This is a genomic window from Cohnella luojiensis, from assembly GCF_004564235.1.
In the GTDB taxonomy this organism is placed as follows: Bacteria; Bacillota; Bacilli; order Paenibacillales; family Paenibacillaceae; genus Cohnella; species Cohnella luojiensis.
The window spans coordinates 1-115,343 of the sequence record NZ_SOMN01000009.1; the positions used below are offsets into that span (position 1 = coordinate 1).

Genomic DNA, 115,343 nt, shown 5'->3' on the forward strand with positions numbered 1-115,343 from the left:
CTTCTGCAAGGGGGTGTTCAGAATTACGCTCGGCGGAGCCAATCCATCCAAGCAGCTGTTCGCGATTCGATTCTTGAACGACGTCTATATCCGTTAATTCCGGCTTCCCTTTGGTGACCGTTCCCGTTTTATCGAGTATGATCGCGTTTATCCGATGCGTCGTTTCAAGATGTTCTCCGCCTTTGAATAATATCCCGAGTTCGGCTGCACGTCCCGAGCCTGCCATAATTGAAGTAGGGGTTGCAAGACCAAGCGCGCAAGGACAAGCAATAACAAGCACGGCTATCGCTTTCTCTAAAGCGCCGGAGAAATTTCCACTATCCACTCCGAAGTACCAAACAAGAAATGTAACCACTGCAATTCCAACAACAATGGGAACGAATATACCCGAAATGACGTCCGCAACTCGTTGAATAGGTGCCTTAGAACCTTGCGCTTCTTCGACGACTTTAATAATTTGGGCGAGCGCCGTCTCTTTACCGACTTTGGTTGCTCGGATTTTCAGGACCCCGTTTTTGTTCAAAGCTGCACCGATAACCGGATCTCCTCCGCGTTTCTCGACGGGAATACTCTCGCCTGTCAGCATCGATTCGTCAACGGCCGATACCCCCTCGACGACTTCGCCGTCTACCGGAATTTTTTCCCCCGGTTTCACGATGAACACATCTCCAACAACAACTTCTTCCACGGGCACAATGATTTCTTGACCGTTTCGTATGACTAAAGCTGTCTTAGCTTGCAAGCCCATCAAGGTTTTGATTGCTTCCGAGGAACGTCCCTTGGCCATCGCTTCGAACAATTTACCCATAACAATCAAGGTAATTAATACCGAACTCGTCTCGTAATACATATCCACTTGGTGGTGAGCGTTTCCGATTGATTGCAAGGTTAAGTATAGGCTATAAAAATAAGCTGCCGAAGTGCCAAGCGCTACGAGAACGTCCATATTCGCGCTTCCGTTACGCAGTGCCTTATAAGCGCCGATGTAGAATGGTTTGCCAATGACAAACTGAACGGGAGTCGCGAGGATCAGTTGAAACCATGGGTTCATGAAGAGCTCCGGTACCCAAATCCAAGATGTGAATGAGAAATGACCCACCATAGCCCATAATAAGGGTAAGGACAAGATAGCGGAAATCAGCAGCTTACGCTTCTGTTTACGTATTTCTTTCTGCCTGCGATCTCCTGCATCCTTTACTTCCTCTTTTGGGTTCGCTTTATACCCGAGATGCTCTACTTTCTTGATCATATCGGGAATCGTAACGCTTGAAGGAGAAAATTCTATATGAGCGGACTCCAATGCCAAATTCACGGTTGCTTTATGAATACCCGGCATTTTATTGAGTCCTTTTTCAATCCGAGTCGCACAAGCCGCGCAAGTCATGCCGCCAATTTCAAATTCAACCGATTCTTTCGCGGTGCCATAACCGAGATCCTGAACTTTCTGCTCAAGCTTACTCAGATCCACTTTACCTGGATCATAACTGACGGATGCTTGCTCCAATGTAAAATTCACTGTTGCCTGGGATACGCCGTCAAGCTTGGTCAGCCCTTTCTCTATTCGGTTTGCGCAAGCCGCGCAAGTCATTCCCGTGATCTGCAGAGTTGTTTGTTCGCTTCGAGCGGATTCTGCTGTACTCATGATTATCACCTCTATTTATTTATTATACCCACATAGGGTATAATTATTTTCAAAAAGAAGGAGCCATCTTCAGATGACTCCGAATATAATTATACGACATCGTAACCTTGATCCTCTATTGCCTCTTTGATTGCAGAAACCGTAACTTTGGTCTCATCATAATCTACAGTTACCGAATTACTTCCAAGGTCCACCTTTGCGTCGGTACCCAGTTTTTTTAAAGCGCCTTCTACCGAATTCACGCAATGTCCGCAAGACATACCCTGTACATTTAAAGTGATATTAGTCATTCTAAATCCCTCCATAGTGGTTATTTCATTAATTTATTAACCGTTACCAGAAGCTCATCGATGACTTCATGATCCCCAGATTGAATTCTTTCGACGACACAACTTTTCATGTGACCCTCGAGTAATAACCTGCCCACACTATTTAGTGCAGATTGAGCGGCTGCGATTTGATTTAAGACGTCGTCACAGTAAGTATCTTTCTCAATCAATCCCTTGATTCCTCGAATTTGACCTTCGATTCGATTTAGTCGGGAAATCAGATTTGATTTCATTTTATCCGAGTGGTGGCTTTTTCTTTCACCTTCGCTAGAACAACAGTCTTCGTCTTGCAAATTATCAATAGTATGTTCCACCAGTGCATCACCTCTTGATTCGATTATAGGGTACCCCATTAGGGTATGTCAAATACATAATACATTTTTATTTTACACACATAACCGAAGTATTTCTTTTTAGGTTGTACGGCCATTCGCCTGTTAGGCTGGATATTAACGAGTCTTTTTCTTGAACGGTTACATTATTTTTTCGGATAACGTTCCGAATAGGTTATCCTTTCATTATCGACAACATAATTACAAAAAACCAGCTGACGCAGCTTTAATGCTGGTCAACTGTTGGTATTTGCTTTTATTAGTGCCTTATATCACACGGCGTGCCGTAACATATTGTTTTTTCCAATAGGAGGAGCCAAGACTTGAAATCTTAACAGCCTTACCTGAGGCGCCGATCATTTTGTTATTCCCCATATAAATGCCTACATGACCGATCTTCCCCGGGCGGCCTGGATCCTTAAAGAACACGAGGTCCCCATTCTTCAAGTTCGCTTTGGCTACTTTAACACCTTTCGTGGACTGTGCTGATGAAGTCCGTGGCAGAGAAATTCCGTTCTTTTTAAAGATATATTGGGTATATGAGGAGCAATCGAAAGCGTATGTAACGCCCGCAGGAGCACCAAAAAGATATTTTACCCCCAAGTATTTTGTGCCTGTACTAATGATTTTATTTTCTTTCATTTTATTTTCACTCTTCATTACGTGGGCTTCCACTTTGCCAGTTTGTCCGAAGCCGAGAGCGGTTAGCCCAATAACCGAGCATATACTTACACTAATAACTTTACGGATAAGTCGTTTGTTCATTAACACTTAAGTAAATCCCTCCATCTTGTTTGAGTCAGCGGTGTTGAAATCATCTTACCAGAATCAAAACACCCTAATCATTTCCAAGGAGAGAGAAACTCCTGTTATAACAGGTGAAAATGCTCTTTATTAGAGTTCAATGAGAGTTTGTTCAGAGATAAATGACAAAAATAAGAAGCTGCAATCTTGCTTCTTCGCGACTTCTACCTTATTAGCGAGACTCAACGTTGTTCAATATCAAAGTCCGCTCACTTTTAAAAGACTTCCCCGAAATATGCAAATTTATTGTGATTGATTTAACACTTGTATAAGCGTTTCCTCAACCCATGAGCTACTTTCAATAATTCCGGATCATCCAGGAACGCCACAAGAGTTGAGGGTTTCGGCAATCCGATCTTAGTTGCCCCGCCAGCTTACCAAATCACGCCAACTATATAACTAACAAAACGAAAAAATAAAACACCTCCGCTTGAATCGCTCAATCACGATTCAGTGGAGGTGTTTTTTTAGTTAAAGTTACCTGTCATTAAAATTTTTTAGCTGCTTCGTGAGCTCGTTTTATAGCATTTTCTTTAATGGTCGACGCTTGATCTGGTGTTGAAGCTATGCCTTCAATTAAGATGCCTTCAAACGAAGAAACGCCTAAAAATTCCATAACGACTCCTAAGTGACGATGACCCATTTCATATTCTGCATAAGGTCCTCCTTGCGAATATACCATTCCGCTTGCTTGAATATGGAAAGCCTTTTTACCTTCAAGTAGACCGATAAGACCTACATCAGGAGCATATTTGAATGTTTTACCTGAAACACATACTGAATCAATGTAAACCTTCATAATCGGAGGGAAATGAAAATTCCATAAAGGATTAACAAATACATATTTATCGGCAGCCACAAATTGATCTACAAGTTCGCCAAGGCGACTAACTTTTGCTTTTTCTTCAGCACTCAACTGCTCGAAATCGGTACCAGAGCTTAATTTCCCCCATCCACTAAATACATCTGCGTCTATTTGAGGAATATTCATTTGATAAAGATCAAGATTCACGATCTCATCATTGGGGTTAGCTACCCGATATGCATCTATAAACTCTTTACCGACAGCTAAGCTAACTGATTTACTATGATCATGAGGGTGAGCTGTAATATACAATACTTTTGCCATTTTAGTTCTCTCCTCTTTTCTACTTTTAATGTTCCCAAATGACTTAATTATTCTTTACATGACCAGCTGATCGCATAACTTTTCAGGTGGATCCTATTCTCGTCGACGGTTAAACGCTTGTCCTTATGCGCCCTATACTTGATTACTTAGGTGCCAGCATCTACTTGGGATAATGATTCCCGAAAGGTCACAGCAAATAAAGAAGATCTTTTACATATCAGATCGGAGAAATAAAGGCTTATAAAAGTCAGGAGCGCTTGCAGCTAACTTGCCTCGAACAATTATGAACGGGTTCACGTTGATTCCTCAACGTTTAATAAGCGAAACCATAAGTGGCCATCAAACGGCACGCACTCCAGTAGAGACACCATTTCTACTTCTACTGATTATGAGACAACAATTGAATATACGTTCAACTTCGTGAAACCCCCGACAGCCGATATGACAATCATCCGGTTGATCGATGATTCCCAAAGGAGAAAAGATACACGTTATCAAGGCCCTGATGGAGTAATAAATGATCATACAGCTACCGGAAAATTTATCGTTCTATCACCTCCACTCACGTTTACCCTTCGAACATATAACGACGCTGCGATTCATTATGTGACAAGGAGTGATACTTTTAGTCAGCGCAAAGGCCACGTAATCATCTACAGCATAGTTGAACCAGAAAAGGAGAATGGTATGAACCCCCGTTCCAATGCTTGATGTATCTGTTCGGACAGCTCCAGCAGTTACCCGATCTAAAGGATCCGAAAGCGTTATACAGCTTGCATCCATTGTCGTCAACTCTACCGTTGAATTACAGAATTAATGGTTTGCCGGTCGCTTAGCAGGAACTTTTTATTTGATTTGGAGGTTTATTAGGGCTATTGAGAAGAAAGGTTAATCCTTAAACTAAAAAACCACGATAAAAAACACCGGGTAAATACCCAGTGCTGTGTACTGCTGTTTTATTTGCCGATCATGACCTTGGCGATCATTCCAGCTTCTGTATGCCCGGGCAATGTGCATTTTGCCTGAACAACCTTCTCTTCTTTCACGTCTAATTCCAACGTGACAGACTCACCCGGCTGAATCAGTCCGGAATCAATGCCGAACTCCGGAATCACAAAATTATGAACGTTCATGCCTTTATTTTTGATTGTGACCTTCGGAGCAGTATCTGTTTTTGTTAAACGGATCTCACCTGTACCGATCGAGTACTCTTTCAGAGCAACCTCGACTTCGTTCGCATTTTTGGATGCGGCTGCGGATGAACATCCAGAAACCATCAAAGCAATTCCTATAGAAAGAAAAATGAAACTCATTGCTCTCTTCAATTCAAACATTCCCTTTCACCGCCAAATAATTGAAATTATCCTGCCACAAATAGTGCGGTCAAATACATAAGCAAGAAACCTGCGGCCAACCCGATCCAATTCGGAGCAGCTTGAAGCTTTGTTGCCAATCGATCGCCGCGAATCAAGCCCCAGCATTCAACGATGACCTGTAATATTGCGCCCGTTGCGATTCCGAAAAAGATTGTGGCCAGTACTGGAGAATACGCAAAGCCTCCGATCATTCCTCCGAAGACTGTAGGAACTCCCGCCAACAGCCCCATCAGAATAAGATGAACCCAGTTGATCTTTTGTTTTGCTCCCGGAGCAAGAATCGCAATACCTTCGGTTACGTTATGGACGGTGAACCCAAGAATCAGCAGCGTCCCTAGTGTGACTTCACCGAGAACGAATGCTGAGCCGATCGCAAGTCCTTCCCCCATATTGTGGATACCTATCCCCAAAGCAATCATATAGGAAAGAAGAAGCCCGCTGGAAGAAATTCGTCCTTTGCCTTTTTTGACAAGTGCTTCGATTCCGACAATTCCGAAAAAACCAATTCCGATCGCCATTATGAATAGCGGAACGCCGTGAAAAACGCTCGGAACTTTTCCGGCCAACTCCAGACCTTCCAAGATCGTATCGATTCCAAGGAAAGCCAAAACCCCGACCGTCAAAGCAACCAAAAAGGATATGCTCTTCTCTCCGATTTTTCTGAGGATCGGTAGCCAAAGAAATCCCAGAAAAATCGGGATGATCCCGACGTAAGCCCCCATGAGGAAAAACGTTTTGATGTAGTCCCAAGAAACCGTCGGAGTCGAGATGGCTGCCGGCACTTCAAAGTCGAATATGAATGCGTTGGCCGTATAAGTCCCGATTACATAAGGCTTCCCTTCTTCCCACATATAAGGAATCGTGATCGTTGCCGTATTCAATCGGCCCAAAGTATTACTTGGCGAAATCTCGTACTGGTGTATAAAGGCGCCATTGACCAAAACATTCGTGATCGTCAGTTCATCAGGGCCTGTATTCCTCAACTTGACTTGAATTTCATTCGGATGAAACTCTATTTTCGTCGCCGATAATTCATCTGCCGGAATCTCGGGGGTATTAAAGAGGTTAGAACCGTTCCCCAACAGCCAATAGATCATAAGACCGAGCAGCACTAAAGGAAGCAGCGCGGCAATCACCAAACGATACGGACTGCCAGACTTTGTTTGTGGATTTGTCATCAGATTCGCCATTTTGATCCCTCCTTCAATCGATTATTCGGTTACTTGAAACAATCCCATCCAACCTAAATCGGAAAACTCGCTCTGATGCGCATGGAACATATATTTCCCTGGGTACTTATAAGTCATCTCGATGATGCCGCGCTGACCTTGGGCCAAAATGACGTTGTCCGTTATTTCATCAGGCTCTATCTTGGTACCGTTTCGATAAAAGTTAAACATGTTGCCATGAGTATGGAACGAGTTGATCGGATCAATTTCCGTCATGTTGACCAAGTAAATCCGAATCGGTTCGCCCACTTTGAATTGAATCGGATTGTGCATATATTCGAATGCTTTGCCGTTAACGGTATAAAATTCATTCCCTTCGCCGTCCAAATCAACATCATAGCTGTTCATGACCATAACATATTCCTTTGCGGGAGAACGGGGCGTCTTCGGATCGATAATGAACGTACCGTACATGCCTTGGTTAATATGTGCTTTTACATGATCCTGGTGACAGTGGTACAGATATAACCCGGGCAATTCAGCCGTAAATTCATAGACATAACTGCCTCCGGGTGCAACCGTCTCGAATACGCCATCCATATTCGCGGGATGAATTCCATGCAAATGAATCGTGTGCGGCATACTGCCTTTGTTCGTAAATTTAATTTTGAGATAATCGCCCTCTGTTACGCGGATCGTGGGCCCCGGCACTGTCCCATTATAGGTCCAAACCGGAAATTCGACGCCGTCCGAAACTTCCATCATCCGGTCTTCCGCAACGATTTCAAATTCTTTGATCGTCTGGCCGTTAGGCCCAACCGATTTCTTTCCATAATCGAATTTTGTCGGATCGAGCGGAGTAGCATTCGGCATTTCGCCGCTGGCTGTATTCGTTTCATGCTCCTTACCGTGTTCAGACGAATGATTCTTTGCTTGAACTTGCTGATTCTCTGTGGGAAGAAAAAAATAGACGCTTCCGACAACGGCAATGATCGCAGCAAAGACTGCAATAATCCATAATGTTTTTTTCATTGTCCCCTTCACTCTCCTAATAATCTTCATGGGAATAATTTTCTTTTAACTACTATTTTGTCCCAATGAAATTAAGTTTCCCTAGTACAACTTTTACCACAAAAAAATAAGACTCCCTTTTCTTCGCCTCAACCAAATAAGTTTCCCTAGTGCAAATTATATGCTCTATGCCAAGAGTTTGCAATAGTTTTTTCACGCAAAGATCGAATAATAATTTCCTCTGAATCACTTGCTCTTTATTTTTTTATTGCCCGATCGACATTGCCTCAGAATTGAATCTTGCGCCTTCTTCCATCACTCGTATGCTGCAGAAATTGGACGAGTACGGATATGTGGTGTATGAAAAATACCGAGGAATCGTCCTCACTGCAAAAGGCAAAAAAATAGCTCAAGCTAAAGCTAATAAAACACCAAACGCTTGACGAATTCCTGAGGATAATCGAATGAAGGTTAGCTCCTAACGATACTCCGAATATATGCTGTCACATTGCCCAGGCAGCAAGCACCTTGCGGGTTATTGACTTCTCAACCACAGCGATTAGCCTGTACTTGTTCTCTGATATGGTCAATGGGATGTTGATTTGTTTCAATAGCTTGTGTTAGACGTCTCTTGTCCAGTCGAAGCAATAGCAAACAGGCACATCCATCGCATTGCTCTTTTGGAACACCGAAATTTTAAGAGTACCATTGCCAAGGGTTTGCGAACCGCTGAAATAAACCACATCGCATGAGTGAGTGGGGCAAAAAGCATATGACGATTCAGGTTGGATGGTTTCTAGCGCTGAAGCATTAAGCAATGCTTTGAGCGTAATAAGCGGAACACTTTTCCCTTGTTCTTGTCCTCCTACAGCTCACACGAACTGTCGTAGGATAAGAAATATACTTTTTATCGGACTCTAACAATATGGAGCTTGAGAGCCCAGTTAGGATTTAACAACATCGTAACCTTGACTAACCGCTTACCTCCATTACTTCTTGCCGGCCAACCAGTTGGTGATATTGACAATCTCATCCTCCGTCAGTGTTCCTTCAAATTTTGGCATCCTGCCGCTGACATGAAAGGCAATTCTGTTTATATTAGTTTATGTATCATTAGTAGGAAGATTTATGGAGAAAGGATGCGAAAAAAACAACAACGCCCCAAATTGGGGCGCTCATCACGGATTTCACTTTTTCTTTTCCATTTCCATGTTCGTATTCGTATCCGTTTTTAAATTCATTTCCGTATCCATTTTACCGTTCCCGGTTGATTTACTGACAACGTTCGGGTTAACCGATCCGAACACCATACCGATCAGGCAGAAGACAATTATAGCCCCGCTTAAAAGAGCAAAACGAATTTTTGTCTTCTTCTCTTCCGGTTTCTTCTTGAAAATCAAACCAAGCTCCATAATGGCCATCGGAAGAACGAACAACGCAGTACTGATATAAAATCCTACTGCCACCCAGTCCACCCACGTCAACCACTCGTCATTACGGGTAATTGGAATGACGAGCTTAATTATGAGATAAATCGACATTACTGTAAAATATAAGCCCATAAATATGGTGGCAGCTTTATTGACCTTCCACAACGTGCCGCTGGTTTGACGTTTGAATACAACGAAAAATTCCATGATCGTAATCGCCTCAACTAGAATGATAGGAATGGCCAGAAAGACAATCAGGTTCAAAGGCTGGTTTTCCATCAATAATGTCATGTAATGCGTCATACTCGTATTCATGTTCATGTCCATACTACCATTCGCCGTTTTCAGGTCAATGATACTGAGATCCACCATGCCAAGAATCATAGCGGCATGACCAACAATAAGGAATCCGCTGACAAGTATAAAATGAATCTTCAATTTACTTTCCACTGTTTTTTTCTTGAAAATCATCCCTAGTTCAAGTATCGCAAGAGGAAGAAGGAACAGTACTCCGCTCAAATTAATAACAACCGCTGCTATATCCACCCAATTCAGCCATTCTCCTGCTTTTGTCAGTGGAATGACCACGTTGAATATGAGATAAAAAAAGATTCCCGTAAAATAAAAGCCGAAAAATATACTTGCAAGGCGATTGATTGACTTCACAATCCCCTTCTTATTACGATTGGAAATCAGATAAAATTCCGTGATGGCAATCGTTTCGATCATGAGCATGGGAATCGCCATAAAAAAGATAAGATTCCAAGGTTGGTTTGCCGTCAATAGCTGCATAAAGTGTGCAAACTGCATGTGTGTGTTTTCCCTTTCTTATCCGAGCGGATTTAGTTGTTTTGACTAGAACTACTATAAACAATAAATGTGTTGAAACTGTGGGGATTTTATGATGAAACTAAGTTGGAATTAACAACCACTGTTTTGCCATATATAAATACAAAAAAGTAAGCGCCCTATAACGGTCGATTACTTCTTTCATCGCAAATATATACTCAACGCATTGCCCACCAACGGCGCAGAAATATTTTGATCGTTACCACGACAACGCGCGGAACGTAATAGTTTAGTCCGTGAGGACGGGAGTCAACAATCCAAATGCTGCTATAGGAATTTGGTTAACATTATAGGTTATACCTCATTTTACTTTGCTCACTCAATTACTTCTTGTCAGCCAACCAATTGGTGATATTGATAATCTCATCCTCTGTCAGTCTTCCATCAAATGGTGGCATTCCGCCGCCACCTTTCTGGATTCGTTTGTAAATCTCCTCTTTGCTTAACTTACCGCCAACATTACTTAATTGTGGCCCGATTGAACCTTGCAGTTGATCGCCATGACAAGATAGGCAATTCTGTTTATAAATCTGATCGGCTGCGTTCACATTGACAGGCTTGTCCGGCACCGTAACTTCTGGCAATTCTGGTCTTGTTTCAGCTTTGGGCGGGAGTGAAGAAACGAGCAAATAAACGCCAAACACACAAGTCAGAACGATTAATCCCGACAACAACCACTTATACACTAAACCATCACCTCAGCGAAATCAGGAATTCGAATCGTTACCTTGTTGTACGCTTGCAAGCAAAGGTTATGTGGTGATCGGAGATATGCCAGAGTCAAACTCCATTAATTTTATGAAATTGACCGAATGGAGTTGTTCGATTCATTTATCGTTTGTGATTGTTTCAAAGATTGGAGCTCTTTAGTTAAATTATGATTTTGTTCCATCATCTCAGCTATTTTGATTTGGAGGTTTTGAAAATCTTGGGTAGACACACCCGTCTGACCATTTGTTTGCCCTTTTCCATCTGTATTTTTATTTCCGAAAAACATACCTTTCATACAAAAGATCATCATTAAGGGACAGGCTAGAACAGCCAAAATGTTTAACCATTGCATTGCTCATTCCTCCATTCATTTAGATAAGTCCAATATACCGAAACAATGTGATAAAAGTTTGAAGGAAGTTAGAAGAAAGATTGTTTTTTATTGATCGCTTCAACGACAAGAAATATATCCTTGTAGTAGCGGTTTACTGAGGTCACTTTGAATCCCGCCAGCTTGACCAAATGAAGCGTATTGCGGTTTAAATGACAACCATCGCATAGTCGCTTCCAAAATGGAGTAAGCCATTCCTGAAGTTGTCCAAGAAAACGATGCTCGATTTTTACATGTTCTATCAACAAAATATGTCCTTCCGGCTTACAAACACGACGGATCTCTTCTAGAGCCTTAGTTGGATTAGGAATCGTACAAAAAACCAAAGTACAAACTACAGTATCAAAAAAATCATCTGGAAAGGGAAGCTTTTCCGCTTCAGCTAATATAACGTCAATCGGAACTTGGGCACTTTGGGCTCTTGGTAAAGATAGTTCCCTCATGCGTGGCTCAGGTTCGATAGCGGTTACCTTATTGGCATGTTCATAAAAGGGAAAGTTAAGACCCGTGCCCGATCCAATTTCCAATACTTCTCCATGCGCTTTTTGAATCAGTTTTTTCCGAATTTGACCAAATCCTCTTCGTTCTAGCGGACCCATTAAACTATCATAGACTTTTGGAAACCATTTTTCCCATAACGATTCATCTCCGGTTACGCTATTCAACCAATTTATTATAAGCATAGTTATGTTGAAATTGTGATGAAATGAATAAACCAGTGCCGGAAATTATCCTGACACTGGTAACATCCATGTTTTTATTCTTCTAACAAGGGTTTTGTTTTCACATACTCCTCGAACGTGATTTCCCCACGCGCTAAACGAATTTTCAACAAATCACTCGGACTTAATTGTTTATCTGCATCATTATTTTGAACGACTTGTTGTTTTTTATTGTTTGAAGGTCCGCAGCATCCCATTTGAATCTCCTCCTTAAGTTTGGACTTACGTTTATCCTAGCATAAGGATTTGATAAAACAGTGAAGATTCCGTCTGCATTTTATTCTGTATGCCTGAATAATAAATTTCGCTTTTGCTTATATTCTTCATCGTTAATTTCACCTTTAACATAACGCTCTTTTAAAATCATTAAGGGACGATCTTCAAGTCGGCTTTTCTTCATCAACATTCGGGTAACTAGGTAAACGGTTAATCCGACGACAATTACAAATATAAGCAAACCGATACCCATCATGATACACATTGCCATCATAGAGCCTTCCATCATTGAACCGTTCATCATGGATCCATCCACCATATATGCCACCTCCATCTATAGGATTTTCATTTACTTCTTAAAAATCCCCTTGAAACTAAAGTTCCTGATTATTACACCCAATAAGCTAAGAGGTCGTGTATATAAAAATGAAATCTGCAAACAATACTTTCCGTTATTTAAAAATATAAAAAAATCCAAGGATCTAATCAATGCCAACTATTGTAAAATCGACTATGCAGCAATACCAGACATGTATCGATGCTTGTAACAAATGTATGCAAGCATGTGAAGAATGTCTTTCCTTATGCTTGAAAGAACCATTTGCTTTATATCCTAAACACCTTGATGTATAGTTTCGTTTTTCTCCACTGCCTTACTACTCGTTCTTACCTTTTCCTTGATCTGCGATTTTTATCCAATTGTTTCCTTCATCATGAGATAGATATATATCCTTTTTAGTCGTGGCAAACACCATTTCAATAGCCATAATTGGATTCTGAGCCATAAATGTTATCGCATCATCATCATCAAGTTTCGGAATAGGGATTGTATTCATCGACTTAGTTTCGATATCTACAACTTGCAATACTGGTTTTTGATTATATCCGCCAACCATTAATTTTCCTTCATTATCAAAATATAGGGCGGTAACCTGAAGATCTGATACGATTTTTTCAAATCTCTTCCCATAATCCCTGGAAATGTAAGCACCTGTTTGAGTACCTAGCGCAATTATGTTTTCCTTCACTTGATGAACAGCTAGGGCTGCGGGTTCTCCCTCGACTCCACGGCTCTCACTCTTTGTCCATGTTTTGGTTTCATCTAAACTGTAAAACAACCCTAGTGAAGTCATTTTTGAGTTCGGAGCTGGATTGAATACATAAATGGCATGTGTCTTATACCCTACGCTCATGTCATGAAAATCAGTCTCCCCCTCAAGAGCTAATTTCAAAATTGTTTTTCCTTCATCATTGCTTTTGATAATGCCTATTGGGTTACTCATACTTGAACCTGGACCCGGATGTCCGCTGCTGTAAAAACCGTCATCAACAGCAGAAAAGCCCATGTAATCATTTTTATCTCCTGGCGGCACACTCCAACTTCCGCCTTCATACATTCGAATACCATCGTGCGCGGGGATTAAAAGTTTATTGCCATCTGGGGAATAACCCAAACCATGAATATGATGCAAAGTGATATTTGAAGCGCCTCCTCCCAAGAGGCTTATACCACCAAGAATAAGACTTCCAAGAAGAAAGACGATATAAAGCCATTTATATCTAATTGCCCATTTGGTCAACTTCGATCGTATTTCCCGGTCCACTTGTTTTTTAACATTCGTTAATTTATTAGCTTTGTTGTTTGCTTTAAAATGAAGGACTAAAAATAGAACAAACAAACCAATCGTGCCGATCATGAAATAATTCATCAAATTACCGCTCGATTCTGCCTGATGTTCCTCTGCTGTACCGTGCGCCAATGCCTGTGAGGTTGCGAAAAATAATCCGAATAAGAGTCCTACAACCATTTTCTTCATCGCTTATTCCCCCTATTTCTTTTGAATATCAGGTACGTGATCCCAGCAATGAGAACCGGAATGCCTGTCCAGAGACATATTCTCATTAACATGTTCAAATAATCATGGATGGATTCCGGTTTCATCATCGAAGTGGCCGACATGGTTAAACAAGATAGTCCGATCACCACGAATGAAATAGCAATAATCCATTCTAACCTTTTCATTTTATGGTTCCTCCTTGGATATTAACGGGAATCGGAGAACGAAGCAGGTACCATGGCCAACCTGGCTGGAAACTTCAATAGTTCCCCCTTGGAGCTCGACTAATCTATTCACGATCGCTAGGCCTAACCCCGTTCCACCAAAATCACGGGAACGCGACTTTTCAACACGATAAAACCGATCAAAAATGTAAGGCAGCTCCGTTTGCGGTATACCAATGCCCGTATCCTCAACGTTAATCAAAATCTCACTCGAATTCGATCTTTTCATTTGTACGAATACAGTTCCTTTTTCCGAATAGCGAATCGCATTTTCAATCAAATTCAGAAAAACTTGCTCCATGCGCAGACCATCGGCGTAAATCATCGGGAGATCCTTTTGCAGATCGACACTAATTTCTAATCCTTTTTCCTTCGCTTTTAATCCGGCCTTTAATGTAACCTGTTCGATGACTTCGGAAAGATCAATCCATTCCAGGTTGAAACTGAATTTCCCTTCTTCCATTTTGGAAAGCTCAAATAGATCATGAATCAAATGCGTGAGCCGAGCGCTCTCCTGATAAATAATATCTAAATACTGATTTCTCTCTTCCTCGGTTTGATACAACCCCTCTTTGACGACTTTCGCATAACCTTCCATATAGGTCATTGGCGTTCTTAGCTCATGTGAAATGTTGGCGAAAAATTCACTTCGCGTATCCCTGTACCTTTGCAAATCTACTGCTAAATCGTTAATGGCATAAGCCAACGATCCTATTTCATCTTTAGAAACCACATCTACCCTTGTTTCCAAGTCCCCTTTTGCTATTTTTCGAGTCGCTTGCTCCATTTGAATTAAGGGGTTGGATAACTTTCTGGAAATGACGAAGGTAAAACCAACCGCAATAAAAAAGGCGCCTATACCGGATAGAATCAATAAATCCTGGACTTTTTGAACAGATTGCCCGATGCCTTCCATTGAGGAGAGGACATAAACTCCGCCATAAAACAGGTTGCTATTCTTAATGGGCTTACCGGAAACCAAATATCGGATTCCTGTGAAAGAATCTTTATATTCCTTTTTAATCGCAGATCCTTTTGATAATGCTTCGAGTTCCTCATTCGGAACATGGGTACCCTTCGATAAACTCTCTATACCGGGATCAACAATAATTTGCCCGTCAACATCGACAACGTACACGAGGACTTGTGAGAATTCGGCCATCATTTTGACCGCCGCTGGGTTTTGCGTACTTGCTAGGAAGTCCGCATACCGCGACGATAACTGATCTAAATTCTCCTGAACCTTATTAAAATAAAATCCGGAAAAAATCTGATTCGTGACAAATCCAACAGGCAATAGCACCACAAGAAACAAGAGAATAATCGTTCCGCCGAGTTTGACGACAATTCGATTCCATTTCATCGGCATTCTTCCGGACCTTGAAATTTATATCCGACTCCCCAAACGGTCTGAATCGGATTAAACGACAGTCCGGCTTTACGGACTTTGTCCCGAATGTTTTTGATATGGGTATCCACGGTGCGGATATCGCCAAAATAATCAGCACCCCAGATATGTTCCAACAATGACTCTCGTGAAAATGCCCGTTTGGATTGATCCGCAAACAAGTGCAGCAATTCAAACTCTTTGGGTGTAAAATCAACCGTTTGTTCCTGCACCAGCACCTGTCTGCCCTCCGGATCAATTGTTAAATCACCTTGTTTGATCGCTTTGATATCTGCAGCGTCTGTATCAGAAAAATGAGAGCGCCGAATAAGGGCAAATACCCGGGCCATCAATTCTTCAGGCTCAAACGGCTTCACTAAATAATCATCTGCTCCGACGTTAATCCCGTAAACTTTATCTTTGATCTCTGAACGAGCGGTTAGCATCAAAATGGGAGTTTGCTTTGTTTCTCGAATTTTGCCGCAAACCTCTAAGCCATCCATTTCTGGCATCATCACATCCAGTATGATGACGTCAAAAGCACGATTCGCAACGAATGCTAAAGCTTCATGGCCGTTCTTCGCTTCCGTTACTTCATAACCATTTTTCGTCAGGTAAATTCGTAGCAAATTTCGCATATTCCACTCATCATCCACAACGAGTATTTGAAATTTTTGCATAGACCCCCCTCACTCTCGATGAAGTTAAATATTAGGTGGCATAATACCCGGAACTTGAATTTTATAGGGCAGTTTTACCACTGTGCCGTCGGATCGATACGCATGAATCTCCATGTTCATCGTACCGGGCGCATGAAAGTAATAACCCGTTAGCTTATATTCACCATTCCCGAACGAAAAAGCGGAGTTCTCCACAATCCAACCGGTCGTAGTCGAGAATTTGACGATTACTCTCTGAATGTCAGAAGGTTCATTGAAACGAATTGTGATTTCATTTGGAGCCGCGATCAATGGAGAAATCTGTACCATCGCTTGCACCCCTTTTACCGTTTGCGTTTGAGGGTAGATCCCCTCCTCCGCATCTTTTGGCGACAAATCAACTAGCACTCCGGCAGCGAACAAGACCAAAGCCGCGATAACAAGTTCGATTCGTAACCATTTACGGAAATGAGCGGCAATACCCGCTGCCCATTTTCCTAGTATTCTTCTCTGCCAAGCACCTATTGCGATGATACCGATGAAAAGAATCCCTTTGGTCAGAAGCATCTCTCCCCAATAACTCGATAACATACTGCTTAGAGAGAACGACGGCACGAATCGAATCGTCATTAAGATGCCAGTTATCGGAATAAGAATCATGCTGACCAGCGCCCATTTTGAAAAGATCTTACCTTTTTCTTTGAGCCATTCCATCGTATTTTCCTTCGGTGCTATAACCCCAAATGTTAATAACCCGCCAATCCAGATCGATACCGAAAGTAAATGAATAAAATCAAGGGTGACGCTCCAAATCCCCCCATAACTTGGCGCTGCAGTATGACCTGTTAATGCTAATCCAAGCAATACCGAGAATAACAATAACAGTTTGATTCTATTCCAAACGATAATATAACTGATTAATAATAGGACGATTTGAGCAACCAAAATCCGAACAAAGTAAAAGCCGATAAAATCCTTCCAAATGATTTCTGAATACTGAACTTTATTAGCAACAACCTCCAATAGAAGTGCCGCAATACTTGCCCCATATAAGACGTTAGCAAAAAACCGCCACCGGTTTTGGTTGCCGCTGTTTCTAATTATGAATAATTGAATTAAATATCCGCCAACAAGCGACAGTAACGTCATGTATGAGAACCAATGTGTCCATTGCAATAATTGAATATGCTTCAAAAACGAATCACCGAATGAATAAGCCGGTCCTGAGATGGCTGTAAACTGTTGAACCGCGAAATACTCGATATCGTATTTTTTCTGATCTCCGATTTTCACCTGCGAATGAATGGAGTAAGTTCCTGGAGGCAGTTCTTGATTCAAATTGATGATAAAATGCTTCGGATCATTAGGGTCCATCGCTGGAATTTCCGTTGGAACATTCTGCTCTTCGTCATTTAGAAGCCCGAAGTAATCCATCTCTGCCTCTTCGGAGTACCATACTTCAATTTTGCGCGGTGATGCCTTAGTGATGGTTCCATCTTCGGGGGATGTTCGCTCCAATTTCAGCTTTTCAAATCTTTGTTCGTAGGTCGTTTCCTTCAGTTTGATTTGAAAATCGTACTTCTCTTTTAACGCATGGCCATCTATAGCAACAACATCAATGAAGACGGAATATAGACCTGAGGGGAGAACTTTCTGTAAGTCAATCATCATATGGCGAGTATCGCCAGGGTCCAATCGCGGCATTCCAAGCTGTACTTCTGACTGTTGTTCATTTCGGACGATAATGGAGCTTCTATGGATTTCAACTGGCTCTTCAAAAAAGAGTTCAATCTTGGAGGGAGCTGCCTCGAGAATGGCGTCTGATTCCGGACTTCGTTTTTCGATTGGCGAGTGTGCTTCTATCGTTGAAATCGGAATGAAGGCTGCTACGAGTAGGAATGCCATTAGTAATTTTTTAATCACACAAACATCTCCTTACCTCTTTCTATACATCTTTGCATGGCATGACCGTATTATTCGATCGTGATGTTTCCGCCATACATTCCCATGCCGCACGTATAAGAATATGTGCCTGCTTTGAGGTCTTTTAAAGTGATGAAGTTGTCTCCTTCATTTAAGGTTGCTTGAAACCCCAATTCTTTTGAGAACACTTGACTCAAGCAGCCTATATTGTCTTCCGTTTGAAAATTGATTTGAGTCGGGACTCCCGATTTCAATTGAATATTTTGAGGACCGTAACCAGCCGGCTTCACTTCGATATTCCCGATTTGATACCCTTCATTTCCTTCAGAACTGGTCTGTACTTGAGGGGGCAAGGATGAATTTGAAGCAGGACCCGAATCAACTCTCTGGATTAAGAGCAAGACTCCAACAAATATTACACCAGCCACAAGTGTTACTAAGCTAATCAGATGGGGTGCGCTAATTTTTTGTTGATCAGATGTTGATTTTCCGGTTTCCTGATCGAATAGTTGATTAAGTACGGACATAATGAAAATAAAAATGACGTCGACAAATAATAGCATTGGTTCGGATACAATCAACATCACGCCCAACATAGCCCCCATCATTCCCCCCATGATGCCAGCTAACATGCCGTCCAATGCAGCCATGAGACTTACCGGTTTTCCAGTTAGGTACCCCGCAATGATTCCGAATAAAATGGCAATCATGCTCGATAAGGTCAAATCGTGTTTGAAAAGGACCCCCGATATTACGCCAAGAGCAAGGCTAGACATCATGCCAACTGTCATGGCAATCATCATGGCCGCCATACAAGTGATTTTATCCTTTCGCATGTACGTTTGAATAATAAAATAGATGGTGAAAAGTATAACCAATGCGCCGCTCAAAACAGACAACATAAATTTCCTCCTGAATGAGTCAATTGATTTTAATGAACTTATCCTATCAAATAGATTTGTTGAAAGTGTGAAGAATGAGAAAATGCCGCGATTCTCGCAGCTTGTTTAAATCAATATCCAAAGTGCAGATCAAGTTGTTGACATTGGATGAAAGGCATTGATTCGGATAATGATTCGTTTGTTTGGGGAAATTAGACAGAATATTCGGGATTGGACTAGCCATCGGATTATCATTGTTAGCAGGAACATTTTATTTGATTTGGAGGTTCATTAGGGCTGTTGAGAAGAAAAGTTAGCACTTTAATCCACCTCTCTTTGCGATACCAGGAAGGCGCGACCAAAAGACTACTTGAATAAAAAAAGAAGCACCTATTTACTAATTGCTTCTGAGAGGGTTACTCACTCTTAATTATCAGTTGTACTGCTTCTACAACAACCTTGCTTGTATGTCGGCCGGTTTCCTTTACTTCGAGTATGCACTGCTCAAGATATTTTGCGACGATATATGCAATGGCTTTGTCCGCCGCACTTCGTATGGCGGAAATCTGAGCGACCACTTCTCTACAGTGCTTTTCTTCTTCCATCATATATAATAAGCCACGAACTTGACCTTCCAGTGCTGCTCGGCTGGGATTGGGAATACCAAAGATTCCATAAGCTTACGTCTAACAAATTATCCGCTAGATTACGTCATAACTAACAATTACGAAAATAAAAACACCTCCACTCGAATCGCTCATAAGCTTACGATTCAGGGAGGTATTTATTCTAGTTAAAGTAATTCTAATCAAAACCTTTTAGCCCAATCGCGTGCTTCTTTTATAGCATTTTCTTTAATGGTCGGCGCTTGATCTGGTGTTGAAGCTATGCCTTCAATTAAGATGCCTTCAAACGAAGAAACGCCTAAAAATTCCATAACGACTCCTAAGTGACGATGACCCATTTCATATTCTGCATAAGGTCCCCCTTGCGAATATACCATTCCGCTTGCTTGAATATGGAAAGCCTTTTTACCTTCAAGTAGACCGATAAGACCTACATCAGGAGCATATTTGAATGTTTTACCTGAAACACATACTGCATCAATGTAAGCCTTCATAATCGGCGGGAAATGAAAATTCCATAAAGGATTAACAAATACATATTTATCGGCAGCCACAAATTGATCTACTAGTTCGCCAAGGCGACTAACTTTTGCTTTTTCTTCAGCACTCAACTGCTCGAAATCGGTACCAGAGCTTAATTTCCCCCATCCACTAAATACATCTGCGTCTATATGAGGAATATTCATTTGATAAAGATCAAGATTCACGACCTCATCATTCGGGTTAGCTACCCGATATGCATCTAAAAACTCTTTACCGACAGCTAAGCTAACTGACTTACTATGATCATGAGGATGAGCTGTAATATACAATACTTTTGCCATTTTAGTTATCTCCTCTTTCTACTTTCAATTTGATCGCATAACGGTGACGAAATATACTATGTTAGCCAGAATTGTTCCTATCGTAATCATAATGTTGCTGCATATTCATGCTAGTCCAGTACACTTAAGAACGGATGCTCGCCCGGTGTAAATCTAAATGGAGAGTAACTGACTTTTCAGGTAGATCCTATTCTCGTCGACGGGTACACCGCTTGTCCTTATGCGCCCTATATTTGAAAGCTTAGGTACCAGCATTTCTTGGAATAATGATTCTCGATAGGTCACAGCAATTAAAGAAGACCTTTTACATATCAGATTGGAAAAATGACGGCCTAAAAAAATCAGGAGCGCTTGCAGCTGAACCTGACTGGAACAATTATGAACGGGTTCATGTTGCTTTCGCTGCGTTTCATAAGCGAAACCATAGATGGCCACGTCAAATGGCACGCACTCCCGTAGAGTCACCATCTCTGCTGTAACCGATTATGAGACAACCATAAAATATGCGTTAACCTTCGTGAAACCCCCGACAGCCGATCTGGCAATCCGGTTGATCGATGATTCCCAAAGAAGAAAAGATACACGTTATCAAAGCCCTGTCGAAGTAATGAATCATAATACAGCTGCCGGTAAATTTATCGTTCTATCACCTCCACTCACGTTTTGCCCTTCGAACATATAACGACGCTGCGATTCTTTATGTGACAATGAGCGATATTTTTAGACGGCGCAAAGGCCACGTAATCATCTACTGAAAATTACAAACATTTGCTCTATGGGCATCAATACTCGAAGCCCCTGAGTGCTTCCGGAATACAGAGCATCCAAATCAATTTTTTATCTCTACCGATAAATGGCAATCTCTCCATGAATAATGGATACTATTGTCATATTTGATGAGAAAAATAATCACAGAAACCGCATAAAATAAGGTGTCGTTTTCATAATTATTGAGATTCAAACTTAGTTTTCTTCTCACAACGTCTTTTTTCATAATTGTTGAGAACTCCGGATTATCCGATTTGCATGAATATGCATCCCTATTCACTAGTTATATGTTACCGGGTCCTATAATTGAATAGGCCCATGCGCCGCAATTACATGGGTCCCTGGTGTGACTTTGGCCCATTTAGCAATGCGGGACATCGTTAAATGGTTTGCCATTGTCTCGAATCGTATGGATTATCACATCAAGTTAATTAATGGACTAACCCTTCGAATCAAATATAACTAGCTTAATTGGAACGCAATACAACTTGATTTTGTTAACTTACATAACTTTCATGACTTTCCATAGTTCTTAATCCTTACTCATTAACTAGTTAGAACAGCCTAATGGGATATTCCAGATTTAAGTAGAAGAACGGAGCACGCGAACCCGCGAAACTCCGTTCTTATTCATACATAATTGTTCAGAATCCGACTTCATTATTATTATTCAAGAGGCTAACAACTTTTCTTGCTTTCGTTTGGTTGCGAAGAGAGAATATGCTGCTACAACTGCAATCGCAACCCCGATTGCCCCGATCCACGATACGGATGCGAGTGAAACTTGCTCCACAACAATGCCTCCGATTCCGGCTCCCGCAGCCATGGCTAATTGCATCATGGACTGGTTGAGGCCCAGCATCGTTCCTGTCGATTCCGGCTGATCATTGTCAATAAATATTGCTGCGTCGGTCCGGATGACCAGGCCGCGAACGACCATACGACAAGGATGGTCAGCACGCCGGCCAATGTGTTCGTCACTAACGACAACAAAATCAGCATGACAATGTGGAGCAACATGCCGCCCATTAACGTAACTGGAACCCCCCAGCGATCCGTACTGTAACCGCCGAATTTTGACCCAATCAAGCTGGCAATCCCGAAAACAAGCAGTACACCGCTAATCCACTTGTCACTTATCCCTGAAACAGTAAGCAGATAAGGCGAAAGATAGGTATAAGCGATCGAGTATCCGCTAAGCCAGAAGAAGGTAATGGAAAGCCCGATGGCCACTTTTCTTTTCTTTAGGAGACCGAGCTGTTGAATCAACGGAATGGGCTTGTCTCCCTTCGTCTGCGGTATAGAGAGGACAATCACGATCATCGCGAGCAATCCTAATAAAGCAATTCCTGCGAAAACCGACTTCCACCCAAATGCCTCAGCCATTATTCTTCCAAGGGGCACTCCGATAATCAATGAAGCCGTGAAACCCATAATGACCGTTGCGATCGAACTAGCCTGCTTGCCAGGCGGAGCTATTTTGGCCGCTATGCTTAATGCCGTGACGACAACCATACCTGCGCCAAGAGCCATAATAATCCGTGCGGCGACAAACAGTCCATAGCCAGGTAAAACAAATGAAAGGATATTCCCGAGCCTAACGGATCGATACCGAGCTTCTGAAATCTTCTAATTAATTCCTCTCCCCTATCAGCAATTGCTTTGCTTAATTCCGTCTCTACTATACGTTTGTATGGATCCGTTATTTTTATTTTGAAAGTCGTAATTTACTTGATCATGCCTTTCATTCGCACTCTGATCCTGAATTCAGAAATGCCGGAACGAGATAGTCATCCTATATCGGACTTGAGAACCTTGATTTAGTATGGAGACGTATTCATCCTTATTCAAACGTACTTCAAACGTGCCAATTTTCGATTTTTCGATCAGCAATCGGAAAATCTTCATTTCTTCATCGTTTAAAGACGCCACGAATTTGTCGTCATCAAACAAGGCGAGTCCGGTAATCTTGATTTTTTTTTCCTGTAATTTAACGAGCGGCAAATAAGGGTCCCTGCCCAGAACGTTATCTGATCGATAACCGTTTTTTTGCACGCACCCCGCCAGAGTCAGCAAGAACGGCAGAATAAGAAGAGCGCGAGCCCCTTTGATCATGCGGGTTTCACCTTTTTCTTGAACATCGAGAGTACAAACATAAGCGGAACATAACCGTAAACGACACCGGAACCCATTAAGGAGCCCCATTGATGCACTTTGTTTATCGCTGTATAATCCGTTAGGAATTTCATGGAAATAACCAGCGCAACTGCAAAAAATGGAACGGTCCTCGATGGTCTGATAGACACAAAGGTCATGGCAATGCGGCTTGCAGACCATAATGTTAAACAAAGGATAGGCACAGCCCGAAGCAGGTTAAAGATACGCCTATGAATTCGAACCTTTCAAGATAAGGAATTCGAAAAAATTGAAATAGCGCCAAGGTCGGCCATTGTACTCTGATTAATTGAACTTTGCTAAAGAAAGATAAACTAGCTACGACTTCAATTAAACGCCCTAGCCGTACAGATCGACATCAACTCCCCGTTCCTGACCGTTGTAAAAATTGTTCAGAACGAGCCGAATGGTATGGTCCCCTTTGACGAGCTTGACCTCTTGCGTTTCTTAGATAACGTGAACGAGACGATGGCGGCCACTAAAGCAAGGGCTGCTGTAAAGCTTGCGACCCATGGGTTATAAAGGACGGTGGAGGCGGAATTTACGAACGCTCCTCCCGCTCCCGCACCTGTCGCCAGCCCCAAGTGGACTATCGACAAGTTCAGCCCGAGAACCAAATTGCTTGACTGCGGAGCTTGCTGAATAAAATACGTTTGCAATGCCGGATTGCTTAAAAAGAATGAAAAGAACCAAAGGGTGATGAATGCCAATCCTAGGGCCAATAATGAAGTAAATACGGGAAGTAAAGCAAGGGTACCCGCAGATACCGCAATAGCGATAGTAATCGTTCGAGCGCTTCCCCATTTATCGGAGCCAATACCGCCCAGATGCGAACCAAACGCGCCAACGACACCCAAAACAAAGATCATGATTCCGATGCGGGACTGATCCATATGAAGAATCGATTCTAAATAAGGTGACAAATAAGTTAACATCACCGAATTACTCGTGTACATCAAGAGGGAGACTACCAAACCGGTCAATATTACAGGATTGCCAAGCACCTTGAATTGTTGCGTAAAAGGAACCGGGGTGTCCCCTTCAACTTGGGGCAGCAGGCGGATCAACCCCAGCGTAATCAACCCGCTGACAACGGCTAAAACAGCGAAGATGACTTGCCAACTCCACCACTGGGCTATTGCAATTCCTATCGGTACGCCCAGTGCGATTGCACTGCCAAATCCGAGTGCAATTATGCCGATCGCGCTGCCCATTTTGTCGGCAGGAACCAGTTTTACGGCGGAGCCGAGAGCTGACACCGTGTATACGCCCGCGCTTAACCCCAACAATACTCGGGAAAACATCAGGATCGCATAATTCGGACTGAAAAAAGAAACCAGAGAGCCTATGATAAATATGATCAATGAAAGAACCAACAATGTTCTGCGTCCCATCCGTAAGGTAAATGCCACAAAAATCGGTGTCCCCAAGGCAAATGAAAGGGAGTAAGCAGTGACCAACTGCCCTGCCAGGCCGATGGAAATTTGTAAATCATCGGCGATTAATTGGAGTATTCCGGCCACTACTAACTCGGCGGTTCCTACGACAAACCCCCCGAATGCGAGCAAGTAGATGTTCATACGGCTCATTTTCGTCATTCGTAATCCTCCTCCATCAAATCCATATTAACGCCAATAGCGGTTCGGCTGCCATCGGCCGCGGCAAAAATTAATTGGGAAGGCATGAAGTAAGAAGCATCGCCGGCGGAATATAAACCAGGTATCGATGTTCTTCCCATTTCATCCGTCTTGATCCCTCCCAATTCTGTCCTTTCACACCCCAAACGTTCTCCGAACGGCGCACTTTGAACAAATTGGGGAGTCACGAAGCCGCCGACCCTTGGGACCCAGGTCCCATCCGCAAAGCGAACATGCTCAAGCCGCCCATTTTGGCCGATGAAAGCAGCTATGGGTTGCTCCATCACCACGATTCCCTTTGATTGAAGCCGATTTTTTTGCTCTCCCGACAGGGGCGCCTGGCCGTTCGTGCATACGACCAAATCCTTGCTCCAATTGAGGAGAAGTTTGGCTGTATGAAAGACGGAAGGAAATTCGGAAACAACGACAAGTGGTTGATCCCGCAGCTCCCAGCCGTCGCAATAGGGGCAATTAAACAAACTTTTCCCGTATAGCGGATAAAAGCCTTCGATCTCGGGAAATATCTCCTTTACGCCCGTCGCCAGGATCAATTTTCTCGCTAGAACGCGAAGGCCTGACGAACCGAGCATCTCGAATCCGGATTCCATCTTGCCAACCGAAACAACCTCGGATTGCAGATGATCGACAGACGGATAACGCAGCACCTCCTCATAAGCGATGCGACGGAACTCGGCCGGCTTTACCCCGTCTCTTGTGATAAAGCCGTGAGACGCATGGGTAACGGCATTTCTAGGCTGATTGTTGTCGATCAAAGCCACGCTTCGTCTTGCCCTGCCAAGCACGAGGGCTGCATTCAAGCCAGCGGGTCCTCCTCCAATAATGGCGCAATCGTAAATCATGACATCTCACCCCTTTTAATTAGATATAAGAGATTCATAATATCTATAATATAGCGAAAAAAAACCGCTTTTTATACGAACCAGCATTCTTACTTTCAACATAAAGTGGCTATCTTAAACTCACGTTTGCTTTTTGGGCTATGTCCGCCAATTTCGTTTTCTTGAGATGCGACTCCATTTTCTCTTCCGCTTCCTTCATTACATCTTGAATCAAGCATTCGTCGCCGTGGACAAAATCACATTCAAATAAGGAGGCGGTGCCCTCAATGGCCTGAATAATATCCAAAAACGTAATATCGTCTTTTTTACGCGATAATCGATAGCCTCCATTGGCTCCTGAAACCGATTCGATCATCCCTGCTTTCACGAGCCTCGTTAAAATTTTGGAAAGATAGGTTGGTGATACGCCTTGGGATTCCGCCAACTGCTGGACGCCTACCGGAGTAACCGGAGAAGCGGCAATAAGTGTGAGCATGGTGTGAAGAGCATAATTGGTCGCTTTTGTAAATCTCATGATAGCACCTCAATCAAGGACTTATTATATCTATAATATCCTCGAAGTCACTTATCTGTCAAGTTGCTATTTCAAAGCACGCTAACTGCCTTATAAGCAATTTGCGAGTCTTTCACTCTGTTGTCGTATTTACAATCTTACAGCACCATTATTTCGTGGCTCCAGTTCCCGATATATTTACTTCCGCGTCTATCGTCACTTTTAAATGCGGATACTGTTCTCGCCATTTCACTTCGTCCCAATGTCTCGTTCGGCTTCTCGCAAAGTCGCCGAAACCTAACGGATCGATACCTAGCTTCTGGAATCTTCGAATTAATTCCTCTCCCGTGTCAATAATTGACTTTCCCAATTCCAATTCTACTCTGCGTTTGTAAGGATCCGTTACTTTTAATTTGTGAGCTGTAATTTCCCTTATCATGCCTTTCATACGTACTCTGATTGTAAATTCAGGAATGCCGGAACGAGTTGCCATTCTATATCGGACTTGGGAATGTTGATTTAGTATGGATACATATTCATCGGTATTCAATCCTACTTCGAACGTGCCGGTTTTCGTTTTTTCGACCAGCAATCGGAAAATCTTCATTTCCTCATCGTTTAAAGACGCCACGAACTTGTCGTCATCAAACAAAGCGAGTCCGGTAATTTTGATTTTTTTCTCTTGTAATTTTACAAGCGGCAAATAAGGGTCCCTCCCCTGTCCCAACCATGCGTATTCAAACATATGCAGATTATTCGGCGGTAAATGTCCACTCTTGATATTGTTGGTGATTAGTTGATGTAAATACCTTCCTTTCTCCATCTGTTTCGACCAGTCCGCTTCCAACATTTGTTGAGCCCGTCCGTCAACGACTGCCAAATACATAAGTTTGGATACTCTCGGATCCCTCAAGGTCGAGTCTAAAGCCTTTGAGATTCCTCCTTTCGCAAGCTCGCTCCCAGCCAAAGTGACGGACAGCTTTCCGTAATGGAAGGGCGATTGATTCTCTTCCTGAAGGATTCCCCCCGCTTTTTGGGACGTGCGGCTTGCGGCGGTACTCACGATATTCATAATCTTGCTTTCACCATCACCCTTGTATAAAGGGGAGGATATCGTCACGCTTATCATCGATCCGGGTCCTTTATCTATACCTGCGACGATGGGTAACGTTATCTGATCGATAACCGATTTTTGCACGCACCCCGCCGAAGTGAGAAAGAACGGCACAATAAGAAGAGCACTAACCCCTTTCATCATGCTGGTTTCACCTTCTTTGCTATCATCGAGAGTACAAACATTAGCGGAATATAACCGTAAACGAGCCCGTTACCCATCAAGTTACCCCATTGATGCACTTGGTTGATCGCCGAGTAATCCGGTAGCAAGATCGCGAAAATAGCCAGCAAGGCCGCAAAAAAGGGAACGGTCCTCGAGGGTCTGATCCGCGTAATGGTCTTTGCGATGCGGCTTGCGGACCATAAACATAAACAGAGGATGGGCACCGCCCGAAGCAGATTAAAAGTAACGACTATGAATTCGAACCGTTCAATATAAGGAAGCCGAAAGAATTGAAATAGAGCCAAGGTGGGCCATTGTACTCTGACTAATTGATCTTTGCTGAAGAAAGTCAAACTAGCTGCGATTTCAATTAAATAAAATAAAGTCGTTGCCGCATTGGCCAAATGTACCCAGCGTTCGGACTTTTGCGGTTGTTTGAACCATGGATAATATATCATAAGGATTTCCAGGCCGAGAAAGCTGAAGGTCATTTTCTGCGTAGCTCTTATCATTTCCGAAGTTGAATGATCCATGGCCGGAAGCAAGTTGTTAAAATGCAAATAAGGCACAAGTTCCAGATGAAGAGGGAGAAGTACATAATGAATTAAACTAAACAAGCAAACCCCGATCACCGTTCGGAGCCCTCCAAATACCGCATAACAGGCGAGCAGCAGCAAAATCAGGCTTAGTATCCATGTCTGAACATCGGGAAACAGCCAAACCTGAACAACATAAATGAACGTTCGTAATGTAGTGCCGCCGAAAAGAAGAAAGTATCCGAGAAAAAACAAATTCAGCACGTTTCCTGCCCACCTGCCGAAAAAGGCTTGATTGATGGAAATAATGTCGTTTTGTGCTTTGTTTAGTACTCGATACATCATCCAAATCACAAGATGGAACATAATACCGGTTAAGCATACGACAATCCATGAGTCCTGTCCGACGAGCTTTGCAACGTCGCTCTGGAAGGTCAAGTGGCCTATTCCTAATTGCATGCAATGTGCCGCAAAAAAAGCCATGAAGGGAGAAAGCAATGATTTTTCACCGATTTTGCCTGCCATTCTCGATCACCTTATTCCTCATCGATTTCTACGCTCTTTCGGGAAGAATGGCGGGTGCGTAAGAAACTGGGTCGTCTTGGAAAACTGGAGTAGGGAAGACGAATTAGAGAATCATTTAAATCAGACAGTCGTAAAGGGTAAACGGGCACCAAATAAGGGGCTCCAATGCTTTTCAAACGGAGAAGATGCACAAGAAGGAATGCGAAAACAATAAAAATTCCGAGCAATCCTAACCATTCGGCGCCCAAGAGAAAGGGATATCGAAGGATACGGATCGTCGTGCTCATTCTGAAATTCGGCGTCGTGAAAGAAGCGAGTGCGGATAAAGCGACGATTACGAGCAGCACATTGCTGGTGAGAGCGGCTTCTATCGCCGCTGTACCAATTACGATACCTCCCACGGTGCCTATGGTTTGAGCGATTTTGGACGGCAGCCTTGCTCCCGCTTCACGCAAAAGATCAATTGTTAATTCCATGACCAGCGCCTCGATAATAGGTGGGAATGGAATGTCCGCCCTTGATGAAATCAGCGTGCTTAATAGCGAAGTCGAGACTACCTCGTAATGATAAGATGTCGCGGCGACGTATAGAGAACTCGCGATAATGGAAAAAGAAACGGCAAAAAACCGTAATAATCGAAAGAAGGAAGCCATGTGCCAAGGTAAATAATAATCTTCATACGCTACAAGAAACAAAGCGAAATTTACCGGGCCGATCAAGGCGTGGGGCGAGCCATCCATAAAGACGGCAAATTGCCCCAACCCGAGCGCGGCAGCAACGCGATCCGGCCTTTCCGTATCCAACAACTGCGGAAAAATGGATTTTTTGCTGTCTTCGATCATTTCGGACAGCATGGAGGAATCCAGAACAAAATCGAAATCGATACCTTCGATTCTCTGGATAACGGTGTTCACATACGCTTCATTCGTAATTCCTTCCATGTAACAAACGGCTATTTTGGATTTGGATAAGTTACCGACAGTCATTTCTTTTGTTTTCATTTCCGGAACAGGCAATCTCTTGCGCAGCAAATTTAAGTTAGCTGTGATGGATTCCACGAATGCTTCTTTAGGACCGATGACGCTGAACTCGATTTCAGGCGCCTGGACGTTTCTGCCTTCTTTCTTCCCAACATCTACGATTAGAGTCTGATTTCCCTCAGCCCGAAATCGTATTGCTGCGTACCCTTTAAGTAATCCTTCCTCAACGGATTTCCATTCCGATGTCAATTTCTTCTCCGTAATCGGCAGCATAGCGAAAAGCACATCTAAAGATTGATCCGCGTTAACGTTGAGCAGAGGCATTATTTTTTCATGCAAGATAGTCGGGTCAACCAAAGGTTTAAAATAGCAAATCGTAAACGGATGGCTAAAGTTGGATCTTTTTTCAAAAATTAAAAAATCAGATGAACCGGCCATCATTTTTAATTTTTCATTAAAATCATCGTTCTTATTGTTCATATGTATTTGCTCCAGCTATTTTTTTGCAAGAATCACCAATCATGCCTGAATATATAATGCACGATAGCAAAGTGAAATATCCCTTCCAACATGAAAAAAAGGCGATCCTAAGCATTATGCTCGGGTCTGCCTCTTCTTTATCCGATATAACGGATGCAATTGCTTCCGCTGCAGCAAGCTACATCTCTTCGTTATCGTTGCCGCCCTACAATTGTTAAAAAATAGTCGGTACCATCCCCCCATCCATACGGATTGGAGAACCTTTAAATGCGGATGCATAAGGACTACATACAAATGTAGTTAGTCTGCCTATTTCAATAGGCTTGATAAAACGCTGTATTTCAGATTGTGGTAGGTTTGTAGTCATAAATTCTTTCTCTTTTTCTGAAAAAGTCATATCTTCATTAGGGTACATACCCTCAATTATTTGATGCACATTTTCAGAGAGTGTTGGTCCTGGCATGATCGTATTGACTGTAACTTCTGTTCCTATTGTTAATTTAGATAAGCTTTTTGACAATGATAATAGCATTGATTTTGTCATACTATACTGAGGCATGAGTCCTGAAGGCATAATTGCTTCTTCACTCGCAATAAAGATAATGCGGCCATAATCATTTTTCAACATTTTAGGTAAATAAAATTTAGATAATCCATTTGCAGCAAGAACATTAGTATGGAAGTATTTTTCCCATATTTCATCGTCAACGTCCTCATATTGCATAATTTCATAAATACCCATATTGTTAACTAAAATATCAATATTAGGGTATTTTTCAAATATAGCTTCTCTTTGCCCAATATCCACAATATCGGCTGTAGCATTTTGAGGAGAGGTAGCCGGGAAATCTGACTTAATTTCATTTACAGTTTGTTCTACCTCTTCATCATTTCGTCCATTAATTAGTACATTAACACCTTCTTTGGCAAGTTCAATGGCTATTGCTTTACCTATACCTTTCGTTGATCCTGTAACTAAAGCTGTTTTATTGTTTAATCCCATATCCATAATACATTTCTCCTTGTGCTCTGGATAGTGATTATATTACCTTGTATGGATTGCTCAATATCTAGCATAATACGCCAAAGTTCTTGTTTAACACGCCAAACGATTAAACTCAATAAATCGGCATTCCTGGCCGGCCTTCTGATATCGAGTTTGTACCTAAATGTTTAGTACGCCAATTTGAAGGAGTATCACCTTCCCAAAGGCGGAAGGCGCGGTAGAACGAGTTCTGGTCTTCATATCCAATCAAAAAAGCCACTTCTTTAATATCGAGCGAGGGGTCTGCCAAGTACTCTCGTGCCTGCTCATGTCTAGCTTGTGTCAACAGATGCTTGAAGCTCGTGTTTTCGTCAGTAAGCCGGCGCTGCAAGGTACGATCGCTCATACCCAACTCCTTCGCGACAGCCTGAATGTCGGGGCGCCCTCCTGTGAGGCTACGTTTCATGATCCATTTGACCATCTCGGTAATTGAGCGGCTGCGCTGCTGTTCATCCAACGATCGGTCCAGAACGGGAGTCAGGATCTCCAGCAACTCTTCGTTGTACGAGACAAAGGGGCGGTCCAGATCTCTTCGATGTAGCGTCAACCGGTTACACTTTGCACCAATCCGGATACGGCAGCCGAAGTAAGCTTCAAGGGCCTGTACATCGCCCATTGAGTGCGAAAATTCGACGAACCGGGCCGTCAAAGGTTGACCTGTGCCCCGGCGCCCAAGCTCCAGAAGAAATGCCAACGTGATACCAATCAGCATCGGCGGACCGGGTTGCTCGGTATACAGCCATTCCAGTTCGATTGTACAGTGCTCGCCCTCCTCGTTGATACGTAAGCTTTCGGGGGGGCACAGTTGTTTGTACCGAGCCATTCGGTTTAGAGCTTCGCGGTAGTCACGAGCGTGGTAAGTCGCTAAGACGGTCGGTGGGTACTTCGCTGTTTCAAAGACGGTCGCAAGCTTGATGATTCCTTTGGCAGTGTCACCAATGAGATCGGAATAAGCCTGCCAGATCGCGAAATATTGGGCGGTGGTGACTACTGGTTCAGTAATAATGGTGAGCGGCAGTCGTGCTTTGCGGGCTACGTCGTGGGCGGCAATCCCTAATTGACGTAATCCTGCCCAAAATCCCGGCGGGATTTTAATTCGGTCAGAGGTATAAGACTTCATACATATGGGCCTCCTTAGCTACTAACTAAAACTCACAAAAACGAAGAATTTTGGCAAAGCAACCCCTCCAATATATGTCCATCAAAGTTAGTTTACTATAAAGAAAACTTTTTGGCGTTTATCAAAGGAAAACCTATTATGTTGCCGACCACATTAATTTATGCTATATTTATGTGGTTGGCAACAAAATATGGTTGTTAGAACTGAATTCCAATTAGAATCATGAAGGAGCGGACAGTTATGATTAAAATATTAAAATCTCATCAAAGTCCAACAATGGGAAGAGGCGGCCCCTTTCAAATTAGACGTATGAGACCAGGCAAGGTATATGGGGTACCGGCTTTTGATCTTGCTTTCGGGCCGCTTAGCGTTATTGACCATGCCACTCTTAGGGCAAATAACTTGGTCCCTATGCATGAACACCTCAACGATGAAATCCTGACCTATCTTATCAGCGGCAAGGTCACTCATGAAGATTCAATCGGTGTTACGGAGAACATTACACGTAGACGCTTAATGTTGATGAATGCTGGAAGCGGCTTTTCCCACGAAGAAAGGAATTCGGGCGAAGACCTTGAAGGTTTGCAAATATTTGTCAGGCCCAGAGAAAAGGATTTACCGCCGGGTGTTCAATTCTACGATCGTCCGGTTAATTATACCAATGGCACATGGCAGCTGGTGGCTGGACCGGAATCTTCCGATGCCCCTCTTAAATTTCGCAATCAAGTCATGGTATTCGATATCCACGCGGATGCAGGAGCAGAACTTGAAGCGCCCGTTGCTAAGGGAATGAGCCCCTTTGTATATGTGATGAACGGAACGGTTCAAGTGGGTAATACTACCCTTCAAAAAGGGGATGCTTTTACGTTTACAGAACTTGAAATGCCCATAATGAGAACCTTAAATCAAGCGATAATCGTCGTTTTTTTGTCGGATTTAAATGCAGCAGCCTCGAAATCAGGTACGATCAGCGGGGGGGGGGGGTAATTATGGACCGTTTGTGGTCAAAGCCATTTTTTCTTATGACTATAGGAATGTTTTTTCTGTTTACCAGTTTTTATTTGCTGGTTCCGACGCTGCCTCTTTTTATTAAACAGTTAGGAGGCAGCGAATCGCAGATTGGACTGGCCGTGGGAATGTTTACGCTGTCTGCCGTTATTTTTCGTCCGATTGTCGGAGGATTGCTGGATCGGTATGGCAGGCGTCCATTTATTGTATGGGGGCTGCTGTTCTTTGCTTTGTCGATGTATTTATATGGCTGGGGTAGGCGGCATCGTGGTTTTGATGGCATTGCGGGTGCTTCATGGAGCAAGCTGGGCTTTCTCCACAACCGCTGTAGGAACGGCGATTACGGACATTATTCCGTCCTCGCGCCGTGGAGAAGGCATGGGTTGGTTTGGTATGGCGATGACCATGGCGATGGCGATAGGCCCATTACTGGGAATCTGGGTCCTGCGGAACAATTCTTTCAACGGTCTGTTCCTTTTCGGTACGATCCTTTCTGCCGCAGCAATGCTTTTGGCATTTATGACAAAAACGCCGTTTCAACCGAAAGCTGCCGCAGGGGGAATCGATTTTATTGAAAAATCGGTTTTATCCGTCATGGCTGCGATCTTTTTTATGGCCGTCGCATATGGCGGAATTATTACATTTTTGCCGCTCTTTGCGGAATCGATCAAGGTTAATCCAGGCACTTTCTTTTTGGTGTACGCAGCAACGCTTACTGTAATCCGGCCGATTACGGGGAAACTTTCGGATCGCTATGGCGAGGTATTTGTGGTTGTACCGGCTCTTGCGGTTACAATTGCAGCCTTGCTGGTATTAATCTTGTCAAATGGTTTATACGGCATGATTGCTTCATCGGTTTTATTTGGAATTGGAATCGGCTCAGCACAACCAGCTCTTCAATCAGCAACCTTAAGCCTTGCACATCATAACCGGGCAGGGGCAGCAAATGCTTCTTTCATGACCGCATTTGACCTGGGAATCGGGCTTGGCGCGATCATGCTCGGATGGGTGTCTCAATACACGGGGTATCAGGTCTTGTTCCTTGTCGCTGCCGCTTCAGTAGCGATCTCCTTGCTCATATTCACAGTCTTCGTGAGCCGTTTATTGAGATATCGGACGGCTAATTAGGGTATTGGCGTTAACGGTTCTCGTAATGACCGGAATTTAATTTCCCCCGAAGCGACAAGATTATTCGCTTCACATTCAATTAAATGTTGCCACCACATAACGTTACGATATATTTATGTTGCCAGCCACATAAAGTTATGATATATTTATGTTGCCGGCAATACATTATTTATGAGGAGTGTTAACAATGGAAAAAATATGGAGTCCTATTAAAATTGGACGAATGGAGCTTTCTCATCGTCTAGCAATGGCACCAATGACTCGGGGACGGGCTCTGCCTGACGGGACACCAGGTGAGTTCACCCCCCTTTATTACAAGCAGCGCGCCTCATTGGGGTTGTTAATCAGCGAAGGTACGCAGCCGTCTGATGATGGGCAAGGGTATTTGTTTACTCCTGGTATTTACACAGATGCACACATTGCCGGGTGGCGTGAAGTCGCTAATCAAGTACATGATGCAGGCGGTCACCTATTCATTCAATTGATGCATGTGGGCCGTATGTCACATCCGGACAACACCCCTCATCATCGCCAGCCGGTTGCTCCTTCTGCAATCGCTCCTGCATCTGATGTTCAAATGTATACTTTTGCAGGATTGCAGGAAATTCCAGTCCCTCGTGAGTTGAGCGTTGAAGAAATCAAAGCGACCTTCGAGGATTTTCGCAAAGCAGCTGCTGCAGCCATTCAGGCGGGTGCTGACGGAGTAGAGATTCATGGGGCGAACGGATACCTCATTCAACAATTTTTTGCGGAGAATGCGAACATACGGACTGATGCATATGGAGGGTCCATTGAAAACCGCGCCCGGTTTGCCATAGAGGTGGCAAAAGCAGTGGTGGAAGAAATCGGCGCAGACCGTACAGGGTTCCGCATCTCTCCTGGCGTACCGTTGGGTGGTCTTGATGAAGGTCCGAATGGTACTGAGTTATATGAATACCTGGTATCTGAGCTGGCAAAGCTAAATTTAGCATATCTTCACATCGTACATGTCGGAAACGAAGATCTTTTGCGCAAAATCCGATCGGAATGGCCAACGGCTCTGTTGGTAAACCGTGCTGGCAGACCGCTTGAAAATATTACAATCGACATCGAAGAAGGACTTGCTGATATTGCGCCTATCGGGTCTTGGGCTTTGGCTAATCCTGATTTCATTGAACGATTTAAAGCCGGTGCCTCGCTAAATGAAGCGGATCGTGCTACGCTCTATGCAGGAGGCAGCCTAGGGTACACCGATTATCCGCCGCTTGCTGAACTGGATAAAGCTTAAGAAAGTTGTGGATATCTATGAAACAAGAAAAGAAACTTCCCCATAATGAATTACTCGAAGTAGAATTTGGCGCAGAGAAGCAATTTCCGATCAGCTTCTCGATCTTTGCTCTTGCGCGTTCGCATCGCGCACTGGCTTCCCAATTGATTCGCGAGACTGGCCTCTTTCCGGGACAAGAAATCATTCTCATGCAGCTGTTCCAGCAGGACGGCCAGTCGCAGAACAGCCTTGGCAGGACCTTGCGTCTGGATCACTCAACCATTGCAAAATCTGTCCGCAGACTGGAAGAGGCGGGATTGATTACCCGCAACCGTTCAGACGAAGATGGCCGGGTTACCATTGTGTCCCTTACCGAGGCTGGTCGTGGATTTGAATCTAAAGTTCTAGAAGCTTGGAGTATACTGGAGAGAATCACGATAGAGAACCTTTCAGAACAAGAAAAAGAACGATTAATAAATTTATCAAGAAAAGTGGCTGCTCAAGTAGATACAGCTTTAAAATAATCTTTGGGAGAGGTACAAATGACTGAATCCTTAATGAAAGCCATTCAAGTCGGTGAGTACGGCGGATCGGATGTTTTGAAACTCGAAGAAATTAACCGCCCTCAACCGCTTGCTGGAGAAGTTCTTGTCAAAGTTGCTTACGCTGCAGCCATTCCTCTAGACTGGAAGATCCGTAACGGTTGGCTAAAAGAGATATTTATTAAAACATTGCCTTATACGCCTGGAACAGCTGTTTCGGGTATCGTTGAAGCCGTAGGCGAAGGCGTAACCGGTTTTCAGCAAGGTGAGCGCGTTTTTGGAAATGTAAATGGAAGCTACGCAGAGTATGGCATTGCCCCGGCAAATGATTTGGTTCACATGCCGAAAAACTTGAATTTTGAGGATGCGGCAACTATTAAAGGCGGTGCAGAATCGGCTTGGAAGGCATTATTTTCGGAAGGCGAATTGGAAGCCGATCAAACGGTACTCATTCACGCTGCCGCTGGCGGCGTAGGTCAATTTGCTGTACAGCTGGCCAAGTGGAAAGGCGCTAAGGTTATTGCTACCGCCTCAACCGCCAATCTGGATTTTGTAAAGTCATTGGGTGCGGACCTGGTCATTGATTACACGACCACACCATTTGAGGAGAAAGTCAAGAACGTAGACTTAGTTATCGAATCGGTTGGGGGAAATAATGAGGATCGATCATGGTCTGTTCTGAAACGGGGCGGAAAACTGGTCTCCTTGACGCAGCCCCCATCTGCTGAAAAGGCCAAACAGTATGGAGTTACAGCTAAGTTTAATTCGAAGTTTCCAACCTCTAATGATTTGCAAACCATTGCTCAATTACTTGCCAACGGAACATTAAAAGCAGAGATTGATTCCATATTTCCATTAAGCGAAACGAAGAAGGCTCATGAGAAAAGTGAATCAAGACATGGCCGAGGAAGAATTTTGCTCAAGGTTAATTCATTTTGAAGCTGTGAGGTTAGGTTTATGAAACGAGCCCTAGAAGCGATTCTAGAGGCTCTTTTTTTAATATGGATTTATCATCCTTTCGAAGAAAGTTCTGACCACTGAGAAGAAGAAACGTGAACGCCAAGATAGCCGAGATGCTGAAAATCACTTGCGGCTGCTGGACATGAACGGTCACAGGCGTACGGCTATAGCCGTATGGCTTTCGGTGTGGGATTCAATCCATCAACAATTCTTTGTTTCGTATTTCTAAATTCTAATTTTGGGATCTCCGATTTTTCCTAAGGTATAAGTTTAATTCGCTTAATTTAGCTTAATTATTCCCGCCAACCTATGAATCCCCAAGTCTAATTCAATTGGTTCAACTTCTTAACATTTAAGCCTTCAAGGATCTTCCCTACTCGCTCCTTAACATACGGTTCTCCGTCCGGAGTTTATTTCCACGATGGAAGATACGGATTCAAGCCTTGTTTATTTATGTTCAAATCTTTCACTCCTTGTCGACTCGATAAGTATAAGTACGCCACGATTTTTTTCGATGGTCGGAGCCACTTCCGGTACGCAGTCCTTCCGATTGCAATACGCTCTGTTCACAAAGGAGTATCCGGATGGGCCAGAATCACCGTTTCAATCCCGGCCTCCGCTTCAATCGAAAGGGTGATCTCGTCAAGCCGTTTCGGTTCGCCGACGATTCCTTCTACCGACAAGCGAACCTGCTGATCGCAGCGAATGCGATAGCTCCCTTTTCGATCCGGCTTCAGTACGGCCATTTGCATTCTGCCATCCTTCCATGCGATATCCACCGTGACACCGCCGCGGGCCCGAAGCCCTCTGACTTCACCGTTCGACCAAGCCTTGGGAAGAGCGGGCAAAAGATGAATCGTCTCTTCATGGCTTTGCAGAAGCATCTCGGCGATGCCCGCTATTCCGCCAAAATTGCCGTCGATCTGAAACGGCGGATGGTTATCGAGAAGATTCGGCAACGTAGAGTGGGTCAAGAGCGCCGCCACGTTGGCATAAGCTTCTTCCGCATCCCGCAATCTGGCCCAGAAATTCACGATCCATGCCCGACTCCAGCCGGTATGACCACCCCCGTGCTCGAGACGGCGTTCAAGCGTCCTGCGCGCAGCCACGCTCAGTTCCGGCGTCTTCTCGGGAGCGATTTGAGTTCCCGGATGCAAGGCGAACAGATGCGAGATGTGGCGATGCCCGAGCTCGATCTCCTCGTAATCTTCTAACCATTCCTGCAATTGGCCATGACGTCCGATACGAGGCTGCGGCAGCTTTTCTATCGAATGCCGTAACGCAGCCAGAAAGTCCTCATCGATCTTCAGCTTTTCCCCCGCGGCAAGACAGGCTTGGAACAGTTCGCGAGCGATCTGGCTATCCATGGATGGCCCGTAGCAAAGCACGCCAGTTTCTCCGTTAGGCAGCCTGTACATGTTTTCAGGAGAGACGGAGGGACAAGTGACCAGCTCTCCGCTTGGAAGCTCGATCATGTAATCCAGAAGAAAAACAGCCGCCTCCTTCATCATGGGGTAGGCAGGTTCCAAAAACGCCTCATCTTGCCCGAATTGAAAATGCTCCCAGAGGTGCAGGCATAACCAAGCAAGACCAAGCGGCCAATAGGTCGATGACAACCAAAGATCCTGCGGCGCGGTGTCCGCCCAAATGTCGGTATTGTGATGGGCGGCGCTTCCTCGGCAACCATACATCACTTGAGCGGTTCGGCGTCCGTTCGGAATCATCCGCTCGATCAGTTCAAAGAGGGGCTTATGGCATTCGGATAAATTGCAGATCTCAGCCGGCCAATAATTCATTTGCGTATTGATGTTAATGGTAAATTTGCTGTCCCAGGCCGGCAGCATATCCTTATTCCAAATCCCTTGCAAATTCGCGGGCAGCGACCCAGGTCGGCTTGAAGCGATAAGCAGATATCGACCGTATTGAAAATATAAAGCCGGAAGCCCGGGGTCTTCGAATCCTGCTTTCATATTTTGCAAACGTTTCGAGGTGTCTTCTTCCTTTATGTTTGGCTCGCCGTAAATCCGTAACGCCGTCCGATCGAACAGCTTGCGATAATCCTCCGTATGCGATGCCAGCATATCCATATACGGCCTTGAGACTGCCCGCCGGGCATTGGCGAGCGCCGCGGATTCCGGGTCCGGGTCGCGAAAATCCGTCGTCGCCGTAATGACCAACAATGCGGCATCGGCATTCGCGACGACGAGGTGTTCCCCGATCGTGCGCATTTGCCCTCCCTCAGGCTTGCACATAAGCAAGCCGCAGTAATTGACGCCTCCGCCGCTATTCCCGCTCATAACGATGGAATTCCCATTTTCCGCGCGGATAAGATCTACGTAGCGGAAATTCTCCCGTCCCATTCTTGCCGTGAACGATATTTGGCCAGGGGCATCCGCCGTCAATCTGATCACGATCGCGCCGTCTGGATAGCTCGCGAAGATTTGGCGTCTGTATTTCACCTTTCCTGCCTTATACGAGATGCGAACTACAGCCTCCGACAAATCGAGCTCCCGCTCGTAATCCATGATCTCGCGATCCGCCTCGTACTCGAAGTTCAGAAACAGATCGCCGAGCGGGACGTAATGACGCTGAGTTTCTGGGATGGCGGTCAAGCCCAACGAAGCGAGGCGCTCGGCTTCCTTCAGTTTCCCTTCGAAAATAAGCCGCCGAATTTCCGGGAGATGCGCCAAGGCATCCGGGTTATGGCGATCCCTGGGTCCACCATGCCATAAGGAATCTTCGTTTAACTGCAATCGTTCGGAGCATGCGTCACCGAATACCATAGCTCCCAGCCGTCCGTTGCCGATCGGAAACGCTTCTTCCCATTGCAGGGCGGGAGAGCGATAGAACAGCCTGTCCTTATTGTCGGAGTGTTGTTTATGCATGAGCATTCGATCCTTTCCTTTATGATTATACCGTTCCATCAGGGTTGGAGAGTCAATTCGGTTTGGAAAATGCGCGACTGAAGCTGTTCTCCCCCTTTTCGAAAGGCCAGTCGAATAAAATTATACACGCCGTTGTTCCATACGTCGAAATCATGAAGCCCGTCCTTTATCAGGATCTGGTAATAGTCACCAAGAACTTCTTTTGCAGAATCCGCGAGCCCTTCGATCGATGCCCGATAGCTGTGTATTGCCACTTCGTCCGCATCTCCGCAGGTCGTATAAAGCAAATGAAGCCTGTGACCGCATAAGGCCATACGGGTTCCGAGAGCCTTTCCCGCGCTCGATGTTGGCGCGTTGGAGAAAGCTCCGACATAAGCAAACAAATCCGACATGCCCGGCGCTTGTACGGTCTCCGCCAGCCCATTTTGCCAAGGGCTCTCGGTTTCGGCGTACTCGGCCGAATCGCATCGGAAGCCGCCGAGGATCAGATTCAAGGCTTGCATGCCTCCCATCGATAGACCCGCGATTGCCCTGTGCATGCGGTTATATTGGATTCCCTCGGAGGAAGTATCCATGATATTCGCGCAAGTAGGGTATTTCGATTCGATATAAGGGATCAGATCGTATCTGAGCTCATAATCGAAATAGTAAAACCCCAACATGTTGGTTCCCGGGGGTCTGAACGCGCGATCCGACCAGTCATGCGCGCTTCTGCCGTTCGGGAATACGATGATCAGCGGATCAATATCGCCGTTTGCGATTAGATTGTCGAATAGATTGCACAAGAGATAACGACCGTCGGAATTGCCGTTGCCAAACAGCCATTCGTTATGGTCCCCGCCTACTCCATGCAGCAGATACAGCACGTTATATCGGGCGTCCATATCCTTTGCGTCGTAACCCGGCGGCAAATATAGGTTGCATGCTTTCGTTATTGCGTTTGCTCGAACGGTTTCTCTTCCGGCTTCTTCCGGATCAGCTTTACGGTCGGTTACAAGCTGTCTCGAAGCGTTAATATAATGACTGACCGGATAGGAAACCTCATGGACCGAGCCTTGCAACTCTTTTCTCACGGCTCGCCTATAACTTGCAGGTACGGCCGTCACGCCAGCGTTCTTCATTGTCCATCTCCTTCATCATTTTCCTCCGTCGCCTGCTCTCCCTCGCGGTAAGCGCCCGGGGTAATGCCCGTATATTTCTTGAACACCTTCGTGAAGTAGTGCTTGGTGTCGTAGCCGACCTGCTGTCCGATCGTGCAGACGGTCAGATGTCCCTGCGTTTTTAACAGCCTCCGCGCCTCTCGAATCCGCAGCGAATTCAAATAATTCACGAAGGTGTCTCCCGTCTCTTTCTTAAACAAACTGCTGATATAATTCGGATGAAGGTTCATCCGATCGGCAAGATGATCCAGTGACAGATCGTTCATGTAATTCGTTTGCATATAGGCCAGAATCCGTACGGCATGCCAGCTGTATTCGGAATCCGAAGCGGCCGGCAACTCGTCTCTAACGCGCTCCAGCAAGGCGGCGATCTCTTCTTTATCAAGTGGCTTTAGCAGATAATCCACCACGTCTGAGCGCAGAGCCTGGCGGACGTATTCGAATTCGTCGTAACCGGTGAGGATGATGAAACGCTCGCATAGCCCTTCCGATCTGGCCTCCCCGATCAATTCGAATCCATTCTTCTCGGGCATATTAATATCCGTGATCGTCACGTCCGGCATGTAAATCTTCATGATCTCCAACGCCTCGGGGGCATTGAGGGCTTCACGAACTTCCGTGCCGACCGGCGCGACTTCTCCGACGATTTTGACCAACCCATTCAGAATCAAGGGCTCGTCATCTACAATCAATACCTTCACCGTCAGCTCTCCGTCCTTTTCGCGATGATGATGCGCAAGCAGGTTCCCTTGCCCGGCGCGCTAGATACCTCTAGCCGAGAAGTTCCTCCGAAAAAGGCCTTAACCCTTTCGTTGACATTCATGAGTCCCAAGCCGCCTGACTCCTCCGCTTTTTTGGTCTGGTCGTTCTTCGAAAGCCTGGATTGCAGATCAAGAAGCTTCTCCGGCGGGATCCCGTTGCCGTTGTCGGAAACGGCGATCGTTATCTCCCGTTCCGTTTCCGTCGCCTGCAGCCGGATATGAACAGGCCGCAGTACGGCAGACGCCCCATGCACGATGCCGTTTTCAATGAGAGGCTGCAGCAGGAAGCGCGGACAGGAAAGGCGCTGAGCATCGACGGCAATGTTAATCTCATAGGTCAGTCTGCTCTGAAGCCGCATCTTGTGAATGTTCAGGTAGAAGGTGACCATTTCGATCTCCTTCGCGAGAACGGTCTCGTCCTGCTCGGACGACAGACTGTAGCGCATCAATTTCCCGAACCAGAAGGAAATATCGGCGACTTCCTTGTCGTTGTTGGATTCGGCGACCATCCGAATCGTTTCGAGCGTATTGTAGAGAAAATGAGGTTTGATCTGGGCTTGCAGCACTTTGTACGCCGCTTCTTTATTGCGTACCTCGGCGCGATGGACATTGTTTATCAGTTCGTCCATTCGCCGGACCATGGAATTGTAGTTTGCGGTCAGGAACCCGATTTCATCTTTTTCGAACCTTCCTTGCTTGATGCTGTGCTGTCTCAAGTTATCGTCGTTTAAGGTGCGCATATGTCGGGCAAGCCTCAGAATACGCTTCGTGATCGTGGAAGCCAATACATAATAAGCGATAGATAATGCAAGCAATAGCAGCACGATCATCGTCACCAAAACGATCTCTTTCTGTTTGATGGAACGGAATACGTCTCCCACCTGTCCGGTTACGATGACGCGAACGCCAAGCGCTTCGAGCTTCAACTGATTCACGATCGTTTTTCGATTGATAAAAAAAGCGCTTTCTTCCGCTTGCAGCAGTCTTAGTGTCTTATCGTCCAATACCGCCGCTTCGTCCGTCAGAGGCTTGCCTTGCTCGGATAGCAGATTGGCTCTCCAGTTCCCTTCCACACCTGCGGCATCGTAGAAATTGCGGATCAGGCTGTTGCTGATCCGGATTTCAAGCAGGCCGATCCTCTCCGTGATTTGAGTGTTGTAAATATACTGGTAATAAATCAGATCCGGATCCGATGCCTCCGGATCGGCTCGCAGCCACATTCCTTGACCCGCCTTCAAGAACGAGACGATCTCCTCTAACCTCGGATCCAGCAATGAGTAGTCGCGGAATTGGTTGGTCATGGGTAAGACCCGATCCTTCATCTTGTAGATGACGAGAGATTCGATCTCCGGATTGGCGATCTGAGATTGCGTGTATAAGGGCAAAATATATCGAATTAACGCATACACGCTTTCCGCGTCGGACTCGTAAACGCCATCCAAATAGTCGGTTACGTACGGATTATACTGCAGCAACCGATGCACCGACTGGATTCGGGCAAAATCCGTTCTCAAGTTGGCGTACGCCTGTTCCAGTATCTTTTGCCGGCTTTCCACGAACTGCTGGGTCAGGTTGCCGTAGATTTGCGTATAGTAGTGGTAACCGAAGGCAATGACCGGAATGAAGATAAGAATCACATATCCTAGAACGATCTTACGCATAATGCTCATGGTAGCCCTTCTCTCCGACAGTTGAATCCGTATACCATTACCGTACCATTAACCAGCTAAGTCCGGTAGAGGCGATATGCTTTCAAATCGGATGAACGGCCGTCGTTACCTGAGCATGCAAAGTCCGGCAGGGGCGCCTCGCGTCCCTGCCGGACTTCTCGTTATTACTTAAACAGGTCCTTTTTCTTCTGATACGTTTGGTTAGCCCAATCGACCAGCTGCTCCAAACCGATCTTTTCGGCGTTCTTCACCATGTTCTTGTAAGTGGAAACGGCTTCCTCTTCGGACTTCGCCAGATAAATTTTAACCTTCTCGTTTTTAATCATTTCGTCGATCTTAGTCTTGATCGTCTTTTCTTGGGAATCCGGTTGCATCTGAATCAGACCGAGCTCCGGTTTATAGGTCGTGAACGCTTTTCTCTCCATCAAGGCTTGCGTCTTCTGTGCGCCCGGAACATAGCCCAGCATGCCTTCCGTGACTCCGTCGTTGTACAGGTACCACCATTTGATACCGTTGCTGTTCACGAAATCTGCATCCGACGGATCATATTTCAGATTCGGGTAACCCTCTTCATTCCACGTCCAATGCTCGCCCTCGACACCGAACATGGTCAACTTTTTGCCTTCGTCGCTTGCAAGGTATTGAATGAATTTGATCGACGCCTCCGGATCCTTGTTTTGCTTGGTGATGAAGGTACCGGCGAAGCCAAGACCCGAACTGACGGCTTTCGTGTCTTTCGACAAGGCGCTCGGCAGCATTTTGAACGTGTACGAGCTTCCCGCGGTTTTGATTTTGATGTTATCCGACTCCGCTATGCTTACCGTATGGCTGTGAGCGAATGCTTTCCCGCTCGTCGCATACTGATCGTCAATCTGATCGTTCGTGTAAGCGAAATTTTCCGCAAGAATGTATCCATTGCGGTACAGACTGTTCATAAACTTGAAGAATTCCAGCATCTTCGGCTGTCTGATCGCATAATCCACTTTTCCATCTTTTTCATACCAGCCATCTAGGAGGCCCTCGACGCCTACCTGCTGCAGGAAATATTGTTCAATCCAGTCCTTGTCCATAATAAGCGGCACCATATCCGGATACTTCTCCTTAACCATGCCAAGAAGCTTCTGGAAATTGTCCAGCGAATCGATCGGCGGATTCCCGAGTTCCTTCAGGATATCTTCCCGGACGGCAATGCCGGGATTGCCGTCGCTGCCGACAGAGTATTTATTTTGAGCCACTTCCTCCTGCGTCGCGAAGGAATTTCGAACCGTATAGAAGTTGCCGTCGTCCATCGTATGGATCGCGATTCTCGTCTTATCGATTTTAAAATCCGGCGCATATTGCTCGATCAGTTCATTCCAAGGATAGGACAGCTTCGAATCCGACATCCGGTCGATGTTGGCATTGGTGAAGACGAGATCCGGGAGATCGCCCGAGGCGATCATCAGCGGAAGCTGCTTATCATCCGTCGCGACCGTCACATTGAGCTTTATGCCCGTTTTTTCCGTAATTTTCTCCGCAATCGCGCCTTTCCACTCCTTTACCGGGTACCATGACGCATCGATGAACAACGACAGCTCCTTGATCTCCCCGTTCTTTGCCGGCGTTTCGGATGCGGTATTGGTTCCGGTTCCAGCGCTTTCCTTTTGTCCGGCATTGTTCTTCCCGCATGCCGACAGCAACACCAGCACCAGTATAACGGTCAGCGATAAGACCAGTACCTTCTTGCTTCTGTTTCTGTTCAATGTAACCCCTCCAATGAATAGTGATTTATATATTAAAGCAAAAGCAAGCGCTTTAATATCATGGAAATCGGTCAACCCTTTACGGAACCCAACATGATTCCTTGGATAAAAAATCTTTGCAGGAACGGGTATACGCATACGATGGGCGCGATGGAAACCACCATGGCCGCTACCTGGAGAGAATAGCTGGTGACGCCTGCGGACGCGCTGTTCGCGACGGCGATAGCATCCATCGGCGCGTTGCTCTTGTTGATGACCTCCATCATCCGGAATGCGAGCGTCCGTAATCCTTCCGATTGCACGAAGTAAGCGGAGTCCAGCCAGGAGTTCCATTGGCCCACTCCCGTGAAAAGCGCCATGGTAGCGATTAGCGGCATCGACACAGGAAGAATGATCCGGTAGAAAATCACAAACTCGTTCGCCCCGTCTATATGGGCGGATTCCTTCAGTTCACCGGGAATTTCGCGGAAGAACGAGATGGCGATCAGCAGAAAAAACGTGCTCAGCATGGACGGAATGACATATACGCCGAACGTATTTAGCAGCCCGACCGAACGCAGCACCACATAGTAAGGAATCAATCCGCCCGAGAAGTACATCGCGAAAATGATAACCGTGAAATAGATTTTGCGAAACAACAGGTCTCGATGAGAGAGACCGTACGCTACGAGACAGGTGAACAAAACGCCCAGCGCGGTACCCGTCAACGTTCTCGCGATCGTCACCAGAAAGGCTTGATACCAATGCGGGTCGTCCAGGAATCGAATATAGTTCTCCAAAGTGAAGGTTCGGGGCCATAAGTAGACGCCTCCGAGAAGGGAATCGGTTCCCTTGTTGAAGGATAGAATCAAGACGTAATAAAACGGATAAAGCATCGACAACATCATGATGAACAAGATCGTGTAGATCAATGTGTCCATAATGCGGTCCTTTTGTCTCTGGCTCAGCGACATCGCCGATCCCTCCTTTCCTAGAATAAGCTTGATCCCGAAGTTCTCTTGGCAATGTAATTGCTGGAGAAGATCAGCACGACGGAGATGACGGATTGGATCAGATCAATGGCTGCCGCATAGGAGAACCGCCCGTCTCTCAAGCCAACCTTGAACGCATAGGTTTGGACGATCTCCGAAGTCGGATTGTTGATGCTGTTCCCGAACAGGAAAGCCTGTTCGAAATTCGAGCCGACCAATCCTCCGCCCAGAATGCTCCCGATCGTAAGGATGAGCACCACCACGATCGTTCCTTTCATGCCGGTAAAAGTGATATGGCGAATACGCGCCAGGCGTCCGGCACCGTCAATTTGCGCTGCTTCATATAGAGCCGGGTTGATCCCCGCAATTGCGGCAAGGAAGATGATCGTCCACCAGCCCATTTCCTTCCACACCGCGCTTCCGACGGCCAATCCCCAGAAGGAGTCGGGGTTGGTGAGAATATCCAGCGGCTTTTCGATTAGACCCATGCCCATAAGAGCCTTGTTGACCATTCCGATATCGGCCGACAGGAAGGTAAAAGCGATGCCGACGACCACGACCCAAGAGATGAAATGCGGCAGATAGCTGACGGTCTGGACGAATCGCTTGAACCGCATATTTTTCACTTCGTTCAGCAAGATGGCCAGCAAGATGGGGGCGGGAAAGGCAAAAATCACCTTGAGAAAGCTTAACACCAGCGTGTTTCGGACAATCGTTCCGAATTGATAGTCGTTCACGAACTCGTCGAAATGCTTGATTCCGACCCATTCGCTCGTGAAAATCCCCTTGATTCCGGTGGAGATGGAATAGTTCTTGAACGCCATGATAATGCCGAACATCGGCGTATAGGCGAAGATTAATAAGAAGATCATGCCGAGTCCAACAAACAGGTGCAGCGTCTTTTGCTTTTTAAACCGCTTCCAATATTGCGTTTGTCGTCCGCCTTTTCCTGCGGTTCCTGTAATCCGAGTATCCAGTTCCATTCCTGTTCCTCCCCCTTGCTTATAAGTCTACCCTTCTAGACGAGCGCGTCGAAAGCCAACATTCTTAAGAAAGCGTTGTCATTTTTAAAGATCGCCCACTTTGTATTTTTCATCAGCATCCAATCCTAATACGTTGATATAAAAAAGCATCGATAAATACCCAAGGCAACATGCCATGCGTATTTATCGGTGCTTCCGTTTGTCATCGTGAAAGAGCGGAACACCTGGAAATTACTCAAAGGAGCTCGTTACCAGGTAATACTCGTCTCCGTGCCTGCAGGCGCTCTGATCGGGATGGAATCAGCTAATGACCGGATTGCGGTAAGTCATTGTCATTGGGCAGCGTCCTTCTTGGCGAAGTGGAAGTAGTCGAAATCGGCGAACCCGTCGGTTTGCTTCGTCGCGTAGTTGAACAATCCGATCCGATAGCCCATGAAATGATCCAACGTATACTTCATCTGAAGCGGGCGGCCGATCGGATTCCACGTCTCGCCGTTTTCCGAATAATAGAAATGAGCAAGATCGATATTGTCCACGAAATTAAAGTCGATTCTTAAGTAAATCCAGTTGCTTTCAAATCGAATGCTTTCGACCGCTTTTTCGCCCCCGTCTTGCTTTACGCACATGGTCACGTACCTGTCCCCGTTATCCGCAACCTGTACGCCGACGGTTCCGAAGTTGCTCTGCAAGGCGACCATGCCGGCATGGTCGCCCGGCATCATGCCCGACGAATCCATAACCGTTCTCGCGATGCAGGCCGGACCTTCCGTACGCTGCGTCAGCGTATTGCGGGCATATTCGACGCTGCGCGCGAGATATCCCGTCGCAAGGCGCAGGAAGCCCGGACGCGCCGTTACGGACCAGTACCGATTGTCCGGGTTGTGGTTCCACTGCCAGTTCAGGGCCAGCTTGTTCTCCATGTAATCGAACTCGTCGCTGATGACCAGCGGCTTGGCTTCAGAGCTCGGCAACGGCACCTCGAACGTCTGCGGCGCCTTGCCGTCTATGCCGAGAATCGGCCAATCCTCTTCCCATGTCACGGGAACGACGCAAGGAATTCTGCCGACGGCGCCGTAATCCTGGAACAGCACCGCGTACCACTCGCCAGTCGGCGTATCGATGATGCCGCCTTGCGCGACGCCGTTGTTGAAATAGCCCATATCGTCGTCTAGAACGATTTTATTCTCGTAAGGTCCTAGAAGCTCTCGCGAGCGATAAACGTTCACCCTGCGACGTCTGTTGCCGATGCGCGGCCAATCGATAAAGATCAAATAATAGTAGCCGTTCAGCTTATAAGCGTGGCAGCCTTCGCATCGCAATCCGATGCCGTCGCGTTCCGTCTCGAACAAGAGCTGATCGATGCCGTCCGGCTTGTGCGCGGTCACATCGGCCGTAAACTCCGTAATACGGATATCTCCGTTGCCATGGATGACGAAGATGCGTCCGTCGTCGAACAGCAAAGCCGGATCGTGATGAAGCCCCTTAATGACGGAACGCTCCCAAGGTCCGTTCTCGATATCCGCCGTCCGATAGACGTAGAACTGCTGCATGTCGTTGCTAGAGAAGCACACGTAGAACATGCCGTTGTGATGACGCAAGCTAGCCGCCCAAGAGCCTTTACCGTAAATGCCCTTCCCGTTCAGCAAGTTGTGGGCATCGTTATCCTCGAACGTATCGAACACGTAATTCACAAGATCCCAATGCATCAAGTCCGTCGACTTCATAATCGGGCAGCCGGGCATCGAATGCATGCTCGTACTGACCATGTAGTAGGTGCTTTCCACCCGAATGACGCTCGGATCCGGGACATCTGCCCGAATGACGGGGTTTTTGATCGTCATCGTGCTCATCGTTTTGTTCACCGTAACCTCTCCTTTTACGAACTAGCCGCATCAATAACATTCCAGAACGATTGCTTAGGCCGATGTTTCTCGTCGAAGAGAAACGGCCAGTTTTTGCGGTTCCGAACCGGAAAATGATCCAGCCATGTATAGTCGTCCGCCGCTCCCCAGAAGGTCACCGATTCGATATGCTCGCTGTATGACTTGAAGATCTCGAAAAACTGGCGATAACGCTCGGCCTGCTGGTCCAGCATCGCTTCATGAGGCTCCGTCAGATCGGTTCGACGATCCTCGAATTCGAACACGGACACGTCCAGCTCCGTAATGTGAAGCTTCACGCCAAGGCTTGCGTATCGTTCGATGGCCTCTCGAATATCGTCGATGGACGGGTGCTTCAGATTCCAGTGAGCTTGGAGCCCGACGCCGTGAATAGGTACTCCTTTCTCCTTCAGCGATCGAACCAGACTATAGATTTTGTCCCTTTTCTCCGGCACCGACTCGTTATAATCGTTATAGAACAATAGCGCCTTCGGGTCAACCTCATGCGCGTATTCGAACGCCTTGGCAATGAAATCTTCCCCGGCGATGTCGAGCCACTTGGACGGACGAAGCAGCTCCCCGCTCTTGTCGGACACCGCTTCATTCACCACGTCCCACGCGTAGACAATCCCCTTGTACCGTGAGACGACAGTCTCAATATGGGCCTTCATCGTCGCGAGCAGCGTCTCGCGATCCACCGCGCTGCCATCCTTGTTCTCGAACACCCACGCAGGGGTCTGATTATGCCATACGAGCGTATGGCCCCTGACCCCCATTCCATGCGCGGACGCAAAATCGATCAATCGGTCCGCATTCGCGAACGTATAGCTGCCCTCGACGGGCTGCAAGTTTTCGAACTTCATTTCATTCTCTGCGGTTATGCTGTTGAAGTGATGCTTAAGCAGCTCCGATTGCGTATTCAACGTAAACGGATTCACCGCCGCGCCAATGCGAAAATGCTTCTTGTAAACTTCATGCAGATTCGGGATGTCACCCGTAAAGTTCTGTTGCGTCACCATGCTCTTCTCCTTCTCTACTTGGCTTATTTTTAAACGTATTGCTCTGTCCCTAAGCCTTCCAACGTGCCCCCATCTGAAGCCCGCTCCAACGCATCGCGGACCGTCTCGATCCAGAATTCCCAGGTATGGCCTCCCGGCCCTTCATAATACGTATGCTCGACCTGCTCTTGTTTCATAAAATGGTGGAAACGGCGGTTCACGTCCAACAAGAAATCCTCGGTGCCGCAGGACATATAGATCTGCGGAATGGCCGAATTCGTCTCCTTCAGCCGAAGGATCAGCGCCTCCGGATCTTTATCGCTGCCGAGCAAGCGGTCAAGATCGCCGAAGACGCTCCTGTAGTAGTCATAACCTTCGATCCCGTTATGATAACCCGGCTTGATGTTCGCAATCGTGTAAGGAATGAGCGCCGATGACAAAGCGATTATTCGGCCGAATCGCTCCGCATATTTCAATCCGTTCCGAATCGCTCCGTAACCGCCCATGGATAAGCCGCCGATCCATGTATCCTCGCGCTCGCGGGAGAGCGGAAACATCCGGCGGGTAACCTCCACAAGCTCGTTCCCGGTGTATTCCCCCCAAAGTTCGCCATTCTCCTCGTCGTCCAAGTAGAAACGGTCCGCGCCCGAGGGCATAAAGACGGCAACGTTATACTGATCCGAGAACTCTCGGATTTGCGAGAAGTTGATCCAATCCGTATGGCTGCCTTTATAGCCGTGAAGAAGATATAACGCCTTCAGCGGCTTGACGCCCTTCTCCGACTCTTCCATATCGTCTACAGGCAACAACGCGCTGAACGTCACTTCTCTTCGCATGCATTTCGAAGAGTAGCTCGCTTGCATTAAAGCCATCTGCGTCACTCTCCTAATGAATGATCTTCTTCCTAGAATACCTGCGAAAACCCGCTTGACATAACCGCCCGCATCGCGCGACTGCACGAACGTTAACCAACGATCCCCGTCCGCTCGACACTTTCGACAAAGTACCGCTGAACGAAAATATAAATCAAGATGAGCGGCAAGATGGCGAGCAGCATGCCCGTATCCAGCACCATGCTCTGATAGAACGGATCCGCTCTGGAAGAGACGCCGTCGCTCAGCATAATGCCCAGATTGTAAGGCAGCGAAGACAGTTGAATCGACATGACTTTGCTTGTCGTCAAATACGTCGTCGTATAGAAGCTGTCGTTCCATTGCCATACGAACGCGAAGAGCAGCACGGTCACGATGGAAGGAAGCGCGTTAGGCAGCATAATTCTGGTGAAAGTCCTGCTGACGCCCGCGCCATCAATATAGGCGGCTTCCTCGACTTCCTTCGGTATGCCCCTGAAAAATTGCCGGAAGATGAAGATATAGAGTCCCGCCTTCATCGAATTCGCCGTCATGGACGTGAGAATAAACGGCCAATACGTATTCAACAAATTCAAGTCCTTCAGGTTCAAATACACGGGTATGAGAATCGTCGTCGGCGGCACGAGGATCGTCAGGATGACTCCCATGAACAGCAAATTGCTTCCTTTGAATTTCAACCGGGCAAATCCGTAACCCGCGAACGCGCACGAAATCGCGGTCAGAACCGTCGTCATTACCGACAGGGTGAACGTATTGCCCAGTGTCGTCCAATAGTCCATGATCCTTATGGCTTGCTTGAAATTATCCCACGTGTAATGCTCGGGAACCCAGATCACGATCGGCGAATACAGATCGGATTTGTCCTTGATCGCCGTGGCGATCTTCTGGAGAATCGGATAGATGATCACGAACGACAGACCCATGATCAGACCGAGCCGTACGCAAGACCACAGCCCTCTTTTCCAGGATTGGAACGATAGCAATCGGGCCAACAGCCAGGCAGCCATCTGAATCATATTCGCTCTAATCATAGTAGAACACCTTCCTTGAAATCAGATAGGAGCTGATCAGCAGGATCAGAGACACCGCCAAGAAGTAAATCCACGCCATCGCGGAGCTAAGCCCGAAGTTAAACGAAGTGAACCCGGTTTCCCGAATCAAGTCCGTCATGGCGTTCCTCGAGAACGAATCGATGATCGTGTATATGACGTTCACCAGAATGAGCGGGCTGACCATCGGGAACGTAATTTTCCAGAACGCTTCGTACCCGGTTGCGCCCTCCATCTTGGAAGCCTCGTACAGCTGCGGCGAAATCGTCTGAATGCCTGCCAAGAAGATGAGAATCTGTACGCCCGATTGGCTTACGATCTGATAGATGCGATCCACAGCGCCCGTCAAATAATTGATGATGCTTTCGCTAACGCCCGCTTCCTCCATCATCATCGCCAGCTCGAAGCTGCCCAGCCCGCGGGAGATGCTGCCGCCTTCATTCGCGTCGTTGATCGCCTGAACCAAGCTTGTGCTGTCCAGCGCCATAATGACGCCGGAAGCGAGAATGACCGGCAGGAAGAAGATCGCGCGCGCGAACGTTCGTCCGAGAAATTTCTGATTCAGCAGCACCGCTAGGAACAAGCTGAAGATGACGATCATAGGCACGTTAACGACCATGTTCGTGATCGATTCCGTCAAGATGCGGTTAAAGCTCGTATTGACCGTTAGCGCTTCAATGTAATTCTCGAATCCGATGAAGTTAACAATGATGCCTTTGGCATTGGCTTCGACCTTACTCAAGCTGAATCGCAGCGAAGCGATCAAAGGTACAAAGAAAAAGAAGATAAAGCCTAACAGCCATGGCAAGACATAGATAAAGCCCCACATTGCTTTCTTCTGCGCATAGGTCCTCTGGCTTAAGCGGAGCTTCGGCATGAATTTCAAGATTGCTCACCACCCGATACATAGCTTTCGGCTTCGATCGTCTTGCCGTCGACCTGCGCTTGCGAACGGTTGTAGTTAACGATAACATACGATCCGTTCTCGTAGACGGTTTTGAATACGCCCTCGCTCAGCTTCTCGTGCGAAATCATCCGTTGGCCTTGGACGCTGCCCAGAACTCCGTTCACTTCCTTGTAGATTTCAGCGGCTTGATCGATCCATAGCTCGTAATTCACGGCGTACAGCCTGTCGTTATCCGTATCATTCACCTTAAAGTTCGGTTCATGGATCCACTCGAAGTACACGCCCGCACCATATTCAAGACATTTGAGCACGTACTGTCTAACATTGTTATAGGTGGACAGATTGAACGGCGTGCCCGTATAGTCGATATAGCCGTGGATGACCATTTGATAGAACGGAACTTCTTCGTCCTCGAGCTTGAACCGGCTGTTTGACATCGGCGCGTCCGTAATGTCCGTCAAGTATGGAAGCGTGAATGCGTTTCCTCCGTTGCCCATGATCTCCAGCTTGTCGCCGAGCAGCTTGCCGAGCGCTTGGGTCGATAACCCTTGGGATTCCACCCGGTCGATTTGTTTATTTTCCCGATAATCGCTGTTCAAAGAATCGGTCATATCCCGCAGCGAAATGCCGCTGGCCTTATAGTCGCGCAAGCTCTCAAGCATGGTGTCCACGTACTGTCCGACAAGCCGAGGCGATACGACGAAGGAAGGCTCTTTGCTGCGATCCCGTCGATTCAAAGCCAAGTTAATAGGGAACAGCATTGCGGGTTCGTCCCTGAGCGTTCTCGAGGCATCGTCCGACTCGTCGAAGCTTTCGCCCGAGTTGGCGACCAGAAAGGCGGCGTCCGGGAAGAAAGAAACGCCTTTCTCTTCTGCGAACGACGCGAAATCCTTAAACCCTTTGCTCCCGCCGACGGCTTTGTCGACCGATACGTGATCCGGAACTTCGTGATCAAGTCCTCCGTTAAACCAGCCGGCGAATTTGACCTTCAGGTTGCGAATATCGCGCTGCTGTGCCTGCGTGACGATGCTTTGCGCCTGATCGAACGTCGTAAGCGACTCGAGAGTGGTGTAAGGAATGCCTGCGAAGTGTTTCTTCTTGGTGATGCTGCCGACCAACTGTAAGTAGAACGGGACGTCCTTCGTCTCCGGCTTCGTCTCCGGCTTCGGAAGTCCGTTCTTCTTCAGCAGGTATTGCTGGTAATACTTCGCCATACCTGTGATGGTGGCTTCTTTTCCGCTAAGGAAGGCGTAACGTACCGTGTAGTCCGTCTTCATCGGATGTTCTTGGAACTTCGGCAGCGAACGCTGCTGTTCGTTCGCAAACAAGGTGACCTCGTCCTTATTGATCACATAGAAGCTCGGATACACGTAGTTGTAGCCGTTCAGTCTGCCCGCGACGTCCGCGTTGATCGTTGCCACCGCCGCTCCTTCCTCGATAATGCCGAGGAACGCTTCGCCTTCCCGTACCATTCCGAAAACCGGCAGTCTAACTTCTTGCTCCCTCGAAGGATCCTCGGTCCGGTCAACCGTCTGGTCCGACCCGTATACGAGCTGCTGGTAGGCCGGATACTTGGTTTTGCCGTTGTTGAAGCGGATGAGCGCCCCCGATCCGTCCGGGACAAAAATCGAGCCTTCCGCATCGGATCCTCCCGCGCCGAAAAAGCTCAGCATGGAAACCATGTTCACCGGATATTCCTCGGGATAATAGATGCTGGAGACGGGAATCTTGGCGACAAGACTATCGGCGTCCAAGGTGTACTCGATCGAAGCTTGAAAAATCCGCGGCTCCGGCTTCGTCAGATCCATATTCAGTTCGGCCGCGTCTTTCATTAGATCCTCTTCCGTATAACCCGCGGTCTTGAGCGCTTTGAGCGCCCGATCCAGCTGGATCCCTTGCAGCGCCGAATCGTTTCGGACGTACACGGATTTCTCCGTATCCTCCTTATAGGAGATATTCAGCGCGCGTTGTTCCGTCTTACTCAGTTTGCTCGACAATTCTTCTAACCGGGCTTTGCTGAGCATCGGAGGCATATCTTCGAACGATTTTACGGCCGATCCAAATTGATAGGACGCCCTTACGCCATTAGGTATCGGTTCGAATTTGATCTGCTTGTGTACAACGCTGTCCGTATACGTATTGATCGAACTGATTTGGCCGAGATTATTGTAGAAATCCATCTTGATTTGAGAGGACAATAAATCTTTGTTAACCCCCGACGCAAGCGAATCCGACTCCCGTTCGGGCGGGTTGCTATACCAGATCGCGCCGGTATTCTTGTTCAGAACGGCAACGGCGCCCGATGCTTCGTCGACGAACAAACGCAGCCGATCGTTCTCGGCGACGCCCTTCATGTTCGCGACGCGAGCATCCGTGAAGTACGCGTTCAATTCTTTACCCGGCGTAAAGGCCGTCACGGCCGAACCGCTCTCTTGCGTTGTATTGTCCGATGCGGAATCGCTGCATCCTGCGACGAGAATGAGGACCGCGCAGCACGCGATTAGCAGCGCCTTACTGGCCAACCTCATGGGTATGCCTCCTTCCTTAGCTTCTCAAGGAAATCTCTTGGGATATCGTATATACGAAGCTTACAATTTGCTGGATCAGACTAAAGAACAATAGGCACAAGAACGCCATGAATGCCATCGTCACGACGGTCAATAGAATAGTCCACACCGTCTTGACCGGCGTAAATTGATGTACCGTCATGTTTCCGACGAATAAGAGGAACACGAACCAAATGGTCGCGAAGCTGCCGGAAAAATGATAAAAGGACGCCTCTTGCAGCGAAATATAATTACTGAGCAACACCCAAGGCAAGTTAATGATGACGATAGGAGTCAGCGCATAGCATGTCGAGACGAAGATCTCGACGAATCTCCCTTCTCCGTCCATAAGCGTCGTGAGCGACCAGTTGGCCACGCACCAGAACAATACGGGTATGACCACATACAGGATTTCCATGATGCTGTTCATGTCGCCCGGGTCGGAAAGGTTGACCACGAATCCGCTGTACTGACTTTGCAAGATGTTCGTAACAACCATCAGAAACAAAATAGCGAAGGATACGATGAGGCTCGTCTTCCCACTGTGTTCGTATTTCAAATCCCAAAAACCCTTAAAGGGATGCACGATGAGATGAAAAGGGAATTTATACTCTCTGCTAAGCGGCGACAACTTTCTTTCCCCCTTTCGCTTTCCGGTATCTTCTCCACAGGTATAGGCACGCAACGAGCGCGATCAAGCCGGCTGCGATCTCGGTAAAGTGATCCCGAAGCACTTGCTTGCGGTAGAGAAGAAACGCCTTCGAGTAATTTTTCTGATCCAAGCTTCGTTTGAAGTAATCCATTGCCTCGGCGTAGTCGACTTGACGAAGCTTCGCTTTGCCGATCCCCGAATAGGCGAAATCCAAGTTCGCGTTCATTTGGGTCGTCTTCTCGTACAACCGGTTCGCCTGCTCCTCGTCGCCTTTGTAATAGCTTCTGACCGCTTCGTTGAGTGCTCGGCCGTACTCCGTCGTTTCGAATACCGTAATTTCTCCCAGGGCCTTATCCAGCACGAGGAAGTCGTCCCCGATCCGATCAAACGCCACCGGTGTACTGAATTCGCCGAGCTGGTTGCCAAGCTCGCCGAACACGTACATCAGATACCCGTCGCCATTGTACGTGAGGATGCGTCCTCTCTTGGCATCGAGAACCGAGTAGATATCGCTGTCCGTGACATCAATATCGGTGAGCCTCGGGCTGCCGACGTAGGAACTGATCCAGACATCGCCCCCCGGGTCGAAATACCCTTCTCTTCTCAGAATATCGTTGCCGTGCGCGTTCAGCTTCTTCACGTCATCGTACCCTTGTCCGTTCGTGGCATAGATGAAGCCTTGATCGTCGATATCGAGATTCGTAAATTCCGTAGGAATGAACATCACCATCTGGCTCTTCTGCGCCTTTGTCGACAGCATCTTCCAGAAGCGCTCGGCCGGACTGAATTGTACTTTATTGGCGCCAATGAAAGAAGTAAAGGTGCCGTCGGCGCTGAATTCCATGAATCCGTCGAAAACGCCTGTCGCCATCGTGTAGATCCGCTGCGCCTTGTCCACGACTAACCGAACCGGCTGAAATTGGAAGTCGTCCGGCAGCGACTCGGACTCCGGGGAATCGACGATCTGGACCAGCTTGCCGTCCGGATCGAGATGGACGATTCTTTGGTTCCCCGTATCGGCCACGTACACTTGACCGTTATCCGTTACGAACAGGCCTTGCGGGTTGTTGAACGTATCCGCTTGCCCATCACGGTTGAAAGAATCGATCGTTCTGACGAGCTTGAATTGTTCATCCAAGACGACAATCCGGTTGTTGCCGGAGTCCATCACGTAAATGTGCTTATCCGCCGTGACATGAAGATCGGCGGGCTCTTTGAATGCGCCTGCGCCCAACTTCTCGCCGGTCAACAGCGTTGTTGCCTGATAAGCCGAAGGCGAAGCGACCGGATTTCCCCTTGCAGAATAATTGTAGGAACCGCCGCTCTCGTCGGCGTAGACAGCATTGCCGCCGACGCTGACACCAAGCAAGCCGCATAACGCAACGAGGATGTATGCTTTAACTCTTTGCAGGCTTTTCGACATCTTGCACGCATCCTTTCTACTCTTTCATCCCGGAAGTCGCCATCGTCTGAATGACGCTGCTCTGGGAGATGATGAAGAGCGTGATCGGAACGATCATCAGCATGAGCGCTACCGCCGCTCCGACGCCCGCCCGGGCAATCCCCCCCTGAGTGATCTGACCGAGCGCATAGTGAAGCGTCTTTAGATTCTCGCTGTAGATGAAATTGCCGCCATCGCTTCCCCACAGAATAGGGAACTGCAAAATCATCAACGTTAACCACGCGGGCTTCACGTTCGGCATTACGATCGTCCAGTAGATCCGGTACTCGTCAGCTCCGTCAATCTTGGCCGCTTCCAAGAGCGCGTCCGGTATTTGCTCCATGAATTGCTTCATCAGAAACAGCCCAAGCGAGAAAGCGAGCGACGGCACAATGATCGAAGCGTGCGTATTGATCCATCCGAGCCAGGACATCACCATATAGTTTGGAATAGAGGTAACCGCCACTGAGAACATCAAGGATAATACGACGATATTAAAGAGCGTTTTGGAGCCCGGGAACCGGTATTTCGCCAGCGGGTAAGCAGCGGCTGACGCGAGCAGAATATGTCCCACGGTACCGACTACCGTAATGAACAGCGTATTGGCGATATAACGGGAGAGCGGCACCCACGAATTTCCCATTAGCGCCAACAAGTCGTAGAAGTTATCCGCGGTCGGATTGTTCACGAACATGCGCGGAGGGAAGATGAACAGCTCGTCAAGCGGCTTAAAAGCATTGTTCACCGCAAAAATCAACGGCAGCGCCATGAAGCAACCGAATACGGCCAGGAGCAGGAACAGCAAAAAGCTGACGGTAAACGAACGATTGAGCTTTCTCGATAGCCGAAAGCCCGAGAGCATTTTGACGCCCAACGTCACTCACCTACCCTTCTCAGCAATTTTTGCGTCAGCATGTTAGCCCCGATCATCATGAGGAAGAGCACCGTTGCGATCGCGGATGCGTATCCCATCTCGAAACGAATCGTGCCATAGTCGATCAAATGGGTAACGATGGTATGCCCCGCGTAGTTGACGCTCGGGAATCCCGCCAGGGCGATCGAAACGTCGGCGACCGCGAACGATGCGGTAATCTGCATAACGGCGCCGAACATCAGCTGCGGCCTCATGGAAGGCAGCGTGATGTACCACAGCTCCTGCCACCTGTTCTTGATTCCGTCCATCGCGCCGGCTTCAACCAGCGATTTGTCGATCGTCTGCAGGCCGGCGATAAAAGCCAGGAAGCTCGTACCGAGACTAAGCCACAGCTGGACGATGATGATGATGGGAAGAATATACTTTTCGGTCGTTAACCATAGAGTCGGTTCCAATTTAAATCCATATTTCATCAGAAAACCGTTCAAATAGCCGTACCTGTCTCCCGAGAAAACGATCAGCCAAATGAAAAACACGTTCCCCGCAATCGACGGCGCATAGAAGACCAACGTCATGAAGGCGCGGACTTTCGGCGACAGCTCGTTAATGATCCACGCGAACAGAAAACAGGCGATATAGCTGATCGGACCGGTGATGAGCGCGAACAATAGCGTATTTTTTAACGCGATCATGAACACGTCATCGTCCAGCAGCAGCCTCGAGTAGTTTTGCAGCCCGACGAATCGCGGAAATTCGAGCATATTAAAGTAAGTGAAGCTCAAGATTAACGAGAAAACGACGGGAATGACGGTAAAGGTGAAGAAAATGAGCATGTAGGGACTCATCAAGAGGTAATGATGCTTGCTTTTCTTCATTTCCTTCCACTTTAGCGCCAAGCGTGATGGCTTATTCGTATGGATGAGGTTCGGTACGGTAGGATGCGATGTTTCGGCTTGCATCGTCTTTCACCCCCATGCTATTTCGGTAAGTTGAATTCTTTTCGCTTGACCGCGATTTCGTTATTGATGTACAGGATATAATCCGACAACGATTCGCGCGGGTTTTGATTGGCGTTGATAACTTTCCGGAACGCGTTGTCCAGATGCCGGCCGGTGAAATAGCCGCCAGGAACTTGCGGGATTCCCTGAACCCATTGCCATTGGTTTTCCAAATTTTTATAATCTTTGACCGGCCAAGGCAATTCCTGAAGCGCTTCGATATTGGCCGTCGGATAACGCGCCGACTCTCCTAACAGCCCTTCCATCTCGCGTCCGTAAGCGACCTGCGTCTCCATGTCCGTCCACCATTTCATGAATTCCCATGCCGACTGCTTGTCGTCCGAATTGTCGAGCATCAAGACGGAGGTCGTATGGCTGGCGACATTATGGTTGACCGTACCGTCTTCCATCTCCGTGCCGGGAACCATCGTAAAGTCCCACAAGCCTTTGATTTCCGGCGCCATGACCGTCAGCATGTTATAAGTCGTATAATCCGCAATGCCGATCGGCATCTCCCCTGTCCGGAATCGGTTTGGGAAGTCCGCTATCACCGGGAACTTATAATTGGTGTAAAATTGCGTCCATTTCTTGAACACTTCCATGGACATGTCGGAATCGAACTCGCTATTCTTGCTGTCGTCCGTGTAGAATTGCCCTCCGTTCTGATAGAGCAGCATAGAGAACGTTGCATTCGGAACGAGCGTCGCGTTGTTCGTCGGATTCTCGAGCGGCAACCAAAAATCCATGTTGTGCTTTTGCAGAACGGGGATCATGTTATAGACGTCCTGCCAAGTTTCCGGAGGCTCCAAATTCAATTCCTTGAGTATATCCTTGCGATAGAACAGCATCGGGAACGTTTGCTGCTCAGGCAGAGCGTAGATGCCCCCATTGTATTTGTATGGCTCCAGCGCGCTATCCCGGAATTGCGCGGCGATTTCCTTGAAATCAGGGAAAACGGACAAATCGGCCGCGGATTTACGCATCGCGTAGTTGACGGGCACGTCTTCGCCGATCTGCATCGCGACGTCCGGGCCTTCGCCGGCGAGCGTCGCGGGAAGCAATATATTGCCCGGAACAAGCTTGAGATGCACCGAAATGTTCGTCTCCGGCGTGAAAGTTTCGTCTATTAAGCCTTTAAGTACTTGCGCCTGGTCTCGTCCCGTCGTAATCCAGACGTTGACCGAACGGTCGCTGTCTCCGATATTGCCGATGCTGTCGTAGTCTTCGGTATACGACGCGACGAAGGCGCCGAGCTCGTGCCCCACCGTATCCAAGAATGACGCTTCCGCCTTCGGAACTTCCCGGTCGGGCGAAGAGACGACAAGGTAGTCGAGCTTAAGCGGCTGCTCCCTGACGGTCAGGATCCATGTGCCAAGACCGCCGATGTTGATTTTGAACGAACCGAGGCGTTTGGCAACCGTCTCCGGTTCGTCGGCCATCTCTTTCAGCTGGCGAACCAACGTGTGAAGAACGGCGACTTTATCGCTACGCTCCCCAGTCGCTTGTTCCAAATAATCGGCAACGCTTTGAATCGTTGCGGCTTGCTTCTTGAACACGTCTACCATGCTGGGAATCCGTTTCTCCAGTTGGTAATCTCGATACGTATCAGGCGTGTTCGATGTAATGATCAAGATCTTTCGGTACATCTCGTTGAGCTCCAGCACGCTCGATTCGATCGTCTGAAGCAACGGAGCGATATCGCCCAGCGTATTCGTCATACGAATGACATGCTTGCCTTTCGTCAAATGGAACAAATAAGGCTCATCGCCGCCTAGTACGTCCATTTGCCAATCCATGCTGAAATCGAAACGAATCCGCTTCATTTCATTGAACGGGTATTCGCCGTCGATCATCAGGCTTCGCGTGGCGTAAATGCCCCGAAGCTGATCCTGCTTCCGCTTTAAGGCGATTTGATACAAGCCGTCTTCCTTCACGTCGACTTCCCACTCGATCCATTGACCGGGCAGCTTCCAGTTGGTTCCTCCGATCGAATTGATTCTGATCTTCGAATCGTCCTGCGGCATGACCGTTGCGCTCGATCGGTCCGAGACCGGATATAGCGTCGGGGAAGACTTCAAGACGGCGTCCTCCGCCTGAACGAGAAGGAATTGATCCTTGGCGGCTCCGATGCCCGCGGCTTCGTATTCACTCTTCGTCTCGGCATAAGTCTTTACGCTTTCATCCTGATACAACTCGATATAATCAATGGCCATAGGCTCTCTAAGCGCCGTCAGCGTAAGGGTTTGAACCCCCTTGCCGAAGTTGAACAGGTACGGTTCGTCGTAATATCCGTCGCTGTCCGCGAACGCTGTGAGCTGCCATGCTGGTTTCTCTACTTGTCTCGGCCGCAGATCGTTGCCCCGGTCGTCCTGATTGATTTCCGCGTCCCGATTGCCCCAAAGCCGTTTGAAAAAAATGATTTCGGCGCCCTTGAAGGGCACTTCCTGATTGATGGAGAACTCCCTCTCGATTGACGCACTTTTGCCTTTGATCGGATAATAGTGGATTCTAACGTTGTACAAGCCAGGGTTATCGATATTAACATCCCAACTGATCGATCCCGTATCCGGCGTTATCACGGATTTTCCATCCAAGCCTTGGTACTGATCCGCGACCTCGAATCCTTCCCCATCTGTCTTAGAGTAACTTTCACCCTCAATTCGAATAACTTGGGCAGGCCGTTCTGCAGTCGAGGCGTTATTCAAATAGGCGCCATACCCGTCCTGTACATCCGAATCAGTAATCGCAACGAAATCAGGCATAGCCTGAATGCGTCCGATACCCGCGCGATCCGAAGGGTAGAACGCCCAAACGCATAGAAAAAAGATGACAAGCACGAGAATGATCGTTCCGTATTTCTTCTTCAAAATCTTCAACGCTTCTCCCCTCCTGCGGCAAGAGATCGAAATTCAATAATAGTCCCCATTATAGAAAGGATCTAAACGGGGACTAGTGGCTGCTTATAGAGGTTGTTCAAAAAGCCATCTTTTGAACTTGCTCTTATAGATTATTTCTTGTAAACTTCGTCAATTGCCGCTTGCGCAGGCGTCTTGTATTTCTCGATTACCGTCGATACCGATTCTCCGTTAATAAGATCGCCGTTGAGTTCCCAATACGGGAATTTCGGGTACGTAAAGTGTTCCAGAACGAGCAAGCCTGCAGCGGACAACTTCGCATTGTTGATATCTTCTTCGGTAGACAGATTTTGTTCGTAACCTGCCTGACCCTGGTAATCATAGATGGAGTCGATATCGTTGTATTTCTCCCAGATATACAGGAGCTTATCCGGATCCTTGACAGCCTTCGGAATCGACAATGCCTGGTAAGCGCCTTCCAGGGAATGGTAGGTATCAGCGCTCGGTCCTTTCGGGAATGGAACGAAGCCGATGTCGTAATCTTTCATGTCCGTCTTCAAACCGCCGATTTCCCACATTGCGCCAGTGTACATGAGCGTGTTGCCTTGACGGTAAAATTGGCCTGCCTCCGTCCAGTCTCCGCCTTCCGTCGGTCTTGCTACCTTCTCGGTCGCGATTCGGGACACGAAATTAAGCGCTTCGACCGTCTTAGGATCATCCAGCGTCTGTTTGTCGCCGACCGTGAGAGCCGCACCGTTGGAATAAAGAGCCTGATCCATTAAGCCTGGGTTCGCAAGACCCCATGTGTCCAGCTTGCCGTCGTTATTCGTATCTTTGTTCGCGTCTTTGGCGACTTGGATGAACGTATCCCAATTCCACGAATCTTCGTTCACATATTCTTGCAACGACTTAATGCCGAGCTGATTCATGAGCGTTCTATTGTAGAAGATGCCCTGAGCCAGGTTTTCACGAGCCTCTGAGAACAAGTAGCCTCTTCCGTTGTACTGACCCCACTTATACGTCGCGTCTTGATCGAACGCATTAGCGTTCTTCGTGTACTCGTCTACCGGCCACAGCAGATCCTGCTGCACCAGCGCTGGAATCGCGTAGTTTCTGCCCAGTCTTACAATATCGCCGATCGGCTCTCCCGCAAGAAGGGATGCTGTTACCTTCTCTTGATATTCGCCGTAGTCGATGTTAACGAACTCCATTTTGAAGTTATGCTTCTTCTCTAGCTCTGCCAGGTTTTGCTTCTTAGCGATTTCGTCCGGATTTCTCTCCTGCGGCGCCATATCCCACCACGATACTACTTTGATCGTTCTGCCACCCAAGTCGAAATCCATGTCGGGCGTGCCTTGCTCGACCTCTTCCGATGCGGAAGCGCTTGCGGACGCGGACGGCTCGGTCGCAGCCGAGCTGCTAGGCGCATCGCTTGGGCTGGCACTGCTGTTATTGCTGTTGTTACCGCCACCGCAAGCAGCCAATACACTGACCATCAACAAGCTCACTAACGTTGTTGCAAACTTCTTGTTACGCATGTTATACCCCCCTAAGATTGGATTACACCGAAAAGTGTAACGCTTACATTTTTTACCCACAACCTGCCAGTATTCAGGTGTTTCACCCGTTGATTTATAGGTTTGTTACCGCTTACAGAACACTTTGTTGAAGAGGTAAACAAATGCACCAGGTGTCAAGAGATGCACATTGTCTCGCTGCCCGGGAGTTGATAATAATAATAAGTGTAGTCATCGCACCCTAAGCCTTCTTCATTCAAAAAGCTGGCTATTTCTTCTGAAAGTGAGGTACTTAACTTGCATAATGTGCTGCTTGTAGATCCGAACATGCGGTCGAGGGAGAACACTCAACAGATGCTCGACTGGGGTCAATTGGGCTTTGTTATCCAATCCTATGCCGATAATGCCGGCGACGCCCTATCCTTTATTGACACGCAACGTTTCTCACTTGTGCTCATAAATATTAAGCGCTTACAATCAGACGGATTACAGCTTTGCGGTCAAATACGGCAATTCAGTCGCATACCTATCATCGTCATTGGCGGCGATCATGACTTCAATCTCGCAAGGAAAGCTTTAACCTATCAAGTAAGTGATTACTTGGCCGATCCCGTTCAGCCGTCCGATTTAGTCGCAAGCCTGCAAGCCGTTCTGGAGGAGCTTAATGGGAAGACGGTAATGAACAGTCCCCTCATCGCCTCTATACAGTGGAAGCGCCAACCGCAATCCTCGATCATCGATGTGGTCAAAAAATACGTGCAAGAAGAGTTGCACCAGAACGTATCGCTCAAAAGAATATCGGATTCCTTGCACTTTAATTGCGCTTACTTGGGCCAAAAGTTTAAAAACGAAGAAAAAATGTTATTCAACGAATATTTGCTTCAGCAACGGATGGAAAAAGCCAAACGGCTGCTTGAACAGACAGACATGCGCATCTACGAAGTCGCTAACCATGTCGGATATATGGAAATCGATTGGTTCTATAAAAAGTTCAAGGAATATACGGGAACGAGCGCTAACGAGTACAGGAAGCAAGCATTAATTACCGCGTAAAACCAGCAAAAAAGAGCGGCAGCCTTGGACGCGATAACGTCCTAGACTGCCGCTTATCGATTTCAACCGATAGGAATTGTATCCCGATACTCTTGAGGAGTCATGCCCGTCTCCTTCTTAAAGAAGCGAGTGAAGGAATGCGCTGCCTCGTAACCGACGGAAACCGCTACCTCTCTCACCTTGAGATCCCCGTCTCTAAGAAGCTCCATCGCTTTCTTGATGCGGCATCGATCAATGTACTCGGACAAATTGATGCTTCGCTCCTGTTTGAAGAAACGGGATAAATAGGTTGGATTGAAATAGTTGATCTCCGCCAATCTTACCAAGGACAAATCCTCGCTAAGATGATCATGGATGAATTGACAGATCTGATCGATGATGCCGGATGCCCTATCCTTCTCGTCAAGCCGCTTAATGCTGAAGATGCTATCCGCGATTTGGGACAAGTATTGGAAGGCCTCTTTTATGGAGAGATGGTTATCGAGACGCATCAGCTTTCCGCAGTCGCAGATTTGCCGATGAAGTCCCCATCGATTGATATATGAAAAGAGCACGAGCGCGATCGAATAATACGCCTCGATCGTTTGCTGCACATTTGCATCAGCTTGCGATAATCTCGTCGTCACTTCATCCAAGCACTCATCGAACTTCACTTTCCTATCGGCTTCAATGTGCGCCGCCATGATCTCTGCCTTTTGGCTGATCGAATGCGTACCCTTTATTTCCGAAGCTTCCGGCTGATCGATGCGGTCCGTGATAATGACGGATATCCCCTCGCTATGCTTTAACTGCTGCAACTGACGCAGCCGTTCGTATTGCGGGGTGATCGCTTCCCAAGCGTTGGATGCGCCGCTTACAGCGAATACCGTCGTCAGTCCCAACGCTATCAAGACTGTCTCCTGGACGAGCTCCAGCGTACCCTCCAAATAACGAATGAAGTGACTGTCGAACTTCTCCGCTGCATGCTGGGATGGCTGAAGAAACCATACGTTATCCCCGTGTTTATCTATGTTACCGACATAACGGGCTTGTTCGGACAAACACGAATTCCATATCCTTTCGGAGGCATGAACGATCCGGCTTCTTTCGCTATAGGAGGTGTCCGCGGGATAAGACAAGCGGCCGATGACCAGCACAACGGGAAAGGTCGGATCCAATCGGATATTCAACGAGCGGAACTCCTTGGCGAGCGTCTCTTGATCCCTGCAAAGAACAGGACTATCTTGAAGCAGGTGCATGAAATAGTCCCTTTGCGCCATCAGTTCAAGGGCGAGCTTTTGTTCGCGGGACTGTTCGACAAGCTCGCTCATTTGATTGCCGCGATTGATCTCGTCTATGACTCCCTGCACGGTTTGCATGACTTTATCGTAACCTTCCGTTTTCAGCAAATATCGGACTTCGTGCATTTGAATCGCTTTATAGGCATAATCGAACTCGCTGTGACCGGTTAGGAAGATCACTTTGCATCTTGGCCAATAGGCATGAATTTCTTCGGTTAATTCCAATCCGTTCATTCCGGGCATGCTTATATCGGTCAAGACGATATCGATTCGGGTACGCGACATCCAATTCAACGCTTCTGTTGCGGAATAGGCTTTGCATACGTCCAATTCGTCCGGCATGAGCTTCGCGAACACCTCATATAGACTATCCGTAATAATCTCTTCGTCATCGACGATCAACAGTCTATACATGGCCTTCAACCTCCCCCAGCTTGATTCGTACCGTGACCTTCAGACCGTTCAGCTCGTTTCTGGAAAGAAACAAACCGCTTCCTTCGCCGTAAATAAGTAGAATTCTCCGATGAATGTTGATCATGCCCGTCATTTCGTGGGATTCGTTCGAATGGATTAACCGTTCACTCAACGCCTCGATTTCGATATCGCTCATGCTGCCATTGTCCTCGACGATAATGCTAGCTTCGGCAGGTGCGCTTTCAAACGTAACACGAAGCTGGCCTTCCTCCGTCATTTTCTCGAGGCAATGCTCATACGCGTTCTCGATCAGAGGCTGAATGATCAGCCTAGGAACGCGGATCGCTTCCATATCCTCGGGCAATTCGTCGAATCGCACACGAATCCGTCTTGAGAAACGGAGCTTTTGGATTTCGGTATACATGCGTGAATGTTTGATTTCTTCCGCCAGCTTCACGTTGTCTTCGCCGTTGCGCGTGATGAACCGAAAATATTCGCCGAGCATGATCGTGAATTGTTCGATCCTCTCCAAATCGCCGGTTTTAGCGAGCGAGTTCAGAATAAAGAAGCTGTTGTACAGAAAATGAGGGTTGATCTGCGATTGCAGCTGCTTTAATTCCGACCTCTGCATCATCAGCTTCTGTTTGAAATCCTGATCGATCAGCGCTTGCAGCTTCCTCAGCATAAGATTGAATCGATTGTACAAATAGCCGAATTCGTCCTTTTGCTTATGTTCGATTTGGATGTCTAATGCGCCGCCCTCCATTCTTCTAAAGCTCTGTACAAGAAGCAATAGAGGCTTATGAACGAACCGGTACGTGGAAAAAGAATAAATGATAATGGCACAAAAAGACGTGAAGGCGAATAACCAAGCCCAGGTTACGAACTTGTTCAATGGTCTTTTGACAGCTTCCTCCGGCAGGTAGGTCGCGACGGACAGAGCCAAAGTATCGGAATGCACCGCGTCGATATGATATCTCTGGCCTTCCACCGTGAATACGGACGCATTCCCGTTCTTCCCCTTCACGGCTTCCATATAGCTTTGAAGCATCTTATCCGATTCCCCGTCGCTTCCTATAGAAAATTCAGACGATTCCAGTAGCAGGAACGACCGGCTTTCGGGATACATATTGACTTGTCGCAACGAATCTTTCAGCTTCTGCGTATCCAATTCAATCTGTACGATGAAAAGAGGCTCCTCCCCTTTTATTCCGCCTTGCTTGGAAACGCCAAGGTGAAGAGCGTTGTTATAATTGATCAGGCGGTTTTCTTTCTTGTAAGCGATAGAACGAAAATAGTTAAAGCTTTCCTCATCGAAATCATGCACGGCGTTGCTGGCCGAAACGTTCTTATTAATGGAACGAATATGCACTTCGACATCTTTAATATAGGCGCTGCTGCTTTTTAAAGTCGTGAGCCGATGCACCAAATAATTCGTGCTCGTTCGTCTTTCGACGCTGTCCATCATGTCCCACGTCACGGCCATTTTGTTCAGATCGCTGTCCTCCAGCAGATCGAACTGCTGAATTTCCATCCAATCGATCTCGCGGTTCAAGTCCCCAAGATAATCGGATAACTGGGACAATGTCGCCTTGGAAAGATCTTGGCTTGCGTTCCTGTAGCTCCAGTTATACAAGTACACCCCCAATAAAATAACCGGGAGAATAACGATCAAATAAGTAACGACCAGTCTTACGAAGAGGGTCTTGCGAAACGAACTAGCAGGAAATTTGAGCAAGTAGACTCCTCCGATGCGAGTGCCTGTTACTTCATATTGCGGCCTCTATTCGAAAACCATTGGTTAACTTCGACTGTAATCCAGTCCCCGCCAAGTCGGCGCCATTCTTCTACGAATCGGTCGAAATCCTCGATCGGACGTCCAAGAATGATGTTGATATAGGTATCGAAAAGCAAATTATTCAGAATCGATTGCTTCTCGATCATCGTCTCCGTCGGACCGCCCGTGAAGCTCTCGTATAACAGCTGGTTATTTTTCTCGTATTGGTCGAGAATCGCGAACGCTCCCGAAGGGCCGTACGTCCGTTCCCAGCCCCACCCCGTTTCTTTATTCGCGCTTCTCGACATATACGTCTCTATATTCTTCTGAATGGCCTTGGCCTCATCCTTTAAACCCGATTGATTGCCGGTACGACGGGCTTCGTCAAGCTGAAGGTACGCCTCCAAGTTTTTCTTGGGCGGAAACGGCGTAACAGGAGACAGCTGCCACGCAGGATACGGGGTACTGTAATAGGTCTGATATTCAGCCGTAGCTCCCCAGTTTTTATCCAAATGCAAATTGATCAGCTTCACGATCACTTCAGGATGCTCGTATCCTTTTCTTACGGCTATGTACTGGCTCGTGTTAAACGGCAGCGGCACCTTTGGCAGTTGGTCCGAGATAGAGACGATCGGAAACGCCTGCCACTGCGCCTTCGGATTTTCGCGGCTCGGTTGCAACCAAAAAGAGCTCCATTGCTCTCCATATGCGATCCCGATCTTTCCTTTTGCCACTTTACTCCGGACTTTATTTCCGTCCATCATCGCGAATTCGCTGTCGATTTGACCGTTGCCATACAATTCCTGAAGCGCTTTTAACGCTGTTTTGACTTCGGGCTGAATGCCCCCGTAGACGAGACTTCCGTGTGCATTCTTCAACCATAGGTTCGGATAGGCACCGTATCCCGCCATGAAGCCCTTTAACCCCGCCACGGGATCCCAAATATAATTCGTCACCGCGAGTCCGAACGTATCCTTCATTCCGTTCCGATCCGGGTCATCCTCTGTAAACGCTTTCGAAATCGCGAGTAAATCTTCCATGGTACGCGGCGGTTGCAGTCCGAGGTTATCCAACCAATCGGTTCGGATCCATAAGTATACCGCTCCCTCAATGGAAGAAGACGATTCCGGAATTCCCATCAGCTTTCCGTCGACTGTAGCAGCTTCGAACGGGCCGCTCCCTTCCTGGCTGAGGATTCTTTTCGTGAACGGGGAGGCGTATTTGACGTAAACATCGGACAAATCTTGTATCAGTCCGGCGTTGCTAAGCTGTCTCAGCTGCTGCGCATCCACTCGCACGATGTCCGGGATTTTTCCGGTGGCAAGCGAAAAGCCAAGCTTTTGACGATATTGATTCCCTTGGGCAACCCAGTCGTACTTGATTTGAACGCCCAGCTCTTGTTCATAAAGCCGGCTCCACCGGTTATCTTCCAGAGTTTCTCCCGGAAACTGCTTTAATAAATCGTCCAAGCCGCCTGTCTCTCTCACGAACGTGAGCTCGATCGGCGGATTATATTTACTTAGCGACGGGTCACCAGATGCGATTTCATCCGTACGCTGCTCAGGAATCGGCTTCATATTCGCGCCGTTATCTTGAAAGCATGTCGTTAGAAGAACAATCGAGGATAAGGCAGTAAGGATCAGCCTAGCATTGGATTTAACCTTTTTCATAGTCGCCTCCTGTACGAATGCAGCTTTAGGATATAACTTTCCTATTATAAATAAAATTATTATCCAAGCTATCCTGCGATAAAACAAGATGCATATCATGATTTCATTACCCGATCTTTACCTATTTGGGTTCAGGCGGCAACGAAAAGAGCCGCACTTTAACGTGCGGCTCCTGCGATCGGAGCTCTCTCTTATTCGCTGAACTGCCAGCTCATAAGCTTGAACAGATTTTCGCCGGTTGCGCCCCTGAAAATAAAGTACAAATCGTGTGTGCCTTCCGCACCCGAAACATTCGTCGTAAATTCGGTCCAGGAGTCTTCGGCTGTCGGCGACACGGAGAGCATTCCGATCAGCTTCCCGTCCGGCGAGTCAAGACGCAGCTCGATGGATGCGGGATCCTTCGCACCGGATACCGAGGCGACGAACGTCGATGCCCCTTCGTCTCCGAAATCGACCTTGGACATGGCGATCCAATCCGCATTGTCGATATCGGATACGACCATCTGCTGCTGTCCGCCTTCACCAGCGAGCTTTTCCGTTGCAACTCCGGCGTTCCAGCCGATCGTAGCTGCCTCGACACGGCGGTAAGGATTAAACGGCTTGACCTGCGGAACGCCTTCGTAATCCGCTTTAATCTCTTGAATGGAGCCGTCTTCGCCGAAGTAAACTTTGTTCAATTGCGTGGAACGGTAGCCCTTCGGAACGCCCATCGCCTTAGACAACGTCTGCGCGTGGTACGCGATATACCAAACGCCGTTGAACTGAAACATCGCGTGGTGATTGTTGCCTCCGACTCCGAAGAAGTGGCCCGGATTTTTCAGGATAGATCCCTGATACGTCCACGGCCCCATCGGATTGTCGCTCGTCATGTACGCGATTTCACCTGCGGGGGGACTGCCTTCCGGGCGGGTTCCGCCATAGAAGTTGGAACAGTACGTATAGTAGTAAGTGCCGTTGTTTTTGTTGATACCGGCATCCTCGAATATGAACGGCGCCGGGATCATCTTTGCTTCGCCCAGCACGCTGGTCATATCCGGGCCCAGTTCCATTACTCGCGCGGTATCCGGCATTTCGTCTTTGCCTTCCGGAATGCCGCCTCCGAAATAGAGATAGGCCTTGCCGTCGTCGTCTACGAGCACCGCCGGGTCGAACAACCAGGTTACGCCCTCAACACCCGGCGTCGATCTGGTTACTAACGCTTTACCGATCGGATCTATCCAAGGTCCGGTCGGACTGTCGCTCGTCAATACGCCGATCCCGCTTGCGTTGTTGGCGAAATAGAGGAAGAATTTATCTTTGCCGTCTATCACTTTGTGCGTGGCCGCCGCCGCCCACGATTGCGTTGCCCATTTAGCCGCGCCTTGCGGACCGGCAACCGGAATTTCCCCATGATCGGTCCAGTTGACCAAGTCGTCCGAGGAAATGACCGATATTTTGTTGATATTGCCGTAAGTATTGTCTTTCACGTTGCTGTCGGCATCGTATTCCAGCACGTCGTTCGTCATGTACACATAAACGCGATCTCCGTATACGAGAGCGTAAGGGTCCGCGCCGAACTTATGGGATACAAGCGGGTTTCCGTTCGGAGGAAGCTTGCCGACCGCGCTGGCAGGCTGCGTGTAATTTACCTTGGCAGCCGCGCCGCTAATGTCATAGGCAGCGGTATTATGGTCGTTGAATTCGATCTCGAAATTACTCATTTTAATCTCCTCCTGATAGGTCTTTGCCAATTCTTTATTCAATCTTATCGTAATGGTCGCCAACTCCTTGCTTGCATCCCGGTTAGCATAGGCTATTGCCGTATCGTCGGCGTTGCGGATCGTAAGCTCCGCAACACTGCCCGTCTGATTGAACGTAGCCTGGGTTGCCTGCAGATTGTTTCGATTCGGAGAGAAGCCGATGACCTCAAGCTCCGCAGGCAAAACTACGGTTGCATGAATCCTATAGACCGGCTCAGTGTCCGGAAGTTCGTCCATCAGTAAATGCAAGTCATAGGTCGTATCCTTTTCCATACTAAGCTGAATGCCTTCTTCCTGCAAATAAGCCATCGACACGTTCGACGTATGGCTTCCTGCCGGTACGCCGTTGCTATTAGCAGAATCGGAATTCGAATGATGAGACGAGATGACCATCCAGAGAAGGGCAGCTACGCAAGCCAGCACGAGCGAGAGAACGATCATGAGCTTCTTCTTGGTTAAAAGCATAGAGCGTCGGCCTCCCTCAACCGATAGAAATAAAAGCTTTCCATCTGCGTTATTTCAGCTTCAATTCTCCTAAGCCAGCAGTACTCTGATACGATTGTCCGGACGTATCGCTCCAGATCGCGACGCTGTCGCGCAATCCGTCTCCGTCCTCGTCATTGTTGACCTGCACGTCGAAGCCGATCGTATCGCCGGCTTTGGGCGCAGTCCCCGGCCATGCGATGGAGGCTTCCACGATATATCCGGTATCCGTACGCTTCACGGCGGAAACTAAATTCCCGCTCATCGATTCGGGATTGACGGTCTGTTTGTTGTCGATGCTGATGCGATACTGCCCGTCGTCCGATTCGTAAGCCGTTGTCTTGGCATTGTTCGAGTCGATGAAGATTTCGACGGAATCCTGCTCCCACGCGTTCGCGCTCTTGTTCGACAGCTTCGAGTCCGTCACGACCGCCAGCACGTACAGATGGTCCTCATCCCATAGCGTTCTGACATGGGCGGTCGAACCGCTGATGCCGGTGACCCAGCGGTCGGTCGCGAGCTCATGCGTACCGTTCCATGCCGTCTCCCTCTCGCCGTCGATGACGGGCGTTCCTTGCTTGGCCGCTGTCTCAAGCTTCGTTGCGGCAACGACCGGCAAATTTTCCTTCGGCATTTTGCTCGGGTCGACGAGCGCCCAGTATGCGTATTTCGCCTGAAGCCGTTCGTCAAATAGCAGCGGCCAGTTGTTGCGTTTTACCGGGAAAGTTCGGAGCCACGTGTTCAAGTCGTCTTTGCCCCAGAAAATAACGGCGCTGAGTTGATCTTTATGTTTCTTGAAGACGTCGAAAATTTCCTTGTACCGGTAAGCCTGTCTCAGCTGCAGGTCTTCCGGGAATGTATCGAACGCTTCGCTATCGTTCGTATAGATGCTCATATCCATCTCGGTTATCTGCTGGTCGATGCCGAGATCCGTGAACGCTAGAATCATTTGATCCAGTTGGAACGCGGACGGGGACATAATCCCGATATGCGTCTGATGACCGATGCCGTCGATCGGAACGCCTTTAGCTTTCAACCGTTTGATCAAATCGTGCAAATATTGCCGTTTGTCGGGCATATCCGTGTTGTAATCGTTAATGAACAGTTTGGCGTCCGGATCCGCTGCATGGGCGTACTCGAACGCTTTCTCGATGAATTCCTCGCCTGCGATCTGATACCACGGGCTGTTGCGAAGTCCGCCAGGCTGCTTGTCGCCCGGCTCGATGACCTCGTTCACAACGTCCCATGCGTATACTTTGCCTTTGTATCGGCCGACCTCCGCCTCGATATGCTTTTTCATCCGCTGGAACAGCACTTCTTTGCTCACCAGGTTGCCTTTATCGTCGTGGAACACCCAATTAGGCGTCTGGCTATGCCAAATCAAGGTGTGTCCGCGGAATGCGATACCGTTGTTCATGGCGAAGTCTACGATTTGATCCGCCCTCGAAAAGCTGAATTGGCCTTCCCGCGGCTCGGTAGCGTCCCACTTCAATTCATTGCCGGCCGTCAGGCTGTTGAAGTGCTTTTTAATCAACTGAGCGTCCGGACCATTCGGATCATAAATTTCATTCACGAGCAGGGCGGTGCCCAACTTGAAGTCGTCATTGTAAATATTCTTAAGCGCCGGAATATCCTGCTGGACTTCAATCTTCTCCGGCTCCTGATTGCGCGCGATCTGAAAGTCGTCCACGTAAAAATCGAGCGTCGGATTGGCGTTCGATTCGAAGTACACGGACAGCTTCTCTGCCTCGAAGAGGAGCTCGTACTTAGCCGTCAGCTTCACCCATTCGCCTGCGGTTACGGTGTCGGAGGTGACGAACTCGTAAGTGTCCTTGCCGTTCGTGGTCCGTTGGATCGTCATCGCCACGGAAGAATCCGGCATTCCGGCAGGAAGCTTGATCCAGGCCGCAAGTGTATACGTTTTGCCTTTTTCCATGATCGGCGTCACATCGAGCTGCGGACCGTTCCAGCCCTCTTTTCTCCCGGTAACCTGCAATCCGTATGTGCCTGAATGAGCCGCCTCCTCAGCCGCCGTCAACGTTTCGATGCCACCGCGTTCATGCCAGCCCTGTACCGTGCCGTCCTCAAAGCCCGTGGCGATCTTGCCGGTTGCTAGATCTACCGCAGGCTCCGTGCTAGCTTCCGCAACGGTCTGTGTCGCAACTCCTGCGGATTGGGTGGGCGCAGACTCCGATTCCGTATGGCTCTTCTTCGGTGATATGCCGAATATTACGTACGTTAGCGCGAGAATTGCGATCAGTCCCAATGGAATGTAGAACTTGAGTCGATTCGTCTTCATAAATTCACCTCAACTGCATTAATGTAGATTCTTCATCTCAGTCCCGGTTCGAAAGAATGGGCGTTAGCCCGTATTAACCCGTCTTCCTCTCTTCCGGCGGATACAGAATAATACGGCCTTCCTCCATCTCGACGCGTACTTTATTGCTGCCCTTGAAGCCATCTGCGTCAAGATAGCCGGCCGGAATTTGCAGCCGACCCGCCTTGTCGATAACCGCGAACTCCATATGGGTTTCCGGATCATTATGGGCTCTCTCCGCATCCATTTGCGCGAGTTCCTCGGCATACGATACCCGTCGGATCATCTCCGCCGACGTCTTTCCGTCTCGAATTTGGACAACGCGGTCCACCTTGCGAGCCAAGAGAGGATCATGAGTGACGATGACGATCGTTATGCCCATCGTGCGGTTCAATGTCCTGAACAAATTCAGCACCTGATCGGACGTTTTCGTATCCAGAGAGCCGGTCGGCTCATCGGCCAGCAGCAGCCGCGGCTCGTTCGCCAGCGCGATGGCGATGGCCACGCGCTGCTGCTCGCCACCGGAAAGCTCGCTTAGCTTGTTTTTCATTCTGTGGCCGAGACCGACCGCTTCCAGAAGCTCCATTGCCCGCAGCCGGCGGCGTTTGCCGCGAAGCAGAATAGGCAGCTCCACGTTCTCCAAAGCGGTCAAGTACGGAATCAGGTTACGCGCGTTACTCTGCCATACGAACCCGACCGTATCCCGCTTATACTTCACCAGATCCCTCTCGCCGAACGTCAGGAGATCTTTGCCGTTAACTAGCAGCTTGCCGGCTGACGGCTTATCCAGGCCTCCCAGCATGTTGAGCAGCGTCGATTTGCCGCTGCCGGAATTGCCGATAATCGCCATCAGCTCGCCGTCCGCGACATGCAAATCCAGCCCTTGCAGGGCGACGACTTCGAGGTTTGCCGTCTTGTAAATTTTGACGAGTCCGTCGCATTGAATCATAGGTTACTCCTCTCCCAGCTTCAGCGCCTGCGCGATCCGGATCCGCGAGAGGCGGTAGCCGAGAATGAGCAGACCGATCGTCAGCATAATGCCGACTATGCTGTACAGCTGCACGTAATCGCTTAGCTGTCTTACAATATCGAATGGCGGCACCTGATCCTGCGTCGAGAAAGACATTTCGAACAGAGGAACGAACATTTCGCTTATCAGATTGCCTATAATTACGCCGATCACGACTGCAGCGCCGGAAGTGAGCAATTGCTCGCTGATAAGCATGCCGATGATCTGTATGAACGGTATACCCATCGCACGCAGCACGCCGTATTGCAGAGTCCGTCCGGATAGAGTCAGCACCCAGAAGAGAAGGAAGCCGAAGAAGCTGATCAGCATAGAGATTACGAATCCAAGCGTCATTACGCCGTTGATCGCCATCCGGAACGGATCGTTCTTAGACTCGATCAGCTCCTTCTTCGCGTCGCGAAATCCTGTAACCGGCAGCTTTTTCTCAGTCAACTGATCATAGATCAACTGGTTAGAGACCCCCTCCTTCAGCTTAAGCCACACCTCGTACGGTTCGACTGCCAACCGGTTCTGAATCGTGGCCAGATGGCCGACGATCAGCTTCGGCTGCTCCGCCTTCTCGTCTTCCTTGTCCGTGCCTGACGGGAGCGGATTCCAGCTTGGCCAGTAATCGATGATTCCGTAGACGGTGAACTGCGCTTGGTCAAGACCATCCCAGGAAACGCGAATCGGATCGCCCGGCTTGACCTTCGCCGCCTCGGCGAGCGAGCGCGAGATGAGCACGGCCTTCGGATCTGGCGCAATCAGATTCAAATAGCCGTTGATGTGGTAATCTAGCAATCCGCTTTTCATCCAGGCTGTTTTGCCAAAAGCCATCGTATCGATCCCGAACAACGTCGTGCTCCCGGACGTATTCCCTGTACTGTATCGGGCTTTTTCCTTCTTGAACACTTTGGCGGCCGTTTCTACCCCCTCTAGCTTCTGGTACGGCTCGAACGGCGGCTCCGTGTACTGGACTCTCTTCGCTTCGGTAGTCACCGCTGCATCTGTCTGGCTCGATTGCCCCTGGCTGTATGAAGACGGCAAAGGCGCATCGTTTTCCCACCTCGTCGACAGCGCAATATCGCCGCCAACGGCATACTCGATTTTGCTCTCCATATTGTCATTGATCGTTCTCGCCGCATTCGCGCTGAAAAGGCCGGTCGCGACGGTCATGATCAGAAACACTTTAATGGTCAAATACTGCCCTGACGAACGGCTGATTTGAATCAAGGTGTGGTAAAGTGCTGGAGACCACCATCGGCGACCCGCCCAAAAGACGAGGCGAATGAACCAGGGATATACCCGCAGCACCAGCAAGCCGCCGCCTAGCGCGAATAAAGCCGGCATCAGGAATAACAGAGGATCGACCTGCAGAGCGGCGGAGTCAAGCGCCAGCCGCTTCAAATCCTCCTGACGGTTGTTGAAGTTGTGAAGAAGATACACGGCCAAGCTGACTAGGACAAGATCAAGACCTGTTTTATGCCAGAACGACATCTTGGTCAATCGCGCCATCTGCTGCTTCTGGCCGACGATGCTGACTCTTGTAGCCAGGAAAGCCGGGATCAGAATGAGCACGATTGCTCCGCATACCGCGATTACCGCTACATTATAGGCACTGCTGGTAAAGCTGACCGGCAGCGCCGACCGGTTGACGAACTCCAGAAAACCGTTCGCGGCACCAAGCCACTTCGTGAACTGCACGCCAAGGAACGGCCCTACGGCCAGCGCGCCTAGTCCGAGAAGCAGACTCTCCATCGTATAGGCGGTCATAATCTGCAGCCGGCTGGCTCCGCGGCTGCGGAGAACGGAAATATCCGTCTTCTGCCTTTCGATGATCAGATTGGCGGCCATGTACAAGTAAAAAGCCAGCATCAGCATGACGGGACAATAGAGGGACAGCAGCATAACGTCAAGCTTATCCTGCTTGCCTTGGAAGGAATTAACGGTCGAGCTCGATGGAATGTCGAACTCGGCAACACCGACCCGCCCTTTATAGTAGCGGCGGATGTCTTTGTCGGCTTTGATATATTGGTCAACGCTGCCGAATTTCATCTGCTCGTAGTTCAAGGCATAGCGCCATTCCATCTCGGCAACTCTTGTCTTGCCGCCTTTCGTGAACTCCCGTTCAAACTGCGCGAACGGGATCAGGAAGCCGTCGCTGACCTCCGACGTCAAATACGGCAAATACGGATCGGCCTTCGGATCCGTTTCGACGATGCCGACCGGAATGACGCGGAACTTATCTCGTTTGTCGTCCGTCGTTTCCGCGACCAGCTCTTCCCCGAGATCTCGCTTCGCTTTAAATAGAAAGCCCTGAGTAACCAATGCTTCGAATATACCGTCCGAACGGTCGACCGGCATCCGGCCTTCGATCAGACGGACGCGCTTTTCCATGCCGGATAACGATTTAATGGCGCCTACCGTTTTCTGCTGCTTCTTCTCTAGCTCCGATGCGTCGGCGCCGTATACCTTCATTAGCTGCGTGAACCGCTGTTGATAGAACGACAGCGACTCCAGCCCCATTCGGCCCGGAATCGATTTTGCGAACTGGTCCGCCCGCTCGATCGCCTCCATCGTCTTGTTGTCCATAGTGGACGAAGAATTGGTCGTGCTAACCCGGATGAAGCCCGGATACACGGAGCTTTCGGATTGCGTCTGTTGTAGCTCTTTAATCAGCGTCCGCTGCAGGATGGCATCCGAGTATAGCGGCATGGAGCTGAACAGGGCCACGCATACGGTAAGCCCGAACCATAGATTCAGCTGCAGCCATTTGTTATTGGCCATCTTGCGAAGGATCATCGTCCATAAGGCCATACGCACACCTCATTCTCGCTCCCGAAACCCAGGCGCTCTTAGTTCGGTTAATTGTTCAGGATAACTTTCTGGCCTTCCTTGAGACCTTGAACGATCTCTACCTGAGTCGGCGTCGTCAGCCCCACCTCTACGTCGACTTCCTTGCGGCGATCCCCTTCGGCGACCTGTACATAAAATCGGCCCATATAGGTACGGACAGCCGAACGCGGCAGGACAATGACGTTTTCCCGCTTCTGGAGCTCGATCGTCACATCCGCAACATCGCCGACATGAACCCCTTCGGGCTGGTTGTCCATACTCAAAATAATTGTCGTCTCGTTCTTTTCGGCTTTCGCTTTATCGTCGGTGACTGGCGCAGTAGATGGGGACTGCAGCACTTTGCCTGTATAATCTTTGCCCTTATACTTCAGGCTGACCGGCATTCCAACTTCTAACGGAAGCAAATCCTTCGCATTCCCGGCCGCGTACGAAAGCTGCATGCTCGAAGGATCAGCGATCGTGATTATGGATTGGTAAGTGTTGACCCCGTCTCCCGTTTTCAGCGATTCGACGAAAATAACGGTCCCGCTGATCTGTGCGTACAGCTGAGCTTGCGAAAGACGACTCTCCATCGCTCCATACGAAATGTTTTCCCGCTCCAGGTCGATTTCGCGGAGGCGCAATTCGGTATCGTTGGCATCCGACATTAAGGCTTGTTTGTACAACAGCTCCGCTCGCTCCACATTGAGCCGTTGCAGCTTCAACTGAAGATCCAGATCACCGGTCTCCAGCTCCGCCAGCAAATCTCCGGACTTCACCTGATCGCCTAGCTTAACATTAATCGATTTCAGTCGCCCGCCGTTTCCCTTGAACGAGAGCGTCTCGACTTTCGCGGATACGAAGGTCGCATTGCCTCTCAGGGACGTTTGAATGTCCCCCTTAGCCGCATCCACGGCGTCGAATTGCTCCTGCGCAGGTTGGATAAGCGGCGGCTGCAACGTCTCCTCGTCAGGTAGCAGCGAGCAGCCGGCAAGCGCCAGCGTCGCGGCGAGCAGAACGGCAGTCCCTGCCGCGCGGGGAACGAATCTATGCAAGCGGTGCTTCGTTGGTCGTGTACGATGCAATTTGTCCATCCTCCAATGCGATAACGTGATCAACTAGCTCCATAATGCCCGGGTCGTGCGTCGTCAGTACGACCGTCGTGCCGGATTGCACGAGATCCCGGAAAACGCGCATCACCTGTAGTCCCATCCTGCTGTCCAGCTCGGCGGTCGGTTCGTCCGCGATCAGCAGCTCGGGCTCGTGTACGATCGCGCGGGCGATCGCCACGCGTTGTTGCTCGCCCCCGGACAGCTCCGTCGGCCGATGATTCATCCGCCCCCGCATGCCGACGCGCTCCAACGCCCACTCCGCAATTTGCCTATTGTCCTTGCCCATCCTGCCCGCAATGCGCAATCCGAACTCGACGTTCTCGTAAGCCGACATTAGCGGAACGAGGCCGAAAGACTGGAAAACCAGGCCGATCTCTCTGCGCCGCAGCGCATTACGTTCCGCGACGGACAACTTGGTGATCTCCCTGCCCCGAAATATCACCTTGCCCTCCGTCGGCTCATCAAGCGCGCTTAAAATATTGAGCAGCGTCGTCTTGCCGGAGCCCGATCGTCCCTTGAGCGCGACCATCGTACCGGCGGGAATGGCTAGATGGATGTCCGCTAACGCGGTAACCGCTGCATTGCCTTTGCCGAAAATCCGTTTAACTCCCGTTGCCGACAAGATCGCCTCGCCGCTCGCTGCCTTATGTCTTTCTTCCCAAGCGGGCATCGCTATCCCCCCAAACCTCACTGTCACTTAGAAAAAACTTTAACGGTTTCATATAGCAGCTACAACCTGCCGATTGCCTTGTAATTACCTGTTGATTTATAGGACTCTCGTTTATTAGAAACAAAAAACCGCCGATGAATCGGCGGCAGCAAAGCTATGATTCGATCTATATCCTGACGCTTAATGCACGGCAGCCCTCGCCGCTTCCCGGTAGTCCTGCGGCGACATGCCGGTCGCTTTCTTGAAGAAGCGCGTGAATGAAAAAATTGTCTAACCAATTGTGAAATCATTCCAACTAATTATGGAATATCACAAGTCCCCGAAAAAAAAGACCCCGAAGGGTCTTTTCTTATTAGTTGCACTTGCTATATCCGCAGTTCCCGCAAGTCTTGCATCCCTCTACGTTCAGCAGCGATGCCGAGCCGCAAGACGGGCACAGGTCCTTGGAAGTGTACGCGATTCTCGACTTCTCGGAGAGAACGTTGTAGCTAGTTGCCGCGATCGGAGTTTCGGACGCTGCCGCGTGCTCGTGATCCTCGATTCCCGCATGCGATTCCAGTGCTTGCGCAACCGCATCGGCAATGGATTCGACGCGGTTAGGACCGAAGCCGACCGCACCGGAGCCGCCGATCCCTTTCAGGTGCTTCACGAGAAGCTGAACCTTGTTGCCGTGATCGCCGTAACGCAAGAACAGCGAGCATACGCGGCCAAGCGCTTCCGCCATGGCGAACACGTCGGAGCCTGCTTTACCGACGTTCAGGAAGATTTCTCCCGGCGTGCCGTCGATGTCGTTAACGGTAATGTACGCCATGCCGAACGGCGTATTGTATTTGTAAGTCGCGCCGCGAAGAATCTTCGGACGGCTCTTGTATTGCTTGTCGAACACTTGCTTCTGTTCAGGAGTGACGCTAACGTTAAGCGCGGCATTCAGCGTTTCCGCTGGGCTTTCTTCCGTAACCGCTACGTCTGCCGAAACCGCAGTTGCCGGCTCTTCCACCGCAACCTTAGCTTCTTCCTTCTTCTCGTCCTTAGCCGTGCTAAGAACTTGAACGTCGCGGCTTCCGTCGCGATAGATCGTCACGCCTTTGCAGCCGAGCTCGAACGCCATCTCGTACAGCTCCGCGGTCTCTTCGACCGTGAAGTCCGCCGGGCAGTTCGCCGTCTTGGAGATGGAGCTATCCACCCAGCGCTGAATGGCGGCTTGCGCGCGGATGTGATCCTTCGCGGACAAGTCCATCGAAGTGACGAACCACTCCGGAAGCGTTTCGCCCGGATGCGCATCTTGCCATTCCTGAGCGATCGGCACGTATTGTTTGTCGTAACCAAGTCGGCTCTGACGGAAGAATTCAAACGCGAAATACGGTTCGATACCCGTTGAAGTGCCGACCATCGTACCCGTAGAGCCCGTTGGCGCTTGGGTAATTACCGTAACGTTACGCATACCGCGTTTGGAGATCGCTTCTCCGACTTCCGGATAGACGTCGACCATGTTTTTCATAAAGCCGCTTTGCATGAATGGCTCCAGATCGAACGCCGGGAAGGACCCCTTCTCAGCCGCGATTTCCGTGGACGCAAGATACGCTTCGCGAGCCATGAAACCATACAGCTTGTCTAGGAATTCCATGCTTTCCGGGCTGCCGTACCGCACTTCCAGACGAATCATTAATTCCGCGAGACCCATCGTTCCAAGGCCTACGCGGCGCTCGTTCTTCTGGTTCTTCTCGTTCTCCGGGAAATGGTAAGGCGTCTTGTCGATGACGTTGTCTAAGAAACGAGTGGAATAGCGGACGACTTTAGCCAATTCATCCCATGCCACATCATGTTTGTCCGCGTCGTAGAACTTGGACAAGTTGATCGCCGACAGATTACAAACGCCCCAAGCAGGAAGGCCTTGCTCGCCGCAAGGATTCGTGCAGATGATCGGGTTGAAATACCAGCTGTTGGACATCTGGTTATAGTACTCCATGAATACGACGCCGGGTTCTGCCGATTTCCAAGCGCCTTCGATAATGCTATTCCATACGTCGCGGGCACGAACCGTGCGATAATGGATAACGTTCTTGCCAAGCTTCTTCCACTTGTCCAAGTCGCCGTCCCACAGCGCATCGTAATCCGGATCCTTGGAATCCGGGAATACGAGATCCCAGTTCGCATCCTCTTTAACGGCTTTCATGAAGGCATTGCTCACGCAAACGGATAGATTGGCGTTCGTTACTTGGCCCATCGTCTGCTTAACGGTTATGAAATCTTCTACGTCCGGATGCCAGTCGTTGATCATGAGCATCAAAGCTCCGCGACGGCTTCCGCCTTGCTCTATTAACCCCGTCGTATAGCTGAACAAGCCGCCCCAGGAAACCGCGCCGCTGGACGAGCCGTTCACGCCTTTCACGATCGAACGGCGAGGACGCAAGGAAGATAAATTAATCCCTACTCCGCCTCCGCGCGCCATAATCTCGGTCATCTCCGAAAGCGTCTGCATGATGCCTCCGCGGCTGTCGTGAGGGGACGGGATAACGTAGCAGTTAAACAGAGTCAGCTCTTCGCTAGCTCCCGCTCCTGCCGCGATCCGTCCGCCCGGTACGAGCTTCCAATCATCCAGCAGCCAACGGAACTTGTCGGACCACTCTTTCTGTTTCTCGGCCGAATCTTCCACGGAAGCCATGGCGTTCGCGAGCCGCGACCACATTTCCTCAGGGGTCTTCTCAATAGTTAACGTCAGCTTCTCGACGGTAGATTGCACTAACTCTCCGTTGCGAAGCTTAACGGTTACGTTCTGTCCTGCGCGCTTTACGACCTCGCCAACGTCCTTGGCAGGAAATTTCGGATCATCCTTCGTCAGAACGAGGACGACATCTCCTACTTTCGTTTCGTTGGTATCGGCATTCTTCCAAGCGTAGCGATCCAAAAATATTTTCTCGCTTAACCCTTCCAACCGTCTTGCCTGCATTGTTTTCAATCCGGTACCCTCCCGAACTTCTTAGTAAGAATCGCATCACATACGGCTCGCAACTCCATTAAGTGTATGTAAATTGTACAATATATTGTGTGCGAATACCATTATACTACACCACATCTGGTACATCCATAGGACATTATGCACAATCGTAAAATTTTGTTGAAAAAGAGAAAAAGCGATCGAATAATCGGGAAAATGCCCGTTTTCCCATCCCTGTTTTGAATCCCTCGCGTTTGCTCATACTAAGGAATGGATGCGATATATTCCGCCATTTCTTACATTACCCTGCGAATCTTCGCCCGACTTTATTCCGCGAGACGGACGCAAGAGATCGCCCAGGAGGACGTTTCGTTGCAAACCCCATTCCCTTCTCCCGCCGGAACGCCGACCGGCGCGGCTTCACCCGCCGTTCAGCTATCGAATGAGCCGCTAGCAACAACCGCTGCCGATGATGGGGTTGCTTATACGGATGCGCCCTTCAAGTCTCCAGCCGGTTTATCCTCCGATCCCGCCCCCCGCAAGCTTCATCCCTTGGTAGAAATGCATGTCGAGCGAGGAGCTTTCGAAGAGTTGGAGCGCCGCGTGGAACGCAATGGCCCTTGGGACGATTGGTCCATGTACCAGCTTGCTCTTGAAGCGGAGGAGGCGTCTTTGGTATCCGATTTCCACGCGCTACGTTGTCTATCCCTGTTGCCGCACTTCGAGCCGCTGCCTCATCAAGTAGATACGGCGCGCAAAGTGCTTCACGAAATGAGAGGCCGCGCGATTTTGGCCGACGAAGTCGGCTTGGGCAAAACGATCGAGGCAGGTCTTATCCTTAAGGAATATTTGATCCGCGGCCTAGTGAAGAAGGTGCTCATTCTCGTTCCCGCTTCTCTGGTGCTGCAATGGGTGCGCGAGTTGAATAGCAAATTCGATATCCCCGCGGTCGCGCAAAGAAAGGCGTACTCCTGGGACAACGACATCGTCGTCGCTTCCATGGACACGGCCAAGCGAGATCCAAATCGCGCGATGCTGCTCGACAACGAATTCGATCTGATCATCGTGGACGAAGCGCATAAGCTGAAGAACAAGCGAACGAGCAACTACCAGTTCATCAACGAGCTGCGGAAGAAGTACTGCCTTCTGCTGACCGCTACCCCGGTTCAGAACGACCTGTCGGAGCTCTATAACCTTATTACGTTGCTAAAGCCAGGACAGCTCGGCGGCGAAGGCGACTTCGCGGCGAATTTCGTCGCCGACCGCAGAATACCGAAGAACGAAGCCAAGCTTCACGAAGCGCTCAGCCAGGTCATGATCCGCAACAGGCGCAGCGACGGCGGCGTGGAATTCACGAAGCGATTTGTCACGAACGTTCCCTTGCGCCTCTCGCCCGAGGAGATGGCCCTATATGAAGGAGTGACCAACTACGTTCGCAATCATGCGACCTCGGAGAGCGGCGGCGATTTTACGAGCATGCTCTCTCTGGTCACGCTTCAACGCGAGGTATGCTCCAGCAGAGACGCGGTATTCCTTACGCTGATTAACCTGGATAAGAAGATGGCGGAGGATTCCCCTCTACGGCCTCGGATCTTGGAGCTGGTCGATCTCATCCGCAGTATCAAAGCGAATACGAAAGCGGAGAAAACGATGGAACTCATCCGCAGCATCGACGACAAGGTTATCGTCTTTACCGAATACCGGGCCACGCAAGATTACTTGATCCGGTTTTTCAAAGAGCATGATTTGTCCGCAATCCCCTATCGAGGCGGTATGAACCGAGGTAAAAAGGATTGGATGATGGATCTGTTCAGGAGGCGCGCTCAGGTTATGGTCGCCACGGAAGCCGGAGGCGAAGGAATCAACCTGCAATTCTGCCACCATGTCATCAACTTCGACCTTCCATGGAACCCGATGCGGGTCGAACAACGGATAGGACGGGTTCATCGGTTAGGGCAAACGGAGGACGTGCAAATCTTTAATCTATGCACTCTCGGAACGATCGAAGAACATATCGTACACCTGCTTCACGAGAAAATCAACATGTTTGAATTGGTTATCGGCGAGCTTGACGAGATCATCCAGCAGTTGGAAAAAGAAGTGTCCTTGGAGCAACGATTAGCCCAGATGGTGCTCGAATCCGCGGATGCAGAGGAATTGCGCAAGCGTATCGATGGGCTCGGAGATGCGCTGCTCGCGACCAAAAATCAATTGCATCGGGAGAATCAACCATGAACACCAAACAAGTTCAGAAATTCGTTATCTCTTACCTGGATTCCATGGACTGCCATTTAATAGAGAAGAGTCCCTCCAGCGTGACCGTGAAGCTATCGCCCGATGCCGACCGGGCATTGACGAACAGGCCTTATTATTGGAGCTTCGTCGATCGGACGGGCGCAGATCCCGAAACGATGACTTACCGATGGTCGTTCGAAAATCCTTCGATGGCCGACAGAGCTTCGGCTACGCCCATCTCCTACATCATGACGGAATCGGGAAGGATCATTCAAGAGGACGTCTACTTCGGCTCAAGGCGGCTTCATCAGCTATTCGGCGCCGCTCAGCAAAGCGGACGCTGCGTCACCTTGTTCGAGGAGCCGCCCAGGGGGAAGGGCGATCCTCTTGGCTCGCAGCCTTACACGGCATGGCTGGGCGTAAATTTCAAAGTCGGTTTCGAATGCGACATGAAGCGCGAGGAAATCTATGGGTGGGGAATCTCGCTGGCTACGGGGGTTATCAACGAGAAATTTATGGAAACACTTAGGGACAGGAGACTCACTCCTCGCCTTCCTTCCAACGTTCATCTGCTAAAGAACGGGTTATCCTTGCGCAAAGGGATGTCTCAGCTTGAGCTCACTATGGAACGCAAGCTTAAGACGACGGATTTCACATGGGCCGTGGAGGCCGAGCAACGGCGTCAAGACGAGCTGGAACGGATCCGGCAATATTATAATCCCATGCTCGAGCATATGAATCACCCTGACCAGCAGGAGCAGAAAGCAACGTTATCCGCACGTTTTCAGCAAAGAGAGGCAGAAATCGATTGGCAGTACCGGCCAAGGGTTTCCGTATCCGTCACGAACTGCGGTATTTTTCATCTCCCCGGCATCCATTAGCGTCCGGAATGAGAAATAACTTCTTTTATCGGCAAAAATAGAACAAAAAGCCCCATTCCCAACCGACAGGTTGCAACAGCCTCGGCAGGGCCTGTCCCTTACAATAAAAGCGCAACTCGACTTTCTTGACGATTTACCAAAACAAAGTACTGCAGGAGGTTCTATGACAGCTCGTCCGCGCAAACCTATGCTGTTGCTAACACGTTCGTTCTTGCTAACTCTCTTGCTGCTGATAACCTTTGCTGCCGTCATCCCTGTTCCTATTTCCGCGGCGATTGGCCAGTCGAAAGCTGAACTCCCGTCCAAGCTGAAGCAACAGGTTAAACAATGGGTAGACAGGCTGGCGCAGCAGAAGCCCTTCCAAGCATGGCAAACCGCCGATCCGCAGATCGAAGCGCTTGGTCCCGGCACGCATAGCTGGTTGGTTCTCTTTACTAAAGAAGGCAAAGACATCGGCTACATGGTCGTTCACGCGGTTACCGACGGCACTTTCCAACTGGGAGAATACGGTGTCGGTCCATATACTCTCTTCTCCCCGCAACTGCTGAAGCAATCTTTGATCGACGATGGGTTCCTTCCCGATGGAAAAGCCGAGCTCATGACGGCTGTCAAACACTATGCGCACCCATTCGCGGCAGCTTGGGAAGTAACGATAGGCAAAGTCACGTATTGGTTCGATGCGAAGACGGCCGAGCAACTTCCCGTGGACGGTATCGGTTGGAAAAGAATGTTCCCCGAAGGCAAGCCCTTTTATAACGGTCCGCCGGCGGGATTACGCATCGTTGATCTGAATCTCAACGAAACTTTCGACGCTTACGAGAGATTGCCGTGGCTCACCAAAGAGGCCCCTTTCCCGGCGAAAGATGCCGCTAAGCTTCGGAGCCACTTGGACAAGAAGCGGCATCTGCGATATGTAACGGAACCGTTCGGAGAGGAAATGCTTTACGCGGAGCCCATTATTGGCTACCAGCGTTGGTCGAACGGCCGTTTGGATTTAGTGATCGATATGTCGGGAACACGTTTTATTCCGGTTGGAGCCCTGTTAGAAAAAGGACTTTTTTATCTATAATGCGTGGAATTAACGGAACGTACCTCAGGGTGCGTTTTATTCTTTTTGTCCGTCTTATTATTCCACCACATCATCAGCCCCATCGGAGCGGCTCCGAACCATTTAGTTAACCAAGGCTCTCGGCTGATCATCTTTTGTTGCTTTTTCTCTTCCTCTTCGCTTGGAATCTCCATGTAACTAACGACCTGCTCCGTCATGTACTTCAAATATTCAGATCCGTCCATTCCTCTTCGCCTCCTTGCCTATAGCATGCCCGGTACGCGCATTCGGCAATCATCTTGCATGAGGATGGCTAATTTGTGCCACGATAACAGGAGAGATTGCTGTGTAGAAAGAAGGAAGGAGTTATAGCGAATGTATCGTGTCCTTTTATTCCTGTGCGCATTATTGCTGTTGACAGGGTGGAAAACGGAGCCGCCTCATGTGCTTCCGACCGCCGACGTTCTGATCGATGCCGGCCATGGCGGAATCGATAGCGGTACCAAATGGAACGACGTTCTGGAAAAAGATATAAATCTCGCCATTTCTCGCAAGCTATATCTGCTCCTTCGGAGCAAAGGACTTAAGGTCATTCTTAATCGTACCGGCGATTACGCTCTTAGCGACGACAATCGTTGGCATCTGACCCGCTCGAGGCATCGCCGGGATCTGTCGCAACGGAAGGGACTTTCCGATGAGATAGGCGCTTCGGTATTCGTAAGCATCCATGTCAATTGGTCGCCCAAGAAGAGAAATAGAGGCCCGCTGGTCATTCACCAATCCGAAGGCCGTAGCGCGCTGCTCGCTCTTTTTATCCAAGATAGCCTTAATCGGCAACAAGGCAGGTACCGATTGCCGCGTGCGGCGGACAAATTCTACTTGCTGAACCGGGTTGAAGTTCCCAGCGTAATCGTTGAGACGGCCTTCCTCAATGATCCGGGGGATCGGGCCATGCTGACCTCTATTCCCGGGCAGAATCGTCTTGCCGCCGCCATTGCTAACGGTATAGTAAGCTATCGTAATTTCTGCCCTTGATCGAACGGCTCCGGCAATGGGAGCAGTTGGGTTAAGGGAACGAACTTCGCATTACTTTGCAGCTCCGGTATCGTTTTCTTTAAAACCCCTGACGTTTGAAGCCCCGAAGGTCCGACATGGCCGATGACGATACATTGATCATTCTTCGAGAGGAATTTCTTTACTTCGGCAATTTGCTTTAGAACATGACGCTTGGTATACACATCATCAAGGAATACATCGTTGTGCAGCGTGATGACCCCAACTTCCTTCGCGATCCTAGGAACGACGGTTCTGTAAGAAGTTCGGCTATCGAGGAAAAAAAGCCCCCTCTCTTTGCAAACCTGGAGCACAATTCGCATGACGCGTTTATCGGCGGTGGCTTTCGAGCCCATGTGATTGTTCATCCCGATCGCGTGGGGTACTGCTGCGATTGCTGCTTCGACGCGATTACGGATTTCTTCTTCCGTCAAATCAGTCGTGATGGAACCAGGCCCGAGCCAACTGCGTTTACCCCTGATAGGCTCCATGGGAAGGTGGACGATGACGTCATGGCCTTTACGATATGCAGCTTCAGCATCCTGCTTCGTTGTCGGCAGGAATGGCATGACCGCAACCGTAAGCTTGATGGGTAACTCCAGCATTTGATCCGTGCCCGTCATGCCGTTGCCGAAATCATCTATGACAACGGCGATTTGGCGGGTTATAAGCTTGTCCGTCTTCGGTCCGGCTGTACGCGCATGAACGGTTAAACCACATAACGCTATTCCAGCGCTCACAAGGATCGCAATTTTCCATGGTCTCGTCCGAATTGTGATTGCATTCATGATCATTTTTCCTCCTGGCAAGGTTTCGATCTCTGTCTCTCGCTCAGTATCTGCTTAACTGGTAAATTTTATGTACCTGCGCGCAGAGGGGTCGATCGCGTATCATTTGCGGCGCATTACTCTATTCGTATCCCCGCTGCTTTGCGTAATTCATTAGCCAGCCTATGGATCTCATCCTTCTGTTCTTGGCTTTTCGCATCCGACCACGCAGGCTTCAAGTATTCATTGATAATCGAGTTGACTTGCTCGACAGTTAGAGTCGTTGGCTTAGGTTTTGCCAGCTGAGCCAGAAACTTCGCTTTGTCGATACCGGAGCCAGGGCAGGTTTTCCCCGATTGCATTTCTCTGTGGAAGCGGATATCCGGCAATCCGAGTTTCCATCTCGTCATGATCCCCCGGCACAGCCCTAAAGTTGTTTCTAATTGCGCTCCGGTCAGAACCTCCGCCCCACGGTCGAAGTTGCCGATCATCTCGAACATGAATGGGTGGACGCCATCGTTGTCGGAGTCGTTGTGGTCGTACGTCGATGCAGGCGAGGTCAATAACGAACGCCCCTCCCAAATATAACCGTCCGGGTCGATCGTCACATGCTGTGCTATGTCCGTAAACTTTCTCGTTCCCGTATGAAATCTCCACATGGCTTGAATGAGCGACTCTTTGTCTTTCGCTTCGCGGTAATCCTGTATCGTCGGCCTCCATGTTGCATGCACGTGGATGCCATTGAATCGAACCTTTTTTACGGATTGGTCAAGTACGACCAGAAATTCCTGTAAAGTATATCTCCTGAATTTACGCTTTCCTCCCATATCGCTCGTTCACCCTCTCGACATGTCATGGTTCAGAATATGAATATGCATGATCTGCGCTCACGGCACACAAAAAACAACCCCTGCACCTTTTTTAAGATGCAGGGGTTGGCTTCATGTATTAGAAGTATCCGATCTTTTTGCCTGCAAATATTTTACGGAGCTGCACTAATGATAAATTCTTCCCAAGCGGACGCTGTATCCCGATTCGCATATAGAACAGCGCCTAAGTTCAGGTCTGCGCTTACGAACTTATTATTGGCCAACGCCTGAAGAGCCACTTTCCCGTCGCCTCGATCAACGATTCGAAACTTCTCCCAATCTTGGATGGTTGTAGCCCTTGCGATAAGTTTGGTACTCTGGTTCAGGTCGGCCGTAACATATTTATTATTGGCTAACGCCAAAAGCGATATCGTTCCATCCGAGTTGTTGATTACGTTGAATTTTTCCCATCCCCCGACTGTGGTACGGTCCGCAACTAATGGGCTGCCCCCCGCATCTTCCGCGCATACATAGTTGTTGTTAACAACTGCTCTAATGCTGGACGCACTCGTAGGAGGGTTCGGTTGGCCACCGGCATATTTCTTAATAACATTTATCAATCCCGTGTTCACCTGGAAATTAGCAGTCGCAAATTGACTCCATTTGGACGCAATAGTAGCGGAACTGTCATTATAAATATCCGGAACCGGGCTCGAGCTGTTATTATAATAACCCCAATTTCCTCCTCCGGTAACTTTGTACGACCAGTTAGACCATGAGGCATTTATCGCATTCAATCCAGCCAACCATTTATCCCACAGGTCAAGTTGCCCAAAAGCGAATTCACCCGCATATACCGGAACATTATAAGACGATTGATATTGAGCCATTTTGGAAAGCCATGTATCAATCATGGAGTTAGTTAAATTCCAGTCGTCGAAATTCGAGAAGTTATAGTGATGCGTTTCATACATGACATTGGTCCAGCCGTATGTCGATGGCGGTAGGGATTGTTCCCAGTCAAAAAATGCCGCGACTACGATGATATGGTTAGGATCTTTGGCTCGAACGGCATCATAAAGCCTGTTATAGTAGTTATATTTTTGTTGAACCTGGGCTGAGCTCTCCACTGCCCCCGAAGTAAGCAGCGGTTCATTAATCAAATCGTATGCGGCTACTGTCGGATTTCCATTGTACCGAGTTGCGATTCGCTCCCAGATTTGCACAGTTCTATCCTGATACGTTGAATTGCTCCATAGTTGATTCGAATTCGATATGCCGCAGGATTGCCATGGGCAAGCTCCGCCTTGGATGCCGTGAAAATCCAACATGACGTAAATGTTTCTTTGAGCGCTCTCGGTAATGACCCAGTCGAGTTTTCTAAAAGAGTGCGAATCGGGTTTCATGCTGCCGTCCGGATTCATGAAATCTTCCCAATACATCGGTACGCGAACAAGATTCAGACCCATGTTCTTGATATTGTCCAGATCGCTGGCCTGAATCCATACATCCTGATATCCGCCTTGCAAGCTATGATTAAGATCTGTTCCGAAACGGTTCCATAAGGTTTGAGTCAAAGTAAACTGATCGGGCGTATTCATGGGAGACATCCACGCTTCTTGCAGCAACCAACCGCCCAGGTTCGGTCCGCGAAGATTAACGATGGCCCCCGTTCCGGAATTATTCTTAATCACTTTACCGCTCGTTTTCAAGAAGTCGGACGCCTCGAACGCCGCATTCGCTTTAGGTTGCTGAGGGACGGTTACCATTAATCCTGATAAGATCATTAAAGAAAACGCGACAAGCAAAATTCTTCTTACAATCATTTCGATTCCTCCTCTGAATTGGAATTCGCCTTTCATCATTTAGAATCCGTTATCACCCCATTTGATTTGTAAGCGATTACACAACATCTGCTGCTTACTTGCGATTTATGAAAAGCCCTTTACTTGAATTAAGGGCATTTTCAACTTTTGTCACAATTCTTCTTATTTCCATATCCGTTGATCCTTGTGAAAATGAAATCGATTTCATTTCCGAATAAATCCAGTATATCAAAAAAATAATTACCCTACAAGAGGATTGGGCGATTTCTGTTGGAGCAGCTCAGGTCCGCTGTTGTTTGAGTTGGTTTAACTACATGTTAGAATGTTGAAAAAGGGGGAGTTATCGTGGAACTGTTGAAGAGGAAAATTTTGGATGAAGGCATCGTCCTCAGCAACCAGGTGCTGAAGGTGGATTCCTTCCTCAACCATCAGATAGATCCCCTGCTTATGCAGGCTATTGGCAAGACATTCGCGAGCCTATTCCGTGAAAGTGCCATTACGAAGATTATAACTATTGAATCCTCCGGTATTGCGCCCGCGGTAATGGCGGGTCTAGAGCTTGGCGTCCCGGTCATCTTCGCGCGGAAGAGAAAATCGTTGACCCTGCAAGATGACTTATACACCGAGAAGGTGTATTCGTTCACGAAGAAAGAGGAGAGCGAAGTATCCATCTCTAGGAAATTAGTGAGCCCGGTCGATCGGGTGCTTCTTATCGATGATTTCTTGGCTAACGGAGAAGCAGCGCTGGCCATGGCGAGAATCGTGGAGCAAGCCGATGCCACGGTAGCCGGAATCGGTATCGTCATCGAGAAGGCGTTTCAGAATGGAGCCCTCAAGCTTAAGGAACAGGGTTATCGGGTTGAATCATTGGCTAGGGTTGCCTCGCTTGAAAATGGATCCGTCGAATTTGCCAATTAAGCAAAAAATCCCCGCGCGATTTATACTCGCGAACGGGGATTCCTTGCATTTGGCGAGATTACCGTACTTCTTCGCGGTTTTTATTGCGCAAGCCGGCCAATCCTATTAGACCCAACAGACCCAGCCATCCCCAGTCGAAATCTCTGTCATTTGTAGCTGCAGCTCTAACATTGTTGTTTGCGCGAGTCGTCATATTCGTGGTATTCGCCCGGTTGCCGTTCATTCTGGTGGCGTCATAAGCGCCATAAGTGCCTCTCGTGCCATTCGCGCCGTTTGTTCCGAACATTCCATTCGTACCGTTATTTCCGAACATTCCGTTCGTACCATTATTTCCGAACATTCCATTCGTACCATTCGTTCCGAGCGTTCCGAACGTTCCATTCGGAGGGCAATTTACGTTGGTACCGTAATTTCCAAACATTCCGTTAGTACCACCCGTACCCATTCCCGCGCCCGTCACGTTGTTGCCCTGTTGCGCGAAGGCGGGAATCATAAGAACCAGCGACAAACTTGCGAGCACCATCAAGCTAACCAAGAACTTTCTCAAATTAAAACCTCCCTAGATAAATTGATTACCCCCATAAGTTGTCCCGACGAAATCAATTTATTCTGCAGAGTTTACCCATTTACGCTATACTTTGAGTAGATTGTTTTTCATTCACTGGAGGTGCCTCTTGAGTCAGCCAACAACTTCTAAACCAACGAATCCGCTTCTCATCTCCGTTATCGGTCTCATTCTGATCGTTTTCGGAATCGTTGATCTCATTACAGTCGATAAGCTGCTTGGAACGATTCTTCTTACGATCGGCATAGTCTTAGGAATCAGCGGTATTCAACGTTACAAAGCATTAAAGGCTCAGTTGCTGCGCAATAAGCAACAATAGAAGCAACACACGACACCTCTGCCCGAAGACGCGGCGATGTCCGTGCAGAGGTTTTTTACGCTGTGCATTTGCCTGATTTTATTGGATCTGGGTGAATGTACTGACCATATATTTAACCCGACATAAGCTAATAACGTGACCGATCGTCATAATAAACGCACGGTGGTGATAGACTTGGGATACCCTGTTGCAGGTGAAGGTTGCGGCTATGGTGGTGGCGTAATGGGTGCCGCTGCATTCGCACTTGTACTTTTCGTCCTCTTGGTAATCATCTTGCGCGCTGGTTATTAATTCATAATAGCTGTGCTACTCCCGCCGCCCTATTTAGGGTTGGCGGGCTTTCTTTTTTGCACAGGATGAACAACTTCATCCTTTATAATGCGTAGGTATATGAAAGATCACATTTTTAGGAGGTCATGTCCTTGCTTCCGTTCGACGGATTTAGCTTAGGCGGGTTATTTGCCTTTTTCTTTGTCATTTCAGCAGTGCTTTTCATTATTCATATTGCCGTTTGCGTTTGGGCTTATCGCGACAGCCGTAATAAAGGAAGAAGCCAAGAGTTTGCGTTGATCGTCTTGATCGGTCTGCTGTTTTTCCCTTTAATGGGCCTTATTATTTACTTGCTAATACGGAACCAAAAATAAGCAAGGACCCCAGCCAATGGGCTGGGGTCAAATTATGAATTAGGGCAATCTAACTTAACAGGGGTCTTACCAAGCCAAGGTCACATTAATTCCGTCGGGCACTCCGGGATACTGGATGAGGACCGTTTCCGACTCCGTATCATAATGGAATTCCGCAGTTGCGTCTCCGGCCGCTACGCTGAGCGGTTCGCGCGCGACGCGAATGCGCGTACTGACTTTCATATCGGACGGGGACTCCGACACGAAGGAGAAGCGTGACTCCTCCAGACGTTCGTCTCTGATCCGCGAGGAACTTACGAGGATCGCCGGGACGTCGGCACCTTTCTCCTCCCAAGTCAGATCATACAGCAGGCTGTCTTCGCCCGGCTTCAGCTTCACCGTCCGCCGCACCGGCAGGTCCGCCTCGAACAAGTCAAGAAATAATCCTTGAAGAACCGCATCTTGCACTGATTCCGTCTCATCCAGCACGTGCGTTATCAGATAAGGACCGCGTCTCATTTGCATCAGTCCGCTCTCCTTGTAATCTCCCGCTTCCCCTCGAATAACGAGTGCTCTACGGACACTATCTCGCACTCGTTTTGCGCCCGAGTCCGAATGGGACAGAACGGACGGGTTGACCCGGTGGAATATAACGGCGCCTCTGCCGACAGGGTGCTCGCCTTCTTTAGGATTTCGCCCGAGTCCCATCGATTCGAACAGATGCTCCTCAGGTCGGTCGTATGCTCCGCGTCCGCTGTTCCACCACTCGCGAACGGAGTGGAACGGATCCGAACCGTCCCCGACATAGAGGAGTACGCCGCCTTCCCTCACCCATTGGCCGATCGCTTGATGAATGCCGGGATGCTCCGGTTTCATGAATTCGTAACTGAGCATCAGCACCCGGTAGACTTCCAGATAACCGGGGAAAGTCAGGATGTTGTCGAACTGCACCGGCCTGAGCGGAATCCCGCTCTTCACAAGCGGCATCGCCAAGCCATAGAACGCGGACCAATCGAGCAGCTCCTGCTGCTCTGCCGTCAGCGAATCGGGGGCTAGGGTGCCGTCATATTTGAATACGGCGCTTTCGTCATCCCCGTCCGCGATGACATCGCCCCGTTGATACATCGCCGAATTGGCTAAGCAAAGACCAATTCCGGTTGTGTAGGCTCCATCCCCGCTATGCTCCTCGTGATTATGCATGTCGCGCAATACATTCATAACCGTCAGCAGGACGGTAGCGTAATCGCCGGGAATAGACTCCTTGCCCTGTCCGTCTTCCGTCGGATAGGTACCCTCGAACACGCGTCGCGGCCACGGACATACTTCGTACTGGTTGACGCCGGGATGCAGCAAGGAGGCAACGACGGTCGACCGGTAATTTTTCCGGTAATCGCTCCAGCTGTAGCGCGGATTATCCTCGATCGGATCGTGCAAAAACCACATTTCGCGCCCCGTGCCGCGAGTAAGCTCCTGCATGATGCCGTATTCCAAATACGCCGTCTCGAACGTCCGCTCGCGTCGAACTCCCTTGTATACGTTCGGCGTCCGTGACGTCCCCGTCCAAATCTGGGCGATGAAGCCATCGCAGGCCGGCATGGAAACCAACAGCGCTTCGGGACTGATAATTCTCCACTGCGTGTAGTTGATGAGACTGTGCGTCGGCACATAGAAACGTACCGTTCTTCCGTAGGTCGCAAGCGAATACTCCTTCATTTGGCTGCAAATCCGGTCGAGCGCCCGGTAATACATCGCAGCCTTCAGCTTGGAAGCCCGGTACTGGGCGTCGGGCGAGGAATGGGGAGGAATCCAGTCTTCTCCGTAATAATTCAGCCACTCCCGCTTGAACGCTTCCGAATACCCTGATGCCGCCCAGAATTCCGGCTCCTCCATATGAATGGCTTCCACGCCGCAGTCGATCGCCCGCTTGATATGGCTCGCCAAATATTCGGTGAACGAAATCGTCGGCACCATATACGGAACATCCTTGCCATGGAGCAAATGTTTGCCGTAGCGGTCGGTCTGGGCTTCATCCCAATGGTCGCGCCCGTCGAATCGGCCGTACAAATAGTCTTGATATTGGCCCCATGAGACGCCCGTCATGAGATGGATCGTATAATTAGCGAGCTTCCAACCTTCGATTCTCTCCGGCAGATCATTCGAGATTCCGTACACCATAACGAAATCCGTACGCAAATCGTATTTCGGTCCGTATGGGCGCGATTCTTGAAATCCGGTCCACTCGGGACCCGCTTTCGTTCTCCGGTTCAAATCGATATACCTCCTTAGTTCGGCATCCCGAACATCACCACTTCTTTGCCTTTCAGGTTCTCGTTCGTGTACTTGATCGCTTCCGAATAGCCCGTATTGTTGATTTGTCCGCGGAGATCGTTAATAACCTTCAGCGCCGCCTCGTCGGATTTCGTGAAGATGGCTTCTTTCCAAACATCGCCGATTCGGTCCATGGAAGGCTTCAGCGTTTCCCATTGCGGCGATTTGGCAATGACGTCTCCGGGATTGTAAGCCGAAATGACGCTGATTCCGTTCGGACGGAGAATCTTACGAGCGTTCTCCATGGCGGCAAGCCGCGTTTGATCGGCCCAGATATCGCCGCCGCCCACAGAGTTGATCCGGTCCATTCCGGTCATTGATTCGAAGCCGATGCTCATACCTTCGTTTTTCTTCAGTTTGCCGGTCGTATCTGCGGTGAATTTGTCAAACCACTCCTTTTTCGCGACGGGCTTGCCGTTTTCCATATCCCAATGTACGCCCTGCACGCCGTAACGGGCGAGCATGAATCCTTCGTCTGACGCGAGGAAGTCTAAAAGCCGAAGCGCCGCGTCTACGTCTTTGCATTTTTTAGTAATAACGGTCACGTTGTTGCCTTGAATCGAGAGATCGGCAGGCCGGTTAGGTTCGGCGCCTGCGCGATCCAGCGGACCGATCGGTACGTAATCGCTGCCCGGATGCGCTTTTACATAGTCCTTGGACGCATCTAGAATGGCGGGATAATGCGCGGCAAGCACGGCGATGCGGCCTTGCTTGATTTTTTCGTTGGCGATCGGGTCCGTCTGGGTAAACGCATCGGGATCAAGCAATCCTTCGGAAATTAGCTTACGGTAGTATAGCGAGTAATCCTCGTAAGCTTTGGTCATGAAGACGTGATCCAAGCTGCCGTCGCCTTTATCGACATAGCTGGTGCCCCAGAACATCGTATCCGCGATACCGACGGCCCAGCCGCCGTGGAATCCGCCAAGAGGGATGACCGGCATGCCGCTCTCGGATAGTTCCGCATCCTTTATCTTTTTAAGGAAATTGTAGAGATCGTCTTTCGTCTTCACCGATTGCGGGTCCACGCCGATTTTATCGGCGATATCTTTGCGCACGTAGAAACCGTACAGCCAATCCATCGCGTCTTTCTCCGTGGCGGGATGATTCTGATACACCAGGTATTTTTTGCCGTTTACTCCGCCGATCGCTTTGTCGTACAGCGCAGGCGGAACATTCTCTTTCGCGAGCGCTTTCGCAAGGTTCGGATATTTGTCCAGCTTATCCGTCAAATCGACCAGTTGGTCTTCCTTGGCCGCTTTGATAATGCCGTCCAGCTCGCCGCCCCATGCCGGGCCGGTATAAATATCCGGGAGATCCTGAGTCGCGAATATCGCGTTTACCTTCTCGACTTCGCTGCCTTTCGTGTAATCCCATTTCACGGTAACGCCGGTTTTTTCCTTGATGACTTTGGACACGGGCGTCATGTCTACGTCCGCGCCGGTGGAGCCGTTCCAGTTGTGAAGAACTTTGAGCGTAACTTCTTTCCCTGTCGTGCTGCCATCGGATGGCTTGTCGCTGCCTGAACTTTCGTTGTTGTTGCCGCTGCACCCAATCAGCGTTCCGCCCATCAAGGCTACTGACAGCAGCATCGAGGCGCTTTTTAACCATTTCTTCGTCATAAGAACCCTCCTAAAAACTGTATTAAGATATGATAAAGTCCCGAAAGGGAAGTTTATCCTTTCACAGAGCCGAGCATGACGCCCTTGACGAAATACCTCTGAAGGAACGGATAGATACAAAGAATGGGAAAGACCGTGATGACGAGCAGCGCCATTCGCATGGATTCGGGCGTAGCTCCGGACACGTTTACGTTGACCGTCTGACCGCCCTGCTGCGCCGCTCGCTGCATGGAAGAGGATAACGCTTCCGCTTCCGTCAGCAATTGCTGAAGCAGCGTCTGGACAGGAATGATGTCTTTATCCGATACGTAGTAAGCACCGGAGAACCAATCGTTCCAATGGGTAACTCCTATGAACAGCGCGATTGTGGCGAGCACCGGACCCGATAGCGGCAGAACGACCCTCAGGAATATTTGGAAATCGCCGTACCCGTCAATGCGGGCCGACTCTTCCAGCTCTTCCGGAATCCCCTGCAGGAAAGTGCGGATGATGACGATATGCAAGAAGTTGAACAACATCGGGATCACGAATACCCAGAAGCTATTGATAAGATGCAGCTTTTGCAACGTGATGAAGTAAGGAATGAAGCCCGCGCTAAAAATGGTCGGCAGGAAAATATAGAAGGTAAAAAAGGTTCTTCCCGGCAGCGATTTTTTCGATAGGGAATAAGCCATCAGCGTACAGAGGGCGACATGCAGGAACGTACCGAGCACGGTGCGCATCAACGTGATTTTGTAGGCTTGCCATATACGGGCGTTGTCGAACACCTCCGCATAATTGTGCAAAGTGAATTTGCGAGGGAAGAAATAGAGAGCGCCCAGCATGGAATCCTCCCCGTCGTTCAAGGAATACACGAGAATATAAATAAACGGATAGATCATCGCGAAACCGAACAAAGATAGGAAGAAGTAATTCAGCAAGGTGAACAACGAAAATTGTCGTGTCGTTTTCATCAGATCACTCCTTAGAACAGGGATACTTCGCTATATTTTCGCGAAAGCCGATTGACCGTCAATATTAGGATCAGGGCGATAACGCTCTGGAAAAGTCCGACTGCCGCAGCATAACTGATCCTGCCTTGAGTGATACCGGAATTAATTACATGCACATCGAGGACGCTGCCGATGGAGGCCGTCGAAGGTCCGTTCAGAAGCAGCAGTTGCTCGTATCCGGCGCTCATCAGGCTCCCTACCGAGAGAATGAACAGAATGACGGCGATGTTGCGGATTCCCGGAAGCGTGACGTGCCAGATTTGCCGAAAACGGCCCGCGCCGTCAATCTTTGCAGCTTCGTAAAGCTGCTGGTCGATACCGGCTATGGCAGCTATATAAATGATGGAATTCCACCCTATGTTCTTCCAGATGTCGGAACCGACAATGATCTGGTAAAACCACGTCGTGTTGTACAGAAACTGAATCCGCTCCATTCCGAATGAAGCGAGCAGATCGTTAATCGGTCCGCCGTATGGCGTCAAGAGTCGCTGCATCAGCGTGACGACGACGATCCAGGAGACGAAATAAGGTAAATAGGAAAGCGTTTGCACGGTTTTCTTAAATTTAAGGTTGCGGACTTCGTTTAGGAGGATCGCTAGGATAATCGGCATCGAAAAACCGATCAGGAGCTTTAACATGCTGATGAGGATCGTGTTGCGGATGAGTTCGTAGGATTGATAGTAATCGAAAAATTGCCGGAAATATTTCAGCCCCGCCCAGGGACTTCCGGAGAAGCCTCCCGAGTACATAAAGTCTCGGAAGGCGATCTGGATGCCGTATAAAGGGACGTAGGAAAAGAGGAAAAACCAGACAATGCCGGGCACCATGAACAAGTAAAAGATTTTGTGCTTCCAGATCCGTTTCCACAGCAGGGATGCTGTCATAAGCGAGAGCCTCCTTCTTATGTCGATTGTCAGAATCTTGATGCAGTAACCAGTCTAAGCGTCTTGATTTCAAATGGAGTGAAGCTAAGCGCAAGCGCGCCGTCCTCCGGATGAAGACGATCGATATCCGTTTCCATTAAGTCGGCCAGCCATGCCTCCGATATTTCAAAGCCCGTTCTCAGCTTCGTTTGAAGACGAGTTCCTGCTGTTTCGTATAACCGAACGATAAGATCATCGCCTTCCTCGGCTTTCTTAACCGTTTCAATCATGACGTTCGAATGATCCAAATGCAGGAACGAGTAAGCGTCCGGCAGTTTTACACCGTGACCGGCGGAATAATCGGCGGCCGCCTGCCGAAGTGAAACATTCAGTTCGTAACCCCGCTTGTATACCTCTGCCTGTACATGGTCGCCCTTATGCGGATAAAGCGAGTAGGTAAACGCATGCTCTGCCCGGTCCGCTTCGGGATCAGGATAAGTCGGGCTGCGCAACAGATTCAGATCGAGAACGTTGCCCTCCGCCCGATACCCGTATTTGCTGTCGTTAAGCAATGCCACCCCGTAATCCGGCTCGGAAAGATCCACCCAATGGTGGGCGCAAATTTCGTCTTTGGCGTAATCCCACATTGTATTGCGGTGCGTCGGCCGCTTCAGGTAGCCGAACTGGATTTCGCAGGCTGCGCTATCCGAGCGGATATCGACCGGGAACGACGTACGCAGCATTTTGTCCGATTCCTTCCAATCTACCGACGTTACGAAGTCGATTCGGCGGCTGCCTTCCGTTAGGACGATCCTCTGCGTCAAGATGGAGTCCCCGAATTCGTATCGTAGAATAAGACCGGTCGTCGGCCCGTCCGCGAATTCGGAGATTTCCGCAAGCTGCAGCGGCTTGCCTCCGGTTTGCCGGTAATCTTGACGAAAATCCCAAGCGTCGCCCTGATCGTCGTACAGACGCAAATCGTTGGCATACTGCCCTTGCGGAATCACTTCCCGTCCAAGCTCCTTGTCCCGGATCGAGACGATCGCGCCGTTCTCGCCGAGCGTCAATACCAGAAGGTCGTTTTCCACTATGCGGTAGCCTGCCGAAGCACGCAACTCCGGGAAAATAGCATCCGCCTCCGTATTATCCGCTTTGTCTATGACGTAACCCATAGCCGGCACGCGCACGCGTTTCCAGCGTCCGTCAGCCTTCAACCATTCTTCCCGCTCCCAAGCCAACGAGTTGAAAATAGCAAGGGATCCTTCGTCCGCTTCCGTAACAGGAAGTCGCCCGGCCACGGCTTTATATGAGTCCCCGATCAATCGTTCAACGCGATTCAGCAGCAACGCGTAACGTTCGAGCGATTCGTCGTATACCCGCTTGATCGAAGAACCCGGCAAAATATCGTGGAACTGGTAAAGCAGCACTTCTTTCCAAATTTCCTCAAGCTCTTCGGACGGATAACGCGTTCCGTCTGCCATTCCGGCCAGCACGGCAGCAAATTCGAGCTCCCTCAGCGCTTTCTCCAGTTGCCGGTTGAAGCGCTTGTTCCGGGCTTGACTCGTGAGCGTCCCTTGGTGTTTCTCCAAATAAAGCTCTCCGCGCCAGGTTTGATACCGGTGAACGCCTTCGCCCAGCTTCTCGAAGAAACGGGACGACGGTTCCTGTACGACCGGGCTTAAACCCAGCAAGTTTTTTTCCCGCGCCAGCCTCTCCAGATGCTCTTCCCCCGGACCGCCGCCGCCGTCGCCAATGCCGAATAGCATGAGGCAATGGTCCGATACGTTTTTATCCAAATATTCGGACTCCGCCTTCAGGACGGAACGGGGCGCAGCCGGGCTGTTGTACGTATCTTCGGGAGGCATGTGCGTCAGCACCCGCGAGCCGTCGATCCCTTCCCACATGAACGTATGGTGGGGATGGCGGTTATAGGTGCTCCAGGACAGCTTCTGCGTCATCATGTAATCAACGCCTGATTTCTCCAAGATTTGAGGGAGGCTGGCCGTATATCCGAACACGTCAGGCATCCAAAGCGTCTTCATTTCCTGGCCGAATTCCTGCATGAAATACCGCTTGCCATATAGAATTTGGCGAACCAGCGACTCCCCGCCCGGAACGTTCGTGTCCGATTCGACCCACATCGCCCCTTGGGGCTCCCATCGGCCTTCCCGAATGCGCTCCTTGATCTGCTCATACAGCTTCGGATAGTGCTTCTTCATCCAATCGTATAACTGGGGCTGGCTCGCGCCGAAAATATAGTCGGGGTAACGTTCCATCATCCTCAGCGCCGTCGCGAACGTTCTCGCGCCTTTGCGGATCGTCTCCCGGATTGGCCATAGCCACGCGAGATCCAAATGCGCATGGCCGACGGCGCTAATCGTAAGAGCCGGGTCTCCACCTTGCTTCGCCAACTGCTCGCCTAACAAACGACGCGCTTCCGCGACTCGCTCGTCCGTCAACTCCGTCAGTATCAGCGAAACGTCGTACAATGCCCGGAAAATTTTCTCCTTCCGCGCCGATCCCGTAGGCAGCCGCTCCGCTGTCTCTAGCAGCACCTCCGCGTCGTAATAGAGTTGTCTAACATCCTCTCGGCAGAGGGCGATGACCGCTTCCTTAAGTTTTCCGCTCCGATACCGCCCGAATAGGTCGTTGCAGCCTGCGTCTCCCCATAAGTCGATCGTTTCCTCTCCGGTCGACGATTCGTTGATGTCCACGACCCGCTTGCCCGGAAGACCGAGCGAGTAGTCGAACTCGGAGTTGATGTTCGTCAATCCCTGCATCGGCGTTCCTTCGTCGTCGACCAGGCATAGCTCCCCATTCACGTCGACGAGCAGTACGACCTTGGCGCCTTTCGCGCTCTCCGGCACCTTGCCGGTAAAGTGGAACCACGCGCAGTCCCACAAATCGCCCCACCTATCGCCTGGCGCCAGTTCCATTCTTCGCCCCGAAGTCTTCTCCTTATAGGAAACCGGCTCCGGCGTCACCCAAGCCGTCACGTTCAGTTCGGATAGCGGGGCATATATGTGCTCCTTCAGACGCTCCAACATCGATTTCAATTGCTCCGGTTTCACCGTTTCGTAGGGCATATCCAATCTCCTTCAGTCGTGTCGTCATGTTTCTCTCGTGAAATATGATCTCAATATAATATATTAATTGTATATATTCAATATTTTTAATATTAATATTATTATTAAAAGAAATTAATGACAACAAAAAAAAGATCCTTTCCTCTTGGGAAAAGATCTTACGGCTAAATATTCGAATGATTATAAAAGCAGGCTGCCGGTCGTTTGCCTGACGACTAATTCCGGTTCAAGCAAGGTTTTGCTGTATTTGACGTTCTGATCCGCACCGCCCTGAATGATTTCCAGCAACTTTTCGGCAGCACGGCAACCCATTTCGAATTCGAACTGTTTAATGTGGGAGAAAAAGCTGAACTCCTCCACGATCGACGTCGGGTCATCGAAGCTGATAATGGACAAGTCTTCCGGTACAGAAAGACCGGCTTGACGGGCCATTTGGTAGATTTGAACCCCGAGTCTTCCGTTGAGCGAAATATATGCCGTCGCCATTTTGTTGCGGATATAGCGGTATAACGGATGCGATTGGGCATCTTTCAGGCTCCCCACGCGGAAGTCGGTAATGATGTGGGCCGGATTGATAAGCGCTCCCTTATTCTTCAAAGCGTTCATGTATCCCTCTATCCGCTCCTGCACCGTCACGGTTTGCAACGGCGAATCGGAACAAATCGCGATTTCGCGGTGCCCGAGTTCCCACAGGTGATCGACCGCAAGACTCGTTCCCTTCCTGCCATCGGCTGCAATGTAGTTGGTTTCCACGCCCGGCAGATAACGATCGATGAGAACGAACGGAAAGCCGGCGAACTTCATGTTTAGTATTTCTTCGTTATATTGCTCCTCGTCCACCGGGAAAATGAGCAATCCTTCCACACCGATTTCCTTCAGCGTTTTGATGGCTTCTTTTTCCTTCTCGACGACGCCGCCCGAGAGCAGAATCATGCTCCGGTAACCTTTCTCGCCGAGTGCCTTCTGAACGCCTTCGATGAGACGAATGGCAAAATAATCATAGATAGAGGGCATGACAAGGCCGATGATTCGTGTCTGGGCGCCAGTCTCGCTTTGCTCTGCGTTGGGAACGTCGGGAGACTTCCGCAATTGGCTTTGATCGCCATTGACGAAGCTGCCCCTGCCGGGCACGCGGTTAATGATTTTTTTGTTCGCCAAGCCGGACAAGGCGTTAACCACCGTGATTTTGCTGACGTTGAAGCGCTCCATGAGCTCCTTCTCCGTCGGGATCCGGTCGCCGGCTTTCAACCCATCCGAGTCGATCTGGCCACGAATATATTCCTGGATTTTCTGATAGAGCGGAATACGGTCAGCTTTGTTCATCTCGATTCACCAGACTTCTGATTGGTTATTTGTAATATATATAATATATCTTTGACTTTCTTTAAGCAATAAGCCTCTATCGTGGCTTAATAGGCAAAGAGGATCAGAAAACCTCAACCCGGCATTTATATCGTCCTGGATTTCGGTTCTAATCTTGTATTTTTTTGATAACATTTGTCGAAAGCATTGAATTATACATGTGTAATATATTTAATATATATTGTGAAGCCTCGCTTCACGGTTAATGATTACCAATCAAAGGAGGAAGGCGGAAAGGAACGTAACACGCGATAGCTCTACCATACCACGAGAAAATGAGGTGTTCCATCGTGATTCGAAAGCTAACGATTTCCTGTCTCGCTTTGATTTGCACGCTGTCCTTTTCATTCGGCGCAACCGCCGATACGGTTTCGAATCCGCAAGCGGATTCCGTCTCTTGGCCGGAACAGCAAGCGCTTCCAAGCTTTGCCGAAACCAAAAGTCTTGAAGTTGCGGACATCTATGATGCGCCCGGCGATATCAAGCTGCTTCTGGCCACTTTGCAGGGCATCGTGAACCGCGCGGAGCCGCGTATCTACCTCCTCGAGAACAAAGAGGAAGGCAAGTTTACGTGGTTGAACGATTTGAACGTTCCTTACAAGGTACGGGACAATTATTGGGATATCGTCAAGAGCTTCAAAAACGAAATCAAAGGCATCATCGTCTACGATCCTAAGATTCCGGACTCGATCAACGTGGCTACCACGCTGGCAGGATTAAAAGACGCCGTAGTGGCTAGTCCCGTGCTGGCGCCGAAATTGACGGCAGCTCCTTATAACCTGAAGGTGCTCGAGGATCTTCAAGGAAAATTCAAGGATCGAATGGACGCCTATACTTGGCAATACGATAATCTTTGGAAGCAAACGACCCATCGGATGCTGATCGGTTTGAGTCCGGATACATCCGTTAGAATACCTTCGGGCCTTCCCGCCTCGTTCAAGGTGGTTGCCGAAGAAAAGACGCAGGAACGCGACGCCAACAACCGGAAGGTCTACGATATCGATCTAACCTCTTCGTTGGGGAAAGAATCCGTCTATCTCCGTTTCGAAGACTCGTTTCCTCAAGACGGCTGGGGATCGGCCGTGCATGAGGTCATCGTGAAAGCCGACGGGCAGACGATCGCCCAATTCGTTCCGGGTACTCCGGAAGAAGAAACTTACCTTTACGACCGTCAAAGCTCGCAGCTGTCTACGGGAAGCGGAGGTCACCGCTTTGCCGACAACGGCCGTTACTTCGTCTACAAATTCACGCCGCCGGCCGGTACCAAGCAGTTGACGGTTTCGGTCGACATGTGGAACCAATTCAAAGTTTACGCCGGCAACGAGCAGCCGCCTTCCTCCGAACAGAGAGAACCGTATGGCTACCTCCGCGATTATGCGGTCGCGAACAAAGCTATGGTTTTCTGGCTGGAAGCCAACGTGCCGGAGCAGAAGGCGCTCTTCGAGAAAATATTGTCGGACGTCAATCCCGGAACTCCGTATTTGGGTTGGTTCAGCAACGACGTGGAGGGAGAATTCAGCGGCGTTGAAATGGCGTCGAGTCACGGCGTTTATGTCCTCGCGGCCGACTGGTTCAGTAATTTGACCGTATTCTCCGGAACGAAAGTGAAATCATCCGCGCCGAAAGCGGTCAAACCGCCGAAGCTGGAGAACAAAATTTATGTCACCTATACTTTCAGCGAAGGCGATAATTTCCAATACAATCAGCACCGCATGCGGATACTCTGGGACGACCCGAACCGCGGCAAAGTACCGATCAACTGGACGTCCAGTCCGCTGCTATACGACGGTGCTCCCGCCATTCTGGACTATTTCCGAAATACCGCTACCGAGAACGACCTGCTCATCGCGGGTCCGTCGGGAGCCGGGTACTTCAACCCGAACGCTTGGCCGGAAAACTCGTTTTCGGATTTCTTGAAACATTCTTATTCGTATCTGAAGAAAACAGGAATGACGGTTCCCTACGTTCTGAACCGGATTGACGGCGAAAACGTCGCTCTCAGCGAATCGAAGGCGGCCGCCTATCAGAAAGAGTATAATGCCCCAGGCTTGTTCCTTAGCTGGGAAAATCGATACGGCGTGGAAATATTGAATGGCGAACTTCCCGTATCGACGATTCAAGGTATCAGCACTGCGCAAGACGGCAAAAATATCCTCGCTGAAGCCAAAGCGAAGTGGGACGGCAAATCTCCGCTGTTCGTCTCCTTGGGGCTGCTCGCCTGGAGCATGACGCCTTCGGATGTCGTTGCGATGACCGAATCGCTCGGGCCGGAGTATCAAGCCGTACGGGCGGATCATTATTTCTCGCTTATCCGTGAAGCGAACGGACTTCCGTCCAAGCCTTAGTAAGGTAAGGGAGGCTGTCTCAAAAATGAGAACTTTTGAGCAGCCTCTTTACTTTATCTTGGAATCGGGCTGTACTTGGTGCCGAATAGTTGCTGCTACTATGAAGAATTCGTCCGTATTTGCGTCGTCCAAACTAAATGGGTGCTCGAAGTCGGCGCGGAGGGTCGTAGTTAGCTTTAGTCTAACTAATTAGGTGCTCGGAGTCACATCGGCGGGGCGTAGGTAGCTTTAGTCTAACTAATTAGGTGCACGGAGTCACATCGGCGGGCCGTAGTTAGCTTTAGTCTAACTAAATGGGTGCTCGAAGTCGGCGCGGAGGGTCGTAGTTAGCTTTAGTCTAACTAATTAGGTGCTCGGAGTCACATCGGCGGGGCGTAGGTAGCTTTAGTCTAACTAATTAGGTGCACGGAGTCACATCGGCGGGCCGTAGTTAGCTTTAGTCTAACTATATTGATGCTCAAAGTCGGCGCGGAGGGTCGTAGTTAGCTTTAGTCTAACTAATTGGGTGCCTAGACCCGTGCGGTGTCTCGCAGTTAGCTTTAGTCAACTAATTGCGTACTGGGGGCTGCCGTTAAGCGCGCGCGAGTACCGAGGCAGGAGCCGCGTAGCGGCAGATATTGCCGTTAAGCGCGTGCGAGTGGCGAGGCAGGGAACGCGTAGCGGCAGATTTCGCCGTTAAGCGCGCGCGAGTACCGAGGCAGGAGCCGCGTAGCGGCAGATATTGCCGTTAAGCGCGCGCGAGTACCGAGGCAGGGGCCGCGTAGCGGCAGATATTACCGTTAAGCGTACGCAAGTGGCGAGGTAGGGGCCGCGTAGCGGCAGGTTTTGCCGTTAGGCTTGAACGGGAGCAGTTGAACCCAATAATTCGGGGCTGCAACTTAGGTATGAAGACCTTTAGGAGCAGCCCCTTTACGTTTACTTAAGCCTTCTTTTCAATGATCCGAAATGACGCGGTAGCCAAGGCACAAAGAGTATCGTCAGCGCTTCTAAGCGTCCCCTGCGTCGTAATCGTTTTGCCGGAGGTATGCAGAATTTCGGCGATCACCGTAACTTTGCCTATCCTGACCGGGGAGGTGAAATGGACATTCATGCTCGAGGTCACCACATCCTCCCCCGGTCTTGCCGCCATAGCTATAATCCCCATTGCAGAATCTAGCAAAGTCGTGTGGACTCCGCCGTGCAGAATTCCTATCAGATTAAGATGATGCTCCCGTACGTCAAGGGTTACGATCACTTTTTTCTCATCCATAAATTCCAGTTCGCATCCGACATACCCCCAGAAGGTATTCCTCGCGATTTCCGACAGGTGTTCCATTCTGCTCCGTCCGTTTGCCGTATCCATTCCGTTCCTCCTTCCGGACGTTCGATCATTTCTTCTCTTCCTCGATAAGCTTTCTTCGGAGTACTTTACCCGCTAAAGTCTTCGGTAAGCTGGTACGGAACTCATACTGATGAGGAACCTTATATGCGGCTAGCCTTTGTCTGCAAAATTCTTCAAGTTCGGACTCCGCAACGTTAGCCCCCTCTTTCAGAACGACGAAAGCTTTAACCGTTTCCCCCCTATAATTATCAGGCACTCCCATGACCGCTGCTTCTTCAATGGCAGGATGTTCGAAAAGCACCTCTTCGATTTCCCTAGGGTAGACATTATATCCGCTTGCGATGATGATATCCTTCATTCGGTCCATGATAAAGAAGAAGCCTTCCTTGTCCATTCGCGCCATGTCCCCTGTTAGAAGCCAGCCATCCCGCAGCACCTTCGCAGTATCCTCCGGAGCATTCCAATAGCCCTTCATTACCTGCGGACCCTTTATCGCAAGTTCCCCGATCTCGCCGACCGAAAGCTCTTCCCCGGTTGCAGGATCAACGATCTTCGCTACCGTATCCGGAAAAGGAATCCCGATGGAGCCGGACTTTCGCTTCTCCCAAACGTTGTTGGCATGCGTGACGGGAGAAGCTTCCGTAAGTCCGTAGCCTTCGATAAGCCGGCCGCCGGACATCTCCTCGAACCGCTGCTGGATTTCATGCGGCAGCGGTGCCGCTCCGCTGATGCACATCTTGATAGATGATAGATCATAATTCTGGATATTGCTGTTATTCAAAAGAGCAATGTACATCGTCGGAGCCCCGGGGAATATCGTCGGCTTCAGCTTCTGAATGATCGTTAAGATTTGGTTAATATCGAACCGCGGTACCAATATCAAACAGCCTCCGAGAAGAATGGCTTGGTTCATGAGAACCGTTAAGCCGAAAACATGGAAGAAAGGGAGCGCCGCTAAGTAACGTTCTTTGCCGGGTAAGCTTTTATAAGCCCATAAGCTCGTTTGAATGGTGTTCACGATAACATTATGATGAGTGAGCATCACCCCTTTAGATACGCCCGTCGTACCTCCCGTGTACTGAAGCAAAGCAAGGTCATTCTCCGCATCCACGTCTATATGAACCGGAGAGGACGAGGAATCGTGCATGAGCTTCAGGAAGGAAATGACGCCTTCTTGATAGTCGACTTCCAGGCTCATTCCGTCTTTCTTAACCTTCAATGGGTACATCAAATTTTTAGGAAACGGAAGATAATCCTTAACCGAAGTGATTATGACATGACGCAGCGGCGTGCTGGGTACGATGTCCTTCACCTTCTTGTGCAATAAATCCAGAGTCAGAATAACCGTGGCGCCAGAGTCCTGCAGTTGATGCTGCAGCTCGCGCGGCATGTAGAGAGGATTCGTCATCACTACGACAGCTCCGGAGAGCAGAGTTCCATAATAAGCGATCACCAACTGAGGACAATTGGGCAGCATGATCGCTACCCTGTCTCCCCTTCGAATCCCCAGCTTGCGAATGACATGCGCGAACCGATACGCTCCCTCCAGCAGCTCGGAGTACTTCATTTCCTTCCCCATGAAGTTAAGCGCGGTATGATTAGGATAGTTAGCGGCAGACTGAATCAGGAAATCCGCCAAATTGGTCTTAGGATACGGATAAGTCGGAGGTACTTCCTTCGGATAGACAGATAACCACGGTTTCGCTGCCATGCCTCTTCACCTCATTGGATTGGACTCGGTGTTAGTACACGAACTTCTCCGACTGAATAACCTGAGCTGCGATCTGGCGTTTGGCTTGTATGGTATTCCATGCCGTGCGACGGGTTAACTTCTTGAGTACCGAGAGCTGCGTACGCAAAGTATCTCCGTCTTCGATGGCCGATAACGTTTCTTTGGCGAACGCTTCGATATCCTCGAAAGCTTCGTGGACAAAAATACGAGTCATCTGGGTAGCCGCGGCAGCCTTCTGTTCTCCCTGCTTGCCGATTCGTTTCTGCGTGCGCAGAAGCGCGCTTTCCATGGCGAAGATCAGGATCATCATATCCGCCAGACGGCTGAGCACTTCTTGCTCATGCTCCAGCTTCATTTGATATTTCTGAACGGCTGCTCCTCCCGCCATGAGGAAAATTTTCTTCGCCGTCGCAACGAGATGCGCCTCTTCCTCCAAAACGCCTTCGAATGCTTGCCCCGGCACGAACTGCAACAGCTCAGACTGAAGCGCTTTGGCTTTCTGGAGCAGCGGAAGCTCGCCTTTCATGGCGCGCTTGATCAGCGTTCCCGGGATAAGCAGCCGATTGATCTCATTCGTCCCTTCGAAAATACGGTTAATACGCGAATCCCGATAAATGCGTTCAATCTTGTACTCCTGAATAAAACCATATCCGCCGTGGATCTGCACCCCTTCGTCCGCTACGAAATCCAGCGCTTCCGAACCGAATACCTTGTTAATGGAGCATTCGATCGCATACTCCGCAATCGCTTTCGCTGACTGGACGCCGGCTTCCGGACTGTCGTGATCTATTTGACCGAGACCTGCGTCCATTAAGCCGGCGGTACGGTAGACCATGCTTTCCAGCACGTAAGTGCGAATATTCATTTCCGCGAGCTTCTTGCCGACCAGCGGAAAAGAGGAGATGGGCTTGCCGAATTGCGTGCGTTGATTGGCGTATTTGGCGCTCAGCTCTATCGCCTGCTTGGAAGCTCCCAAGCAGCCGGAAGCCAGCTTGAACCGGCCGATGTTCAAAATATTGAATGCGATCAAATGTCCTTTTCCGACTTCCCATAGGAGATTCTCCACCGGCACTCTAACATCCTCGAGAATCAGCGGGCGCGTTGAGGAACCTTTAATCCCCATCTTCTTCTCTTCGGGGCCAAGACTCACGCCGTCCATTGTTCTTTCTACGATAAAAGTGCTGAACTCTTTTCCGTCTACCTTTGCATAGACGATGAAAATGTCCGCGAAACCGGCGTTCGTGATGAATTGCTTCGCGCCGTTCAGTACGTAATGCTCGCCGTCTTCCGACAGGATAGCGGTCGTCTTGGCGCCAAGCGCGTCCGAGCCGGAAGAGGGCTCCGTCAAGCAGTAGGCGGCAATCTTCTTGCCGGCCGATAGATCCGGCAAGTACTTATTCTTCTGTTCCGCTGTCCCGAAGTATACGATAGGAAGTGTGCCGATGCCCACGTGGGCACCAATGGTAAGCGCGAACGAGGAGGCTTTGGACAATCTTTCGCTGATCAGCGTAGAGCTTACCTTGTCTAATCCGAGACCCTCGTAAGCCTCCGGCACATCCGCTCCGAGCAGTCCAAGCTCGCCGGCTTTTCTCATCAGCTTAACCGTAAGCTCGTAGTCCAGCTTTTCAAGCTCTTCGTCGACCGGGGCTACTTCCCCCTCCACGAAGTCCGACGTCATCTCCGCGATCATGCGCTGCTCTTCCGTCAATTCATCAGGGGTAACCATCGAAAGAAAATCGATATCGTCGATAATAAAGCTTCCGCCAATCACTTTATCCGCTGTTTTTTCCATCCTGCACATCTCCTCTTAGTCTATTCAGGATATACTTCAAACACGCCAGCCGCGCCCATTCCGCCGCCGATGCACATCGATACGACGCCGTAGCCGCCGCCTCGGCGGCGCAGCTCATGGATCAAGCTCGTCGTAAGCTTCGTACCCGTGCAGCCTAGGGGATGTCCCAACGCGATCGCGCCGCCGTTTACATTGACCTTGCTCTCATCCAGCTCCAATTGCCGAATGATATGCAAGCATTGCGAGGCGAAGGCTTCGTTGATCTCGAACAATCCGATGTCATCTAGACTAAGACCTGCCCGTTCTAAGGCTTTAGGTATCGCCTTTACCGGACCGACCCCCATGATTTCGGGATCTACGCCGGCAAGCGCGAAGGATTTGAAGCTCGCGAGCGGCTTTAGGCCAAGCTCATCCGCCTTTTCCCTGCTCATGACCAGTACCGCTGCCGCTCCGTCGTTCATTGGCGAGGAATTGCCTGCCGTAACGGTCCCGTTAGCCTTAAACGCAGGCTTTAACTTTGCTAAAACCTCGGGCGTAGTATCTGCTCTGACCCCTTCATCCTTCTCCAGGACGATTGGCTTCACCCAAGGTTTTCCGTCGTCGCCGAAGCCTTTAAGCGATGTGCTAACCGGTACGATTTCATCATGGAACACGTCGGATTGCAGCGCAGCCGCCGCTTTCCGGTGACTAGAGGCCGCGAACCGGTCCTGATCCTCTCTGGATATTCCATACCGATCGGCGACATTCTCTGCCGTATGGCCCATTCCGATATAGACTTGGGGCATCTCCTCTACGATGGACGGGTGCGGCGAGGGCTTGAACCCTGTCATCGGCACATGGCTCATGCTTTCCACCCCGCCGGCAATGATCATGTCCGCGCTTCCCGCCAGGATCCGTTCCGCCGCGAAGGCAATCGACTGGAGTCCGGAGGAGCAGAACCGGTTGATGGTTAATGCCGGAACGCACGTAGGAAATCCTGCATACAACGACATGATCCGGGCAAAGTTCAGCCCTTGCTCCCCTTCCGGCATCGCGCAGCCGATGATGATATCCTCCACGTCCTCCTTCCTTACCCCCGGAGCACGGTCGATCACGGCCTGTAATACGACTTTCCCGAGATCTTCGGCCCGCGTATGAATAAGGCTCCCTTTCTTCGCCCTTCCTACCGGCGTTCTCACGGCGGCAACGATAACGGCTTCTCTCATGGTAGTCACCTCTTCTCCAATGAATTAATTACGAAGCGCTTTCCCCTTGGCGAGCATATGCTGCATCCGCTGCTGCGTCTTCGGCTCCCCGCACAGGCTAAGGAATGCCTCCCGCTCCAGATCCAGCATGTACTGCTCGGTCACCATCGTCCCCGATGGAACGTCCCCCCCGGCAATAACATGCGCGAGCTTACCCGCGATCAACAAATCATGGTCGCTAATGTAACCGCTAAGTTTCATGGCATGCGCGCCGAGCTTAAGAACAGCCTTTCCGTCCGCGCCTACCACTCTGATTTTCTCTGCGGGAGCGACCTCATATCCGGATTGGACCAAACGCAAGGCCGACTGCTTGGCCTCGTAAATCACATAATCCCGATTCGCGATTACCCGATCCGTAGGCCGGAAATACCCCAGCTTCTTCGCATCGTGGGCGCTCGAGGAAACCTTGGCCATTCCGATGTTCATGAACATCTCGTTAATGAAGGGCTGCAAATCGATGTCCGGATTCGGGTTTGCTCTGCTTATCCGCAGCGCCATTTCCTTGCAGCCGCCCCCGGCAGGAATAAGTCCTACGCCGACTTCGACCAAGCCGTAATACGTTTCCGCATGGGCGCATACCTCGTCGGCCGGAAGGCAAACCTCTACGCCGCCCCCGAGCGTCATCTGATGCGGCGCCGCGACTACGGGCTTCTCGAAATGCTTAAGCTTCATCATCGTGTTCTGAAACAGCCGGATGATATTGTCGACCTCATCCCATTCCTCATCCTGCGCTTCCATGAGCAGCAGCATAATATTGGCCCCAACGCAGAAGTGGCGTCCTTCGTTCGCGATAATCAGAGCATCGTAGTTCTGACGAACCTCTTCCACGCTCTGCTGGATCATCATCAGAATATCGGAGCCGATCGCGTTATTAGGCGAATGAAATTCCAGACAGGCCACGCCGTTACCCACGTCAATTAGACTAGCTCCGCTATTCCCGCGAATGACCTTGTTCTGTTCCTTTAAGCTTGCAAGTGAGATGATTTCCGGAGACTGATCAATCTCGCGGTATCTCCCATCATTGACATAAAGAAGCCTTGCGTTTTCTTTCCGGTAGAACGAGCTGTTTCCTGCGGCCACCCATTCCTTAACCCAGCTTGGGACGACCGTTCCTTCGGCTTCCATTCGTTCAACCGATTTTACGAGTCCGATCGCATCCCAGAGTTCGAATGGACCGAGCTCCCAATTAAAGCCCCACTTCATCGCCTTGTCGATATCGGCTATCGAACCGGCGATTTCTCCCACTTTCGCAGCGGAATAGACAAGCGTTTTCTTCAAAATCTCCCAAGCTAGCTCAGAATACCGATCTTTTGCACCAAGCAGCGCTTTAGTCTTATTGACGGCGCCTTTGGCGGTTTTCGCGGCTTCCAGAGAGGCGGATGCCGGTTTCTTGCTTCTGGCATACTCCATGGTCGATAGATCGAGCGACAGAATATCGCTTCCCTGTTCGCCCTTGATCTTCTTGTAGAAGCCCTGTCCGGCTTTCTCGCCGATCCAGCCTCGCGATACCATATCCTTTAATACCTGAGGCGGCTCAAAAATAAACTTCTCATCGCCGCTGTCGACCTTGTCGAATACGTTGTTCGCCACATGCACGAAGGTGTCCAGCCCAACCAGATCCAGCGTCCGGAACGTAGCGCTCTTCGGCCTGCCCATAGCCGGACCGGTAACGGCATCCACCTCCTCCACGGTAAATCCTTTGTCTACCATGGCTTGAAGGGTAACGAGCAGCCCATAAGTCCCGATGCGATTCGCTATGAAGTTCGGAGTGTCTTTGGCGATGACGACGCCTTTGCCTAGCCTTTTCTCGCTAAATTCAGCGATCCGCTTCACCAATTCCGGATCCGTATTCTCGCCGGGAATAACTTCCATTAACTTCATGTAACGCGGAGGGTTAAAGAAATGCGTACCGAGAAAATGGGTCTTGAAATCCTCTCCGCACCCTTCCACCATTGCATTGATGGAGATCCCCGATGTGTTGGAGCTGACGATAATACCCGGCTTCCAGTGCTGTTCGATTTTGCGAAGCAGCTCCTGTTTAACAGATAGATTCTCGACGACAACCTCGATGACCCAATCCACATTCCGGATTTGGCTAAGGTGATCCTCGATATTGCCGGGCGTAATCCGGCTCGCAAAGGAATCATCGTATAGCGGTGAAGGCTTAAGCGTCGGAAGCTTAGCCAGTGCGCTCACGGCCAATCTATTCCGGACTGAGGGATGCTCAAGCGTTAATCCTTTGGCTTCTTCATCCGGGGTGAGCGATGCAGGCACAATATCCAGCAACAAGCTTGAAATACCGACA

Annotated in this window: 93 protein-coding genes and 4 pseudogenes (1 of these 97 running past the window's edge); 17 read left to right on the forward strand and 80 right to left on the reverse strand. The window is 49.1% G+C overall.

What is annotated here, in order from left to right; translation table 11 throughout:
• The 8 genes from E2980_RS09030 to E2980_RS09065 form a co-directional block, all read right to left on the reverse strand.
• Nucleotides 1-1,642 (reverse strand): heavy metal translocating P-type ATPase (locus tag E2980_RS09030; RefSeq protein WP_135151864.1); only part of this gene is annotated, 1,642 nt, incomplete at its 3' end.
• Between the two features lie 89 nt (nucleotides 1,643-1,731).
• A complete protein-coding gene (gene copZ, locus E2980_RS09035; protein WP_135151865.1) occupies nucleotides 1,732-1,932 on the reverse strand; it encodes a copper chaperone CopZ in 201 nt (66 codons plus the stop codon).
• A 20-nt stretch (nucleotides 1,933-1,952) separates the two neighbouring features.
• A complete protein-coding gene (locus tag E2980_RS09040) occupies nucleotides 1,953-2,285 on the reverse strand; it encodes a metal-sensitive transcriptional regulator (protein WP_276322262.1) in 333 nt (110 codons plus the stop codon).
• Between the two features lie 285 nt (nucleotides 2,286-2,570).
• Nucleotides 2,571-3,068 (reverse strand): C40 family peptidase, encoded by a 498-nt coding sequence (locus E2980_RS09045; protein ID WP_135151970.1) that lies wholly within the window; start codon nucleotides 3,066-3,068, stop codon nucleotides 2,571-2,573.
• Nucleotides 3,069-3,594: 526 nt separating this feature from the next.
• On the reverse strand, nucleotides 3,595-4,236 hold the full coding sequence (locus E2980_RS09050; protein WP_135151867.1) for an NAD(P)H-dependent oxidoreductase: 642 nt from the start codon (nucleotides 4,234-4,236) through the stop codon (nucleotides 3,595-3,597).
• Nucleotides 4,237-5,192: 956 nt separating this feature from the next.
• On the reverse strand, nucleotides 5,193-5,570 hold the full coding sequence (locus E2980_RS09055) for a hypothetical protein (RefSeq protein ID WP_135151868.1): 378 nt from the start codon (nucleotides 5,568-5,570) through the stop codon (nucleotides 5,193-5,195).
• A 26-nt stretch (nucleotides 5,571-5,596) separates the two neighbouring features.
• Nucleotides 5,597-6,802, reverse strand: coding sequence for a ZIP family metal transporter (locus E2980_RS09060; RefSeq protein ID WP_135151869.1), 1,206 nt, complete (start codon nucleotides 6,800-6,802; stop codon nucleotides 5,597-5,599).
• 21 nt (nucleotides 6,803-6,823) lie between these two features.
• Nucleotides 6,824-7,813: a multicopper oxidase domain-containing protein gene (locus E2980_RS09065; RefSeq protein WP_135151870.1), complete on the reverse strand. Its 990-nt coding sequence runs from the start codon at nucleotides 7,811-7,813 to the stop codon at nucleotides 6,824-6,826.
• Nucleotides 7,814-8,115: 302 nt separating this feature from the next.
• On the opposite strand from E2980_RS09065, the gene E2980_RS09070 reads away from it, so the two are divergent.
• The gene (locus E2980_RS09070; RefSeq protein WP_240702956.1) at nucleotides 8,116-8,235 is read left to right on the forward strand and encodes a hypothetical protein; all 120 of its coding nucleotides are present in this window, start codon (nucleotides 8,116-8,118) and stop codon (nucleotides 8,233-8,235) included.
• 177 nt (nucleotides 8,236-8,412) lie between these two features.
• Here E2980_RS09070 and E2980_RS25095 read toward each other — a convergent pair.
• From E2980_RS25095 to E2980_RS09105, 7 genes and pseudogenes are all read right to left on the reverse strand, one after another.
• Nucleotides 8,413-8,640: pseudogene (locus tag E2980_RS25095) on the reverse strand (putative iron-sulfur cluster-binding metallochaperone); the annotation flags it as partial.
• 339 nt (nucleotides 8,641-8,979) lie between these two features.
• Nucleotides 8,980-10,032 (reverse strand): DUF6803 family protein, encoded by a 1,053-nt coding sequence (locus tag E2980_RS24435; RefSeq protein WP_205699949.1) that lies wholly within the window; start codon nucleotides 10,030-10,032, stop codon nucleotides 8,980-8,982.
• A gap of 362 nt (nucleotides 10,033-10,394) precedes the next feature.
• Nucleotides 10,395-10,757: a c-type cytochrome gene (locus E2980_RS24905; protein WP_135151871.1), complete on the reverse strand. Its 363-nt coding sequence runs from the start codon at nucleotides 10,755-10,757 to the stop codon at nucleotides 10,395-10,397.
• A gap of 110 nt (nucleotides 10,758-10,867) precedes the next feature.
• On the reverse strand, nucleotides 10,868-11,134 hold the full coding sequence (locus E2980_RS09095; protein ID WP_135151872.1) for a DUF2933 domain-containing protein: 267 nt from the start codon (nucleotides 11,132-11,134) through the stop codon (nucleotides 10,868-10,870).
• Nucleotides 11,135-11,202: 68 nt separating this feature from the next.
• Nucleotides 11,203-11,838, reverse strand: coding sequence for a class I SAM-dependent methyltransferase (locus tag E2980_RS09100; RefSeq protein WP_240702947.1), 636 nt, complete (start codon nucleotides 11,836-11,838; stop codon nucleotides 11,203-11,205).
• A gap of 92 nt (nucleotides 11,839-11,930) precedes the next feature.
• A complete protein-coding gene (locus tag E2980_RS24150; protein ID WP_167747048.1) occupies nucleotides 11,931-12,092 on the reverse strand; it encodes an SHOCT domain-containing protein in 162 nt (53 codons plus the stop codon).
• Nucleotides 12,093-12,172: 80 nt separating this feature from the next.
• On the reverse strand, nucleotides 12,173-12,430 hold the full coding sequence (locus E2980_RS09105) for an SHOCT domain-containing protein (protein WP_135151874.1): 258 nt from the start codon (nucleotides 12,428-12,430) through the stop codon (nucleotides 12,173-12,175).
• Nucleotides 12,431-12,624: 194 nt separating this feature from the next.
• Between E2980_RS09105 and E2980_RS09110 the strand changes: the two genes are divergently transcribed.
• The gene (locus E2980_RS09110; protein WP_240702957.1) at nucleotides 12,625-12,744 is read left to right on the forward strand and encodes a four-helix bundle copper-binding protein; all 120 of its coding nucleotides are present in this window, start codon (nucleotides 12,625-12,627) and stop codon (nucleotides 12,742-12,744) included.
• Nucleotides 12,745-12,767: 23 nt separating this feature from the next.
• Here the strand turns inward: E2980_RS09110 and E2980_RS09115 are convergent, their stop codons facing one another.
• The 19 genes and pseudogenes from E2980_RS09115 to E2980_RS09205 all read right to left on the reverse strand — a co-directional run bounded on the left by E2980_RS09115 (nucleotide 12,768) and on the right by E2980_RS09205 (nucleotide 32,371).
• Nucleotides 12,768-13,928, reverse strand: a complete 1,161-nt coding sequence (locus tag E2980_RS09115; RefSeq protein ID WP_135151876.1) for a F510_1955 family glycosylhydrolase — start codon at nucleotides 13,926-13,928, stop codon at nucleotides 12,768-12,770.
• Complete coding sequence (locus E2980_RS09120; RefSeq protein WP_135151877.1) at nucleotides 13,925-14,134, reverse strand: hypothetical protein; 210 nt, start codon at nucleotides 14,132-14,134, stop codon at nucleotides 13,925-13,927. The genes E2980_RS09115 and E2980_RS09120 overlap by 4 nt, the downstream gene beginning before the upstream one ends.
• A 1-nt stretch (nucleotide 14,135) precedes the next feature.
• Complete coding sequence (locus E2980_RS09125) at nucleotides 14,136-15,536, reverse strand: sensor histidine kinase (protein WP_135151878.1); 1,401 nt, start codon at nucleotides 15,534-15,536, stop codon at nucleotides 14,136-14,138.
• Nucleotides 15,533-16,240 carry a response regulator transcription factor gene (locus E2980_RS09130; protein ID WP_135151879.1) on the reverse strand — a complete coding sequence of 236 codons (708 nt, stop codon included), beginning with the start codon at nucleotides 16,238-16,240 and terminating at the stop codon, nucleotides 15,533-15,535. Before E2980_RS09130 ends, E2980_RS09125 begins: the two co-directional genes overlap by 4 nt.
• Nucleotides 16,241-16,264: 24 nt before the next feature.
• Nucleotides 16,265-18,142 carry a copper resistance CopC/CopD family protein gene (locus E2980_RS09135; protein ID WP_135151880.1) on the reverse strand — a complete coding sequence of 626 codons (1,878 nt, stop codon included), beginning with the start codon at nucleotides 18,140-18,142 and terminating at the stop codon, nucleotides 16,265-16,267.
• Between the two features lie 50 nt (nucleotides 18,143-18,192).
• Nucleotides 18,193-19,044: a cupredoxin domain-containing protein gene (locus E2980_RS09140; protein ID WP_135151881.1), complete on the reverse strand. Its 852-nt coding sequence runs from the start codon at nucleotides 19,042-19,044 to the stop codon at nucleotides 18,193-18,195.
• Between the two features lie 395 nt (nucleotides 19,045-19,439).
• Nucleotides 19,440-19,694 (reverse strand): metal-sensing transcriptional repressor, encoded by a 255-nt coding sequence (locus E2980_RS09145; protein ID WP_240702958.1) that lies wholly within the window; start codon nucleotides 19,692-19,694, stop codon nucleotides 19,440-19,442.
• Between the two features lie 137 nt (nucleotides 19,695-19,831).
• Complete coding sequence (locus tag E2980_RS09150; protein ID WP_135151883.1) at nucleotides 19,832-20,473, reverse strand: NAD(P)H-dependent oxidoreductase; 642 nt, start codon at nucleotides 20,471-20,473, stop codon at nucleotides 19,832-19,834.
• A gap of 1,438 nt (nucleotides 20,474-21,911) precedes the next feature.
• Nucleotides 21,912-22,834 (reverse strand): annotated as a pseudogene (locus E2980_RS09155) (MFS transporter); the annotation flags it as partial.
• Nucleotides 22,835-23,008: 174 nt separating this feature from the next.
• Nucleotides 23,009-23,356 carry a Ger(x)C family spore germination C-terminal domain-containing protein gene (locus tag E2980_RS24155; protein WP_167747049.1) on the reverse strand — a complete coding sequence of 116 codons (348 nt, stop codon included), beginning with the start codon at nucleotides 23,354-23,356 and terminating at the stop codon, nucleotides 23,009-23,011.
• Between the two features lie 226 nt (nucleotides 23,357-23,582).
• Nucleotides 23,583-23,747, reverse strand: a complete 165-nt coding sequence (locus E2980_RS25100; RefSeq protein ID WP_135151971.1) for a GerAB/ArcD/ProY family transporter — start codon at nucleotides 23,745-23,747, stop codon at nucleotides 23,583-23,585.
• Nucleotides 23,748-23,808: 61 nt separating this feature from the next.
• Nucleotides 23,809-25,014 carry an MFS transporter gene (locus tag E2980_RS09170; RefSeq protein ID WP_338080650.1) on the reverse strand — a complete coding sequence of 402 codons (1,206 nt, stop codon included), beginning with the start codon at nucleotides 25,012-25,014 and terminating at the stop codon, nucleotides 23,809-23,811.
• Nucleotides 25,011-25,913: an NAD(P)/FAD-dependent oxidoreductase gene (locus E2980_RS09175; RefSeq protein ID WP_135151885.1), complete on the reverse strand. Its 903-nt coding sequence runs from the start codon at nucleotides 25,911-25,913 to the stop codon at nucleotides 25,011-25,013. The genes E2980_RS09170 and E2980_RS09175 overlap by 4 nt, the downstream gene beginning before the upstream one ends.
• Nucleotides 25,914-26,022: 109 nt before the next feature.
• Nucleotides 26,023-26,427, reverse strand: coding sequence for an Rrf2 family transcriptional regulator (locus E2980_RS09180; protein ID WP_135151886.1), 405 nt, complete (start codon nucleotides 26,425-26,427; stop codon nucleotides 26,023-26,025).
• Nucleotides 26,428-26,575: 148 nt separating this feature from the next.
• Nucleotides 26,576-27,664 carry a Ger(x)C family spore germination protein gene (locus tag E2980_RS09185; RefSeq protein ID WP_135151887.1) on the reverse strand — a complete coding sequence of 363 codons (1,089 nt, stop codon included), beginning with the start codon at nucleotides 27,662-27,664 and terminating at the stop codon, nucleotides 26,576-26,578.
• Complete coding sequence (locus E2980_RS09190; protein WP_135151888.1) at nucleotides 27,661-28,746, reverse strand: GerAB/ArcD/ProY family transporter; 1,086 nt, start codon at nucleotides 28,744-28,746, stop codon at nucleotides 27,661-27,663. The genes E2980_RS09185 and E2980_RS09190 overlap by 4 nt, the downstream gene beginning before the upstream one ends.
• 11 nt (nucleotides 28,747-28,757) lie before the next feature.
• Nucleotides 28,758-30,206, reverse strand: a complete 1,449-nt coding sequence (locus E2980_RS09195) for a spore germination protein (protein WP_240702948.1) — start codon at nucleotides 30,204-30,206, stop codon at nucleotides 28,758-28,760.
• A 214-nt stretch (nucleotides 30,207-30,420) separates the two neighbouring features.
• Entirely contained in the window at nucleotides 30,421-31,215 is a 795-nt protein-coding gene (locus E2980_RS09200) for an SDR family NAD(P)-dependent oxidoreductase (protein ID WP_135151890.1), read from the reverse strand.
• 109 nt (nucleotides 31,216-31,324) lie between these two features.
• Nucleotides 31,325-32,371, reverse strand: coding sequence for a helix-turn-helix transcriptional regulator (locus tag E2980_RS09205; RefSeq protein WP_135151891.1), 1,047 nt, complete (start codon nucleotides 32,369-32,371; stop codon nucleotides 31,325-31,327).
• 240 nt (nucleotides 32,372-32,611) lie between these two features.
• Here E2980_RS09205 and E2980_RS09210 point away from each other — a divergent pair, with 240 nt between their 5' ends.
• The 5 genes and pseudogenes from E2980_RS09210 to E2980_RS09230 all read left to right on the forward strand — a co-directional run bounded on the left by E2980_RS09210 (nucleotide 32,612) and on the right by E2980_RS09230 (nucleotide 37,234).
• A complete protein-coding gene (locus tag E2980_RS09210; protein ID WP_135151892.1) occupies nucleotides 32,612-33,358 on the forward strand; it encodes a pirin family protein in 747 nt (248 codons plus the stop codon).
• Nucleotides 33,359-33,432: 74 nt separating this feature from the next.
• Nucleotides 33,433-34,507: pseudogene (locus E2980_RS09215) on the forward strand (MFS transporter).
• A 187-nt stretch (nucleotides 34,508-34,694) separates the two neighbouring features.
• Nucleotides 34,695-35,774, forward strand: coding sequence for an alkene reductase (locus E2980_RS09220; RefSeq protein WP_135151893.1), 1,080 nt, complete (start codon nucleotides 34,695-34,697; stop codon nucleotides 35,772-35,774).
• A 17-nt stretch (nucleotides 35,775-35,791) separates the two neighbouring features.
• Complete coding sequence (locus E2980_RS09225; protein ID WP_135151894.1) at nucleotides 35,792-36,277, forward strand: MarR family winged helix-turn-helix transcriptional regulator; 486 nt, start codon at nucleotides 35,792-35,794, stop codon at nucleotides 36,275-36,277.
• Nucleotides 36,278-36,295: 18 nt separating this feature from the next.
• The gene (locus E2980_RS09230) at nucleotides 36,296-37,234 is read left to right on the forward strand and encodes an NADP-dependent oxidoreductase (RefSeq protein ID WP_135151895.1); all 939 of its coding nucleotides are present in this window, start codon (nucleotides 36,296-36,298) and stop codon (nucleotides 37,232-37,234) included.
• Nucleotides 37,235-37,821: 587 nt separating this feature from the next.
• On the opposite strand, the gene E2980_RS09235 is transcribed toward E2980_RS09230, so the two are convergent.
• The 20 genes and pseudogenes from E2980_RS09235 to E2980_RS09325 all read right to left on the reverse strand — a co-directional run bounded on the left by E2980_RS09235 (nucleotide 37,822) and on the right by E2980_RS09325 (nucleotide 64,037).
• Nucleotides 37,822-40,140, reverse strand: coding sequence for a glycoside hydrolase family 95 protein (locus E2980_RS09235; protein WP_135151896.1), 2,319 nt, complete (start codon nucleotides 40,138-40,140; stop codon nucleotides 37,822-37,824).
• Nucleotides 40,141-40,178: 38 nt separating this feature from the next.
• Nucleotides 40,179-41,261: an alpha/beta hydrolase gene (locus E2980_RS09240; RefSeq protein ID WP_135151897.1), complete on the reverse strand. Its 1,083-nt coding sequence runs from the start codon at nucleotides 41,259-41,261 to the stop codon at nucleotides 40,179-40,181.
• Nucleotides 41,258-42,001, reverse strand: a complete 744-nt coding sequence (locus tag E2980_RS09245) for a response regulator transcription factor (protein ID WP_135151898.1) — start codon at nucleotides 41,999-42,001, stop codon at nucleotides 41,258-41,260. The genes E2980_RS09240 and E2980_RS09245 overlap by 4 nt, the downstream gene beginning before the upstream one ends.
• Nucleotides 42,002-42,003: 2 nt before the next feature.
• Nucleotides 42,004-43,731: a sensor histidine kinase gene (locus E2980_RS09250; RefSeq protein ID WP_240702949.1), complete on the reverse strand. Its 1,728-nt coding sequence runs from the start codon at nucleotides 43,729-43,731 to the stop codon at nucleotides 42,004-42,006.
• 164 nt (nucleotides 43,732-43,895) lie between these two features.
• Nucleotides 43,896-45,473: an extracellular solute-binding protein gene (locus tag E2980_RS09255; protein ID WP_135151899.1), complete on the reverse strand. Its 1,578-nt coding sequence runs from the start codon at nucleotides 45,471-45,473 to the stop codon at nucleotides 43,896-43,898.
• Nucleotides 45,474-45,544: 71 nt separating this feature from the next.
• Nucleotides 45,545-46,426, reverse strand: coding sequence for a carbohydrate ABC transporter permease (locus tag E2980_RS09260; protein WP_135151900.1), 882 nt, complete (start codon nucleotides 46,424-46,426; stop codon nucleotides 45,545-45,547).
• Nucleotides 46,427-46,443: 17 nt separating this feature from the next.
• On the reverse strand, nucleotides 46,444-47,427 hold the full coding sequence (locus tag E2980_RS09265; protein WP_135151901.1) for an ABC transporter permease: 984 nt from the start codon (nucleotides 47,425-47,427) through the stop codon (nucleotides 46,444-46,446).
• A gap of 234 nt (nucleotides 47,428-47,661) precedes the next feature.
• Nucleotides 47,662-47,757, reverse strand: a pseudogene (locus tag E2980_RS24635) (family 43 glycosylhydrolase); the annotation flags it as partial.
• A 2-nt stretch (nucleotides 47,758-47,759) separates the two neighbouring features.
• Nucleotides 47,760-49,277, reverse strand: coding sequence for a glycoside hydrolase family 43 protein (locus E2980_RS09270; RefSeq protein ID WP_135151973.1), 1,518 nt, complete (start codon nucleotides 49,275-49,277; stop codon nucleotides 47,760-47,762).
• A gap of 26 nt (nucleotides 49,278-49,303) precedes the next feature.
• A complete protein-coding gene (locus tag E2980_RS09275) occupies nucleotides 49,304-50,323 on the reverse strand; it encodes an endo-1,4-beta-xylanase (RefSeq protein WP_240702950.1) in 1,020 nt (339 codons plus the stop codon).
• Nucleotides 50,324-50,355: 32 nt separating this feature from the next.
• Entirely contained in the window at nucleotides 50,356-51,177 is an 822-nt protein-coding gene (locus E2980_RS09280) for an alpha/beta hydrolase (RefSeq protein ID WP_135151903.1), read from the reverse strand.
• Between the two features lie 92 nt (nucleotides 51,178-51,269).
• Nucleotides 51,270-52,208, reverse strand: a complete 939-nt coding sequence (locus E2980_RS09285) for a carbohydrate ABC transporter permease (protein ID WP_240702951.1) — start codon at nucleotides 52,206-52,208, stop codon at nucleotides 51,270-51,272.
• Nucleotides 52,201-53,103: a carbohydrate ABC transporter permease gene (locus E2980_RS09290; protein WP_420808635.1), complete on the reverse strand. Its 903-nt coding sequence runs from the start codon at nucleotides 53,101-53,103 to the stop codon at nucleotides 52,201-52,203. The genes E2980_RS09285 and E2980_RS09290 overlap by 8 nt, the downstream gene beginning before the upstream one ends.
• Nucleotides 53,104-53,108: 5 nt before the next feature.
• Nucleotides 53,109-55,661: a DUF5696 domain-containing protein gene (locus E2980_RS09295; protein WP_135151905.1), complete on the reverse strand. Its 2,553-nt coding sequence runs from the start codon at nucleotides 55,659-55,661 to the stop codon at nucleotides 53,109-53,111.
• A 16-nt stretch (nucleotides 55,662-55,677) separates the two neighbouring features.
• Nucleotides 55,678-56,310, reverse strand: a complete 633-nt coding sequence (locus tag E2980_RS09300; RefSeq protein ID WP_135151906.1) for a Yip1 family protein — start codon at nucleotides 56,308-56,310, stop codon at nucleotides 55,678-55,680.
• The gene (locus E2980_RS09305) at nucleotides 56,297-57,754 is read right to left on the reverse strand and encodes an NHL repeat-containing protein (RefSeq protein WP_135151907.1); all 1,458 of its coding nucleotides are present in this window, start codon (nucleotides 57,752-57,754) and stop codon (nucleotides 56,297-56,299) included. Before E2980_RS09305 ends, E2980_RS09300 begins: the two co-directional genes overlap by 14 nt.
• Nucleotides 57,755-57,770: 16 nt before the next feature.
• On the reverse strand, nucleotides 57,771-58,634 hold the full coding sequence (locus E2980_RS09310) for a carbohydrate ABC transporter permease (protein ID WP_135151975.1): 864 nt from the start codon (nucleotides 58,632-58,634) through the stop codon (nucleotides 57,771-57,773).
• A gap of 14 nt (nucleotides 58,635-58,648) precedes the next feature.
• Nucleotides 58,649-59,605: a carbohydrate ABC transporter permease gene (locus E2980_RS09315; protein ID WP_135151908.1), complete on the reverse strand. Its 957-nt coding sequence runs from the start codon at nucleotides 59,603-59,605 to the stop codon at nucleotides 58,649-58,651.
• 17 nt (nucleotides 59,606-59,622) lie between these two features.
• Entirely contained in the window at nucleotides 59,623-62,520 is a 2,898-nt protein-coding gene (locus E2980_RS09320; RefSeq protein WP_135151909.1) for an extracellular solute-binding protein, read from the reverse strand.
• Nucleotides 62,521-62,651: 131 nt separating this feature from the next.
• Nucleotides 62,652-64,037, reverse strand: a complete 1,386-nt coding sequence (locus tag E2980_RS09325; protein WP_135151910.1) for an ABC transporter substrate-binding protein — start codon at nucleotides 64,035-64,037, stop codon at nucleotides 62,652-62,654.
• Between the two features lie 285 nt (nucleotides 64,038-64,322).
• Here E2980_RS09325 and E2980_RS09330 point away from each other — a divergent pair, with 285 nt between their 5' ends.
• Nucleotides 64,323-65,069, forward strand: a complete 747-nt coding sequence (locus tag E2980_RS09330; RefSeq protein WP_240702959.1) for a response regulator transcription factor — start codon at nucleotides 64,323-64,325, stop codon at nucleotides 65,067-65,069.
• 62 nt (nucleotides 65,070-65,131) lie between these two features.
• Here E2980_RS09330 and E2980_RS09335 read toward each other — a convergent pair whose 3' ends face one another.
• The 10 genes from E2980_RS09335 to E2980_RS09380 all read right to left on the reverse strand — a co-directional run bounded on the left by E2980_RS09335 (nucleotide 65,132) and on the right by E2980_RS09380 (nucleotide 83,322).
• A complete protein-coding gene (locus tag E2980_RS09335) occupies nucleotides 65,132-66,763 on the reverse strand; it encodes a response regulator transcription factor (RefSeq protein ID WP_135151912.1) in 1,632 nt (543 codons plus the stop codon).
• Nucleotides 66,756-68,501 (reverse strand): sensor histidine kinase, encoded by a 1,746-nt coding sequence (locus E2980_RS09340; RefSeq protein ID WP_135151913.1) that lies wholly within the window; start codon nucleotides 68,499-68,501, stop codon nucleotides 66,756-66,758. Before E2980_RS09340 ends, E2980_RS09335 begins: the two co-directional genes overlap by 8 nt.
• A 26-nt stretch (nucleotides 68,502-68,527) precedes the next feature.
• Nucleotides 68,528-70,210, reverse strand: coding sequence for an extracellular solute-binding protein (locus tag E2980_RS09345; protein WP_135151914.1), 1,683 nt, complete (start codon nucleotides 70,208-70,210; stop codon nucleotides 68,528-68,530).
• A gap of 191 nt (nucleotides 70,211-70,401) precedes the next feature.
• A complete protein-coding gene (locus E2980_RS09350) occupies nucleotides 70,402-72,414 on the reverse strand; it encodes a glycoside hydrolase family 43 protein (RefSeq protein ID WP_135151915.1) in 2,013 nt (670 codons plus the stop codon).
• A 49-nt stretch (nucleotides 72,415-72,463) separates the two neighbouring features.
• Nucleotides 72,464-74,731, reverse strand: coding sequence for an endo-1,4-beta-xylanase (locus tag E2980_RS09355; RefSeq protein WP_135151916.1), 2,268 nt, complete (start codon nucleotides 74,729-74,731; stop codon nucleotides 72,464-72,466).
• Nucleotides 74,732-74,804: 73 nt separating this feature from the next.
• Complete coding sequence (locus E2980_RS09360; RefSeq protein WP_135151917.1) at nucleotides 74,805-75,698, reverse strand: ABC transporter ATP-binding protein; 894 nt, start codon at nucleotides 75,696-75,698, stop codon at nucleotides 74,805-74,807.
• A 3-nt stretch (nucleotides 75,699-75,701) separates the two neighbouring features.
• Complete coding sequence (locus E2980_RS09365; protein ID WP_135151918.1) at nucleotides 75,702-78,575, reverse strand: ABC transporter permease; 2,874 nt, start codon at nucleotides 78,573-78,575, stop codon at nucleotides 75,702-75,704.
• A gap of 47 nt (nucleotides 78,576-78,622) precedes the next feature.
• Nucleotides 78,623-79,678: an efflux RND transporter periplasmic adaptor subunit gene (locus E2980_RS09370; RefSeq protein WP_240702952.1), complete on the reverse strand. Its 1,056-nt coding sequence runs from the start codon at nucleotides 79,676-79,678 to the stop codon at nucleotides 78,623-78,625.
• The gene (locus tag E2980_RS09375) at nucleotides 79,641-80,375 is read right to left on the reverse strand and encodes an ABC transporter ATP-binding protein (protein ID WP_135151920.1); all 735 of its coding nucleotides are present in this window, start codon (nucleotides 80,373-80,375) and stop codon (nucleotides 79,641-79,643) included. Before E2980_RS09375 ends, E2980_RS09370 begins: the two co-directional genes overlap by 38 nt.
• Before the next feature lie 352 nt (nucleotides 80,376-80,727).
• A complete protein-coding gene (locus E2980_RS09380) occupies nucleotides 80,728-83,322 on the reverse strand; it encodes an adenosylcobalamin-dependent ribonucleoside-diphosphate reductase (protein ID WP_420808636.1) in 2,595 nt (864 codons plus the stop codon).
• Between the two features lie 549 nt (nucleotides 83,323-83,871).
• On the opposite strand from E2980_RS09380, the gene E2980_RS09385 reads away from it, so the two are divergent.
• From E2980_RS09385 to E2980_RS09395, 3 genes are all read left to right on the forward strand, one after another.
• Nucleotides 83,872-85,545 carry a DEAD/DEAH box helicase gene (locus E2980_RS09385; protein WP_240702960.1) on the forward strand — a complete coding sequence of 558 codons (1,674 nt, stop codon included), beginning with the start codon at nucleotides 83,872-83,874 and terminating at the stop codon, nucleotides 85,543-85,545.
• Nucleotides 85,542-86,426: a YqhG family protein gene (locus E2980_RS09390; protein ID WP_135151923.1), complete on the forward strand. Its 885-nt coding sequence runs from the start codon at nucleotides 85,542-85,544 to the stop codon at nucleotides 86,424-86,426. The genes E2980_RS09385 and E2980_RS09390 overlap by 4 nt, the downstream gene beginning before the upstream one ends.
• A 163-nt stretch (nucleotides 86,427-86,589) precedes the next feature.
• A complete protein-coding gene (locus E2980_RS09395) occupies nucleotides 86,590-87,495 on the forward strand; it encodes a hypothetical protein (RefSeq protein WP_135151924.1) in 906 nt (301 codons plus the stop codon).
• Here the strand turns inward: E2980_RS09395 and E2980_RS09400 are convergent.
• Complete coding sequence (locus E2980_RS09400) at nucleotides 87,486-87,719, reverse strand: YqzE family protein (RefSeq protein ID WP_135151925.1); 234 nt, start codon at nucleotides 87,717-87,719, stop codon at nucleotides 87,486-87,488. The genes E2980_RS09395 and E2980_RS09400 overlap by 10 nt on opposite strands.
• 130 nt (nucleotides 87,720-87,849) lie before the next feature.
• Here E2980_RS09400 and E2980_RS09405 point away from each other — a divergent pair, with 130 nt between their 5' ends.
• Nucleotides 87,850-88,509: an N-acetylmuramoyl-L-alanine amidase family protein gene (locus E2980_RS09405; RefSeq protein ID WP_135151926.1), complete on the forward strand. Its 660-nt coding sequence runs from the start codon at nucleotides 87,850-87,852 to the stop codon at nucleotides 88,507-88,509.
• Here the strand turns inward: E2980_RS09405 and E2980_RS09410 are convergent.
• The 3 genes from E2980_RS09410 to E2980_RS09420 all read right to left on the reverse strand — a co-directional run bounded on the left by E2980_RS09410 (nucleotide 88,488) and on the right by E2980_RS09420 (nucleotide 91,929).
• Nucleotides 88,488-89,315 (reverse strand): divergent polysaccharide deacetylase family protein, encoded by an 828-nt coding sequence (locus tag E2980_RS09410; protein WP_135151927.1) that lies wholly within the window; start codon nucleotides 89,313-89,315, stop codon nucleotides 88,488-88,490. The genes E2980_RS09405 and E2980_RS09410 overlap by 22 nt on opposite strands.
• Before the next feature lie 116 nt (nucleotides 89,316-89,431).
• Nucleotides 89,432-90,121 (reverse strand): peptidoglycan recognition protein family protein, encoded by a 690-nt coding sequence (locus E2980_RS09415; protein ID WP_135151928.1) that lies wholly within the window; start codon nucleotides 90,119-90,121, stop codon nucleotides 89,432-89,434.
• Between the two features lie 155 nt (nucleotides 90,122-90,276).
• Nucleotides 90,277-91,929, reverse strand: a complete 1,653-nt coding sequence (locus tag E2980_RS09420) for a cellulase family glycosylhydrolase (protein ID WP_135151929.1) — start codon at nucleotides 91,927-91,929, stop codon at nucleotides 90,277-90,279.
• Between the two features lie 345 nt (nucleotides 91,930-92,274).
• On the opposite strand from E2980_RS09420, the gene E2980_RS09425 reads away from it, so the two are divergent.
• Nucleotides 92,275-92,847: a xanthine phosphoribosyltransferase gene (locus E2980_RS09425; protein WP_135151930.1), complete on the forward strand. Its 573-nt coding sequence runs from the start codon at nucleotides 92,275-92,277 to the stop codon at nucleotides 92,845-92,847.
• 58 nt (nucleotides 92,848-92,905) lie between these two features.
• Here the strand turns inward: E2980_RS09425 and E2980_RS24640 are convergent, their stop codons facing one another.
• Nucleotides 92,906-93,394 (reverse strand): WGxxGxxG family protein, encoded by a 489-nt coding sequence (locus E2980_RS24640; RefSeq protein ID WP_135151931.1) that lies wholly within the window; start codon nucleotides 93,392-93,394, stop codon nucleotides 92,906-92,908.
• Nucleotides 93,395-93,521: 127 nt separating this feature from the next.
• Here E2980_RS24640 and E2980_RS09435 point away from each other — a divergent pair, with 127 nt between their 5' ends.
• From E2980_RS09435 to E2980_RS09445, 3 genes are all read left to right on the forward strand, one after another.
• Nucleotides 93,522-93,731 carry a DUF3185 family protein gene (locus tag E2980_RS09435; protein WP_135151932.1) on the forward strand — a complete coding sequence of 70 codons (210 nt, stop codon included), beginning with the start codon at nucleotides 93,522-93,524 and terminating at the stop codon, nucleotides 93,729-93,731.
• Nucleotides 93,732-93,905: 174 nt separating this feature from the next.
• Entirely contained in the window at nucleotides 93,906-94,022 is a 117-nt protein-coding gene (locus E2980_RS24645) for a sporulation protein YjcZ (protein ID WP_240702961.1), read from the forward strand.
• Between the two features lie 131 nt (nucleotides 94,023-94,153).
• The gene (locus E2980_RS09445; protein WP_167747047.1) at nucleotides 94,154-94,375 is read left to right on the forward strand and encodes a hypothetical protein; all 222 of its coding nucleotides are present in this window, start codon (nucleotides 94,154-94,156) and stop codon (nucleotides 94,373-94,375) included.
• A gap of 66 nt (nucleotides 94,376-94,441) precedes the next feature.
• Here E2980_RS09445 and E2980_RS09450 read toward each other — a convergent pair whose 3' ends face one another.
• The 6 genes from E2980_RS09450 to E2980_RS09475 form a co-directional block, all read right to left on the reverse strand.
• Nucleotides 94,442-96,622 (reverse strand): hypothetical protein, encoded by a 2,181-nt coding sequence (locus E2980_RS09450; RefSeq protein ID WP_135151935.1) that lies wholly within the window; start codon nucleotides 96,620-96,622, stop codon nucleotides 94,442-94,444.
• A gap of 14 nt (nucleotides 96,623-96,636) precedes the next feature.
• The gene (locus tag E2980_RS09455) at nucleotides 96,637-98,301 is read right to left on the reverse strand and encodes a type 2 periplasmic-binding domain-containing protein (RefSeq protein ID WP_135151936.1); all 1,665 of its coding nucleotides are present in this window, start codon (nucleotides 98,299-98,301) and stop codon (nucleotides 96,637-96,639) included.
• 53 nt (nucleotides 98,302-98,354) lie between these two features.
• Complete coding sequence (locus tag E2980_RS09460; protein WP_135151937.1) at nucleotides 98,355-99,254, reverse strand: carbohydrate ABC transporter permease; 900 nt, start codon at nucleotides 99,252-99,254, stop codon at nucleotides 98,355-98,357.
• Between the two features lie 11 nt (nucleotides 99,255-99,265).
• Nucleotides 99,266-100,177: an ABC transporter permease gene (locus tag E2980_RS09465; RefSeq protein ID WP_135151938.1), complete on the reverse strand. Its 912-nt coding sequence runs from the start codon at nucleotides 100,175-100,177 to the stop codon at nucleotides 99,266-99,268.
• Nucleotides 100,178-100,206: 29 nt separating this feature from the next.
• A complete protein-coding gene (locus tag E2980_RS09470) occupies nucleotides 100,207-103,242 on the reverse strand; it encodes an alpha-mannosidase (protein WP_135151939.1) in 3,036 nt (1,011 codons plus the stop codon).
• A 180-nt stretch (nucleotides 103,243-103,422) separates the two neighbouring features.
• Nucleotides 103,423-104,565 (reverse strand): GntR family transcriptional regulator, encoded by a 1,143-nt coding sequence (locus tag E2980_RS09475; RefSeq protein ID WP_135151940.1) that lies wholly within the window; start codon nucleotides 104,563-104,565, stop codon nucleotides 103,423-103,425.
• A gap of 329 nt (nucleotides 104,566-104,894) precedes the next feature.
• Between E2980_RS09475 and E2980_RS09480 the strand changes: the two genes are divergently transcribed.
• The gene (locus E2980_RS09480; protein ID WP_135151941.1) at nucleotides 104,895-106,949 is read left to right on the forward strand and encodes a GxGYxYP domain-containing protein; all 2,055 of its coding nucleotides are present in this window, start codon (nucleotides 104,895-104,897) and stop codon (nucleotides 106,947-106,949) included.
• Between the two features lie 919 nt (nucleotides 106,950-107,868).
• Here the strand turns inward: E2980_RS09480 and E2980_RS09485 are convergent.
• The 5 genes in view from E2980_RS09485 to E2980_RS09505 are tightly spaced (at most 31 nt apart) and all read right to left on the reverse strand, a layout consistent with a single transcriptional unit that may run on beyond the window.
• Nucleotides 107,869-108,291 (reverse strand): PaaI family thioesterase, encoded by a 423-nt coding sequence (locus E2980_RS09485; RefSeq protein WP_135151942.1) that lies wholly within the window; start codon nucleotides 108,289-108,291, stop codon nucleotides 107,869-107,871.
• Between the two features lie 25 nt (nucleotides 108,292-108,316).
• Complete coding sequence (locus E2980_RS09490) at nucleotides 108,317-109,981, reverse strand: AMP-binding protein (RefSeq protein ID WP_135151943.1); 1,665 nt, start codon at nucleotides 109,979-109,981, stop codon at nucleotides 108,317-108,319.
• A 31-nt stretch (nucleotides 109,982-110,012) separates the two neighbouring features.
• Nucleotides 110,013-111,794 carry an acyl-CoA dehydrogenase family protein gene (locus E2980_RS09495; protein ID WP_135151944.1) on the reverse strand — a complete coding sequence of 594 codons (1,782 nt, stop codon included), beginning with the start codon at nucleotides 111,792-111,794 and terminating at the stop codon, nucleotides 110,013-110,015.
• Nucleotides 111,795-111,814: 20 nt separating this feature from the next.
• Nucleotides 111,815-112,999 (reverse strand): acetyl-CoA C-acyltransferase, encoded by a 1,185-nt coding sequence (locus E2980_RS09500; protein ID WP_135151945.1) that lies wholly within the window; start codon nucleotides 112,997-112,999, stop codon nucleotides 111,815-111,817.
• 24 nt (nucleotides 113,000-113,023) lie between these two features.
• Nucleotides 113,024-115,343: the 3' portion of a 3-hydroxyacyl-CoA dehydrogenase/enoyl-CoA hydratase family protein gene (locus tag E2980_RS09505; protein ID WP_135151946.1), read on the reverse strand. It continues 77 nt past the right edge of the window; 2,320 of the gene's 2,397 nt are visible here — the last part of the coding sequence; the start codon falls outside the window, past its right edge; it ends in the stop codon at nucleotides 113,024-113,026.

Bases quoted from the DNA above. Each gene is read 5' to 3' on its own strand.
- E2980_RS09295 (WP_135151905.1), bottom strand. From the start codon at position 55,661: ATGAGGTTGGCCAGTAAGGCGCTGCTAATCGCGTGCTGCGCGGTCCTC.
- E2980_RS09490 (WP_135151943.1), bottom strand. From the start codon at position 109,981: ATGGCAGCGAAACCGTGGTTATCTGTCTATCCGAAGGAAGTACCTCCG.
- E2980_RS09110 (WP_240702957.1), top strand. From the start codon at position 12,625: ATGCAGCAATACCAGACATGTATCGATGCTTGTAACAAATGTATGCAA.
- E2980_RS09105 (WP_135151874.1), bottom strand. From the start codon at position 12,430: ATGGTGGATGGATCCATGATGAACGGTTCAATGATGGAAGGCTCTATG.
- E2980_RS09070 (WP_240702956.1), top strand. From the start codon at position 8,116: ATGCTGCAGAAATTGGACGAGTACGGATATGTGGTGTATGAAAAATAC.
- E2980_RS09385 (WP_240702960.1), top strand. From the start codon at position 83,872: ATGCATGTCGAGCGAGGAGCTTTCGAAGAGTTGGAGCGCCGCGTGGAA.
- E2980_RS09170 (WP_338080650.1), bottom strand. From the start codon at position 25,014: ATGACGAAAATGAGCCGTATGAACATCTACTTGCTCGCATTCGGGGGG.
- E2980_RS09140 (WP_135151881.1), bottom strand. From the start codon at position 19,044: ATGTTGTCTGTTTTGAGCGGCGCATTGGTTATACTTTTCACCATCTAT.
- E2980_RS09455 (WP_135151936.1), bottom strand. From the start codon at position 98,301: ATGACGAAGAAATGGTTAAAAAGCGCCTCGATGCTGCTGTCAGTAGCC.
- E2980_RS09130 (WP_135151879.1), bottom strand. From the start codon at position 16,240: ATGCAAAAATTTCAAATACTCGTTGTGGATGATGAGTGGAATATGCGA.
- E2980_RS09195 (WP_240702948.1), bottom strand. From the start codon at position 30,206: ATGAACAATAAGAACGATGATTTTAATGAAAAATTAAAAATGATGGCC.
- E2980_RS09310 (WP_135151975.1), bottom strand. From the start codon at position 58,634: ATGCTCTCGGGCTTTCGGCTATCGAGAAAGCTCAATCGTTCGTTTACC.
- E2980_RS09375 (WP_135151920.1), bottom strand. From the start codon at position 80,375: ATGCCCGCTTGGGAAGAAAGACATAAGGCAGCGAGCGGCGAGGCGATC.
- E2980_RS09475 (WP_135151940.1), bottom strand. From the start codon at position 104,565: ATGAACAAAGCTGACCGTATTCCGCTCTATCAGAAAATCCAGGAATAT.
- E2980_RS09485 (WP_135151942.1), bottom strand. From the start codon at position 108,291: ATGGATACGGCAAACGGACGGAGCAGAATGGAACACCTGTCGGAAATC.
- E2980_RS09125 (WP_135151878.1), bottom strand. From the start codon at position 15,536: ATGAAATGGAATCGAATTGTCGTCAAACTCGGCGGAACGATTATTCTC.
- E2980_RS09360 (WP_135151917.1), bottom strand. From the start codon at position 75,698: ATGATTCAATGCGACGGACTCGTCAAAATTTACAAGACGGCAAACCTC.
- E2980_RS09355 (WP_135151916.1), bottom strand. From the start codon at position 74,731: ATGAAGACGAATCGACTCAAGTTCTACATTCCATTGGGACTGATCGCA.
- E2980_RS09225 (WP_135151894.1), top strand. From the start codon at position 35,792: ATGAAACAAGAAAAGAAACTTCCCCATAATGAATTACTCGAAGTAGAA.
- E2980_RS09420 (WP_135151929.1), bottom strand. From the start codon at position 91,929: ATGATTGTAAGAAGAATTTTGCTTGTCGCGTTTTCTTTAATGATCTTA.
- E2980_RS09365 (WP_135151918.1), bottom strand. From the start codon at position 78,575: ATGGCCTTATGGACGATGATCCTTCGCAAGATGGCCAATAACAAATGG.
- E2980_RS09280 (WP_135151903.1), bottom strand. From the start codon at position 51,177: ATGGCTTTAATGCAAGCGAGCTACTCTTCGAAATGCATGCGAAGAGAA.
- E2980_RS09270 (WP_135151973.1), bottom strand. From the start codon at position 49,277: ATGAGCACGATGACGATCAAAAACCCCGTCATTCGGGCAGATGTCCCG.
- E2980_RS09390 (WP_135151923.1), top strand. From the start codon at position 85,542: ATGAACACCAAACAAGTTCAGAAATTCGTTATCTCTTACCTGGATTCC.
- E2980_RS09345 (WP_135151914.1), bottom strand. From the start codon at position 70,210: ATGAAAAAGGTTAAATCCAATGCTAGGCTGATCCTTACTGCCTTATCC.
- E2980_RS09055 (WP_135151868.1), bottom strand. From the start codon at position 5,570: ATGTTTGAATTGAAGAGAGCAATGAGTTTCATTTTTCTTTCTATAGGA.
- E2980_RS09290 (WP_420808635.1), bottom strand. From the start codon at position 53,103: ATGCCGAAGCTCCGCTTAAGCCAGAGGACCTATGCGCAGAAGAAAGCA.
- E2980_RS09050 (WP_135151867.1), bottom strand. From the start codon at position 4,236: ATGGCAAAAGTATTGTATATTACAGCTCACCCTCATGATCATAGTAAA.
- E2980_RS09150 (WP_135151883.1), bottom strand. From the start codon at position 20,473: ATGGCAAAAGTATTGTATATTACAGCTCATCCTCATGATCATAGTAAG.
- E2980_RS09210 (WP_135151892.1), top strand. From the start codon at position 32,612: ATGATTAAAATATTAAAATCTCATCAAAGTCCAACAATGGGAAGAGGC.
- E2980_RS09220 (WP_135151893.1), top strand. From the start codon at position 34,695: ATGGAAAAAATATGGAGTCCTATTAAAATTGGACGAATGGAGCTTTCT.
- E2980_RS09185 (WP_135151887.1), bottom strand. From the start codon at position 27,664: ATGATGAAAGGGGTTAGTGCTCTTCTTATTGTGCCGTTCTTTCTCACT.
- E2980_RS09405 (WP_135151926.1), top strand. From the start codon at position 87,850: ATGTATCGTGTCCTTTTATTCCTGTGCGCATTATTGCTGTTGACAGGG.
- E2980_RS09265 (WP_135151901.1), bottom strand. From the start codon at position 47,427: ATGGAACTGGATACTCGGATTACAGGAACCGCAGGAAAAGGCGGACGA.
- E2980_RS09095 (WP_135151872.1), bottom strand. From the start codon at position 11,134: ATGCAATGGTTAAACATTTTGGCTGTTCTAGCCTGTCCCTTAATGATG.
- E2980_RS09465 (WP_135151938.1), bottom strand. From the start codon at position 100,177: ATGACAGCATCCCTGCTGTGGAAACGGATCTGGAAGCACAAAATCTTT.
- E2980_RS09065 (WP_135151870.1), bottom strand. From the start codon at position 7,813: ATGAAAAAAACATTATGGATTATTGCAGTCTTTGCTGCGATCATTGCC.
- E2980_RS09115 (WP_135151876.1), bottom strand. From the start codon at position 13,928: ATGAAGAAAATGGTTGTAGGACTCTTATTCGGATTATTTTTCGCAACC.
- E2980_RS09460 (WP_135151937.1), bottom strand. From the start codon at position 99,254: ATGAAAACGACACGACAATTTTCGTTGTTCACCTTGCTGAATTACTTC.
- E2980_RS09180 (WP_135151886.1), bottom strand. From the start codon at position 26,427: ATGAGATTTACAAAAGCGACCAATTATGCTCTTCACACCATGCTCACA.
- E2980_RS09400 (WP_135151925.1), bottom strand. From the start codon at position 87,719: ATGGACGGATCTGAATATTTGAAGTACATGACGGAGCAGGTCGTTAGT.
- E2980_RS09285 (WP_240702951.1), bottom strand. From the start codon at position 52,208: ATGATTAGAGCGAATATGATTCAGATGGCTGCCTGGCTGTTGGCCCGA.
- E2980_RS09120 (WP_135151877.1), bottom strand. From the start codon at position 14,134: ATGAAAAGGTTAGAATGGATTATTGCTATTTCATTCGTGGTGATCGGA.
- E2980_RS09235 (WP_135151896.1), bottom strand. From the start codon at position 40,140: ATGCATAAACAACACTCCGACAATAAGGACAGGCTGTTCTATCGCTCT.
- E2980_RS09260 (WP_135151900.1), bottom strand. From the start codon at position 46,426: ATGTCGCTGAGCCAGAGACAAAAGGACCGCATTATGGACACATTGATC.
- E2980_RS09305 (WP_135151907.1), bottom strand. From the start codon at position 57,754: ATGTCGAAAAGCCTGCAAAGAGTTAAAGCATACATCCTCGTTGCGTTA.
- E2980_RS09045 (WP_135151970.1), bottom strand. From the start codon at position 3,068: ATGAACAAACGACTTATCCGTAAAGTTATTAGTGTAAGTATATGCTCG.
- E2980_RS09500 (WP_135151945.1), bottom strand. From the start codon at position 112,999: ATGAGAGAAGCCGTTATCGTTGCCGCCGTGAGAACGCCGGTAGGAAGG.
- E2980_RS09380 (WP_420808636.1), bottom strand. From the start codon at position 83,322: ATGCAGGCAAGACGGTTGGAAGGGTTAAGCGAGAAAATATTTTTGGAT.
- E2980_RS09350 (WP_135151915.1), bottom strand. From the start codon at position 72,414: ATGCTTTTAACCAAGAAGAAGCTCATGATCGTTCTCTCGCTCGTGCTG.
- E2980_RS09190 (WP_135151888.1), bottom strand. From the start codon at position 28,746: ATGGCAGGCAAAATCGGTGAAAAATCATTGCTTTCTCCCTTCATGGCT.
- E2980_RS09495 (WP_135151944.1), bottom strand. From the start codon at position 111,794: ATGGAAAAAACAGCGGATAAAGTGATTGGCGGAAGCTTTATTATCGAC.
- E2980_RS09060 (WP_135151869.1), bottom strand. From the start codon at position 6,802: ATGGCGAATCTGATGACAAATCCACAAACAAAGTCTGGCAGTCCGTAT.
- E2980_RS09410 (WP_135151927.1), bottom strand. From the start codon at position 89,315: ATGAATGCAATCACAATTCGGACGAGACCATGGAAAATTGCGATCCTT.
- E2980_RS09395 (WP_135151924.1), top strand. From the start codon at position 86,590: ATGACAGCTCGTCCGCGCAAACCTATGCTGTTGCTAACACGTTCGTTC.
- E2980_RS24150 (WP_167747048.1), bottom strand. From the start codon at position 12,092: ATGGGATGCTGCGGACCTTCAAACAATAAAAAACAACAAGTCGTTCAA.
- E2980_RS09200 (WP_135151890.1), bottom strand. From the start codon at position 31,215: ATGGATATGGGATTAAACAATAAAACAGCTTTAGTTACAGGATCAACG.
- E2980_RS09335 (WP_135151912.1), bottom strand. From the start codon at position 66,763: ATGTATAGACTGTTGATCGTCGATGACGAAGAGATTATTACGGATAGT.
- E2980_RS24435 (WP_205699949.1), bottom strand. From the start codon at position 10,032: ATGCAGTTTGCACACTTTATGCAGCTATTGACGGCAAACCAACCTTGG.
- copZ (WP_135151865.1), bottom strand. From the start codon at position 1,932: ATGACTAATATCACTTTAAATGTACAGGGTATGTCTTGCGGACATTGC.
- E2980_RS09175 (WP_135151885.1), bottom strand. From the start codon at position 25,913: ATGATTTACGATTGCGCCATTATTGGAGGAGGACCCGCTGGCTTGAAT.
- E2980_RS24155 (WP_167747049.1), bottom strand. From the start codon at position 23,356: ATGATCAAAGGGGCTCGCGCTCTTCTTATTCTGCCGTTCTTGCTGACT.
- E2980_RS09415 (WP_135151928.1), bottom strand. From the start codon at position 90,121: ATGGGAGGAAAGCGTAAATTCAGGAGATATACTTTACAGGAATTTCTG.
- E2980_RS09250 (WP_240702949.1), bottom strand. From the start codon at position 43,731: ATGAGCATTATGCGTAAGATCGTTCTAGGATATGTGATTCTTATCTTC.
- E2980_RS09230 (WP_135151895.1), top strand. From the start codon at position 36,296: ATGACTGAATCCTTAATGAAAGCCATTCAAGTCGGTGAGTACGGCGGA.
- E2980_RS09240 (WP_135151897.1), bottom strand. From the start codon at position 41,261: ATGAAGAACGCTGGCGTGACGGCCGTACCTGCAAGTTATAGGCGAGCC.
- E2980_RS09205 (WP_135151891.1), bottom strand. From the start codon at position 32,371: ATGAAGTCTTATACCTCTGACCGAATTAAAATCCCGCCGGGATTTTGG.
- E2980_RS09470 (WP_135151939.1), bottom strand. From the start codon at position 103,242: ATGCCCTACGAAACGGTGAAACCGGAGCAATTGAAATCGATGTTGGAG.
- E2980_RS09315 (WP_135151908.1), bottom strand. From the start codon at position 59,605: ATGCAAGCCGAAACATCGCATCCTACCGTACCGAACCTCATCCATACG.
- E2980_RS09325 (WP_135151910.1), bottom strand. From the start codon at position 64,037: ATGCGTAACAAGAAGTTTGCAACAACGTTAGTGAGCTTGTTGATGGTC.